Genomic DNA, 103,801 nt, shown 5'->3' with positions numbered 1-103,801 from the left:
TTCTTTAACCGCATTTCACTAATCCAGAAATAGTAAAAAGCACAGTCACAAAAATGTGACTGCGCTTATGAGACACCATCAATACGATTTGACGATGACCCAATAATTTTAGCTAAACAAAGGACTGAGTAATTGCTGTATGCAATTACTCAGTCCTTTTTAGTTAATCGGAAAGTGTTTAATCACTAGTATGCCTGGGCATGCAAACTAGCCATTAATAATTTAATGCCGGCTTTTAAATCGGCCGGGTGAGTCAATTCGTTGGGTGCGTGACTGATGCCGCCTTCACTGGGAACGAAGATCATAGTGGTGGGTGACACTTGATTCATCACGTAGCTGTCATGGCCTGCACCTGAAACCATGACGCGTGCACTGAGACCTAACCGCCGCGCAATTTGCTCATTTTGTGAAAGCAGGGTGGTATCGAAGGCTGCGGGTAAATCTCTGACGTACCGGTTGGCAATCACCTTAATAAGTGGATCTGTTACTCGGTTTAAGCACTCATTGATCGACTGTTCAAATTGGTTTAAGACACTATCATCGGCATGGCGAACGTCAATGGTCAAGCAAACCGTTCCCGGTATCACATTGGAAGCATTTGGGGAAACCGTTAGCTGACCAACTGTAAAGGTCAAACTGTCGCTTAATTGATGAGCGATGCGTTCAAGTCTCGTAATCATATTGACCGCAGTTTGGAGGGCATCGTGCCGGTTATTCATGGGGGTCGTGCCAGCATGATTGGACTGGCCTTTAACCGTTACTGTGAATCGTCGCTGACCAACGATACCAGAAACTAAACCAATTTGATCCTGACTGGTAACCAGTCTGGGGCCTTGTTCAATATGCAGTTCCGTAAAGCTGGCTGGAATCACTGGCCGCTTAACGATGGTATTCTTTAGTGCCTGTAATTGCGAAACGGCTGTGCGCCGAGCGTGTTCAAAGCTGACACCATCAGAATCAGTTAGGTTTGGTACGGTTTGCTGAAGTGCATAGTATTTGGAACCGCTAAACGTGGTCTTAAAGCGGCTGCCTTCTTCTTCGCTGAAGGAGATCAGTCGCAGTGTATGCTGAGGTGTTCCAAACCGTTCCTTAAGTTCATGAAGGGCTTGCAGCCCCCCAAGGACACCATATAACCCGTCGTATCGTCCGCCATTGATCACCGTATCCATATGCGAGCCAGTCGCAATGACTTGGTTGTCTTTACCTGGTAGATCTAAATAAACGTTGCCGTAGTTATCGACTATCGTGGTGAGACCAATCTGCTGACCAAAATGGATCAATGCCGATTGAGCTGCTATCCAGTTTGGTGAATAAACTAAGCGATTTTGGCCAATGGTGTCATCAGAAAGTTGGCAAATTTGCTGGAAGCGACGTTTAAAGGTCAACCACGTACTGGTTGCACGAATCATTTGCTTAAGCCGGCAAGCGGTGATGAAGCAACGGCACCGTGTTCAATAATGCGGCCGGGACCGGCAAGGTAAGCTTTTCGGCCAGCTGCCACAGCTAGACGGAAAGCTTCTGCCATGAGCGGAATGTTCTGCGCAGTTGCCATGGACGTATTGGCCATAATGGCATCAGCACCCATTTCCATGGCCGAAGCTGCTTCGCTTGGACGACCAATACCAGCGTCGATGATGATTGGTACGTCGATCTCATCAATCAGAATTTGAATCAGATCTTTAGTGGCTAAGCCCTTGTTTGTGCCAATTGGGGCTGCTAAAGGCATGACGGTAGCAGCACCGGCGTCCACTAGCTGACGGGCCACGTTTAAGTCAGGTAAGACGTAGGGCATGACGATGAACCCTTCGTTTGCCAGTACCTCGGTGGCTTTGACGGTTTCGTTATTATCTGGCATCAGATATTTTTTATCTGGGACAACCTCTAGCTTGATAAAGTGACTGCCACTGAGTTCTCGGGCTAAATGGGCGGTCCGAATGGCTTCTTCAGCGTTGGTTGAACCGGAAGTGTTCGGCAGAATGGTAATGCCTTCCGGAATGTAGTTGAGAATATTTTCTTCTGCTGAATCGGTTCGGCGTAAAGCCATGGTGATGATCTGCGCCTTAGCTTGATTAATGGCTGAATCAATTAAATCATAGGAATATTTACCGGATCCCAGAATAAAACGGGACGTGAATGTGTGTCCACCAATGGTGAGCAAATCTGCTTCTTCTGACATGTTGCTTCCTCCTAAATATTGGTTTCTCCTAAAATCAAACGGGTAATCATATTTGCTTCGTGGCCTGCCGCAATCATAACCCGCGGTGCCATGAGACCTTCAGCACCAGCGGTTGTGCCGTCACCAGCGATATAAAGGTTAGGACGGACTTGTTTGGTGACAATGGCATTAGAACTGTGAGTGCCCGCCATCCCGGTTGCCATGACCATGGGCTTGTCCGGAAAAAATTCACTGGCTGCGTCTAACAGCATGGCTTTCGCACTAGGATTATCAAAGGCTTCACAGATAATGTCGCAATCGGCGAAAAGCGCTGCAACGTTATCGTGAGTTACTTTTTGAACGAGGGTGTCGATGGTAACGAAGGGGTTGAATTCCTGCAAGTTCTGTTTGAGGGCGGTGACTTTGTCCATGCCCACTTGACTGAGCTTAAACTGCTGCCGGTTTAAATTACTTAGTTCAACCTGGTCAAAATCAATCAGGGTCAAATGCCCGACTCCGATCCGCGTTAGCGCAATGGCAATGTTGGAACCCAAACCGCCAGCACCGGCAATGGTCACGTGAGCCTTGACTAAGCGGTCGGTGGAATTCGCAACGTTGCGGTCCTTCATCCCCTGATAAACGTCTTTAATTGTCATTCCCTGAAGTGTTGGCTGCATGCGCATTCCCCCTTAACGACCGCCACCGACAAACGAAATGAGTTCTAGCTTGTCGTTTGGCTTGATCAGTGTTTCTTCGTATTCAGGTCGATGGATGATTGTCCCGTTTAACTCCACAACAACGTTATCTACCGGCGTTTTGCGCTGTTGTAAAAAGGTGAGTAGGTTTTGACCAGCAGCATCTGCTAGTGGCTCGCCGTTTACAGTAACCATAAAAAAACCCCTTTCCGTTTGTCTACGAGGAAGGGGCATTATCAAGTCCGCTTAATAAACTTTCCTGCACGAAAAAAGACCTTTCATGCAGGAAGGCCTTTGGGCTGATAAATTCAGTAAAAGTTGTCTTCCTTCGGTAGTACAAACTACATCAGGTTCGATGGGTCTAATCTCAGCCAATTATTGGCACCCCAGACGAACTAACGTTATTTAATTTTAATGTTTGAGTCGCTTAACGCACTCATTGGTTATATTTATAAGCTAGAATGTTGTGGAAGTCAAGTAAGAATATTCCCGTGACAAGCGTGAATAATTTCGGTAGACTATTTTCGGGTATTAGAAGTTCAGCCAATCAGGAGGCAATGAATGATGAAAATTAAGAAGCGGCCGCTGTATTTAGTGACGGATGCATTGCACTATTCGGAGACGGCCTTTTTAAAACGGATCGCTGCTGCGTGCCAGGGCGGGGTGGATCTCGTTCAACTACGTGAAAAAGAGTTAACCAGTTTACAGTATTTTCAACGCGCCTACGCCGTCAAACAAATTACCGACAAGTATCAGGTACCATTGCTGATTGACGATCGCTTAGACATTGCCCAGGCGGTGAAGGCTGCTGGTGTGCATCTTGGGCAAAAGGACCTCCCCGTTGAAGTCGCCCGGCGGATATTGGGACCGGATGCCATTATCGGAGCCACTGCCAAGACACTTGAACAAGCCCGTTTAGCTGCTGAACAGGGGGCTGACTATCTCGGAGTAGGCGCAATCTTCCCAACAACGACCCACGTTGAAACGGTGCGAACGAGTGTTGATACGTTACGGGCAATTAAACAAGCCGTTAATATTCCCGTGTACGCTATCGGGGGCTTAAACGCTGCTAATGTGGACGCAGTACAACCAGCAGAAGTTGACGGTGTAGCAGTTGTTTCCGTAATTATGAAGGCACGCGATCCGCTAACGGCTGCGCAACAGTTACGCCAACAAATCATTTCCGTTACGCAATAAAAAATAGCCACGCAATCAATAAAATGGGCGGCTATTTGGCACATACAAGTATATAATTGCTAGATACAATAATGCTTAACGGCGCCGATGCTTAACAACGGTAAAAAAGTGCAAAATACCGGCTAGTAACACGAAGAAAATCAGTACAAAGCTCACATATACGGCCCAGAATTCACTGGCAGAAATTAAGTGAAACAGGAATTGGATTCCCATTGTTAAAAAAGCCATCACGGCAACCATGCAAAAAAGTTCAATATAACGTTTCAAAGTACTATCATCTCGTTTCGGTTTAGTGATCAGTTTGCTGCCTGCACGCTTGCACTCGGATGACTTGGCAGCTGGAATCTGTTTCATAAACAGGGTTCCTGGCAGAACTAACTCGTTAATTTTAATTAATCCCGCTGCAGACATCACTTTATCAATGGTGCGAAAGCTATTATCCGTGATGCCGGAAGTAAAGTTTTCAAACGTTCCGGCGTAGCAGCTGGTAATGCTCAAGTAATGTTTGTTTTTAAAGCGGTCCGGGTGAGTACCGCCCTTGTGATCAAAACGGACTAAACGTCCCCGCATGCAGTCTAAAAAGTCCTTCATTTTGCCTGCCAGTCCACCCCAATACGTAGGCGCTGCCAGTACCCAAACATCACTTTCTAGTAATTTGTCAGTTAACTGGTCTAACACGGGGTCACGCTGACCAACCTGATCCGGGTGAAAGTCATAATCCTCCAAGTAAATCGTTTCGGTGGTGTGAGGTGCTGGCACGCTGTTTAAAACGGTCGTCAGCATTTGAGCAGTCAAACCGTTTTGCCGATGAGCCCCAAGAATCCCGAGAATTTTCAAGGTAATCTCCCTCCTATCTAAGGAATATCATACTGCAAAAACGTTATATTTGGGATGATAATTTTGTTATATCCTGATAAGCGAATGGTTTAATTTAAATCTGAAAATGGCGGTCCAATCGCTTACATCACACTTGGTCGAGCTTTTCTGACCGCTTTGTCGTATAATGGTCTAAGAAATCTAAAATTTATGTAAAGGAGTCAATTGTATTTGGCTGAAAATACGCAAACTGAAAAAGAATATATCTTAGCCAATCCGGAACAGGGCGTCGCTATTTTGGGTGCGCAGGACCAATTCGTTTCCCTTTTAGAAGAAGGGTTAAACGTCACGATTCACCCATTTGGTAATTCCATTAAGATTGCCGGCGAGCCGTTTCAGGTTCAAAAGGGCATGGATATTTTAAAAAATATGGATAAGCTGATCCAGCAAGGTATTCAGCTGAATAGTGCTGACGTGGTCAGTGCCATGAAGATGGCTGATAAGGGCACTTTGGAGTACTTCCTGGATCTTTACACCGAAACGTTGATCAAGGATGCTAAGGGCCGAGCTGTACGGGTTAAAAATTACGGTCAGCGACAGTACATTGATGCTATCAAACACAATGATGTGACCTTTGGTGTCGGTCCCGCTGGTACTGGTAAAACATATTTGGCGGTGGTCATGGCGATTGCCGCTTTGAAACGCGGTGACGTGGAAAAAATCATTTTGACTCGGCCAGCCGTTGAAGCTGGTGAGAACCTGGGCTTTTTGCCAGGGGACTTAAAGGATAAGGTCGATCCTTATCTGCGGCCAATTTATGATGCCCTCTATGCGATTCTTGGGGCTGAGCATACCAACCGGTTAATGGATCGTGGTGTGATTGAAATTGCACCGTTGGCTTATATGCGTGGCCGAACTTTAGATGGTGCGTTCGTGATTTTGGATGAGGCACAAAATGCGACCAATATGCAAATGAAAATGTTTTTGACCCGACTGGGTTTTGGTTCAAAAATGATTGTTAATGGGGATATTACCCAAATTGATTTACCACGTCATAGCCAAAGTGGGTTAGTACAAGCAATGGGTATCTTAAAGCACGTCAAACACATTGATTTTGTTCAGTTCACTGCTGATGACGTTGTTCGTCACCCGGTAGTTGCCGCAATTATTAATGCTTATGAAGCTGTCGAAAATAAATAAGGACGAGTATAAAAAATGGATTTAGAAATTTATGATGAAACCAAAAACGGCGTTCCAGAAGAGCACGTTAAGCTAGTTAAGGACGTGCTGGAATACGCTGGTAAATATATTAAGCTTAAAGAAAATACCGAAATGTCGGTCACGTTTGTGAACAACGACCGCATTCAAGAAATCAACCGAAAATACCGTGGGGTTGATCGAGCAACCGATGTTATCAGCTTTGCCATTGAAGATAGTGCTGAAGATGACGAGTTTCCAATTGTGATGGACGACGAATTGGAAGAAGAGATCCCCGAAAACATTGGTGATATTTTTGTGTCAGTTGATAAAGTAGGAGAGCAAGCGGAATATTTGGAACATTCTTACGAACGAGAACTGGGCTTTTTAGTTGTTCACGGCTTTTTACATTTAAATGGCTACGATCATATGGAGCCAGAAGACGAAAAAGTGATGTTCAAATTACAAAGGGATATACTCGACGCATATGGGCTTAAACGATAAACAAGTTAATAAAAACCGGAATTTTTTTCAGTCGTTAGTTCACGCTTTAGACGGGGTTTACAGCTTAGTTTCTACCGAGCGGAACTTCCGCAAGCACATTATTTTAGCCGCGATTGCGGTCGTAATGGGTATCTGGCTGCGGCTGTCCATCAATGAATGGCTGTGGATCACCCTGGCCATTTTTGTGGTGGTGGTAGCTGAGGTTTTAAATACCGTTGTGGAGGCCATTGTTGACTTAATCGTCGGTCATCACTATCATGATGGGGCGAAGAAAGCCAAGGATGTTGCTGCTGGTGGTGTGTTGATTGCGGCCTGTTTTGCCGTCGTCATCGGCTGCTTGATTTTTATTCCGGAATTGATACAGAAATTTCACGTTCATTTATAGATAGAAGGGAAGTATATTTTGGATAATCCAAATTATCGTAGTGGCTTTGTTGCCATTGTCGGTCGGCCAAACGTCGGCAAATCAACGCTACTAAACCGGGTGGTGGGACAAAAAGTCGCTATCATGTCCGATAAACCGCAAACTACGCGTAACAAGATTCAGGGTATCTACACGACGGATGATGCTCAGATTGTTTTTATTGATACCCCGGGGATTCACAAACCGAAGAGCGAATTAGGGGATTACATGATGAAATCAGCGTTGTCTTCCTTAAACGAAGTTGACGCAGTGATCATGATGGTCAACGCTGAACAACGGCGCGGTGCCGGTGACAACTTTATTATTGATCGCTTAAAGACCGTTAAAAAGCCGGTGTATTTGGTCGTGAATAAAATTGATCAAATTACGCCTGATGATCTGTTAGTCGTCATTGATCAGTACAAAGATGCTTTAAATTGGCAAGAAGTATTGCCAATCTCAGCTTTGGAAGGTAATAACGTTGAAGAGCTGCTAAACGAGTTAGTCGGTAAGTTACCTCATGGCCCTCAGTACTACCCAGACGACCAGGTCACGGATCACCCAGAACGGTTCGTCGTTTCTGAATTGATTCGCGAAAAGATTTTTCAGCTGACCCGGCAGGAGATTCCGCATTCAGTGGCGGTTGTTGTTGATAAAATGAGTCGTCAAAACGAACAAAAAATCCACGTTGAGGCCACCATTGTTGTTGACCGGCCAACTCAAAAAGCCATTGTGATCGGTAAGGGCGGTTCCATGTTGAAGAAGATTGGCACCCTGGCCCGCAAGGATATTGAAAACTTGTTGGGTGATAAAGTTTACCTTGAACTGTGGGTCAAGGTCGTACCGGGTTGGCGCGATAAGTCGTCAGCATTGCAATCCTACGGGTACCGTAAAGACGATTATTAGAGTGTGGTGATTCAATGGCTGGACAACTCATGAATTTTCATGGCATTGTCATGTATCAAAAGGCGTACCGCGAACGGGATATGCTGATTAAGTTTTTTACTGAAGAGGCTGGCAAACGGATGTTTTTTATCCGCGGTGCCAAAAAACGCGGTTTTAAAATGACGGCGGATCTTTTACCGTTTACTTACGGCGTATACGCGGGAGACATTCGGGAACCGGGGCTGTCGTTTATTAACGCAGCCAAGGATACTGAAAATTTCAGCAATATTGCCCAGGATATTTCTAAAAACGCCTACGCAACTTATATCATGTCGCTGCTGGATATGGCGATCCCTGACAATCAGCTTTTAGGTGGCTGGTATCAGCGGCTTTTTCATGCCTTGTCGCTGATTAATGGCGGGCTGGATGAAGCCATCATTACTAATATTTTTGAAGTTCAAATGATGGGTCTATTCGGGGTGGAACCGAATTTGCGACAGTGCGTGATCTGCGGTCGGACGGATCTGCCCTTTGACTATTCTGAATCCTACGGTGGATTGTTATGCCAGGCACATTGGCATTTGGATCCCAACCGCTTAGATTTAGATCAGCGGACGATTTATTATCTGCGCCAGTTTTCGGCGGTTGACCTGACTAAGCTGAAAACAATTAGTGTCCATGAAGACACTAAACGGCACCTGCGCCGGGCCCTGGATATGATCTATTCGGATACGATCGGGGTTTACCCCAAGTCTAAGCGTTTCTTGGATCAAATGATGAAGTGGAAACCGTTAGATAAGTCAAAACCAGAAAAATAAGGGGCTGTGACACAACTCGGTAGATTCCAGAATATAACACCAACAACGCCATTCCGATGAGTTTTATCGGGATGGCGTTGTTAGTGTTATATGGCCGGAATCTGAGTTGTGGAACAGGTTAAGGCTATATTCAAGTAATGAACTAAAGCAAATTTTAGGATGTGTGAGTCAAGAAATTAAATTAAATCTTTGTCGATATAGACTTTTGTCACAAGTCCTTATTTCCAGAAGTTAATGGGTTTATTTAGCGGTCGGGACGTCAGTTGCTACCAGACCCCCAGCCACGTTATCCAAGTTAGGCTGATCGGTTTTAACAATCAGCTGTTCGTTAACGAAGGCCATTTCACCAATGTGGCTCATTTCGCGGCCATAACCAGAAAGCTTAACCCCGCCAAATGGCAGTTCTGGTAGGCTCACCATAAAGTTGTTGACGAAAACCATGCCAGTTTCGATTTGAGCAGCCACTTCAGCGCCGTGATCAGCATCGCCCGCAAAGACAATGCCGCCCAGACCATAAGGGTTGTCGTTAGCCAATTCGATGGCTTCTTCTTCGGAATGGACTTTATAAACGGCTGCAACTGGGCCAAACATTTCCTCCGAGTAAGCCGGATTGTTTTTGTCGATATCGGTTAAAATGGTTGGCATGAAGAATTGACCGGGCAGATCGATCGGTTCGTTGCCATACACCACTTTAGCACCGGCCGCAATCGCGTCATCAACTTGTTTTTGCAGCTTATTTTTGGCCTTCTCACGGTTCATCGGTGCTAGCGAGGTTGCCGGATCCAGTGGGTCGCCAGGAACGACTTGGCTGAATTTATCTTTCAGACCTTCAACGAATTGGTCGTAGACGTTGTCCATGACGATGAACCGCTTGGAAGAGGTGCATACTTGACCAGTGTTATAAAGCCTTGCGCGCCAAGCAATATCGATCACGTCGTCCATGTTGGCATCGCCCAGCACGACGAAGGGATCCATACCGCCAAGTTCCATGGTGTTCTTTTTCAGGTTTTTGCCCGCAGCGCCAGCAACCGCAGTACCGCCCCGTTCGGAACCCGTTAAGGCTACCCCTTGGATCCGTGGATCTTCGATGGCTTCGGTCACTTGGTCATATGACAGGAAGAGGTTAATTAACGAACCTTCAGGAGCGCCAGCTTCAGCGACGATATCCGTAAACATTTGTGCACTGGTAGGGGTGTTAGCGGCGTGCTTTAAAATCATGGGGTTACCCACGATGAAGTTAGGCGCGAATACCCGCATGATTTGGTAGTACGGGAAGTTCCACGGTTCTACCATCATGACTACGCCGGTTGCTGAGTGGTGGATCTCGGCGATACCAGTCGCAATGGTATCGATCTTTTCCGGAGTCAGGATCTCTTCACCATGGTCAGCAAACCAGTCAGCAATGATGGCACACAGTTCGACTTCGCCTTCCGATTCGCGAAGCAACTTGCCCATGTCAATGGTGCAGGCCCGTGCCAGTTCTGCGGCATGCTCACGCAGCTTGGCGGCAACGTTGTGCAAAATAGCGGCCCGTTCGGCGACTGGCTGTTTCCGGTTTTGTTTGTAAAGGGCGTGACCGGTGGTTAACGCAGCCTGTAATTCTTCTTCTGTTGCAAAGGGATATTCTTTGACGACTTCATTGGTATAGGGATTTATTGTTGCATAAGCCATTTGAAATTTCCTCCTTCTAGTTTTTAAAAACTAGGCGTAAAACAGTGACCCAAAATAAAATGATTAACTAAAAATCATGCCTTTGGTACGATTTGAGAATACGCGTTATTGGAATCGTTTACAATCACTTCGCTTGTGAATTTATATTCAAAATTGCTTTATAGCAATTAATGAGCACTCAATATGATTCACAAATTAGTGATGGAATGAAAGCATTTCGTTGAAAAATTAAATAAGTCTGTAATTTAAGCAGAAATGGTATAGCTCATTTTAGAAGCGGTTTTCAACGTGAGCTTTAGCGCACCCCAAAATCTTAATACCAGTTATAATCAGAGCGTTAAGAGTAGATAAGGGGGTCGTTAAAATGAATGAGAATGAACCGCGAAGGTGGTGGATCCTGCTTTCCATCGGGATCTTTGCCTTTATGAGCAACCTGGATTCTAGTATTGTCAACGTTGCGATGCCTATCATGGCTAAGCAGCTGGCAATTCCCATGAACAAGATCGAATGGGTGGTGTCCATCTACTTGATCGTGGTGAGTGCGCTATTACTCTTTTTTGGCAAATTAGGTGATATGTACGGTAAAATCAAAGTTTTTCGCATCGGCATGGCGGTTTTTATTATGGGTTCTTTTATTTCCGGTCTTCAGTGGACCTTTGAGTTTCTGTTGCTAGGCCGGGTGATTCAAGGAATCGGTTCGGCGATGACCTTATCTAACACTTACGGCATCACCACCGCAACGTTTAGTCTAAAAGAACGGGGCAAGGCCATGGGGCTGATCGGGACGTTTGTGTCATTCGGTGCGGTGGCTGGTCCCGGAATCGGCGGTTTAGTCTTGTCCCACTTTAGCTGGGGCTACATTTTCTGGATCAACGTACCGCTGGGAATTTTTGCGATGCTCCTTGGCCAGATCGTTTTACCCAAAACAATGGCAGCATCGACGGACAAAAGAATCGACTGGCCGGGGTCAGTTTCCTTTGCCCTATTGATCGTCAGTTTATTTTTAGCGATCTTTTGGGGCCAGGAAGTGGGGTACTTCACGGCTGTGCCGCTGGCAGGTTACGCCATCGCCGTGATTTCAGTCAGCTGGTTTATTCACACGGAACGTCGCAGTTCAACGCCGCTGATGCCCTTAAACATTTTTAAAATTAAGCCGTTTTCTTACGGTATTGGGGCTGCCATCTTAATCTTCCTATCGAATTTCTTCACCGTGGTTCTCATGCCCTTTTACCTGGAAGATGCCAGACGGTTAAGTGCTGGTCAAGCGGGCTTATTAATGATCATCTTTCCCGTTGTGACGATGATTGCCGGACCAATCGGCGGGGTGTTAGCTGACCGGTTTAACCCCGCTAAAATCGTCACGTTAGGATTAAGTATTGTGGCCTTATCCCAGTTGGGATACTGGTTCTTAAACCTGCACAGTTCACTGTGGGTCTACGCCATGATCACCGTGATCATGGCTGCCGGTACCGGTTTGTTTCAATCGCCCAACAGCGATATTGTGATGTCGGTGGTCAGCAAAGATCAACTGGGCAGTGCCGGCAGTATCAACGCCCTGGCGCGAAATATCGGCATGGTGTCCGGTACGGCCCTAGCTACTACGGTGCTCTTCAGCGTGATGAGTCTGCTTGCCCGCACCAAGGTCACCACGTATCTGCCGGATCAGCCGCAACTGTTCATTTCGGGGATGCACGTGGCCTTCACCGGGTCGTTTCTTTTCATCGTGTTAGCGATCCTGCTTTCCTTGAAGCAAGGGGAACTGGACTTAAAGTAATTCACTGGTTGAGATTGACTTTTATTTTGCAGACGCTTAAAATAATGGGGAATTGAATAGTGATCGGCAATGAAAAAAGAGGGTTGGTTCAACGGTTAAACAGCGACTTCGGGATAGGTGGAAACCGAAGTGATCGTGAGCCAATTGGCACTTTTTGAGCTGGTGTAAACGAAGCTGCTGGGGGTACCCCAGAAGTAGGGTGGAACCGCGAAATTAAACTTTCGTCCCTATGTAGGTCTATCAGACTACATTGGGACGTTTTTTTGTGCCGTTTGTCCCTCGTCATCGCCGTCACACAATAGGAGGATATAGTTTTGACCAAGAAATTGTCAATGCAACAAATCATCTTGACCTTGCAGCAATATTGGTCCGCACAAGGCTGCATGCTGATGCAGGCTTACGATACGGAAAAGGGTGCCGGGACTATGAGCCCGTACACCTTTTTACGGGCAATCGGCCCAGAGCCTTGGAATGCGGCTTACGTAGAACCATCACGGCGGCCAGCGGATGGCCGGTACGCTGAAAACCCGAACCGGTTATATCAACACCACCAGTTCCAAGTGGTGATGAAGCCTTCACCAGAAAATATTCAGGACCTTTATTTAAACAGTTTAAAAGAATTGGGTATCGATCCTTTGGAACACGATATTCGCTTCGTTGAAGATAACTGGGAGAACCCCTCAATGGGCTGTGCCGGTGTTGGTTGGGAAGTTTGGCTTGACGGGATGGAAGTCTCTCAATTTACTTACTTCCAAATCGTCGGCGGTCTTGAAGTGGACCCGGTGACTTCTGAAATCACTTACGGCCTCGAACGACTGGCGTCATACATTCAAGACGTTGACAGTGTCTTCGACTTGGAATGGGGCGACGGCGTGATGTACGGGGACATTTTCCGTGAACCCGAAATCGAACACTCAACTTACAGCTTTGAAAAGAGCAACCAAGAGATGCTGCTGCAGATGTTTGATGACTATGAAGGCGAAGCTAAAAAACAGATTGCTAACGGTTTAGTGCACCCGGCTTACGACTACATTTTGAAGTGCTCGCACACCTTTAACCTGTTGGACGCCCGCGGTGCTGTTTCCGTTACTGAACGGGCTGGTTACCTGTCTCGGATCCGCCGAATGGCACACTCTGTTGCCAGAGCCTTTGTTGCTAAACGGAAAGAATTCGGCTTCCCGTTAATTAAAGACGAGAAAAAGCGGCAAGCATTATTAGCAGACGGGGAGGACAAGAAGTAATGGCACATACATTTTTACTTGAAATTGGTTTGGAAGAGATGCCTGCTCACGTTGTGACCCCAAGCATCAAGCAATTAGTTCAAAAAACCAAGAAGTACCTCAAAGATGAACGTATCAGTTTTGATGACATCAAGCCGTTTTCAACACCACGCCGGTTAGCCATTCAAATCAGCGGTTTAGCTGACAAACAGCCGGACATTGACAAAGAAGTCAAGGGTCCCGCTAAGAAGATTGCCTTGGACAAGGACGGCAACTGGTCTAAAGCCGCCCAAGGATTCACTCGCGGCCAAGGGGTCACGGTAGATGACATCACCTTTAAAGAATTAAAGGGCACGGAATACGTCTACGTTGAAAAACACATTGCCGGTCAATCCGTAGAATCAGTCTTAGCTGGTTTGAAGGATGTCGTTACTGGCATGACCTTCCCAACCATGATGAAGTGGGGTAGTTATCACTTCGAATACATCCGCCCAATCAAGTGGCTGGTAGCTTTGTTAGACGACAAAGTTATTCCGTTCCAAATCCTGGATATCAACACCGACCGCAAGACGCGCGGCCACCGATTCTTAGGCAAGACCATCACTTTGGCCAACGCCACCGATTACGAAGACGCTTTGAACAGTGAATTCGTCATTGCTGACGCTAAGAAGCGGAAAGCTAAGATTCAGGCTCAAATCGAAAAAATTGCTGCCGACAATAACTGGGTAATCAAGTTGAACCCGGACTTGTTGGAGGAAGTTAACAACTTGGTTGAATGGCCAACTGCCTTTACCGGCGGCTTTGATGAGAAATACCTGGCCATTCCAGACGAAGTGCTGATCACCTCTATGCGTGACCACCAACGGTTCTTCTACGTTCTGGATCAAAACGGCAAGTTGTTACCGCACTTTGTTTCCGTTCGTAACGGGAACGCTGATCACATTCAAAACGTGGTTGCCGGTAACGAACGGGTGTTAGCTGCCCGTTTGGCTGATGCTATGTTCTTCTACCAAGAAGACCAGAAGCAGACCGTTGAGGACTACGTTGAACGGTTGAAAGCCGTCAGCTTCCACGACAAGATCAGTACCATGTACGACAAGATGCAGCGGGTGGCTGTCATTGCCGAAAACCTGGGTAAGAAACTGGGCTTAGACGAGACGCAGATCAAGGACCTTGTCCGGGCTGCTCACATCTACAAGTTTGACCTGGTTACCGGCATGGTTGGAGAATTTGCTGAATTGCAAGGGGTCATGGGTGAGAAGTACGCCCTATTGAACGGTGAAAACCCAGTGGTGGCTCAAGCCATCCGTGAACACTACATGCCAATTTCAGCTGATGGTGATTTACCAGAATCCACCGTTGGTGCCGTCTTGGCCATTGCTGATAAGATCGACAGTATTTTGACCTTCTTCGCTGCCGGTATGATCCCAAGCGGTTCTAACGACCCATACGCTTTACGTCGTCAGGCTACTGGGATCGTGCGGATCATCCGTACCAACAAGTGGCACTTTAACCAGCGGATGGTGGAAGATGCCATTGATGCTGAAACCAGTGCTAACGTGGCACCTGATCTGGACCAAAGGGCACAAGTTAAAGCCGTTGGCGACTTCTTGCGCGACCGGATCAAGGTCACCTTATTGGGTGAAAAGGTTAAGCATGATATCGTGGATGCCGTCATTGGCGGACCAAACACCGACCTGATGGACAACTTCACCACTGCCCGAGTATTGAGCGATCATCAAAACGATGACGACTTCAAGGGCACCATTGAAGCCTTGACTCGGGTCCTGCGGATTGCTCAGAAGGCCGATAAGAGCAAGCTGTCTGCCGTTGATACCAGCTTGTTTGATAACGACAGCGAACCGAAGCTGCACGATGCTGTTGAGCAGGTTGCCAAACAGGCTTCTGACTTGGATATCCCTGCTTACTACGATGCTTTGGCCGCTTTGAAGCCGGTCATTAACGACTATTTTGACGCTACGATGGTCATGGCCGACGACGAGAAGGTTAAAAACAACCGTCTTAGCCAGTTAAGCCAGTTATCCGATTTGATCTTGCATCTGGGCGACCTTAACCAGTTGATTGTGAAGTAAATCAATTGGTCTAAAACACGTTCGATTCTGTCGGACAGTGCTACTCGACAATAAGGCTAAAAGTGATATAATTAGAGTACGCTATTAATGAAACTGAAATCAAATACCAGCTTGAGCGGCGGAGGCTCAGGCTGGTTTTTTGCGTATCATTTCTCCGGTAGTGGCTAAAAATGTTAGAATTAACCTGTGAAAAAATTTGATCGATCCTACAGGGGGAAAACAATGCTAAATCGCAAATGGTTAAAGGGATTACTCACAATGGGTTTGCTGGTTGGCGGAATTGGCGCTAGTGCGATCACTGCTCAAGCAAAGCGTTATGCTAAAGTCATTAAAACGTCATATTCACTGGTTGAATCAAGTACTTACCTGAACGTGACGGGTAAGCATGCGCTTTATAATAAACCGGGGACGACTAAGGGCGCCAAAGTCGTCAAAACAAAGAGTCAACTTAAAAAATACGCCGTTTCAAAGCACGGGATGGATTCTTTTATGTGGCTGCGAACGGCGACTACGAATAGACACAGTGTTTACCTTAAAATTGCAACCTTTGATCACAAAGTGCAAGGCTGGATCTACGATGGGAAAACAAAGAACCCTTACGTTGGCGTGATTCGATATCAGGATGCTGCGCATACTGTGCCAGCTGGGGGCGTCAACGCCTTCAAGACCGTTACGCCAAGTTCTTTAACTACGGATGAGGCGACGGGTTTCTACCGTCTGGCTAATCCGGGGACTGCCAACGACGGCACGGCAAAGGTTTATTCCACACCATTCGAAACTGGTCCGTTTAAGGTGATCGTCAACATGCCTAACAAGGCTTCGTCAGCTGACTATGCGAACGATGTGTTTGTGATCACGGGTGCTGAGACGCGGACGCGCCAAGGTGACCGCTGGTTAAGTGTCCAAGATCTTTCTAATAGCCGAATTGCCGGTGTCATTAGAGATGGTGCCTTAAAAAAGATTGCTCCCGTTAGCGCGCAGGACGGTGTCACGGTCAACTATGTTGAAAGAAGTACTGGTAAAAAAGTCGGCTCTGTGATCGTACCGTTTGGTGCAGCAGTCGGTAAAACGACCATGGATTTTGGCTACGAATTCGATAATCAGCCAGGCGCATCTACTCAATACATGAATATGCCTGCTGGATATATAGGTGCTTATTCCGAAGATAACTTCTTTGGGACGCAACCAGGAACTCATGATGTTACCAAGGGTTCTGTTGTCACTTATTATGTCCAGAAGAAAACCAATTAATGTCCAGAATGTGAAGCCTTACAAATGGTCGAATCGCAGTAGAAAATAGAAGGTGAGTTTCTGTCATTTTAAAGCGTTAAAAAAGGGTGTGACACAACTCGGTAGATTCCAGAATATAACACCCAAATGCCCTATCTCAATGGTTTTATTGGGATGGGGCATTTGGGTGTTATATGGCCGGAATCTGAGTTGTGGAGCAGGCTAAGGCTATATTCCAGTAGTGAACTAAGAGACATTTTTAACGGTGTTTTAGTCAAAAAATTAACTGAAATCCTATCGATATAGACTTAAGCCACGGGTCCCTTTTAGTATGTTGTAAGAAAATGGCAGAAGTCTGCTTAAATGAGTTAGGAGACTTGTGCCTGAACAAAATATTTATTGATCACGAACTGGTGGCGCTGATTATAGTGACCATAGACGGCAATCTTACTGTTCGTTCGAGCACGATAGAGGAAATCTAAGGCATGCTGCACCACAATACAGTGTAATGTTTGCCCGTCAATTGTTAGAATAGGAACGTACAGCATTGTAGGCACTTGCTTGATCACCTTGGGTTCTGCCGTCAGTGTGCCAGTTAAGTTAATGAAGTTGGTCATTTTCAACACCGCCTTTAAAGTTAAATCCATTATACAAACGTACGTTCGCATAATCAAGCTAAAGGTATCTTTTTTAGTTGCCTACATATAAGGTGTTATAGTTGCACATATACACTTAACTTGATATGATGTAACTACGTACGCGGTAGATTGCAAAAAAGAATGATTGATAGTGATTATGAATTTGTTTTGACAATTTATCCGCAGGTTATTACCGATGTTTTTTGAAGCGATTTGGTTGTTAATGAAGGGGGTTGCGCCGTTGGCGAGAATACCCGAACAGGTAATTGAACAAGTCCGCGATGCAACTGATATCGTGGATTTTATTAGTCAATATGTCCAATTGCAGAAGCAAGGGAAGAATTTCTTTGGTCTGTGTCCATTTCATGAAGAACGGACACCTTCTTTTTCGGTCACTGAAGATAAGCAGATTTTTCACTGCTTCAGTTGCGGCCGAGGCGGTAACGTCTTCAAGTTTTTGATGGAACTGGAGAATGTCAGCTTCCAAGAAGCTGTGGTCAAAGTAGCAGAATTCTCACACGTTTCGCTTGATGAACAGATCGTTAACGCAGCAACCGGTGCCGGTCAGCACGGTGACCCGCAGTCACCGACAAATCAGCTGATCAAGCTGCACCAAGACGCAACAAAGCTTTACACGCACATTTTAATGAACACGGAAATGGGCCAGCCAGCGTTAGATTACTTGCATAAACGCGGCTTGACTGATCAAACGATTTCGGATTACGGTTTGGGGTATGCCCCCAGCAAGCAGTTGTTAAAGCCGTTCTTTGAGACGCATAAGGTTGATTACCAGACGTTGCGGCATTCCGGCTTGTTCATTGAGAATCAGGATGGTGACTTACGTGACCGGTTCGTTGACCGGATCATGTATCCCATCCGCAACCAGTCGGGTCAAGTCATTGCGTTTTCCGGTCGGCTGTTAAAACAGCTGCCGGACCAGCCCAAGTATTTGAACAGTCCTGAAACCGAATTGTTTAATAAGCGGAAGGTGCTATTTAACTTCGATCTGGCGCGGGGAGCCGTGCGTAAGCAGGGTAATTTGATCTTGTTTGAAGGGTTTATGGATGTGATGTCGGCCCACCAGTCCGGTGTGGATAACGGCGTGGCTTCCATGGGAACCAGTTTGACTGAAGAGCAGATCTATGCGATTCAGCGGATCACCAAGCAAGTCTACGTCTGTTATGACGGTGATACCCCGGGTCAAAAGGCGACGCAGCGGGCGTTATCCATTTTACGCGATAACTCCAGCTTAACGTTAGGCGTCATTCAGATGCCTGAGGGCATGGATCCCGACGAATACCGGCAAAAGTACGGTGAGGCCAAATTGGCCAGCGCGCTGGAATCCGCCCGCGAAACACCAGTCGCGTTTGAGATGAGGTACTTGAAGGGCCAATACGATGTCGACACTGATGCCGGGCGGCTGCAATACCTGAATGATATTCTAGCTATTCTGGCAACGGTGAAATCGCCGGTTGAACAAGACGTTTATCTGACTCAGCTAGCAGATCGTTTTCAACTGGAAAAAACCAGTCTACGTCAGCAGTTAGCCATGGTTAAACCGGTTAAACAAACCACTGAAAAGGCGAGTCAGCCAGCTGCCCGCACTGGTCAAAGCCAGCCACCGACGCAACAGCAGCAGGTGGTCAAGCGCACACCGGTCGAAAAGGCGGAACGGGCTTTGCTGTACCGGATGCTGCACGATCACGATGTGTGGTTGCGGGTCACCGGAATACCGCAGTTCAGTTTTGCTGACGATGATTACCAGCTGGTTTACACGCTGGCACAAGGGTACTTTGAGACCCACCAGAGTTATGCACCAGCGCAGTTTGTGGATTTTATTCACAATGATCATTTGCAAAACCTGGTGATCGACATTGAATCGATGCAGTTAAACGAGTCAACCAGTGAGGGCGAAATCGATGATTACGTTCAGTTGATCATGAAGATTGCGCCGCTGACGAAACAAATTGGCGAAACGGAACAAGCGTTGCAAGAAGCCAAGCGGTTAGGCGATAACGACCGCGTGCGCCAACTTGTGATCGAGTACATTAAGCTACAACAACAAAAGCAGTCTCAAAAACAAGCTTAGGGGGCTTTCTAATGGCAAAAGAAACAAAGAAAAGCAGCAAGACGACAAGCAAGGCATTCGATCAAAAAGGTTACGATAAAGCCGTTAAGAACCTGGTAAAGGACTACAAGAAAAAGGGACAAGTCACCTATGATGAACTTTCAGATAAGATCGCTTCACCGTTTGGTTTAACCGCCAAAAAGATGGATGGTCTGCTGGAAAAAGTCGAAGATGCCGGTATCAGTGTCGTTGACGAAAACGGTGACCCAGATTCACGTGCCGTTAAGGCTGCCAAGAAAGTCAGTGCCAGTGAGTTAAAGGATACCTCCGCACCTTCTGGTGTTAAAATCAATGATCCTGTGCGGATGTACTTGAAGGAAATCGGTCGGGTCAAACTGTTAACGGCCGACGAAGAAGTTGCGTTAGCCTTACGGATCGAACAAGGCGACGAAGAAGCTAAGCAAGAATTAGCCGAAGCTAACTTACGTTTGGTGGTTTCCATTGCTAAGCGTTACGTTGGCCGTGGGATGCAGTTCTTGGACCTGATTCAAGAAGGTAACATGGGTCTGATGAAGGCCGTTGAAAAGTTTGATTACCGTAAGGGATTCAAGTTCTCAACTTATGCGACTTGGTGGATTCGTCAAGCCATTACCCGTGCAATTGCGGACCAAGCCCGGACTATCCGTATCCCAGTGCACATGGTTGAAACCATCAACAAGCTGATCCGGATCCAACGTCAATTACTGCAAGACTTAGGCCGTGAGCCTACTCCGGAAGAAATTGGTGCTGAAATGGATATGCCAACGGAAAAGGTTCGTGAGATTTTGAAGATCGCTCAAGAACCCGTTTCCTTGGAAACCCCAATTGGTGAAGAGGACGACTCTCACTTAGGCGACTTCATTGAAGATGACGATGCTACTAGTCCGGCTGACCACGCCGCTTACGAACTGCTGAAAGAGCAGCTTGAAAGCGTCTTGGATACGCTGACTGACCGGGAAGAAAACGTTTTGCGTCTTCGTTTCGGTTTGGATGACGGCCGCACCCGTACTTTGGAAGAAGTCGGCAAAGTCTTCGGGGTTACCCGTGAACGGATTCGTCAAATCGAAGCTAAAGCTTTGCGTAAGCTGCGTCACCCATCACGTTCAAAGCAGCTGAAGGATTTTTTGGAGTAGGCTTAAAAAAGCAGCTTAATTTTTATTACCCATTAATATCATAAATAAACACCTTAATCACGGGTCAAAATGACTTGATGATCAAGGTGTTTTTTTATAAAGTGGCGTCAGTTGAGAAAATGCGGTCTTTTAATGCTGAGATGAATCACTATCTTAGACGGCCATAATTATTCAGGAGCAGGGAAACACAAGGGAGATTGTGCTATAAGTCTCTATTGATAAATCTGCAATCGAGTTTCTTAACTAAAACACAGCTTAGGATTTACTTTCGTTCATTTCTTTAATGGTAGCCCTAACCCGTTTCATCACTCAGATTCCGGCCGTTTAACACCAAGCAGCGTCTTCCCAATCAAGACCATCGGAAGAACGCTGCTTGGTGTTAAATTCTGGAATCTACCGAGTTATGTCACGACTTCAACCAATGAGCTGGTTTCCCGTTCGCTAGCAGCCAACTGATAAAGCTGGCTCTCATTGTTTTTTAATTTTCTAAAAATAGGTCTGTTGAATTTAGGCGGTCTTCTTTACTTGTGAAATAGATAATCTTATAATCAAGGGAAAGAGGAGGGGCGTAAAAAGCGGTTACTAAGCTAAATGTTATGGGAAATCACGTTAGATTATTCGTTTATCAAAGGCTTTAAAATAAGAGTATTTTAAGAAGCTTCTAATTATCGTTATAACGTTAAGAGGGAAATTAAACTTTGGGGGTATCAAAATGGTAGGCAAGAACAATCATATTCGAACAGTCAAGTCGAATTTAACAAAACATTATAAGACGTATAAGGCTGGAAGACATTGGATTTATGCCAGCCTTGCTAGTTTGGCACTTGGTGTCGGTTTGCTGTTAGGGGGCACAACGAGTTATGCCGATACTACGACGACTGCTTCTCAGACCCCAGTCAATACAGTATCGGCGGATTCAGGTAACGGTGCTGTGGGTGCTGAAAAGGCCAGTACAGCACCGTCAAAAGCGGGTGAAAAGACCACTGTCAGCAACTCCAGTAACACTGCAACTACAAGTGATCATGTAACAAGCGATTCATCTGAAAACCCGGTTAAAAACGTCAAAGCTAACGGTATAGTGCCCACAAACAGTAGCGAAAGCGCTGAAAATTCACCTGTAACTGCAAGTGATACGGCTGCTAAGTCTGCTGATGATTCTGCCACTAAAGTCAGTGCACCAGCTGAGTCGCAAATCCAATCGGCTAAGCCCAAAAGTGAACAACCAGCGACCGCCACAAGGTTAGTTGACCCGACGCAAGAGCAGGTAGCGGCTGCCAAGGCGAGTGCAGAACAAACTTATGCTGCCACTCATCAACCACAGGAAATTGATGCTGTTGCACCTGATTCACAGGCATCTTTGAAGATTTCGACTAATGCCATTGGGTATGGTACGGGTGCTACACCGCCACTAACGGTGACTTTAACGACTAATGCTAAGGCTGGAGACGTTTATACCATCACTATTCCAGCTAATACACAGGTGTTTTCATATCAGTCTGCAGCTCACTTAGTGTCCGCAGCAGGAACGACGACTGAGACGACCAATGCCGATGGTTCACACACGATTACTGATACTTTTACTGCCGATTCAACAACCACTCAGCAAATCAAACTGGATATCGGTGGTAATTATGCTGGACAGGATGCTGGTATGCCTGATGTGGGCAAAACACTGACCAAAACGATTACCTGGACCATCAATGGGCAAGCTCAAACACCGGTCACCTTTACTCAGACCATTAAGCCAACGACTAAATTATCCACGGTTACTTTACTCTATCCGAGTTCAAAAGAGGTTTCGGTTATTTTACCCAACAAAAATTATGTTTTTGCACTGAGCGTTAATGAAGCCAACGGTATCCGAGATGATAGTTGGAAGTCTGCTAAGGTTAATAGTGCCGACAATTACGGCGGTTCTAAGATCACGATTCCGGTACCAACGGGTTTTGTTCTCGACGAAGATAGCACGAGTCAAATCAATGGCCTTACCGATGGCACAACGATCACCCAACCTGGCGGCAAGGGATCCGATGTCATGATTAATGTGCCAGCAAAGGCTGGTAATCAAGGCTACCAGGAAGTTCCACCATATAAAATCGTCGGCGCTTTTGATGTCCCTCAAACGAACACGAACCAGACGTTGACGGCCAGTGGTGACGTAACATTTTCTCAAATTGTCAATTCGGATAATGACACGATTACCGATAAAGCTGACCCTTGGCGTATAACGTTAATTGCTAACCAAGGCGGTACTGACGTTGGAAATAGTACTGCCGCTACTACTGGCAGAGGGAATGCGACGGGAACCAATAAGTTTGTTTTGGACACTGATCCTACTGATGACCCAGCGTACTTGGCCAGTTTTGGCTTTGCTTATAATTCGGCAGCTGAATCGTCAAGTACGCAGTTTAAAATTACGGTTCCCGATGGTCTGGATGCCACAAGTATTCAAGTACCAGGATCGATTGTTTCCCCAACCGTTTATTTACCAGAAACGACTAGTTACAGTTATACGCTGACGCTAGCTGATGGCACAACTGAAACGGGTACGGTTAATGCTGGCGACAAGGTAACGCCAAATGATCATTCAGCTATTCGTACAGCTGTTTTTGTGCCTAATCAACTGGCTCCCGGTACTAATACGGGCGACAACAATCAATTAGGTGGTAAATTTAGTTTTGTTATTTTTGGTCATTTATCAAACACCTATGATAATGGAGCACCCGTTAAAGTTAACGATCAGCTTATAACGACGTTTAATGCGGGTTTTGATGCCAGTGGTAACCCAATTACAAGCGATAAGTCAGTGACACAAACAGTTGTAGAAGCCGAATCCCTAGGTGTTGGATACGTGTCACATAACGCCAACTGGGACATGCCGGGGAACCCTAACGCTGGAAAGTTTCAATTAGAACAGGGTGGCGGTCGAGGTCAAACGACTTACGATATTTTTGAACCGATCTTCTACTTTGTCATTCCTAAGTCCAGCACGGTTGCGTCAACGAATCATCCAGATGGGGCCAAAATCAGTGAATTTACGACGGATGATGGTCATACGGTGGTTAAATTTGATTACACGGGTTCTGGTGTGACGATTGATACACACAAAGATACTGGCACATATGCTACCGTTACTTTGGCTAACAAGCCGGATGCACTACCAGGAAATTATCCTTTCTATATGTACATTGTGTCGCCCAAAACTAAAATAGCTAATAATACACCAGCCGTTGATCCTAGCTACGTTGAGAACAATCCAAACGCATTCTTGATGGGCGACGTCGGTAGCGGTAATTGGACGATTACGACGGCTAGTTCTTTCTTCAACACCTCATTAGCACAAGGTAATCAAAATGTGGATGCGATTACTAAAGGTACAAGTGACGACCAAGGCGATTCAACACTGAATTTCTTTGATGCTATCGTCTACACTTCCTTAGCTGATAACGCCAAAGACAGTAACGCTAGCGTGGCGATCAACTTACCTACGATTGGTGATTCAAAGGGTTCTCAATACACGTTTAAGTTAACCGGACCAATCAAGGTACCAACCAATTACACCGTTGTTGATGGCCAAGGAGCTGCCATTAACCCCACCGTTTTGTACTCGACTCAACCCCAAGCAGTCAATGATAATGCGACAACGCCAGATACTACGGGATACGTCACCGCTGATCAAGTTACTGACTGGTCGGCAATTCGTTCGATTGTTATCGAGATCAAAGGGATTCAGGCCAATACTTCAACGGGTAGAATCCCAATCAGTGGTACGGCTGATAACTTTAATACACTAGCCGGTAAAATTGGCTATTTGCAGACTATTTTCTACGGGAATGGTGCGAAAGCCAGTGTAAATTCTAATGATGCTTCGATTGCAATCACTGGGACATCGACGATCAAGACACGATTCCACTATGTAGATGCTAATGGGGCTGATCAGTATATCGATCTGGATGATTTATCCAAGACACTTAATGATAATGCGGATACGTTTAAGGATGATTACCCAACAAAACTTTCTGGTTTTTCAAGTACTGATCAAGCGCTAATTCCAACTGGTTATAAGCTTGTGACTGATGTTTCTGGCAACACGACACCAACGATCATTGATGGTACTGGTGACGGTAAAGCTCAATTTGGGCAAGTTACGCAATACTTCTATGACGGTGATTTTGTTCAGTATGAATTAGTCGGTAATGTTAACGCTCAAGTTGAGTACGTTGATGATGATAATAATGGTGCAGTTGTTGGTACGTCGACAACAATTTCCGGGACTTCAGGAGGCACCGCAAATTGGACTGCTAATCATATTCCGACTGGCTACAAGTTGGCTAACGGTCAAGCTGCAAACGGCACGTATCAGTTTACCAATGGCACTGATCAAACGGTTAAGATTCACCTGGTTCATATTGTTGATCAGACGACGATGTCTACCACCCGAACAATTACTTATACGGGGGTTGCCACTGGCAATCCTGAATCAAACAGCAAGCAATTGAATTGGACAGTGGCTACCGATCAAGTTACGGGTGCGACAACGTATACGCCAACTGGTAACTACCCTGAAGTAACCTCACCAACAGTACCGGGTTATACACCAGATCAAGCAACTGTTGCAGCAGGGACTGATACGGTTACTACTACAAAGCCATCTGATTCGAGTGTGACTGTTACCTATTCTGCAGTTGATCAGAGCGCTAAAGTAGAATATGTAGATGATGATAACAACGGCGCAGTCGTTGGGACACCAACTACGCTCACCGGCAAGACTTCTGGCACAGCTAACTGGAACACGAACAATAAGCCAGCAGGATACCATTTGGCCGCCGGGCAGGCTGCCAGTGGGACGTATCAGTTCACGAATGGTACTGATCAGACAGTGAAGATTCATCTGACCCACATTGTGGATTACAGTAAGGCTACAACGACCAGAACGATTAATTACGTCGTCGATGATCCTAATTACACCGGTCAAGTACCGGAAACACAGACGCAGACGATCAACTGGAAGATCACGACTGATGAAGCCACCGGTGAAACGGTGGCTACACCACAAGGTGCCTACTATAAACAGATCTCACCAATAATTATAGGATACGAAGCGGATACGCCAGAAGTAGCGCAGAAAGCTTATGGTAGTGTGACAAGTGATAATTTGCCAAAAGCTAAAATTGATGATGTAACTGTCACATACCATCCAAGTGAACAGACAGCACAAGTGGAATACGTTGACGATGATAATGGCGGTGCACTTGTGGGTACACCAACGACCATCACGGGTGTCACTAACGGTACGGCTACTTGGAACACGAATAATATTCCTGCTCACTATGTTCTTGCCCCTGGGAAAACATCTAGTGGTACGTACATCTTCAATGCTGGTCACAATCAACCGTTTATGATTCACTTGAACCATAAGTTGGATTACACCGCAGCCATTTCAACCCGAACGATTCACTACGTGGTTGATGATCCGAATTACACGGGGCAACCACTCCCGCCACGGGTCCAGACGGTTAAATGGCACGTGGTCACCGATGAAGTCACTGGTGCTAGTGTCGCCACACCAGAAGGTGCCTACTATGAGGTGACAGTGCCTGATCTGCCAGGTTACACGGCTAACCCAACCAAGGTCGGTCAACAAGCACTTGGCAGTGTGGCGGCTGACGACGTTTCAAAGTACAACGAAAATGTCTACGTCACCTATACACTTACACCGGTTGAACAGCCAGGCGGTAACTCAACCGAAAATTCAATGGTGCCTACTCCGCCGTCAATGGGTCCAAATGATGACACGACTACCCCAGGGCAGATCGTTACGGAAACCCCTGCACCGGGCAAGGCGATTGTTGGCAAGCAGACCGAGGGTTCTGGAAACGCAATTGTAACCAGCCGGAATGCCGGTCGTGCTGAAACGGTGAAGACGGCCAATGCCTCAGAGGTCGCTTCAACAACAAGGACGGTATCAAACAGTCGAACAAGCAGCCAAGCTCAGGCTTCAGCTACCCCTCAACGTCAGTTGCCGCAAACTAACGAGCAGCAGCATTCTGAAATTGGGCTAGGAATTCTTGGCCTGCTTACCGGCATCCTTGGGTTGACTAGTTTGAAACGGCGTAAACGTGATGATGAGTAAGTCAGGCTTGTTTCAATGAGTTTTTACTTAAAAAAGTGTCACAGCCCAAAAACGGCTGCGGCACTTTTTTTGGCTCTTCAGGCCGATGATTGATTGCGGGAATCGATAAAAACGGCTTCTTCTGTTGTGCTGGGTTTAGGCTCTAGCCTATAATGGAACTACGAGATTAAAGAGGAGTGAACAACGTATGAACGGGACACATTTATCCAACCGCCTGCAAACCGTTGCCGATTTTGTTCGGCCCGGCGCGCGTTTAGCAGACATTGGTTCAGATCACGCTTATCTGCCGGTGCATTTAGCAAAGCAGGGCGTTATCAGCGCGGCAATTGCCGGTGAAGTTGTGAAGGGACCCTATCACAATGCGTTAACGGAAATTGAAAACGAACAGTTAGCCACCGTGATTACGGCGCGTTTAGCGGATGGCTTGGCAGCAATTCGCCCAGACGATAACGTTGATACCATTACGATTGCTGGTATGGGCGGGACGCTGATCACCAATATTTTAGAGAGCGGCAAAGCACATTTGACCCACCGTGAACGGCTGATTTTACAGCCCAACGTGGGCGAGGATAACGTCCGGCGCTGGCTGCAGGATAACGGCTATCAGATCGTGGCAGAACGGATTTTAGCTGAAGACGGCCATATCTACGAAATTATCGTGGCTGATTCCGCTGATACGCCGGTGACTTATACCGCAGCTGAGCTTAAGTTCGGCCCGTTTTTGTTGCGGGAAAAAAGTCCTGTGCTGCAGCAGAAGTGGCGCCAGGAACAAGCTCGGCTGGATCAGGTAATTGCTACCATGCAGCAGGCGAAAAACGCGCCGCAGCAAAAAATTGCTGCCTTTAAACGGGAACGCGAGCAAATTCAGGAGGTTGTATTAGATGAAAGTTAAAACGTTAATTGAACGGTTTGAACAATTTGCACCCAAGTCCATTGCCGAACCCAAGGATCCCGTTGGACTGCAGCTGGGGTCACTGGAAGCAGATTTTCACAAGGTATTAGTGACCCTGGATGTTCGGCCGGAAGTAGTGGACGAAGCTGTCTCGATCGGGGCGGACTTGATTTTTGCCCACCACCCGGTGATGTTTCATCCGGCACATAATTTGGATTTAGAAGATCCGCAAAATCAAATGTACGCAACGTTGCTGCAGCACCATATCACCGTGTATGCAGCCCACACTAATTTAGACAGTGCGGATGGCGGTATGAATGATTGGCTGGCTGAGGCCTTGGGCTTATCAAATACGGTAGGCATGGTGGACGGGGCCCAGCAAGCCAACTACTTACTGACGGTTCACGTGCAGCCGGTTTATGCAGACGCAGTTCGCTTAGCCATGGTAGGTGCCGGTGCGGGTGACATGGCCCGGTATTCCGGTGCTAGTTTTGAGTGGAACGGGACCACCTGGTTTACGCCAATGCAGGGTGCCGACCCGGAACTGGGTCCGGTTGGTGAACGCAACAGCACCGATGAATTGGCGATCCAAGTCCGGGTACCCAGCGCTAAGCTGCCCGCGGTGGTGGAAGCTGTTAACGGCGTGTATCCTGGAGGCCACCCAGCCTTAGAACTGACCCGTTTAGAGCATGAAGGCCATCAATTCAGTATGGGACGGATCGGGGACTTACCTGAGAGCATGACGGTGCGTGAATTTGCCGAACACTGTAAGCAGGTTTTCCACGTCGACGGCCTACGGGTGGTCAGCGATGACATGGAGAAGACCGTTCAACGGATCGCGGTGCTTGGCGGCGACGGCGGTAAATTCTTTAAAATCGCTCAGCGCAAGGGTGCTGACGCTTACGTCACCGGCGATGTCTACTACCATACCGGCCACGACATGATTGCGGCCCATTTTCCAGTGATCGATCCGGGACACCACATTGAAAGCATCTGCAAGCCTCACTTAACGGCACTTTTTAAGCAGTGGGCTCAAGAAAACCAGTGGCAGGTTGAAATCGTGCCATCTGAACTGAATACGGATCCGTTTACGTTTATCTGAAAGGATGGTCGAGTATGCAATACGCTAATTTGATACCGCGCTTTTTAAAATACGTTAAGGTTGAAACCCGTTCAGATGAGGACAGTACCACAGTGCCGTCCACGCAAAGCCAAGCTGCTTTCTTGAAAACGTTGGCGGCTGAGCTGACGGAAATTGGCCTGACGGACGTTCACGTGAGCGCGTCCAGCGGGTACGTTTTTGCCACGTTACCCAGCAACCTGGAGACGCAGGTACCCACCATCGGGTTTATTGCCCACGTGGATACTGCGGATTTTAACGGCAAGAACGTTCGGCCGCAGATCGTGGAAAACTACGATGGCCACTCCGTGATCCCGTTAGATTCTGCTGGCACATACACGTTGGATCCCAAGGTATTTCCCAACCTCTTAAATTACGCAGGGCAAACCCTGATCACGACTGACGGTTCAACGCTGCTGGGTTCGGATGACAAGTCTGGGGTAGCGGAAATTATTACCGCCATGCAATACCTAATGGCTCATCCGGATATTAAGCACGGCACCATCAAGGTGGGTTTAGGACCGGACGAGGAAATCGGGACTGGCGCGGTCCACTTTGACGTCAAGGACTTCGGTGCCGACTTTGCCTATACCGTTGACGGCGGACCGCTGGGACAGCTGGAGTACGAAACCTTTAACGCGGCGGATGGCCGGGTACACATTACCGGCACCAACGTTCACCCCGGTTCGGCCAAGGATACCATGGTCAATGCTAACCAGTTAGCCATTGATTTTCATAACGCCTTGCCAGAACACGACCGGCCGGAAAAAACGGCTGGCCGAGAAGGCTTTTTCCACCTCTATAAAATTAGTGGCGACGTGGATTCCGCTGATTTGGGATACATTATCCGCGACCACGACCGGCAGCAGTTCGAAGACCGCAAGCAGCTGTTTGCGGGGATTGCGGACCAGCTGAATGCCAAATACGGTGCTGGAACGGTCCAGGTGACGTTAAAGGATCAGTATTACAACATGCGTGAAGTTATTGAAAAAGACATGCGGATCGTTGAACTGGCGAAGCGGGCCATGGTCGACCTCGGTATCACACCCGATATTGCCCCAATACGGGGCGGTACGGATGGCGCAACGCTTTCGTTTTTAGGCCTGCCGACGCCAAACATCTTTGCTGGTGGTGAAAACATGCATGGCCGGTTTGAATTTGTATCCGAGCAGACCATGGCGAAAGCGACGGACGTTATTTTAAAGATCATTAGCTTAAACGCAAAAGAAGCATAGCACAGTCAAAAAGAGCTTTAACAGTTAAACCGGCTGCTAAAACTCTTTTAAATTATGGTGATTAAAGGAGTATTAAGGTCATGTTTGAGTACGCCATTTTATGTGAAAAGGCCAGTGCGGCCAAAAACTTTGCCAGTGCCTTGGGTGGTACCAGCGGCGAGTTTGAGGGCCATAGTTACCGCATCGTTCATTCCCACGGGCACCTGCTGGAATTTGTTGATCCTAAGGACCAGGTGCCAGCGGATAAGGCAACGCAATATCGTTCCTGGAAGCTGGAGCATCTGCCTTGGCAGGTCAATGATTTCAGCTGGGAGAAACAGCCCATCATGGCAAAAAATCCGCGGACTGGGCGTCAAAAGTCCACTAAGTCTGATTTAGCCGACATTAAAAAAGCGGTGGCCGACTGTGAGTCGCTGGTGATTGCGACCGATGTGGATCCTTCCGGGGAAGGTGAACTGCTGGCCTGGGAAATCATTAACGCTATCAAGTGGGTAAAACCGGTCAAGCGGCTGTACTTCGCGGATGAAGAAGCTCGTTCGATCCAAAGCGGTTTCCGGGAGATCAAGCCGATCACTAATCAGATGCAAGACGGAGACTACTTAAAGTCGGATGCCCGCAGTAAGTGGGATTTTCTGTCCATGCAGCTAACGCGGATCGCCACTACGGTAACGAAACAGGCCGGCTATCCGGTACGGGTAGTCCGTGAAGGCCGGCTGAAGTCCTTGATGGTCCGGCACGTGTACGAGCAGTTAATGGCGATCAAGGATTATAAGCGCAAACCGTTTTACGAAGTGAAGTTCCAAGATAATGCTGAGCACGTTTTCGCCCGGCATTTTAAAGACGAAGAGGAAGCGGCCAAGTGGCGCCACGAAAAACAGGCGGATGCCAAGCAGGAGCAAGCACAGTACCATGAAAGTGCAATTACCAACGTCAAGACGGTCCGGCGTCACTCGGCACCGCCGAAATTGCTGGACCTCTCAAACTTAGCATCAATTTTAGCGCCTAAGGGTTACAGCGCTAAAGAAGTGCTGAGTACTTATCAAAAAATGTACGAAGCTAAAATTGTCAGTTACCCGCGGACCGATGATTCGAAGATCTCCATGGCGCAGTTCTATCAACTACTGCCACTGGTGCCCAAGATTGCGGCCGTGGTGGACGTGGACCAGAAATTACTGACCCACCGCAAGCCGCGGTTTACCCACGTGACTAACGGCAGTGTTGATCACGGGGCTAACCGGCCCGGTGAAAAGATCCCCAGTTCATTGGGCAGCTTAGCGAAGTATGGAAAGTCCGGCCCTGCCATTTATTCGGTGGTGGCTAAGAACTACTTGGCCATGCTGGGGGAAGACTACGAGTTTGACCATACCACGGCCGAACTGAAGGACTATCCCGCTTTTAAAACGGCCTTTAACGTTCCGGTGGCGTTGAACTATAAGCTGATCTTTGATAGTTCCCGGCAAATCAGTGACGCAGATGAAGCGGGTGAAGAAACTAAGAAACAGTTAGGCCAAACCGCATCACCCTTCATTTTTGAAGGCGCCAATAAGAAACCGGTCAAGCCAACCATGAAGTGGCTGATGAACTATCTGCAGCACCATAATATTGGGACTGGTGCGACCCGGGTATCGACCTTATCACAGATCACGTCGGGGGCCACGGCCCTGATGAAGGAACGGCGGGGGACCTTATCCATGACCAATACCGGGACGATTTCCGCCATTCTCACGGAGGGCACAATCATCAGCAGCACCAATGCCACTAAGCGGTTAATGAGTTTGATGGATGAAGTGGGTGCGTTTAAATTAGCGCCAGCCGAACTGCTGACCACCGCCACGCAGACGGTGACTCACGATCTGCCAATCATGGTGGCCAATGCCGATAAGCTGAAGACGCATTTAGGCGATCCCGAAAAGTTAGTGAAGCACTACCCCAAGAAGGCCAAAACGGGCGGTCAGACCGCCAGCGGCAAAGAAGTTAATTTCAATCAGGTCTGGGGGGGCCACCACTTTTCAAATCAGGAAGTGGCCGATTTGCTAGCCGGCAAGGACATTGCCTTTCACATTAAAACCAGGCGCGGCAAAGATTTGGCGGTGCATGGCAAATTAGCACAGCAGACCTACCGCGGTCACAAATTCTGGGGTTTCAAACCGGCGGATGACGTCTTTCAAAAGCGGTCCAAAAGTCACCGGAAAGCCCGTTAAAATACTTTGGTCAAAAAAGGTCAAATTATTTTTATTTTTGCTTTGACGTATGCTAAAATGAATCCAGTAATGATGATTCAGTCAAAATAAGCAAAGGATGATGATCGTTTAATGAACCCAGACATTTTAACGCAATCAGTGACTGATGCGATTGCGGAAGCCCAACAGATCGCCGTTAATCGTAAACAGCAATCGATCGGCGTCGCCCACCTCTTTAAGTTTTTAATTCAGCCTGGTCAACTCGACCGGCAGATCTTTAGTGAGCTGGGGCTCAACCTGGATCAGCTGAACGCAGAACTGGATCAAGAAATTGACCAGATCAGTGAGGTTGCGGGGGATAACGTCACGTACGGGCAAAACCTGTCGCCGGATCTGTACCGGTTGCTGCAAAAGGCAGATGAAGTCCGTAAAGATCTGGGTGACGAATACATTGCCAGCGATACGCTGGTACTCGCGGTCATCCAGATGAGCGGCAGCCGTTTCGGCGACTATTTAAATCAACAGGGATTAACGCTGCAGCAAGTCAAAAATAAAGTCACTGAAATCCGCGGAGGTGAAAAAATCACGTCAAAAAACCAGGAAGAAGGTTTCAAAGCCTTAGATAAATATGGGACTGACTTAGTCAAAGCCATGCGCAGCGGCAAGCGGGACCCAATCATCGGCCGGGACGAAGAGATCTTGACGATCACCCGGATCCTGTCACGAAAAACCAAAAACAACCCCGTTTTGATCGGGGAACCCGGTGTGGGTAAAACCGCCATCGTCGAGGGCCTTGCCCAACGGATCGCCCGTGGTGACGTCCCTGAAAACTTGAAGAATAAGTCGATTTTTTCACTGGACATGGGGTCCTTGATCGCGGGTGCCAAGTACCGTGGCGAATTCGAGGAGCGGCTAAAAGCCGTCTTAAAAGAAGTGAAGAAGTCTAACGGCGACATCATCATGTTCATCGATGAGATCCATAACATTGTGGGCGCCGGTAAGACCGAAGGCAGCATGGATGCCGGCAACTTGTTAAAGCCGATGCTGGCCCGTGGCGAACTGCACTTGATCGGAGCCACCACGACGGATGAATACCGCAAGTACATGGAAAAGGACCGGGCACTTGAGCGCCGGTTCCAAAAGGTCCCAGTAGCAGAGCCCTCAGTGGCAGATACGATTACCATTTTGCGGGGCTTGCGTGAACGCTACGAGATCCACCATGGTGTTCGGATCCACGATAACGCGCTGGTGGCAGCGGCTAAATTATCGGACCGTTACATTACCGACCGTTATTTGCCGGATAAGGCGCTGGACTTGGTGGACGAGGCTTCGGCTTCCATTCGGGTGGCCATGAATTCGGCGCCCACCGAATTGGATCAGGCACGGCGGCAGCAAATGCGTCTGCAAGTGGAAGAAGCCGCTTTAAAGCAGGAAACGGATGAAGCTTCACAGCAGCGGCTCAAAGACGTGCAAAAGAGCTTAGCGGACGTCAAGGAGACGGTCAGCAGCTTAAATGCCCGCTGGGAAGATGAAAAGCAGTCGCTGGATGCGTTAAGCAAGAAGAAGACTGAGCTGGACAAGGCTAACCGTGACCTGCACGATGCGGAAGCCCAGTACGACCTGGATAAAGCCGCGGTCCTGCAGCACGGCACCATTCCGCAACTGAAAAAGGAACTGGCGGCAATGGAAAACAAGGGGCATTCCGGCGACTGGCTGGTCGAAGAATCGGTAACGGAAAAAGAAATCGCGGCCGTAGTGGCTAAAATGACCGGGATTCCGGTTAACCGGCTGGTGGCTTCTGAGCGGGAGAAACTGCTGCATTTGGCGGATAACCTGCACAAACGGGTGATTGGTCAAAACGAAGCGGTTGAAGCCGTCTCAGACGCCGTTTTACGTTCGCGGGCTGGTCTGCAAGATCCCAGCAAGCCGTTGGGGTCATTTCTGTTCTTGGGGCCTACCGGTGTCGGTAAAACCGAATTGGCCAAAGCCTTAGCTGAAAACCTGTTTGATTCAGAAGACGAAATGATCCGGATCGATATGTCCGAATACATGGAAAAAGAATCGGTCTCCCGCTTAGTGGGGGCGGCTCCCGGCTACATTGGTTACGAAGAAGGCGGTCAGCTCACCGAAGCGGTGCGGCGGCACCCGTATTCCATCGTCTTATTTGATGAAATTGAAAAGGCCCATCCAGACGTGTTTAACATCTTGTTGCAGGTACTAGACGACGGCCGTTTAACCGATAGTCAGGGCCGGACCGTGAACTTTAAAAACACGTTGCTAATCATGACGTCTAACTTAGGGTCCGATATCCTGCTGGACGGTACCGATGATCAGGGCCGCATTTCAGACGATGCCAAAAAGCAGGTAGCAAGCCTGTTGCAACGGTCATTTAAACCGGAATTCCTAAACCGGATCGATGATACGATCATGTTCAAGCCGCTGACCATGGCGGACGTTGAGCAGATCGTGGGTAAGCTGATCGATCACCTTGCTGACCGGCTGGCCGAACAGCAGATCAAGCTGACGATCACGCCTGAAGCGACGAACTGGCTCGCTAAGCGGGGCTACTTGCCGGCTTACGGTGCGCGGCCGCTGCAGCGGACCATTACCAGTATTGTTGAAACGCCGCTGGCAAAACTGATCATTGGTGGTAAAGTCAGTGCTCAAAGTACGGTTGAGGTGGCGATGAATGCTGATGGCAGCGGGATCACCTTCAACACCGCTTCAGGTGCTAGTGATGATGAACACAGTGAAAAATAAGGTTTGAAAGCACAAAAAAACTGGCAGTTCCTAAAATTGGAACTGCCAGTTTTTTAAATCTTATTATTTTTGCGCCTTTACGTCCGAGTTTGAAACTAATTTAACGCCGTTGGTGAAAATCAAGGCAGCGATGGTTGCAACTACCCCAATCTGCATAGGCATATAAGTCATAACTTCTAGTTGACCGCCAATGTAGCCGATAACTTCACCAAAAATGATTGCCCAAAAGATAACAACCAAGTTTGCTTCTAATGCTTTCATTGTAGACACCTCGCAATCAAAGAAATTTTAGCATATTGTGAGCTAAAATGAAAGTCTTAAAATGAGTCACTCTGTTATAATGGAAGCCGGAAGTTTTACGAGAAAGGAAGCCGATTGATCATGGCGTTTGTTCCACTACAAGTCATTAGCAGTTACAGTCTGCTGCAGAGTACCAACCAGTTGGACGAACTGGTAAAAACAGCCGTACAGCGGGGTTATCAGGCGCTGGCACTAACGGACCGTAACGTCATGTACGGCACGGTTGAATTTTACCAAACCTGTCAGAAGTATCACGTCCAGCCAGTCATTGGGCTAACCGCTGATTTAGCCGGTATTTTTGCGACCGAACAAACTTTTCCAATGGTTTTACTGGCAAAAAATCAAACCGGTTATCAGCATTTGATGGCGATTTCGTCGTTTCTGCAAACTCGACCGGACCGTGAACCGGTGACGGTGGCTCAGGTGAAGCAGTGGTTCAGTGACCTCGTCGTCATTTTACCCAGCCAAAGCGAGCTGCAATATTGGCTGGACCAGGGTGAACAGGCAAACGTTAACCAGCTGCTGGCACGGTTGAGTCAGCCAGTGGACGATAACAGTTTGCTGATTGGGATCGCCCCCACGCAGTCGGCTGCGGTGCGGCAGCTGCTTACCAAGCTGGCTGCCGAAGCACGAGTGCAAGTTGTTGCCTTACCAGAAGTGCGCTATTTGGACGCAGACGACCGGTTTGCGGTGGGGGTACTGAACGCCATCAAGGATGGTACCACCATCAGTAACTTAGCCGAGGCACAGAAGAAGACCGGTCAGTACTGGTTACGGCCGGCTGCCGAGTTTGATAGTCTTTATGACGAATTAGGGTTAAAAGCAGCGGCTCAGTTAACGGCTACGGTGGCAAAAGCTTGCCGAGTTCAATTAAAGTTTCAGCACCCTCAGCTGCCCAAGTTCCAGACGCCTGACCAGCAAACGGCTAAGACTTATTTATTGGCACAGTGCCAAGCGGGACTCACCAAGCGGCTGCAGGAGAATCAGATCACGGCTGCCAAGCCCTATCAGGAACGGTTGGCTCACGAGCTGGATGTTATCGACCGGATGGGTTTTAACGACTATTTTCTGATTGTTTGGGACGTCATGCAGTTTACCAAACGCGCCAACATCACTACCGGTCCGGGCCGTGGTTCAGCGGCCGGTTCCCTGGTTGCCTATGTGCTGGGGATAACGGATGTTGACCCGTTACAGTACCATTTGCTTTTTGAACGTTTCTTGAACGAAGAACGGGCGCAAATGCCCGATATTGACCTGGATATTCCGGATAACCGCCGGGAAGAAGTACTGGAATACGTCCACCAGAAGTACGGTCACCAACGGGTGGGTCAAATTATTACCTTTGGGACGTTAGCAACCAAACAGGCCATTCGTGACGTTGGTCGGGTCTTCGGCTTGCGGCCATACGAACTCAGTGAATGGAGCAAAACGATTCCCAGTGTGCTGCATATTTCCCTGAAAGAAGCCTATGAGCAGTCACAGCCCCTGCAAAACATGGTGGCGGACTCACCGACGAATAAACTGCTGTTTGAAACGGCCTCGAAACTAGAGGGGCTGCCGCGGCACTATTCCACTCATGCGGCTGGGGTCGTGTTGAGTGATAAACCGCTGACTGACATTGTGCCGGTACAAAACGGTTCCGAAACCATGCTGATGACGCAATATACCAAGGATTACGTTGAACAGGTGGGCCTGCTGAAAATGGACTTCCTGGGACTGCGAAATTTGAGCCTATTAGCAGCAGCCTTGAAGTACGTGAAGGTCCAAACCAGGCATGATTTAAACATTAGTCAAATTGATTTGAATGATCCGGACACCCTAAAACTTTTTCAGCGGGGTGACACTAACGGTGTTTTCCAATTTGAATCCAGCGGGATCAAAAACGTTTTGAGGCGTTTGCATCCCGATACTTTTGAGCTGGTGGCTGCCGTTAATGCACTCTACCGGCCGGGGCCAATGGAAAATATTGACCACTTTATTAAACGCCGACTGGGACAGGAACCAGTGACGTATCCCGATGATTCGCTAAAAGAAATCTTGGCGCCTACCTATGGCATTATCGTTTATCAAGAACAGGTGATGCAGGTGGCTTCCACCATGGCCGGCTTCACCTTAGGACAAGCCGATTTATTGCGGCGGGCCATGAGCAAGAAGAAAAAAGCCACGATGGAAGCCATGCGGAAACGGTTTACGGATGGTGCGGTAGCTAAGGGGCACGCGGTGAAAGTGGCCGAAGCAACCTTCGACTACATTGACCGGTTTGCTAACTACGGTTTTAACCGGTCTCACGCGGTGGCTTACAGTAAAATGGCTTTTGAATTAGCCTATCTGAAAGCCCACTACCCAGCGGCCTTCTTTACGGCGCTGCTGAATTCGGTGTTGAATAACAGTGCTAAGACCAAACTGTACCTGATGGAGGCTAAGCGGCATCAAGTTAAAATTTTGCCGCCTAACATTAACTATAGCGGCGCTTATTTCCGGCTAGAGCACAATCAAATCCGTTTCGGCTTGGCTTCTATCAAAGGCATGCGCCGTGATCTGCTGCAAAGTATCATTACCGAACGGCGGACCAATGGCCAATTTAAGTCGCTGCATCAATTCCTGCTGCGGCTGGATCCAAAATGGCTGAAGGAAGATTTAATTGAGGGGTTGATCTACTCTGGCGCCTTCGATGATTTTGGTTATAACCGAGCTGAACTGATTGCCAGCCTGCCAGAATTTTTAAGCAGCGTGGAACTTAGCGGCAACAGTGTGGACTTGTTTGCAGCCCTAGCGCCCAAGATCAACCATCAGCCGGATTTTAGCTTGAACGAACGGCTGGAGAAGGAAAATGAATACTTGGGGGCCTACCTGTCGGGCCATCCCGTGGAGCAGTACGCTGATTTGGCCCAGCAACGTGGCGCTGTTTCAATCGGTGACGTGAGCGTGGACCAGCACGTGACACTAGTGGTATACGTTACACGGATTCGGACCATTCGAACCAAACGCGGTGATCAAATGGCCTTCTTGACGGCCAGTGATTTAACGGGTGAAATCAGCATTACGGTGTTTCCCAAGACTTACCGGCAGATCGCTACTTGGCTGGCAAAGGAGCAGGTGATCTTAGTGACCGGCAAAACGGAGGCTAACCGGGGCAGTCTGCAGGTCGTAGCGGAGGCGGTGACCCAAGCCTCGACGGTAAAAGACTCCCACTCAAAACCTTCTAAGGCAAAAGAGTTGCAGGGGGCCCGCTGGTTCTTGCGGGTAACGCCAGCAACGGATGAACCGGCGATCATGAATCAGTTAACGGCGTTTTTAAAGCAAAATCAGGGCCAAACACCGGTCATTGTTTACCGGGTTGCTGATGACAGCAAGCGGATTTTAAACCAGCAATATTGGTTGCCAGCCAGTGAGCAATTGGTGGCACCATTAGAGCAAATTTTGGGTGACCATAACGTAGTGTTACAGGTCAAATAGTCGTTGCTGAGATTAAATTGATTTAAATAAAGGGCATGAAAACGCTTTTATGACGGAAATGTCGAGTTTTTAGAAAAACACCGCAGACAATAAAATTGAAAAGTGCTAAAATAACAGACGGATTCCAAATTGGACTGTTTCAATTGTGATAGCCATCACAAGATGGTTGAATGAGCGGATCAGTCTTAAACTCAAAGGAGAGATTTTTCTTATGAAGAAAACCAAGATCGTAAGTACACTTGGTCCAGCTAGTACCGATGTTGACACAATCGTAAAGCTTATTGAGGCCGGCGCAAACATTTTCCGGTTCAACTTTTCTCATGGTGACCATGAAGAACATTTAGACCGTTTAAACAAGGTCCACGAAGCTGAAAAGATTACTGGCAAGACGGTTGGTATCATGCTTGATACCAAGGGTGCTGAAATCCGGACAACTGTTCAAAAGGATGGTAAGATCCAGTATCACACTGGTGACAAACTGCGGATTTCAATGGACGATTCCTTAGAAGGTGTTAAGGATAAGATCGCGGTCACATATCCTGGCTTATTCAATGATGTTAGTGTTGGCGGTCACGTCTTATTCGATGATGGTCTGCTTGACATGGTTATCGATCAAAAAGACGATGCTAACAAAGAATTAGTTGGTACCATGCAAAACGATGGTGTGCTTGGTTCACGTAAAGGTGTTAACGCACCTGGCGTTTCAATCAACTTGCCTGGGATCACCGAAAAGGATTCTTCTGATATCCGCTTCGGTTTGGATCACGAAATTAACTTTATTGCCGCTTCATTTGTTCGGAAGCCACAAGACGTTATGGACATTCGTGAGTTATTGGAAGAAAAGCACATGGAACACGTTCAAATCTTCCCTAAGATCGAATCACAAGAAGGTATCAACAACTTCGACGATATCATCAAGGTATCCGATGGTTTGATGGTTGCTCGTGGTGACATGGGTGTTGAAATTCCAACTGAAAACGTACCGTTGGTACAAAAGCACTTGATCCGTAAGTGCAACATCTTGGGCAAGCCAGTGATTACGGCTACTCAAATGTTGGATTCAATGCAAGAAAACCCACGTCCTACTCGTGCCGAAGCATCTGATGTTGCTAACGCCGTCTTTGATGGTACTGATGCAACCATGCTTTCTGGTGAAAGTGCTAACGGTGAATACCCAGTAGAATCCGTTGCAACCATGAACCGGATCGACCTCAAGGCTGAAAATGCTTTGAAGGACTTTGGTACTGACCACATGAGCTTAGCTAACGCTGACGTGACTGAATCAATTGGTGCTTCAGTTGCCCGTGTTGCTAAGAGCTTGGGTGTTAAGACCATTGTTGCTGCTACTGAATCAGGCTACACTGCTCGTATGATCAGCAAGTACCGTCCAGATGCAAACATCTTGGCCATTACCTTTGATGACCGTACTCGTCGTGGCTTGATGGTTAACTGGGGCGTTTACCCAATCGTCGCCGAAAAGCCAGCTAACACCGATGCAATGTTTGATTTAGCAGCTGCTAAAGCTGTTGAAACCGGCTTAGCTAAGGAAGGCGACTTGGTCTTGATCACTGCCGGTGTTCCCGTTGGCGAACGCGGTACGACTAACCTGATGAAGGTTCAATTGATCGGTTCAAAGTTAGTTCGCGGCCAAGGTGTCGGTGATGACACTGTCATTGGTAAAGCTGTTTTAGCAAACAATGCTGAAGAAGCTAACAGCAAGACAACTGAAGGCAGCATTTTGGTTGCTAAGAACACTGACAAGGATTACTTGCCAGCTATCGAAAAAGCCAGCGCCGTTATCGTTGAAAACGGCGGCTTAACTTCACACGCAGCCGTAGTTGGTATCTCAATGGGGATTCCAGTTATCGTTGGCGCTGAAGGTGCCTCAGAAAAGATTTCTGATGGTGAATTGATCACTGTTGACTCACGTCGCGGTGTTGTTTACCACGGTGCTTCAAACGCACTTTAATCAACTGAATAAGCTGAAATTGAAAAGTCTAGCCTACGGGTTAGGCTTTTTTATTGTCTAATGGTTACCGTTAGGACACGCTGAACTAAGTGCTGATAACACTATCGACTGAGAATAAACTACCACCGCCGGTCAATATGTGCGATAATGTCAAAAGATGTGTAAGATTAGAGAACGAACGGGGATACTAAAATGAATAATGAATTAACGCAGTTACTCGGCCGAATAATCAGCGGCGAAGTAACTGATGAAAATGATAAGCAATATTTTGTCCAAACTAATGGGCTGACCTTTCGGCTGGATAAAGCGGAGATCATCAAACCCTTGAAACTGGGCAGTCATTTTAAAGGCTTTGCCTATGAAAATGAACAGCATCAGCTGCAGATCACACGTGATGCGCCGAAGGTTCAAGTTGACCATTACGGTTTTGGCGAAGTGGTTCGCGTTCAGCATGGGTTAGGGGTCTTTGTCAATATTGGCCTGCCAAATAAAGACATTGTGGTCTCACTGGATAATTTGCCGGAAATTGCTGGTCTTTGGCCACAACGCGGCGACCGCTTAATGCTGTCGATCACGCTGGATAAAAAGGGCCGGATGTGGGGCGACCTTGGTGACGAGGCGCTCTACCGCGTGATTGCCCAGCCAGTGGCCAAAAAGCTGACGAATAAGGACGTGGTAGCGACTGCTTACCGGTTAAAACTGACCGGTACCATGGTGTTGACCAGCGACTTTAATTTAGGTTTCATCCCACCGGAAGAACGGGATCAAGAACCCCGTTTAGGACAGCAGCTAAAGGCCCGAGTCATCAGTCAATTTCCTGACGGCACGTTAAAACTATCGTTGCGGCCACGGGCTTACGAAGCCATTCCAGACGATGCGTTAATGCTTTTGGCGACGTTACAACATGCCCCAGAGGGTAAAGTTGCGTTTACTGATAAAAGCGATCCTGCCGATATCAAAGATTACTTTGGTATCAGCAAGGGGCAGTTCAAGCGGGCCGTGGGTCACTTAATGAAACAGCGGTTTGCTGAGGAACATGACGGCTACCTGTGGCTGACCGAAGCGGGACGTGATCAAAATGGACGAGCAGATTGAAGATTTTCTGCATGATTTACGAATTGAACGTGGCCTAGCAGCCAATACCATTAATTCGTACCGCCTGGACCTCAAAGAATTTCGCCGGTTTTTGGGTCTGCAAAAGGTGACTGAACTAACCCAGGTAGACCAGCTGACGATCCTTAATTTTTTAAAGCAGCAGCAGACTAGTGGTAAAGCGCGGAATAGTGTTACCCGTATGGTGTCTACGCTGCGCCATTTTTTCCAGTACTTAGTGCAAAACGAGCAGCTGACCGTAGATCCTATGGCGGAAATCAAGGCACCGAAAAAAAGCCGACCGTTGCCGCAGGTTCTCACGGTAGCGGAAGTTGATGCACTGCTAGCTGCCCCTGACACCACTGATAAGTACGGGATCCGCGACCGGGCCATTTTAGAAGTGATGTATGCCACCGGTTTGCGGGTCAGTGAACTCGTGCACCTTAAAATGGGTGAGCTGCACCTGGAGATGGGGCTGATTCAAACCATCGGTAAGGGTAATAAGGAACGCATCATTCCCATTGGCGACGTCGCCATTGACTGGATTAATCGCTATTTGAATCAAAGCCGTCCGCTACTGTTGAAGCAGCGGACGTCGCCCTATTTATTCTTAAACGCTCACGGCAGCGGTTTGAGCCGCCAGAGTATTTGGCAAAAGATTCAGCGCTATGTCAGTGTGGCTGGGATTCGCAAGCACGTGACACCCCATACGCTGCGTCATTCATTTGCCACCCACATTTTGGAAAACGGGGCTGATCTGCGGATCGTACAGGAACTGTTGGGACACTCTGATATTTCTACCACGCAGATTTATACCCATATTTCAAAGAAACACTTAACAGAAGTTTATCGTAAAGCTCATCCAAGAGCGTAACCTTACGGGAGGGATCAATTTGTTACTTAAATATCGTAATGATTATGAAAAAGTGGCAATGGGGTTGCTCTCTTTTGCGCCCGCACTAAAAAAGATCGACCGTTTGCAAGCAGAACTGCAGTGGTATCAAAATAGTGATGCCAGGCAGCTGCTGTTATGGAAAGACGTTAATCAAGACTTCTCCGGAATCGTGGGCGTTGAACTGCGTCCCCATTTCGTGGTGATCCGCTTGATTGCTTTAACACCAGCAGTTCGAACGGTTGATAATACCAACATGATCTTAAATGAATTACAGGATATGTATCCAAAACAGCGCATTATGGGCACACTGGAAACAACTCACATTGTTGCTAAATGGGAGGCTAGCCATGAGTGATCAGCCGGTTTTGATTCACGTGCAAAATTTTGAGGGTCCTTTAGACCTGCTGCTGCACTTGATCAAATCATCGTCGATTGATATTTATGACATTCCCATTGTGGCGATCACTGATCAGTACATGACTGCCTTGCGACAAATGCAGGACCATCAGCTTGACGTGGCTGGCGACTACTTTGTTATGGCTGCCACGTTGATGAAGATGAAGGCAAAACTCTTACTGCCAGCAGACGAAACACCCGAAAAAGAAGAGGATGACGAACCGAGTTTGGCAGAAATGCAAGACGACCTAGTCAACCGGCTGGTGAAGTATCAGCGCTATAAGCAGGCTGCTGGCTGGTTTAAACAGCAGGCCGCTGCCCGGCAAAAGTTTTACACCCGACCCGAAATGGCCGTACCAGCAGACGTTAAATTAGGTAAGCTGGCGCCGGGATTGACCATCAGCAATCTGCAGCAAGTTCTGGCAGAACTGACTTCGCGTCAGCGCCAGCCGGAACTGCCGATGCGCCTGATTCAAGACGAGCAGTATACGGTGAAGGGGCAGATTCACACGCTGCGCTTCAAGCTCAGCAAAGTACGGGTAGCGGTGTCATTTGGCCAGCTGTTTGATCAAAAGCCCAACAAGGAAGAATTGGTCACCACTTTCTTGGCCTTATTGGAAATGACCAAGCAGCACGAAATCGCAGTGGATCAGCCCAGCCGAGTGCTGCCGATTACCGTTAAACCGGCAAAATTGGGAGAAGAAAAATGAGTAAGATACAGCAATTAGAAGCGCTGCTGTTTGTCAGCGGCGAATCCGGCCTGACGGTGCAGGAATTAGCTAATTTGACCGATTCAATGGTACCGGCAGTTAATCAGTCGTTATCTAAGTTAAACCAAAAGTATGCCAGTGATCCGGACTCGGCATTGGTCATTTTGAAGGCCAATGATACGGTTCGACTGGCGACCAAGGAAGGGTTAGCCGGTATTGTCAGCCAGTACTTTGAAGCCCCCAGTTCCACCGGCCTGTCGCAGGCATCACTAGAAGTTTTAGCTATTATTGCGTATAATCAACCGATTACCCGAGTGGAAATTGATGAAATCCGCGGGGTGCAAAGCTCTGGTACACTAAACAAGCTATTACTACGGCAACTGATTACTGAATCAGGCCGAAAAAAGGGACCGGGACGGCCGAAACTTTATAAAACGACGGATTATTTTATGGACTATTTTGGGCTCAAGCAATTGGCAGATCTGCCGCCGCTGCCTGAAGCCCAAACGACAGCAGATGACGAACAAAATGATGATTTATTTTTGAAACGGTTCAACCAACAGATAAACTCGGAGGATAAATAATTACATGGAACGATTGCAAAAAGTTATGGCACACGCCGGTGTTGCTTCACGGCGCAGTTCAGAAAAATTGATCACAACTGGTCACGTCAAGGTTAACGGTAAAAAGGTCACTGAATTAGGCACTAAGGTCAGTAAGCATGATCACGTGACGGTGGACGAAATGCCCATTCAAACCGAAATGCCGATCTACCTCTTAATGGATAAGCCCCGGCAAGTGGTTTCGACAGTGCATGATGATAAGCACCGTAAAACCGTGATTGATTTACTGGATGATGAGATCAAAGAACGGGTCTACCCCGTGGGGCGCCTTGATTACGATACTACGGGCTTACTGTTGCTGACTAACGATGGAGAGCTGGCTAATCAGCTGACTCACCCGAAGTATGAAGTGGAGAAGACCTATGTCGCTAAGGTTGAGGGAATTCCGACTAACGAAGAGCTGAAGCACTTGCGGCAAGGGGTCAGAATTGACGGGAAGCTGACGTCACCGGCTAAGTCTAAATTGCTTTCCAGTGATGAAAAGCGGCAAACAGCTATCGTTTCCTTAACGATTCACGAAGGCAAGAACCATCAGGTCAAAAAGATGCTGCAGGCGATCGGACACCCCGTGATGAAACTGAAACGTGAAACCTATGCGTTTTTAACACTGAAGGGCGTTTTACCCGGCGAATTTCGTGAGCTGAATCCTGAAGAAGTCAAAGAACTTAAGCGTGTGGCACACCTAGACAAATAGCTTGCATTTTTAAAGTTGACACCGTACAATTGTGGTAAATTAAATAATGTGGTTCATCTTCAGGGCAGGGTGTAATTCCCGACCGGCGGTAACAGTCCGCGACCTACTCTTTGGGGTAGTTGATTCGGTGAGATTCCGAAACCGACAGTAAAGTCTGGTATAAAGAAGATTGGGTTAACACAAATGATTGTGAAACCGAATTGATTTTCCTCTGAAGAAAATTGATTTGGTTTTTTGTTTGCGTTTTCATTTGAAGATGACCAGTTTTGGAGGGTATATCTTATGGAACACAGTCAACCATTTAACATTCGCCAAGTTGTTATTATGTCATTATTTGCCGGGATTTCGTTTTTACTGTACTTTATTTCGTTTCCAATTTTGCCGTTTGTATCGTATATGAAAGTTGATTTTTCTGATATTCCAATCCTTTTAGGCATGATCATGTTTGGCCCCTTAGGCGGTATTTTAATTGCTGCCATTAAAGGCCTGCTTTACTGGGTGATGACCGGGGTGGATATTGCTAATTTTATCGGGGTCGCAGCGAGTTTTGTCGCCTCTGTTAGTTTCATGCTGCCAATCTATTACGTGTTGAAGTACGCCCGTAAGTACAAGACAGTGACGCGGTTAATTTTAGCGGTTATTGCTGGAACGGTGAGCCTGTCTGTGATTATGGCCCTGCTGAACGTGTCGGTACTGATCCCGGTTTATATGGCGGTACTGCACATGAAGATCACCATACCACTGTCTAAGCTGCTCTTATTCGGGGTAATTCCGTTTAACTTGATCAAGGGCGTTTTGGTAGGGGCAGTCTTTGTGGTGGTGGCTGACAGAATGAAAGCCTTTTTACGCCAGCAGTCAGACCTGCTCTAAGTTAGCCTTAAAATGTGATTTATAAATAGTGATCGTTTGGACGGCCCAGTGCCGTCCTTTTTGTGGTACTAGACAGTAAAATTGCAGTGTGGGAGAATGGATGCAGACTATTAAGCGGGGGCAGATCGACGATGGATGCAATGCAGTTAATGACTTTTTTATCACCAACAGCGCCAAGACGCCTGCGCGTCATCGAAAATATTTTAGTGGGTAAACGAACCGTCTCCACACTTTACTGGGGAATGCGGTATCAGCAGTTATCCTGGTTAGGCTACGAGAAGAAACTGACCCGTGAAGTCATGGATCAGGCGGTGACCGAACTGACAGCTAAGGGCTGGGTGAACCTAGTGCAAACCAATGCACAACTGACGGATCAGGGGGGTGCTGCCCGGCAGAAACTGATGCAAAATCGTTATCAGCCCCGGTGTTTGAATCTTCGCTTAGTGGTTGATATTGAGACTTTTTGGCAACGGTTTTTGCTGGCCACGCAGGTGGTCTCTGAACAGAGCTATCAAAACTATCACTACTACCCGCTGCAAGTTTCCTGGCAGGTTAAGCAGTCGGTGAAACGCTGGTTCAGCCGGTTTCATGAGGCTGATCTATCAAGTCAGTTTTACAGCTTTTGGCAGCACTTTTTCAGGCAATTACCCGATTCTCAGGCGGCCTTTATGAGCCGGTTACTGGTTGGTCATCAGCGTCCGGGGGAAACACGGTTACAAGTTGCCCGTGACTTTGGGCTAAGTGAAGCCGAAGCCGGGGTGATGGCAACCGATTTGGTTTGTCAGCTGGCAAGAGCCGTCTCCCAGACGCAGCTTGCCAGCGTTAACTCGCTGCTGACGGGATTGAAACGGTCACTGATCAGTACCAGCGCCCAGCAAACGCTAACCAGCTTTATGGCCGGTGACTCCCTTACGGTGATTAGCCGGAAAAGGGCACTGAAACTCAGTACCGTGCGAGAGCACTTATTAGAAGCAGCCATTATGCTGCCCAAAGAGCAGTTTGATTTTCAACGGGTTTTGCCGCTTAAACTCGTTACCGAAGTTCAGCGCCGTTTTGTTGATACGCCGCTGGATGAATGGCAGTTTAAACAAGTCGGCGATCTGTCAATTGAATTTTGGCAGTTTCGACTGATAGAAATTTTAAGGAGTAAACAAACTGATGATCAGCACTGAACAACTTTACCAGGTCCTTGAACAACGGTTTGGTTTTACCCGCTTTCGTCCGGGACAATTGGAAGCTCTTAAACAGTTAGCGGCGGGTCATCACACACTGGCCGTATTACCTACCGGAGCGGGTAAAACGCTGATTTACGAATTATACGGGGCGGTGACTTCTCAGCTCGTACTGATCGTTTCGCCACTGATTTCATTGATGGCTGATCAAGTAACGACGTTAAATGTCCAGGGCGAAAAGCGGGCAGCAGCGTTAACGTCGCTGATGACTTATGCCGAAAAAAACTGGGTCTTACGGCATTTGGGGCAGTACCGTTTTTTGTTTGTTTCACCGGAAATGCTGAGTCAAGACCAGGTTCTTGCGGCCTTTCAAACAGCAAAAGTGGGGCTTTTAGTGGTCGATGAAGCCCACTGTATTTCCACGTGGGGCCCGGATTTTCGTCCGGAGTACCTGTTATTGGGGCAGATCCGCCACCAGCTTAATGATCCGCTGACCCTGATGACGACTGCTACGGCAACCCCGCAAGTGCGAGCAGACGTTAAGCAAAAGCTACAGCTGCCACAGGCGGTAGAAATTATTCAGCCAGTGGATCGACCAAACATCTTTTTAGACGTTGAGTCCTTTCAAACGCGGGCCGATAAGGATGATCGGCTGGTTGAGCTGGTAGCAGGCCTAAAAAAGCCGGGAGTCATTTATTTTTCCAGCAAAAAGAAAGCTAACGAAATGGCGGCGCTGCTGAATGCGAAAACCGCCAGTCGAGTGGCTGCTTACCACGCTGATCTGGATCCAGAAACCCGCTTTAAGGTTCAGCAGCAGTTCATGCAAAATCAGTTAGACGTGATTTGTGCTACCAGTGCTTTTGGGATGGGAATCGATAAGGATAACGTCCGCTTTGTGATCCACTACCATTTGCCCAGTGACGTTGAAGCTTATTGGCAGGAAATTGGCCGGGCTGGTCGAGACGGTGAGCAAAGTGTGGCTATTCTGCTCTATCAGCCTGGTGATGAGCAGATTGCCCGGTTTTTAAGCGAGGCCACCGTGCCGCAGGAAAACGAAATTCACTATTATTTCCAGCAGGATGCCCCCCAAGTGGCGGGGGATGTGAAGGCCAATTTGATTTGGTTTTACAAGCAGCACCGCTACCGTGAAGAACAGGTTCAAGCTAGTTTTGCCAAGCGCCGTCAGCAGCGGCTTAGTGCGTTGCAAAAGATGCTTTCTTACGTGCGTACGTCAGGTTGTAAACGGCAGTATATTCAACGGTATTTTGACCAATTTCCAAGTGGATCAAAAGCGCCTAAGCACTGCTGCAGCATTGACGAACCGGGATTCAATCTAAGTGAACTCGGCTTGCTGGCTGCCAAAAGCGAACCAGCTGGTGAACAAAAGGAGTTAGAAGCGACGGCGTGGCAATCAATTTTGCTGCAGCTGTTTAATGATGCCGGCCAAGCGTCCGGCACAACTTAAAAAAATTCCCAATCAAGCGCCAGCTATGGTACAATTCGTAATGAAAGTTTTTGAGGAGGTAACACGATGGATCCAAAAAAAGACGATCAATCATCTGAAACCAAACCTTGGGACCAGTCGTTTGGGGACGACCGGGATGAACAGGGGAATTTGTCGCGGACTAAACGTCACCGGCAAAGTCACAACAACCGATTGATCACAATTATTTTAGTTGCTATTATTATTCTGATTGCAGTGGGGGCTTTAATTTACGGCCTAGCGCGGCAGAGTGCGATGAATAAACCTGATAACTCAATGAGTGTTTCCAGTGAACAGACTAGTGCTGTCAGTCAAACACACCGTAAAAAAGCTGCCAAATCTGCATCCAAGAAGGCAGCTTCGTCAGTCTCTGACAAAAAGTCGTCCGCTGAGTCAAGTTCAAAGACCAGCCACGATACGGCGGCGAACTCAGTTGACACTTCAGCTTCGCAGACGCAGCAACCTACTGAATCGACTGCTCCCAAGCAATCGACTACGACCACGAAACCAGCCAAGCCGGCCGCTTCACACCATTCTGCCAGTTCGGCGGGCGGTGCAAAGTACGCGACTGTTGGCCAGGGCCAAGGTATTTATCGGGTGGCTGTGAATAACGGGATCTCCGTTGAAAAGCTGAAACAGCTCAATGGTATCTCTGGGAACCAGACGCTACACCCAGGACAAAAAATACGCGTCAAATAAGTTGATACAGGTGGACAAAATGTCAAAAAAAGAGTTACAGGTTGCAATTGATGGGCCAGCATCGGCTGGAAAAAGTACGGTGGCTAAGAAAATAGCGCACCGTTTTCGTTACATTTACTGCGATACGGGTGCAATGTATCGAACCGTCACTTTAAAGGCCATGCAGCAAAACGTGGCCTTGGATGACGCGGCCGCATTAGCGGAAATGCTGAAAACAACCAAAATTGAGTTTAAACCAGGAAATCCCGAACAATTAGTTTTTCTTGATGGTCAAGAAGTTACCGGGGCGATTCGCCAGCCAGACGTGACGAATAACGTTTCGACGGTAGCGGCTCAGGGAACGGTTCGTAAGGACTTGACCGAGCGTCAAAGAAAGATTGCCGAGGCCGGCGGTATTGTGATGGACGGCCGGGATATTGGGACGTCGGTTTTACCAAAAGCCGAAGTTAAAATCTTTTTAGTTGCCAGTGTTGAGGAACGGGCACAGCGACGTTTCAAAGATAATGCCGAAAAGGGGATTCATACCCCGATTGATGAGCTGCGGAATGAAATTCAAATCCGGGATCACAAGGACTCAACTCGGGCAATTTCACCATTAACACAAGCAGCAGATGCCGTTCGTTTAGACACGACTTCCCTGTCAATTGACCAGGTAGTTGACAAGATTAGTGACATAATTACTAAAAAACAAAAAGAATTCGCATAAAAGTTCGTCGTGCTACTGGTATTATTGGTGATTTTCGGATAAAATATAAAGTAGAGTTGTCGCAAGGAGGAAAAGTTCGTATGAGTGAAAACAATAACAATGAGAACAACGATTTATTAAATGCTTTAAATAGCATTGAAACGGTGAAAGTTGGTGACGTCGTTAAGGGTGAAATTTTAGCCATTGACGATGACAAACAAGCTATCGTTGGTATCGAGGGCACCGGTATTGAAGGTGTGGTACCACAAAAGGAACTTTCAACCAAACCAGTTTCTGATATCAATGACGTCATCAAGGTTGGTGACAAACTTGATTTAGTTGTTATCTCAAAGATCGGTAACGATAAGGAAGGCGGCAGTTACTTGCTATCTGTTCGTCGTCTTGAAGCACGTAAGGTTTGGGACGAAATTCAAAAGAAGTACGAAGCTGGCGAAACGATTGAAGCACCCGTTACCCAAGTGGTTAAGGGCGGCTTAGTTGTTGATGCAGGGGTTCGTGGTTTCGTACCTGCTTCAATGATCAGTGATCACTTCGTTGAAGATTTGAATCAATTTAAGGGTCAGACTTTAACCTTTAAGATTATTGAAATCGAACCTAGTGAAAACCGTTTGATCTTGTCACACCGTGCACTGCTCGAACAAGAAAAGGCTGCTAAGCGTGAAGAAATCATGAGTACCCTTAAAGCCGGTGAAACAGTAACTGGTAAGGTTGCTCGTTTGACTAGTTTTGGTGCTTTCGTTGACCTTGGCGGTGTTGATGGTTTAGTTCACGTTTCTGAAATTGCTTACGAACGTGTTGAAAAGCCTTCCGATGTTTTGAAGGTTGGCCAAGAAGTTAAGGTGAAGGTCTTATCAGTTGATCCAGACCGTAACCGGATTTCACTTTCAATTAAGCAGACTTTACCAGAACCATGGGATGGCATCGAAGAAAAGGCGCCTGAAGGCTCAGTACTTGAAGGAACGGTTAAGCGTTTGACCAGTTTCGGTGCCTTTGTCGAAGTCTTCCCAGGTGTTGAAGGTCTAGTTCATATTTCGCAAATTGCGCACGAACACATTGCGACACCAAATGATGTCTTATCAACTGGTGAAAAGGTTAAGGTCAAGGTTTTGGAAGTTCACCCAGATGCTCACCGTTTGGCTCTTTCAATCAAAGCTTTGAAAGAAAAGCCTGCCGGTAGCGAAAACCATGAACAACCTAAGCAGCAACGTGCCCCAAGAAAGCAAGCTGCTCCTACTCAAATGTCAACAGATGACGATGATGAAGGCTTTACCTTAGGTGATTTGGTTGGTGACCAACTGAAGAATGCCCAAAAGGACAACGATTCAGATAACGAGTAATCAAATCAATGTTTCAAAACAGAAATTTTCATTAAACTAATTAAAATGTCATTTTGAAACGGAATGCCAGTTTCAAGATGACATTTTTGTTGTGATTTAACCGTTATGATTTAGAACAGAAAAGAGGGATGTTGTATGAGTATGCCAACAGTTGCCATTGTCGGACGACCAAACGTCGGCAAATCAACCATTTTTAACCGGATTGCTGGTGATCGAATTTCCATCGTCGAAGATACGCCAGGTGTTACCCGTGACCGAATATATGCTCACGGCGAATGGCTTGGAAACACGTTCAGCATGATCGATACTGGTGGGATCGACATGGGTGACGAACCATTCTTAAAACAAATTACGCAACAAGCTGAGGTGGCGATTGATGAGGCTGATGTGATCGTCTTTGTCGTTAGTGTCAAAGAAGGCATCACCGATGCCGATGATAGGGTCGCCAAGATCCTTTATCGCGCTGATAAGCCGGTTGTTCTGGCAGTTAACAAAGCTGATAATCCGGAACTACGGCAAGACATCTATGACTTTTATTCATTGGGTTTTGGTGATCCCTACCCAATTTCAGGGGCCCATGGTTTAGGACTTGGTGACTTGCTGGATGCTGTGATTAAAGCCTTTCCAGATAAGAGTGGTCAAGTTGACGACGACAGTATTCGGTTTAGTCTTATTGGCCGGCCAAACGTGGGTAAGTCGTCATTAGTAAACGCCTTGCTGGGTGAAAACCGGGTGATCGTCTCCGAAGTTGCCGGGACGACCCGTGATGCCATTGATACGAAGTTCGTGGCGGACTCAACTGAGTTTACCATGGTCGATACCGCCGGAATCCGTAAACGCGGTAAGGTGTACGAAAACACGGAACGCTATAGTGTGATGCGTGCCATGAAAGCCATCGATAATTCAGATGTGGTGTTATTCGTGCTGAACGCTGAAGAAGGTATCCGTGAACAGGACAAACGGGTTGCCGGGTACGCTCACGAAGCTGGCCGGGGAATTATTATCGTGGTCAATAAGTGGGACACCCTCAAGAAAAATAATCAAACGCTCCACGACTTTGAAGTTCACGTGAGGGAAGAATTCCAGTATCTGGCCTACGCGCCGATCGTCTTCGTGTCGGCTAAGACGCATCAACGGTTGAGCGAGCTGCCAGCAATGATTAAGACGGTTGCTGGCAACCATGCTAAACGGATTCAGTCTTCTACGCTGAACGAAGTGATCATGGACGCGATTGCCATGAACCCGACGCCCAACGATAATGGTCGTCGTTTGCGGGTTTACTATGCAACTCAAGTCGCTATTCAGCCGCCAACTTTCGTCTTATTTGTGAACGATCCCGATCTGATGCATTTTTCGTATGAACGTTACCTCGAAAATCAGATTCGTGAACACTTTGATTTTACCGGGACGCCGATCCACTTGATCGAACGCCACCGAAAGTAGGCTCAGCCCTGATTAGGCTTGATTTCCGCTCATTTTTCAGGCTTATACGTCAAAAAACGGTCTTTTGGCATAATTATTCGTCATAAACCGCAAAAAACCTTGCTATGATAGGCTTTGTGTGCTATCTTGGAATCAGAAATGATACGGAATGCCGTTATTATTTCAGTGGCCTGATTGACTTGTTGATCGGCTAGATGAGATGATTTTGTACTCATCATATATTATCCAAGGAGGCGAATCATTCATGGCAAATAAAGCACAACTTGTTAACGATGTCGCAGCTGCAACCGGCTTAACTAAGAAGGATGCAACTGCTGCAGTAGATGCAGTATTTGATTCAGTTCAAGCAACTTTGGCTAAGGGCGAAAAGGTTCAATTAATCGGCTTTGGTAACTTCGAAGTTCGCGAACGTGCAGCTCGTAAGGGCCGTAACCCACAAACGGGTGCCGAAATTCAAATTCCTGCAAGCAAAGTACCAGCATTCAAGCCTGGTAAAGCTTTGAAGGACGCTGTTAAATAATTAATTATTGACGGTGGAGCCAATCCGATGAGGGTTGGCTTTTTTTGGTTGTTCAAAAACGGATTTTAATTAAGCACGCACGGGTTCTGGGGCAAACACCATGCTTGTTTGCCAATTCCTAAAGTGATAACATATAGTCTCATGAATGAACGAAACGGAGGGTCTAAATGAGTTATTCACAGCAAGCCCTTGACCAGCTGGAACGCGGTCAACTTGATCAATTTAAAAAAGCCTATGCGAGCGCGTTGCGTCATGATGACGACGATACGCTTTACAGTTTGGCAGAAGAACTTTATTCACTGGGATTTTTAAACCAGTCAAAACGAATTTACGAAAAACTCTTAAAACGCTATCCCGAGGAAGACGATTTGCGGGTCAACTTAGCTGACATCTTGATCGATGATGATCAAAACGATGAAGCGTTGACGTTGTTAAACGAGGTGTCGCCGGATTCACCGGCCTATGTCCGCTCGTTGATGGTGGCAGCTGATTTGTATCAGACCCAAGAACTGTTTGAGGTCAGTGAACAAAAGCTGTTAGAAGCCCTTAAACTGGCGCCAGATGAACCAGCTATTCAATTTGCTCTAGCGGAGCTTTACTTTGTCATGCGGGAATTTAAAAAAGCAATTCCGCTGTACCTCGGTCTGATCAAACAGGGGATCCCTGAATTCAGTGCCGTCAACTTAGTAGAACGCATTGGGGTGGCTTACGCCAATGCGGGGCGTTTTGAACAAGCAATCGGCTATTTAAAGCAGATCCATTCGGGTGATATGACCCCTGACGTGAAGTTTGAGACAGCTTTTACCTACTTGCAGCTGAAAGATTATCAGCCAGCAGTTAAGTTGTTTAATGAATTAAAGGAGACTGATCCGCAGTATACGAGTCTCTATCCCTATCTCGGGCAAGCACTCGTCGCTGAAAACCGGTTAGACGATGCTTTAAAGGCCTTGCAAGAAGGCCTGGGGGTCGATCAGTACAATCAAAAACTCTGGTCATACGCGGCCGATATTGCAGCTCGGGTAGGTAATGAGTCGCTGACGGAAACGTACTTGAAGAAGGGGCATGCGTTAGACCCCGAAGATTTGGATATGGTCATTAAACTATCTAATCTTTACGTCAAACAGCACCGTTTTCAGGATAACGTGGCCTTTTTGACCGACTACGTGGGGCAGGATAACCTGGATCCGCAGCTATACTGGAATTTAGCGGTATCTTACGCGCAATTGGAGCAGTATGAAAAAGCCGACCGGTATTATCAAGCGGCAGTACCATACTTTATGGACCAGGCCGATTTTTTAAAGCCAGCAGTGTACTTCTTCCGTGAAATGGGTGAGCGCGACCAGATGATGAAGGTCCTGAAAGCCTACGTCAAAGTTGTGCCAGACGACGCTGAAATGGCGGACATGCTGGAAACTGAAGAAGAAAATGATTTCTAAAGTGCGGAAGGTCGTCGAAGAGACGATCTTTTTTTGATAAGTAAAAGATAAAAAGTTACTTTAACTTATAAAATAAAAACAAAAAACACGCCCCTAACCAACGTGTTTAAAAATATTGTGACTGGGTCGGGCATAGGTAAAGCCTTCGCCAATGGCTTCATTGACGTCAAAGATCGTCATAAAGGCGTTCTTATCAAGTTCACCGACAATCATTTGCAGATCATGCAGTTCACTCGGACTGACAACGACATAGAGCATTGGGCGGTCTTTATGAGAATAACCACCTTCACCATGAAGGATGCTGACACCCCGTTGCAGGACAGTCATGACTTGATCCACGATTTCCTGCGACTTCGAACTGACAATCAGCACGCCTTTAGCGGCGTACGTCCCGCTGAGGATGAAGTTGACGAGGCGGGAGAAGACGTAGGAATAAAGCAGCGTATAAGCCATATGGCGAATATCAATGTAGATCAGAGAAATGAACAGGACTAACACGTCCAACCATAAAAGGGTCTGACCCATTGGAATGCCCCGGAAACGTTCGAAAATTCGGGCGATGACATCCGTTCCGCCAGTGGTGCCGCCAAAGCGGTACAGTAATCCGCTGCCAGCACCGCCGGTAATCCCAGCCGCCATGGCAGCCAAAAACAGATCATGATGTAGATCAATACTTAATGGAACCCGCTGCCAAATCCATAAAAACGCCGACAGCATTAAGGTCCCGTACAACGTGTAAATAATCGTGCGCCGACCTAAAAGACGATAGCCAAACAAGATCAAGGGAATATTGATTAAAATGGTTGAATAAGCCGGGTTAAAGTTAAATAACCCCTTTAAAATCAGCGTTACACCAGTAATACCGCCTTCAGCAAGCTGATTAGCAATGTTAAACGTGACCAGCGCAAAGGCGTAGGCTGCACAACCAATGGCAATCATTAGTAAATCAATCAAACGGATTTTTTCCTCAACGTTATTCGTGTTATTAGTCAAACTGATTCCCCCTAAATAGATTACTTTCTTCATTCCGCGAAGTCATATTCCTCAATTATCATAGCATATTCGCTTGAAGTGCAGTTGGTTTATGGGGTGGATATCTGGTAAACTTGAGTAGACTGAAAAAAGAAGTTGCAGCATAACTCAGATAAAAGGGTCGATCAAAATGAGAATTGAAACACTACCGGAAGAATTTGTAAAAGCACAACCAATCATCGATACTATCGAAGCCGCTGGTTATGAAGCTTACTACGTTGGCGGTTCGGTCCGTGACACCCTATTGGGGTTACCGATCCACGATGTTGATATCGCTACTAGTGCCTATCCGGAAGAGGTCAAATCACTCTTTAAGCGTACCGTTGATACCGGCATCGAGCACGGAACCGTGATGATTTTGGACCACGGTACCGGCTATGAGACGACGACCTTTAGAACTGAGTCTGGTTACCAGGATTACCGCCGGCCGGATTCAGTAAAGTTCGTCAGGTCCCTAAAAGAAGACCTCAACCGCCGGGATTTTACCATTAATGCCTTAGCACTGAAAACTGACGGGTCGATCATCGATTATTTTGATGGGTTGAAGGATTTGAAAGCCCACCGGATCCGGGCCGTGGGTGACCCTGAAAAGCGTTTTAATGAAGATGCATTGCGTATGATGCGTGCCGTGCGGTTTGCTAGCCAGCTAAATTTTGTCATTGACCCGGAGACCGTTGTCGGCATTAAACATCACGGTGGTTTGCTGACTAAAATTGCCGTGGAGCGGATTCACGTTGAGTTCGTTAAAATGCTGTTAGGCCAGTGGCCAGCTATGGGGCTTGACGTTTTTATGGAGACGGGATTATACCAATATTGTCCGGACTTTAAGCCGTATCAAGCACAATTTAATCAGCTGCGAACTGAGTTAAAGAGCGGTATGAGTAACGAAACGGCGGTCTGGACGTTATTAGCAGCGGCGTTTAACTTATCCAGCAAGCAGGTCAATCAGCTGCTAAAGGACTGGAAGTCAGCAAATCAGCTGATTGAAGACGTTCAGGTAGCCGTTAAAGCAGTTCACGGGATTGCAACGCATTCGGTGGATGCTTGGCTAGTTTACCAAACTGGCAATGAATTATTGTCAATCGCCAATGAAGTGGCTCAAAAGTTAGGGCAGTCATCGTACGAAACGGCGTCCTTATTAGACCAGTACGGTGCTTTACAGATCCATTCCAAGAAGGCGTTGGCCATTACCGGTCAGGACCTGATGGCCGCGGGGATCAAACCCGGTCCGCAACTGGGACGAGCCCTGAATTTTCTTGAACGGCAAGTCGTTGAAGGACAGTTAGATAACCAAAATAAAACGCTGCTTGAGGCAGCAATTAACTATTTAAACGAGAAAGCGTGACAAAATGCAAACATTAAGAGCAGAAGGATTGACCCGAACATACGGTGAGAAGACACTGTTTGATAAGGTCGATTTCATTATTAACGAAAATGATCGAATTGGTTTAATCGGTACTAACGGCAGTGGTAAAACCAGTCTGCTGAATACGTTAGCGGGGCTGGCCCAGTATTCCGGTGATATTATTACGCCGAATGAATATTCCATTGCGTACTTAAAGCAAGAACCGGAGTTCAATGATCAGCAAACGATTATGGATGCTATTTTTTCCGGCTCGCAAAAAGTGTTTAAAATTATTCGCCGTTATGAGGACACCTTAGCTGCATACAGTGAAGATCCAGAAGATCAGAAAAAGCAGCAACAGTACATGGATGCTGAAGCACAGATGAATGAAGCTGATGCCTGGAATGCTGAAAGCGACGTTAAAACCATTTTGACGCAGTTGCACATTACGGACTTAAACCAGCAAATCGGTACTTTGTCTGGCGGTCAGCGTAAACGGGTTGGTCTGGCACAGGTCTTAATTCAAGCGCCTGATCTCTTACTGCTGGATGAACCGACTAACCATTTGGATTTTGACTCCATTGACTGGCTGGAAAACTATTTAGCTAATTATAAGGGTGCCTTACTGGTGGTTACCCATGATCGTTACTTCTTGGATCAAGTGGTCAACCATATTTGGGAACTGTCTTTTGGCCGTCTGTTTCACTATGATGGCAATTACCAAGACTACGTTGGCCAAAAAGCTGAACGGGTTGAACAAGAAGCTAATGCGGACCATAAGCAGCAACAGCTTTACAAGCAGGAACTGGCTTGGATGAAAGCGGGGGCTCACGCCCGTTCAACTAAACAGCAGGCGCGGATCAACCGCTTTAATAAGATTAAAGAAAACCTGGGCAGCACGCCCGTTGAACAGGATGTTTCCATTGATCTGGGTCAGTCACGGCTAGGTAAGCAAGTTATCGAGTTAAAGGATGCCAATTTAAAGCTGGATGACCACTTGATTTTGAAAGACTTCAACTTGCTGGTGCAAGCGGGAGACCGCATCGGGATCTCCGGTGAAAACGGGGCCGGTAAATCGTCGCTCTTAAACGTGATGGCACAACGGCTGCCGCTTGATTCCGGTATCATTACGGTTGGTGAAACGGTTAAAATGGCCTACTACACGCAGCGGACAGAGCCGATTCCAGAAGATAAGCGGATCATTACCTACCTCAGTGAAGTTGGGAATAACGTTACCGATAAAAACGGTCAATCAATCTCCGTTTCCGAACTGCTGGAAGAATTCCTGTTCCCAAGTTTCATGCACGGGACGCTGATTCGTAAACTGTCCGGTGGTGAAAAGCGTCGGCTGTACCTGTTAAAGCTGTTAATGGAACAGCCTAACGTCCTTTTCTTGGATGAACCGACAAACGACTTGGATATTTCGACGTTAACGGTGCTTGAAGACTACGTTAATCATTTTAACGGTACCGTCATTACCGTCTCCCATGACCGTTACTTCCTGGATAAGGTGGCCGACAAACTGCTGATTTTTGACGGCAACGGTAAAATTGAACGGTACAGCGGGTTATTTACCGACTACCTAGCCAGTCAAAAGAAGAAAACGCAAGCCAGCAGCAAAAAAGCCGCTCCCAAACCGAAAACAGCTGCCGCAACACCTCAGAAACAGAAAAAAACAAAGCTTACTTACAAAGAGCAGCTGGAGTGGGACGGTATCGAAGACGAAATTGATGCCTTAGAGAAGAAAAAAGCCGATTTGCAGTCACAAATGAACCAAAATGGCGATAATTATGATAAATTAGCTTCGTTGCAAGCTGATTTTGAAGCCACTGACAAAAAGCTGGACGAAAAAATGACCCGGTGGGATTATTTGAGTCAGTACGTTGAATAAGGAATAGGAGAGGTTGTTCATGCTTGAAGATGCTTATTTGAATATGGAGCGCTATGTTTTGGAAAACGGGCACCGCAAGTCCGACCGAACGGGGACTGGCACGATCAGCGTGTTTGGCTACCAGATGCGTTTTGACCTGAGTCAGGGATTCCCGTTACTAACCACTAAGAAGGTGCCCTTTGGCTTAATCAAAAGCGAACTGCTTTGGTTCTTACACGGGGACACCAACATTCAATTCTTGTTAAAGCACCATAACCATATTTGGGATGAATGGGCCTTTAAGAAGTTTGTAGAATCCGCTGACTATCACGGTCCAGACATGACTGACTTTGGCCGCCGTTCATTGGTTGATGAGGACTTCAACAAAGTTTATCAGGAACAAAAGAAGGCCTTTTGTAAACGCATCGTAGAAGACGATGATTTTGCGGCTAAATACGGCTCATTAGGCAACGTTTACGGCGCCCAATGGCGGGCTTGGAAAACCAGTAAGGGTGAAACTATCGACCAACTCAGCAACGTTTTAGAGACGCTGCGGACTCACCCTGATTCACGGCGTATGATCGTCTCCGCCTGGAATCCAGAAGACGTGCCTGGCATGGCCATTCCGCCTTGCCACACCATGTTTCAGTTCTACGTTAACGATGGCAAGCTCAGCTGTCAGCTGTATCAGCGGTCTGCGGACATCTTTTTGGGTGTTCCCTTCAACATCGCCAGTTACGCGCTGCTGACTAATTTGATTGCTAAGGAAGTTGGCTTAAAACCAGGCGACTTTGTTCATACCTTTGGTGATGTGCACATTTACAGCAACCATATTGAACAGGTGAAGACGCAGCTTTCAAGAACGCCAGCGGAAGCGCCACAGTTAGTTTTGAACCCTGACAAATCCAGCATTTTTGATTATGACATGGATGATATCAGTTTGACTAATTACCATCCCGCACCAGCTATTAAGGCCCCAGTCGCAGTATAGGAGTGATCTCATGATCTTTATCTGGGCAGAAGACCAGCAGCACGCAATTGGCCATAAGGGCCAGTTACCGTGGCATTTACCAGCTGACATGGCATTTTTTAAGCAGCATACCATCGGCAATACCCTAATTTCCGGCAGCCGGACGTTTGCGAGCTACAAAAAGCCGTTACCGCATCGCAAGAACATTGTTTTGACCACGCGCACGGCTACTGATTATCCTAGTAACGTTGCCGTCTTACACAGTGCTTCTGAAGTGGTGGCTTACGAACAGGCACATCCTAACGAAACAGTAATGGTCAGCGGGGGAGCCAGCGTCTTTAAAAGCTTGCTGCCATACGTTGATACGTTGTTACGAACGCGGGTGCTGCACACCTTTAAGGCTGACACCTATATGCCTGAAATCGATTATAGCCGGTTTAAACTCGTTGAGTCGACCACCCGTGAACCCGACGATAAGAACCCGTATGGTTTGGTCTTTGAGCGCTGGCAGCGGCGCTAAAAACAATTAAAATCGCTTAGTATGATGACTGTTATACTAAGCGATTTTTGGGTTTGCTGGACGATTCCAAACTAATGTGCAAGTCTAGTAGCGGGTATCAGGGTGATACTCAGTAGAATCTAAGAAAGATATTCTTTAAATGAGTCATCAGAATATTAAAATCAATTGGGAACTCATTTTTATATTAAGATTGTTGATATAACAGTGCTTATACAATATTGTGATGATACTTTATCAAATAAAATGATTAAAAATATAAAATAATTGTTGACGAATTATGAACTTTCAATTATAGTTATGACATTCAACAAGTCCAAAAATTCTGACAGGAGGTTACATCACATGAAAAATTCAACCGTTCAACAATTTAACGTAACCTCTGCACGTCAGAATTTAGTCTTATTATTAAAAACCAAGGACGCAACTATTAGCTAGTAGTTAATCTACTAATTAAATTAAGTTGAGCCCTTATTAGTGCGTTTTTAATGATGAGGGCTTGATGATCAAATTCTGACTTTAGACCTCATTCATTAAATTGAATGAGGTTTTTTTATTGCTCTGACACGGGGAGGGAAGCTAGTCGGGCAAGCCGCAGCATACATACACCACACATATTACGTTAAGAAAGTAGGAGAAACTTATGAAGAAAAAGATGATCAAACGCGTTACAGGAATTGCAGCGATTGCGATGTCAGCCGTAATCTTTGCCGGCTGTTCCACTGCTAAAACGTCCAGCCAAGGAAACGACCAAACGGGCAGTACCGTTAAGATCGGGGTCAACCTAGAGCTCTCGGGCGCTGCTGGTGGCTACGGCAACCAGATGAAACAAGGTATTCAGATGGCGACTAACGAGATTAATGACAAGGGTGGGGTCAACGTTAATGGTAAAAAGAAGAAAATCAAACTGATCATTAAGGATAACAAGACGTCAACCAGTACGTCCGCTTCAGTTGCCGCGCAACTCTCAAATAACGATAAGGTCAACGCCATTATTGGTACAGCTACTACCAATGCCGGTACTGCAGCTATTCCAAACGAAACGAAAGCTAAAGTGCCTGCTTTGAGCCCATCCGCCACCGATCCCAACTTTACGCTGCAAAAGAGCGGCAAGGTCCAGCCGTACGTTTTCCGGGCCTGTTACCAAAATAACTTCCAGGGCGGTACCGGTGCCAAGTTCATCTACAACAATTTGAAAGCTAAGCGGGTCGCCGTGCTTGGTGACAATTCAACCGATTACGGAACTGGTCTTGCGAAATCATTTAAGAAGCAGTTTAAAGGCAAGGTTGTTGATACCCAGTACTTCTCAGCCGGCGATAAAGATTTCAACGCAATTTTGACTTCGTTTAAGCATAAAAAAGTCGATGCCATCTACGCACCAGGTTATTACTCAGAAATCGGCTTGATCATCAAGCAAGCGCGTCAAATGGGGTTGAACGTACCGGTTGTTGGTTCCGATGGTATGGCGGACGCTAAGCTGGTTCAAATTGCCGGCGCCAAGAACGCTTCTAACATTTATTACACCACGCCGTTTTCACAAACGGTTGCCAAGTCTAACCCAACGGCTGCTAAATTCTTGAAGGCGTACAAGGCACGTTACCACACGGACGCACCGACCTTCTCAGCGTTGGCTTACGATTCAACATACATGATCAAACAAGCGATTGAAAGTCAAAAATCAGCTAACTCAGTTAAGATCACTAAGGGTCTGGCTGACATTAAGAACTTCAATGGTGTGACTGGTAAGATCTCCATCGACGGGCATCACGATGCCGATAAGCCGATCGCCGTTGAACACTTGAACAACGGTAAAGTGGTCGGTTCAACACAGATTAAATAATGCATCCGTGAGCTTTCCATTGGGGGGCTCTCGTGAACGGGCCACGCTGTCTGCTGACGAGGGTCTCCGACTTGGAGCTCAACTACATAAAGGAGGGTGACACCTTGACAACACTCTTTCAACAACTGATAAACGGCCTCTCGCTAGGCAGCATTTATGCTTTGCTGGCGCTGGGCTACACCATGGTTTACGGCATCATCAAACTGATCAACTTCGCCCATGGCGACATCTATATGCTGGGCGCTTTCTGGGGCTATTACACGATTAATTTCTGGCATTTTAACTTTCTTTTTGCCCTGTTATCCGCCATGATCGTTTGCGCGGCAGCCGGTGTCGTTATCGAGTACTTTGCTTACCGACCATTGCGTCACGCACCGCGAATTACCGCTTTGATCACTGCCATTGGCGTTTCTTACTTCTTGGAAAACGGGATGTCTTACCTGTATGGCGCAGATACCCGCGACTTCCCACAAGTCATTAAACAAGTAAACTTTAACTTCTGGGGCGTTCGGGTGTCTAACATTCAAATCTTGATCTTGGCGACGGCCTGCTTACTGATGATCTTACTCCAGCTGATCATCAAGAAAACTAAAATGGGGCGCGCCATGCGTGCTGTTTCAGTGGATCCTGACGCGGCTGAACTGGTTGGTATCAACCTCAACCGGACCATTTCCTTCACCTTTGCATTAGGTTCTTCAATGGCCGGTGCGGCGGGCGTTCTGATCGGTCTGTATTACAACTCCATTGATCCATTGATGGGAATGACACCTGGGATCAAAGCCTTTGTTGCCGCCGTTGTCGGTGGTATTGGTTCAGTTCCGGGTGCCTCGCTGGGCGGGTTCTTGATTGGCCTGTTGGAAACGGCGGTGCAGTCCGTTGGCCTTTCAGCCTACAAAGACGCCGCGGTATACCTGGTCTTGATCATCATTCTCTTGGTATTGCCAGCAGGGATCTTCGGTAAAAACGTTAAAGAAAAGGTTTAGGTGATGATTTTGAAAGCAAACTTGAAATACAATATTTGCTGGCTGATTTTAATGGTCGCTGGCTTTTATTTGATGAATACCTTGATTTTGGTTGGGGTCATCGATTCGTTTCTAGAAAATATGGTGGTGACGATCGGCATCAACATTATTTTGGCAGTGGGCTTGAATCTGGTGATCGGTTTTGCGGGTCAATTTTCCCTTGGTCACGCCGGCTTCATGGCGGTGGGCGCCTATGCTACCGCCATTATCATTAGCAAGACACCTACTGCGGGCGCCTTTTATCTCTCAATTATCGTGGGGGTGATCGTGGCCATTGTCGCAGCTCTGGTCGTTGGTATCCCGACATTGCGTCTGCGCGGCGACTACTTGGCGATTGCCACCATGGGAGCAGCTGAAATTATTCGGATCATCATTAACAATTTAAAAATCACCAACGGGCCTTCGGGGATGTTTAACATTCCCCAATTTGCAACTTGACCAGTGGTTTACATCATGGTGTGCGTGACGACGATCATCATCGTGAACTTTATTCATAGTCGCGGCGGTCGGGCGGCACTAGCCGTTCGGGAAGACGAAATTGCTGCTGAATCAATGGGCATCAACGTTTTTAAGTGGAAGCTGGCCGCCTTTGTACTGGGAGCCGCGACCGCCGCTGTCGCCGGTTCGATGCAGGCGTCATACCTGCAGACGATTGCGCCTAATAACTTCAACATCATGGAGTCCATTGCGATTTTGATCATCGTGGTGCTTGGCGGGGTTGGCAGCATCACGGGTAGTTTCGTGGCCGCCACGATCTTAGGGGTGGTGGATGCTGCCTTGCAAAGCTTCGGTGCCTTGCGTATGGTGATTTACGCCCTGGTATTGATCCTGATCATGATTTTCAAGCCATCAGGGATCATGGGTGCCAAGGAACTGTCATTTAAACGATTCTTTAATCGTAAACATAAGAAGGTGGGGGCTAAATCATGACAACTTTGCTAAACGTTGAAGACCTTGTGAAAAATTTTGGTGGTCTGACTGCTGTCTCCGATGTCAATATGCACCTCAACGACGATGAACTCGTGGCGTTGATTGGACCGAACGGGGCTGGTAAAACCACCCTGTTTAACTTACTGACCGGGGTAATCGTCCCTAGCTCCGGTTCAATTACGTTTCGCGGCACTGACGGAATTATTCCGTTAAACGGTATGAAAGCTTATAAAATTGCTGATTTGGGCATGGGCAGAACCTTTCAAAATATTCGGCTATTTAAGGAACTGACGGTTTTGGATAACGTTTTGATTGCCATGACGGCTAACTACAAAGAAGGTTTCTTGCAATCAGTCTTTCGGTTGCCTAAATTCTATAAAACAGAGGCTCGAATTCGACAAGAAGCAATTGAGCTCTTAAAAATCTTTGATCTGCAAGACGATGTGGCTAAATTGGCCAAGAATTTGCCGTATGGGATTCAGCGGCGTCTCGAAATTGTCCGTAGCTTAGCCATGAAACCGAAAATTCTGTTTCTTGATGAGCCGGCTGCTGGTATGAACCCGGAAGAAACGGCAGACTTGACCCGCCTGATCCGCCAGATCCAACGAGACTTCCACATTACCGTACTGTTGATTGAACACGATATGTCACTGGTTATGAACTTAGCGTCGCGAATCTACGTCTTGGATCACGGTTCATTACTTGCGGAAGGCACGCCAAGTGAAATTCAGCACAACACGGCGGTTATCAAAGCATATCTTGGCGAGGAGGCTTAGGGATGGCAATGCTTGAAGTAAAGGATCTCGCCGTTAACTACGGTGTGATCAACGCCGTAAAGGGCGTTAGTTTTAAGATTAATGAAGGTGAAATCGTTTCTTTGATCGGGGCCAACGGTGCCGGCAAAACCACCATTTTAAAGACGATCTCGGGGCTTTTAAAGCCCGTTAGCGGTACCGTCACTTATGAAGGTAAAGAAATTCAGAAACAAAATGCGCCCAAAATCGTGGCTGCCGGGATTTCACAGGTGCCGGAGGGGCGCCATATCTTTCCTGGAATGACGGTGCGTGAAAACCTACAGATGGGGGCCTTTTTACAAAATGACCGTATGGCAATTGCCGGCAGTTTTGAGACGGTGTATTCGCGTTTCCCAGTTTTGAAGGAACGCCTCAATCAAGACGCTGCCACGTTGTCCGGTGGTGAACAGCAGATGCTAGCCATGGGACGGGCCTTAATGTCTAGACCCAAGCTGTTACTGCTGGATGAACCTTCAATGGGATTAGCACCGATCTTTATTAACGAAATATTCGAGATTGTTAAAGCAATTAAAGATCAGGGGACAACCGTGCTCTTGATCGAACAAAACGCCAAAAAGGCCCTGTCCATTGCTGACCACGGTTACGTGCTAGCAAGCGGTGAAGTTAAACTGACAGGAACCGGTGAAGAACTATTAGCTAATGAAAACGTGCAGAAAGCATATCTAGGAGGTTAAGACAATGAGCGTTGCGGATTATATGACGAGCAAGGTCATCACGGTATCGCCGGATACCAAGGTCAACATGGCAGTTAACGTGATGAAGGATCATCAGATTCATCGGTTACCCGTGATCGATGGTAATCAACTGGTGGGTATCGTAACGGAGGGAACGGTTCGCGAAGCGTCGCCGTCCAAAGCTACCAGTCTATCCATTTACGAGGTCAATTATTTATTTAATAAAATGACGGTCGAAGATATTATGGAAAAAAGTGTCAAAACCATTTCTCAGGATGCCCAGTTAGAGGATGCAATTTCCACCATGCGGCACCATGACGTTGGTGTCTTGCCGGTCATGGACGGCAAACAGGTAGTGGGCATCATTACCACCAATGACATCTTAGACAGCTTTTTGGACATTACCGATTACTTCGTGGACGCAACCGTGGTACAGGTGATGATTGAAAATGACCGTACCGGGGTCATTTATGAAATTGGTAAGATTATGGCCGATCATGATTTCAACATTCAAACGCTGATCGTGACGCGCAACCTGGGGCCGATCATGATTGAAATGCACGTCGACAAAACGGACAGTACTGCCGTGAAGCAGGCCTTAGAGACGGCCGGTTACGCCGTTCGGTTAGTGACTAGCCAGCAGGTGGATTAGGTAAAATCAAAAGAGCAATCAATTCCAAACTCTCAGGAATTGATTGCTCTTTATATATTTAAGCGACTACGCGTATAGCAAAATGGAAAAGTACATTAAAATGGTGCCCAGCAGCACAAATAAGTGCCAGATAACGTGGCCGAATTTAATGCCCTTAAAGCTGTAAATAACCGCGCCCACCGTGAAGGCAACACCGCCCAGCACTAGCAGGATAAAGCCGTGGAGTCCTAAGCCGAGAAATAATTGCTTGAAGCCCAGAACGCAAAACCAGCCCATGACGACGTAAATGATGGTTGAGAGCTTTTGAAATTTACCCAGCCAGAGGCATTTGTAGACGATGCCCAGGATTGCCATGGCCCAGATGACGCCCAAAATCACCCAGCCTAAAGCACCCTTGATAACCACTAAGCAATATGGGGTATATGTACCGGCTATGAGCAGGTAGATGGCACAGTGATCAAAAATTTGAAACAGGTGGCTGGCACGGGTGAAATAAAGGCTGTGAAAAAGGGTGGAAGCCAGGTAGAAAAGAACTAATATGGCGCCGTAAATACTATACGCTGTGATCCGCATAGCACCGCCTTCGTGGACACCGCGAATAATCAGTAAAACTAAGCCGGCGATGCTCAAGCCTACCCCAATACCGTGGGTGACCGAATTAAGCACTTCGTTTACGATTTGATACTTCCTAGAAGGCTTTGAATGAGCGTGTTTGGATTGAATCATGGGAAAGTCCTCCTTGATGAAAATTTGGGAATGATCCAGCATGGCGATTCGTCAATCAGATGTAAAATATGCCGTCAGCAAGCGTTTTAGCGCCTTGTTACCCGGTGGCTCATCTGCTATACTATTATCGAATCGTTTTCATGCGCTGTGAATAATTGTAGCATGAAAACACCAACAATGGGGAAGAAAGCGTGGTTATAATCAATCATGGCAACTGTCAAAATAGTAACTGATTCTTCAGCTGGATTAACAGATGAAGAAGTTGAAAAATATCATATTACCATCGTACCGTTAACGGTCATGATCGATGATGTAGTGTACGTTGAACGCCACACCATCACTAACGAAGAATTTATTAATAAAATGGAACACTCTAAGGCGTTTCCAAAGACCAGTCAGCCACCACTAGGCGATTTCATTAAAGTCTTTGATGAACTGGGTGCCGATGGCAGTCCTATCGTGTGCCTGAATATGCTGGAAGCAATCAGTGGTACGGTACATACAGCAGAACAGGCTGCCAAGATTTCAAAGTCGAATGTCACTGTTGTTGATAGTGGTACCACGGATCGGGCGTTGGCGTTTCAGTGTATTGAAGCTGCAAAAGCCGCTGAAAAAGGGGCCTCGGTTGCAGAAGTCGTGGCCGTTACCAAGAAGGTTCAAGCTAACACGCGTTTGTACATGGGTGTGATGACCTTGGATAACCTGGTTAAGGGTGGCCGAATCAACAGAATGACGGGCGCAATTTCATCTTTACTGAACATTAAGATCGTCCTTCAGGTTGGGAATGGTCAATTAAACATCCGTACCAAGGGCCGCGGTATGAAAACCATTGACCGGTTCTATGACAAAGTCTATGAACAAATGAAAAAGACACCGACCATCAAGGCGATTGGAATTTCTCACGTCCACGCTGATGAGATGGTTGATAAACTGGTTAAACACATTCAGCCAATGTTTCCTAACATTGATATTTTAGTTCGCGAAACGGTGCCGATCATTGCGACTCATGGTGGCCCAGGTGCCTTTGCGTTAGTCTATTATTTCGATGATTAGTCCCATCGTAAACGAAATTTAATTAAAACTTAGTACGATAACGGCCCGTGACCGTATAAAATGAATGAGATGGCTGATCTGGCCATCTCATTTGTCATTTTAGCTGACAAACAGCCGAAAAAACACGTGTACGTGCTAAGTAAAGGGGTTTTGACATGCATCGATTTTTAAAATGGTTCTTCGCATTAGTTATTTTGATGATCATCGTTGGTGGCGGTTGGTTTTGGCTTCAACATCAATCTGACCCTAAAAATACCCAGCAGAGAAAGCCTATCGTTCTGAAAACGGTCAGAGTTGTAGGCGTGGGTGACTCGCTGACACAGGGGATCGGTTACGATAACGATCACCAGGGTTACTTACCGATCCTGAAGAATCAGTTACGTCAGACTTACTACGTTAAGCCTAAGACGGTTAATTTTGGGATTGGCGGTGAACGCAGCGATCAAATTGACCGTCGCGTACAAACCAATAAAAAATTACGGCGGTCACTTCAACGCGCAAACGTGATTGCCCTGACCGCTGGTGGGAACGATCTGCTGCAGTCCTTAGAGAAGAATATTATGGTTAATAGTGACGCTCAAATGGCAAAACAGATGGCGCCGCTGAAAATCAAGTATCAGCAGAAGCTCACGCAGCTGATCGCCGATGTTCATGAAGTAAATCCCCACGCTCAAATTTACTTATTTGGGATCTATAATCCGGTGTACGTTTACTTTACGAATGCGACGATGATCAGTTCAGCTGTTGACCAGTGGAATCAAGTGAACCGCCAAGTGGCTAAAAGTCAGCCGCAGACTCACTTTGTTAACGTTAATGGCACGCTTTCCCACGGCCAGTATCAATCAGCAAACGCTCAGGCTAAACTAAAGGCTGAAAACCAGCAAAATAATCAGGAATTTGTGGATCCAGGCAGGGTCGAAAAGCTCCTGAAAACGCAGAACAATAAAGAAAAGAATGCTTATTTGTCCACTGAAGACCATTTTCACCCGAACAAAAAGGGTTATAATGTGATGGCAAGTAAGTTAAGCAGTGAAATTCAAAACAACGTCAATTGGCGTAAACGATAATGATAGATTTTGAGGTGATGTTTTGAAAACGGAAAGACGTCAAACACACACAGTAACTAATAAGAAGACAATAAATCCCTGGAAGTGGGCTTTCATTGCTCTGATTGCCGTTTTGCTGCTAGGGATCGGTACTATGGGCATCAAGTTATTTTCAGCGCCTAAAAATAGTACCACGGAGACGAATGCACCAATGCCGGCAGCGAGCTTTAACGTTAACTTGAACAAAGCGCAACTCAACGCAATGGCTGCTTATTACCTTGGTCAATTCCAAGATCAAAGTAAGCAGAAAGTCGGTTACCAGTTTGAAGTGCACAATGATGCTGTACTGACTGGTCAAACGCAGATGCTGGGGCTGCCCGTTCATTTTGGCTTGTCCCTGACACCAACAGTTTTAGCCAACGGCAACGTTCAGTTAAAGGCTAAGAAGTTAGCCGTGGGGCAGTTAAACGTGCCTGTCAGCGCGGTTTTAAGCTATATTAAGGCCCAGTATAATTTGCCGAAATGGGTCGAATTAGACGTTCATCAAAAAACGATTACCATGAACTTGCAGCGGTTTAGAACCAATGGTGTTCAGTACCGTGCCGAAAAGATCGATATGAACGGTGCGGGTCAATTCGAATTTAAAGTACTGGTACCCAAGCCGAAATCATAAAGGGGTGATCATCAATGAGACAGAGTTTTTACCAATTTTTGATGACGCAGCGTAATCCTGAAGACTACGAACCAGTCGCTGAGTTTGCCAACAACGCGTTTTATGATCAATCCTTTCCTAAGCAAGAGACCCGCTTTGAGCCCCTGTCAAAGTACCTGGAAGAAAACGCAAGTTATTTACCGTCCATGACGGTTTTTGATCAGGCCTGGCAAATGTACCTGGAACAGGATTAGAACAATTTTAGTGAATAAGTTTGCATTAACGGTTGAAGGTGAATGCCAAAGTATCGAGAAAGTCCGTTTGGCGGGCTTTTTTTATTTTGCTTAAAGTGATTGGTCATTCCAAGAACACATCATTTTACAACCATTAGGTTTATTTTGATGAGTTTACTTATTGTGTATCAGTGTTCATCGCTTACTATTTCTAACATGTGAGACGTTAGAAAAACCGCTGAATTATAAGCTATAAATTTATTGACTTATAAATAGATAGAAGTAAACTCAAATTATCATTAAAATTTCATAAATTATAATCAGGGAGATTATTTTTCTTAATGTAAAAATTCACAATTTGGGAGGAAATAACACATGGGGATAACGTTTCAATCAGAAATACCATTACCTTCTGTAAACCTGATGGATCTGAGTATGATCAGACGACCTCAGAAAGTAACCTGGCATAAAGGCATATCAGTAGCAATGGGGGGAGGTCATTTAAATGAAAGAGCGTCATGGGCAGTTTATTAAAATGATGCTGGTGACTGCATCCGTTACCGTTGGGCTGATCAGTGTCGCCGGCACAGCAAACGCCAGTACGATATATCATCGTTCGGGTATTAAGTCAGTTAAATCAACGGCAATGTACAGTAATTCTAATAAGGGTAAAACATATCACTTTAAGGGCAGTGCCTCACATTTTATTTTTAAAACCAGCCATCATTTAAAGAATTATCATCACTCAACGTGGACTAAAACTAAACAGGCAACTGTTAAGCACGGCCATCACAGCAGTACTTACTACTACGTTAAGAATGCTAAAAACGGAGCTGCTGGCTGGGTCAATGCCACCTATATGAAGGCCGGTAAAGACTATCAAATGGGTAACGCCAAGAACATTACCAGCAAAGATTATATCATGAAATCCAGTGGTAAAGTTTATCAGTTAAAGGGTAACAACAGCTGGTTCCAGTTCAAGGAAGGTAAGCAGTTAAGCAGTACTGCTACTTACGCTGTCACAGCACAACGCAGTATTTACAAGAAGGGTAAAACTGCTATTTACTACTACGTTGTTGGTACTGATGGTTCCAAGGGGTGGACATGGCACGGCTATTTAACGGCTGGTGACCATCAATCAGCCGTTTCGACTGGGGTAAAGCCAACGGGCAGTAACCAAGTTTCCAGTGATGGTAGTATCCATGTCAATAGTCCTAAAGATATTGATCCCAATGTACCGGGTTTCTATACGTACACTGAAAACGCAAATGATAGTTGGACTGCAGCCGGTAATAAATGGTCTGATAAAGTTCGGGCTTTATTAGCTAAAAGTGAAAATGAAACGCCGGCAGAAGTTAGAAAAGAGCAAATCAGTTATAATTCGCGCGGCCAAAAGATCGATTGGGAAGGTAACGTTATTAAGTGATCCCAAAATTATGCTGCTTGTCCTACCAGACACAGTCACAACTTTGTGACTGTGTCTTTTTGCTGAAAAATAGATCTGCCTGTCAATAAAAGTGTGCTTTAAAGTGTCATTGCTGATACACTGAATTAATGAATGTCCATCGTGTTAGACGTATGGCACAATTTGGGCACATTTGGTAAAATTATTTACGAACGAGACGTTTGAAACCTTGTTTACAAAGGAGTTTGAAGATATATGGCTACCATTCAATGGTTGAACGGTAAGCATTAATAAAAACAATCAAAAGAATGAAAAAATATTTCTCTTTCAGAAGTTCAAATCAGCTATGAACCCGTGCTATTGCGGGTTCTTTTTCTACCAAAAGTCAAGTACTTCAAGCTTTTTCATTGCTTATTGAATGGTAGGTTGTTAAATATTGGATACACTTAAATAAGCCTATCCTCTTGCCAATTTTTTTAGGACATGCTAGGCTAAAATTTAGTTATGCTGGTGTGTTGTGGCAACAGTATAATCATAGGTTTGATTCGTTAGAACCAAATGGTGAATTGTGGATATTAGACGATCCATTGCACCGATTGTGATCTTTTTCGTCCCCTTAGACGAGAGAGATCTTTTTAGTTAAAATAATTTTCTGAAAAAATGATTCTAAAAATGCGCATCCGCGTTGTTGAGTAATAATGAGCAAAAATAATCAAATTCTGTCCCCAAATTTGTCCCCACCGGTTATTGAATTGTATTTGACACAGTCCTTCATTTGAAGCTGTTTTAAAAGATAAAAGTGCGCCTTATTTTTCACTAAGGCGCACTTGATGTATATTTTATCTAATAATAAAAATTTATCATATTGATAACTACTATAATATCAGCAGGGGAAACTATTTACTCGTTTGAATAGTTGGTTTTAACGTCATGGCTAGTACGAAGCGAGCCAGTCCGATGATAATAATCCCACTGAAAAAGGCACGTGCACCAATAAATGCTGAGTGCATATCAAAAAAGGACTGGACAGTCACTAGTAACCCTGTGCCAATGGAACCACCAACTTGTCGTAAGGTGTTCACCATAGCACTCCCATGGTTTAGTAGTCTCTCTGGTAATACGTTCAATGCCTCTGTCGTTAGTGGTGTCATCACAAGAGAGTTGCCCATCATTTTGAATATTAAACATGCCGCCATCATGATCAGTGAGCTATGAATGTTTAGAAACAGGAACGGTACCATCGAGATTGAGACCACCAGACTACCGATTATTCCTAAAATTTTCCCACCAACATGGTCGTAAAGGCGCCCAGCAATCAATGAAGTTAAACCGCTGGCAAGCGCTCCGGGCAATAATACCAAAGCAGATGTTAGAGCTGTGTGGTGCATTGCTGACTGAATTAGTGTGGGGATAATTGCTTGTGGTCCAATCAGAGTGACAAATGAGAGCACCACTAAAACGAGTGAAATTGAAAACTGGCGATTTTTAAAAACGCGAAAGTTCAACATCGGTTTAGCAAGTTGCAGTTCGCGATGAATGAAGATCACAATAAAGATAACTCCAATCGCGACAAAAAACGTTCCCAGTGTCTTATTTTGATTGAAGCTGCCGGTGCCATAAAGCAAGATACCGAATCCAAGTGTTGAATAGACGACTGAACGGTAATCAAGTGGATTATTTTGTTGCTGCGGGGTGCCAACATTTTGCATCCCAAAGATTGTGGCAACAATCAGGGCCACCCCGATTGGAAATACCAGCCAAAAGAGATAACGCCATGTTAATCGACTGAGGATAAAACCAGCAATTGTAGGGCCAATCAGTGGTGCAAAGCCGGTAGTAAGACCAATAATACCCATAACAGAACCGTGTTTGTCCTTATCAACAATCGAGAACATCACTACTTGCATCAAGGGAATGATGATTCCGGCACCAATCGCCTGAATAAGACGAGAAATCAGGAGCAAAAGAAAACTTGGCGAGATTGCGGACAGCAAGGTTCCCAGCGTAAAGGAACCAAGCGCGAATAGCATTAGCTGGCGCGTACTGAAACGACTGATTAGATAGGCTGTAACTGGAATCCAAACGCCATTAACTAGCATGTAAGCTGTGGTCAGCCATTGTACGGTAGAACTGCTGACAGAGAATGTTCGCATAATGTCTGGAAATGCAGTAAATAATAATGTCTGGTTCAAAATGGAAATAAATGCGCCTAAACTGAAAATAAAGAGCATCGTTTTTACATGATATTGTTTAACCTCTAGCATGATAACCTCCAAAATAATTATGAAGTTGTAGATACAACTTGAACGTTACTAATGCTATAACACTTGATATTTGAAGTCAATTGTTTTAAGTTTTAACTACAACATGGAAAAGAGGATGTCAAATTGACGGAAAAACGGATTGCAACAACAGCTGAATTAATCTATCAGGTTGGGCAACTCGAAGGCCAGATTATCCAACGGCAACTAGCCGATATTGGTATAAGAATGGATCATGCTAGGTTGCTCCATTACGTCAGCGAAGCACCTGGAACCAATCAAGTCAGATTAGCTAAGTACTTAAATGTACAGCCGGCAACGTTGACCAATATGATTAAAAAACTGGAGAAACAGGATTTGGTCGTCAGACGAATAGATCCAGAAGATTCGCATCAGCGACAGGTTTTCCTGTTGCCTCAGGGTGAGAAGGCTGCAAAGAAGATTACGACAACTTTTCATCAGTTAAATGATATTGTTGCATCGGTCAATCTTGCAAAACAGGGCAGCCTGCAGGCACTATCTGAGCAGTTGAATGATCACCTAGCAAAATTGGTGTAAATGTAATCTGTCGCAGTGTGCTCGACATTTACCAAAAAGATAGGCGAAATAAAGAATTAGATGGTAAAATAGAGTCTGCTCATTGAGATTCTGTTTGACCATCTTTTGAAATTCAGAATGCTTACAATCGAGAAAAACAATCAAATTGCTTAGGTGGGTATTAATGACTCACGCTTAGACTTAATACTAACGAACGAGGATTCAAGGATTCTCGGTATTAAAGGAGTTAGACAACATGGCTACCATTCAATGGTTTCCTGGTCACATGGCGAAGGCCATTCGCCAGTTAGAAGAAAATTTACACGTGGTGGATATCGTGTTTGAACTTGTGGATGCCCGTATTCCGCAATCATCACGCAATCCCGAAATCGAGCGGATTATTAAAGAAAAGCCGCACTTGGTCATCATGACCAAAAGTGATTTAGCGGATCCGGAGCAGACCAAAAACTGGATCAAAAAATTTAAGGCTCAGGGTTTACCCGCGATTGCGGTGGATTCTAAAGCTAACATCACGACCAAAACGGTGACCCGTATTTCGCAGTCGATTTTGGCTGAAAAATTAGATAATGAGCATCAAAAAGGACTAAAGGAACGGCCCATTCGAGCAATTACGGTGGGAATTCCTAACGTTGGCAAATCGACGCTGCTCAACCGGCTGGTCAACAAACGGGCCGCTCAAGTCGGTGATCGCCCTGGTGTCACTAAGGGTCAGCAATGGTTGCGGTCATCTTCGAAGCTGCAGTTATTGGACACCCCTGGGATACTATGGCCAAAATTCGATGACGAAGAAACTGGTCAGGCCTTAGCGTTAACGGGGGCCATTAAGGATCAGCGTTTTGCCAGCGACGATGTGGCGCTATACGCTTTGAAATTTTTCCGGCAGTATTATCCAGAAGAACTGCAGAAACGTTACAAGTTAACCGAGGATGACTTCGAACTTTCTGACGTTGACTTGCTGTTAAAACTGACCAAACAGTTTGGTATGAAGGACGACTACGAACGGGCCAGCGACCGTTTGATCCTGGACATCCGCAAGGGCAAGCTTGGGCGCTATACGTTAAACCGGACGGACGGTGTAGCTGATGAGTAAGTCACCAGCTATTCGCGAACTAAAAGTGTTATTCAGCCAGGTCACCAATGAAAAAGATCCGCTATTTACCGAATACGCCGACGATCCGCGGGCGGGGGTTCAGCAATTAATGACTACTACCCGACATCGTCTGACTAAGCTAGCCAGCGAAAAGCGCGCTTTTGAGCAGCGCTTTTTTTATGAACGGCAATGCCGCAAGCAGGGTCACCATTTGATTGCGGGCATTGATGAAGTGGGCCGCGGGCCGCTAGCTGGCCCGGTGGTCAGCTGCGCGATCATTTTACCGGACGACTTTGACGTGATCGAAGTAAACGACTCAAAGCAGCTTTCAGACCACCAGCGAGAGATCCTGTATCCGCAGATCTTGGATCAGGCCATTGCGGTGGGGATCGGCATGGCTTCTGCTCAGCAAATTGACCAGTTAAACATTTATCAGGCAACCCGGGTGGCTATGCTGGAAGCGGTCAACCAGCTGCGAACTCAGCCTGACCAATTATTGATCGACGCCATGCAGATCGATAGCAGCATCCCGCAGTTAAAATTGATTCACGGCGACGCGAAAAGTGTGTCAATTGGCGCTGCCAGCATTATAGCTAAGGTTTTTCGGGATCACCTCATGCAAAGCTATGACGTGCTTTACCCGGGCTACGAGTTTGCCCACAATGCCGGTTATGGTACCAAGGCGCATTTACAGGGGTTAGCTGATTTAGGACCGTCCAAAATTCACCGGCGGACCTTTGCGCCCGTTTCAAACTATTTTAAGTAACCTCACGTAGTTTGCTGAAACCAAGGATGAGGTGACCGACCGTGAATTTGAATCAATTTTTACTCCGTTTACATTTGACCCCCGGGATCGGGCTGAAAGGTGAGTACCTGGTAGCACAGTGGCTGGCTGATCATCCGGGGCAACTGCGAAACCTGCTGCCAGTGGAGATCAGTGCCATCGCGGGTATTTTACCCCAGCACCGGACAAAGTTTGAACGGGGATTTATGAGTGATAAAATCAGTCAGGCATTGGCACGACACGAAGCTGAGTCGCACTACCTGACTTTTTTTGATGCCCAATACCCGTTAATGCTTAAGGAAAGCTGGCTGCCGCCGGTGGTGTTATTTTATCAGGGAAATCTGGACTTACTGACCGCTTCCCGGTTACTGAGCATCGTGGGCAGTCGTAAAGCCAGCCCTTACGCTGAAATAGCACTGAAGAAGATCTTGCCAGAAATCACAGCACAAGACTTCGTGGTGGTGTCGGGGCTGGCAGCTGGTGTTGACAGTCTCAGTCACCGGTTAGCGCTGCGCAATCACGGCCATACCATTGGGGTGATTGCCACCGGCTTGAATTTGAGCTACCCGGCTAGCAGTCAGAAATTACAGCAGTACATGGCAGAACACGAATTAGTGATATCTGAATATCCGCTAGATGCGGTAGGCAAACGATACCGGTTTGTGGAACGTAATCGACTCATTGCAGGGTTGAGTCAAGCAACGTTAGTGGTGCAAGCACAAGAAAAATCCGGCAGCTTGATCACCGCTAATTTGGCGTTGCAAAATAACCGCGATGTCATGGCCGTTCCTGGTCGAATTGACGACCTGCTGTCTTGCGGGTGTAATCAGTTGATTCAAGCTGGCGCTAAAGCGGTTTTAACGGCCCGTGATATTTTGGATGAATACCCGTTGCTAGCAACTAAATAATCACCCTGAATTCGTATGTATTTTGTAAAATCGACATCCATTTGCCACATAATATAGTAGTCTTTGGTTTGTTTTTCAGTTGACAATCTAATTTTTATGAAATATGATGTGAAAGATTTAGTAATCTCGCGTCAATAAATATTTAAAACTCGATAGAAGGGGTAATTAGATGGCAGCAGCAACTGAAAACGCAAAAGCTACTAACAAAAAGGCGACTAAAGCCAACGCTACAAAAACTAAAACCAAAACAAAAAAACGAAGAAAACCACAAAAAAAGCTTGTCATCGTTGAATCTCCAGCAAAAGCGAAAACCATTGAAAAGTATTTGGGCCGCACTTATAAGGTCATGGCTAGTATCGGCCATGTCCGGGATCTGCCGAAGAGTAAGATGGGTGTGGACGTTGAACACAATTACGAACCGCACTATATTTCCATTCGTGGGAAGGGCGATGTGATCAAAGAGTTACGTTCCGAGGCTAAAAAAGCCAAACAAGTTTATCTGGCAGCTGACCCGGACCGTGAGGGAGAATCCATCGCTTGGCATTTATCACATTTGCTGAACTTGGATCCCAACGCTAAAAACCGGGTGGTCTTTAACGAAATCACTAAAGATGCCGTTAAGGATGCCTTCAAAACACCCCGGACCATTGACATGGATCTGGTGGACGCCCAGCAGGCTCGGCGTATTTTGGACCGCCTAGTGGGTTATTCGATCTCACCACTGTTATGGAAAAAGGTTAAAAAGGGACTATCAGCCGGTCGGGTGCAATCGATTGCTTTAAAGCTGATCATTGATCGCGAAAACGAGATCAAAGCCTTTGTACCAGAAGAGTACTGGACGATCGATTCTGAATTTAAGCTGAAACGATCCAAGTTTAACGCCAGCTTTTGGGGGATCGACGGTAAGAAGCATGCTTTACCCGATAACGACGAAGTCCAAAAGGTCCTGGCTAAGTTAGACCGTGACAAGCCGTTTAAGATCACGAAGGTCACCCGTAAGGAACGTAAGCGAACCCCGCAACCGCCATTTACCACTTCGGCGATGCAACAGGAAGCTAACAAAAAGCTGAACTTCCGGACCCGGAAGACCATGATGGCGGCTCAACAGCTGTATGAAGGGATCAACATTGGTAAGGAAGGCTCACAGGGGCTGATTACCTATATGCGGACCGATTCAACGCGGATTTCCGTTATTGCCAAGCACGAAGCGTCTTCTCTGATTCACGAGAAGTACGGTGCCGAATACGCTGCTACTAAGCCGCTTAAAGGCAAGCTGCCGGAAGGCGCTCAGGATGCCCATGAAGCCATCCGTCCGTCATCCGTTTACCGGACACCAGCCGACTTGAAGCAGTATCTGACCAATGATCAATACAAGCTTTATTCGTTGATCTGGAACCGGTTCATGGCGAGTCAAATGACTAACGCGGTTATGGACACCATGGCGGTCACCATTGAACAAAATGGCGTGACGTTCCGGGCCAACGGCTCCAAGCTGAAATTTGATGGTTTCTTGAAGATCTATAAGGACGGTAAGGAAAAGGATAATCTGCTGCCTGACCTTAATGAAGGCGACGAACTGAACCTGTCTAAAACTGATCCGGCGCAACACTTTACGCAGCCGCCAGCACGTTATTCAGAAGCTAACTTAATTAAGGCACTGGAAGAAAACGGTGTCGGCCGGCCATCAACCTATGCGCCAACGCTAGATACCATCCAACGGCGGTACTACGTTAAATTAGTCGGTCGCCGGTTTGAACCTACTGAACTTGGCGAAATTGTCAATACGATCATTCAAGATTACTTCCCAGACGTTGTGGATATCAACTTTACGGCTGACTTGGAAAAACAGCTGGATGGGATCGAAGAGGGCGACCAGGACTGGGTAAAAGTCGTGGACACCTTCTACAAGCCGTTCTCTAAAGAAGTCAGTCACGCCCAAGATACGATTGAAAAGATTCAAATCAAGGACGAACCAGCCGGCTTCGACTGTGATATCTGCGGGGCACCAATGGTCATCAAAATGGGCCGTTACGGTAAGTTCTACGCCTGTTCACGGTTCCCAGACTGCCGGAACACCAAGCCAATCGTCAAAGAAATCGGCGTGGTTTGTCCCAAGTGCCACGAAGGCCAAGTTATCGAACGGAAGTCCAAGAAGAACCGGCTGTTTTACGGCTGCTCCCGCTATCCTGACTGTGATTTTGTCACCTGGGATAAGCCAGTTGGCCGTGATTGTCCAAAGGACGGTCACTTCTTAGTTGAAAAGAAGATTAAAGGCGGCGTTCAAGTTGTCTGCCCGAATGGCGACTACGAAGAACCCGTTCAAAAATAGTTACGAGAATATTAAGTTTGACCAACCTTGACCAAATGTATTGCATCGGGGTTGGTTTTTTGTTAAATTACCATCATGGAGGCGGTTCACATGGCAACACCAGTTGAATTGTTTATCACCTACCTGGAAAGTGAACGGCAGTATTCACCCGAAACCGTCAAGGCGTATCGTGAAGACTTGGACGCTTTTCAAAAATTTCTAACGGATACTGGCGGCAATGCTGATCTATTATCGGTGTCAAAACTGGATGTTCAAGTGTATTTGAGCCAGCTCTACGATGACCATAAGGCCCGCACGACGATTGCACGTAAGATCTCTAGTTTACGGTCCTTTTATGATTTCTTGATCCGTGATGATCAGGTCAAAGTCAATCCGTTTGCCTATGTGACCTTAAAGAAACGGCCGCAGCCATTGCCCCGATTTTTCTACGAAAAGGAAATGACGGCGCTGTTTAAGGCTGCTGGAGAAAACCCGGATCCCGTGTTAGCAAAGCGTGATTCAGCGATCCTTGAAGTGCTTTACGCTACCGGTATCCGGGTCAGCGAACTTTGCGGGCTCATGCTCAACGAGGTTGATTTTGACGGTCAGCTGATGCTGATTCATGGGAAGGGGAATAAGGAGCGCTACGTTCCCTTCGGTCATTACGCCAAAAATGCATTGCAGACGTATTTAAAAGCGGCCAGAGAGCCATTAATGCGTCAGTACCATAAAGACCATGACGTGGTTTTCATCAATCATTACGGTGATCCAATTACGGCCACGGGCGTGGAATACGTGCTGAATCAGATGATTGAGCGCAGTACGTTAACGGGTGATATTCATCCGCATATGCTGCGGCATACCTTCGCCACGCATTTGCTGAACCATGGTGCTGATTTGCGAACCGTTCAGGAACTCTTAGGTCACAGCAGTTTATCCACGACTCAGATCTATACTCACGTCACTAAGTCACAGCTTCAGCGCGATTATCGTCGTTACTTTCCGCGCGCCACTCATGATTAAAGAAAGCAGGGGTTAACATATGCCAGTAAAATTTGAGGCAACCACCATCGTTGCCGTGCGTCATAATGGGCACAATGCCATGGCCGGTGACGGTCAAGTTACGATGGGCGAAAAAGTGATTATGAAAGGGACGGCACATAAGGTTCGCCGAATCTACAACGATAAAGTCGTTGTTGGCTTTGCGGGCAGTGTCGCTGACGCCTTTAAACTTGAAGAAAAGTTTGAAGCCCGGCTGAACGAGTTCTCCGGCAACCTGGAACGGGCCGCCGTGGAATTAGCTCAGGACTGGCGCTCAGATCAAAACTTACAAAAACTAGAAGCACTGCTAATCGTCATGAACGACAAGGATATGCTGCTGGTTTCCGGTTCCGGTGAAGTGATCGCCCCAGACGACGACATTTTAGCCATCGGTTCCGGCGGTAACTTCGCCCAAGCTGCCGCAACAGCATTGCACCACCATGCGAAAGACATGAGTGCCAAAGAAATTGCCGAAACGGCCATTGGTATTGCCGGTGACATTGATATCTTTACCAACCACAACATCATTTCCGAAGAATTATAACCCAACAGAAAGCAGGGATTTGATTGGATCCAATTACAAAAACACCACGCGAAATCGTTTCGCTTCTCGACCAGTACATTATTGGTCAGGATGCGGCTAAAAAGTCGATTGCGATTGCTTTACGTAACCGCTATCGCCGTATGCAGCTGTCACAGGATATGCAAGATGAAATTACGCCGAAAAACATGCTAATGATCGGACCTACTGGGGTTGGTAAAACTGAGTTGGCCCGTCGGTTAGCTAAAATTGTTAAGGCACCCTTTGTCAAAGTAGAAGCTACTAAGTTTACCGAAGTTGGCTACGTTGGCGGCGACGTGGAATCAATGGTCCGCAACCTGGTTGACGTTTCCGTTAAGATGGAAAAGGATCACCAGTTTGAAAACGTCCGGGCTGAAGCCGCTAAGCGCGCCAACAACCGCCTAGTCAAATTATTGGTACCGGGCAAAAAGCCGAAACAGAATCAACAGGCTGATTTCTCTAACCTGATGAACATGTTCTCCCAAATGCAAAAGGGGGATATGCCCACTGCTGAAGAGCCTAAGGAAGAAGTTACCGACGAAATCAAGAACCAGCGAATGTCAGTTTCTGACCAGCTGGCCCACGGGTTGCTGGAAGATTCCGAAGTTGAAATTGAAATGGACGATCCGCAACAAGCCATGGCGGGCAATAATCCAATGATGAACCAAATGGGGATTGATTTGAGTTCGACGTTAGGTCAAATGATGCCTAAGAAGCGCATCAAGCGGACGGTACCCGTTTCAGAAGCCCGTGAGATATTGATCAAGGAAGAGTCTGAAGAACTGGTTAACAACGCAGATATTAATCACGCCGCGATTCAACGGGCACAAAACACTGGTATCATTTTCATCGATGAAATCGATAAGATCACTTCCAAGTCTGATAAAAACAGCGGTGAAGTTTCCCGTGAAGGGGTTCAGCGCGATATTTTACCAATCGTTGAAGGCACCCAAGTACAAACTAAGTACGGTGCCATTAACACCGATCATATCCTGTTTATTGCTGCCGGCGCCTTTGCTGAAAGTAAGCCGAGCGATTTGATTGCTGAACTGCAAGGCCGGTTCCCGATTCGGGTTGAATTAGACGAATTAAGCCAGGAAGACTTCGTGAAGATTCTGACTGAACCGAACAACGCTTTAGTTAAACAGTACATTGCTTTAATCGGTACGGATAACATCAAAGTAACCTTTACCATTGAGGCGATTAACCGCATCGCAGAACTGGCTTATCAGTTAAACCACGAGAACCAAAACATTGGTGCCCGTCGGCTGCATACCGTGCTGGAAAAGCTGCTGGAAGACCTGCTTTACGAAGGGCCCGATATGCAGATGGGTGACATTACCATTACCGAAAGCTACGTCAACGATAAAATCGGCAACATCGTTAAAAATAAGGACCTATCGCGTTACATTCTTTAATTTTTCGAACAAAAACGTCTAATCACCGTAATTGGTCATTAGACGTTTTTGATTATTGCTGATTATTGCTAACCAAGTGACTTAATCTTCACCGATCTTTAAAACGCAAGCACCGCGAATATCGCCTTTCTTAACGTAGCGCAGGGCTTCATCTGCTTTATCAAAAGCGTACGGCGTGGTCTCAGGATGAATATCCAGGCGATCGGCCAGTTTCAGGAACTGTTCACCATCGTGACGGGTGTTTGACTCAACACTGGTCAGGTTCTTTTCGTGGAAAATATGATCCTGGTAGTTTAAAGACGGGATGTCTGTCAAGTGAATGCCAGCCAGTGCCAAAGTACCTCCGGGTGCTAATCCTTCCAGTGCCTTGGGGACGATGTCACCCACCGGCGCAAAAATGATTGAGGAATCCAGTTTTACTGGTGGCAGATCATACGCACCAGCAGCTGATTTAGCGCCCAATGACAAGGCAAACTTTTGCGCTTCCTTGCCACGGGTCAGCACATGGACTTCAATGCCTTGATCGATTGCCAGTTGCGCGGTGATGTGAGCAGAACCGCCAAAACCGTACAGGCCAAGCCGTCCGCCAGCCGGAATATTTGCCCGTCGAAAAGCGCGGTAACCAATAATTCCAGCGCAGAGCAGCGGTGACGCAGTTTCCGAATCAAAACGTTCCGGAATGCGGTAAGCAAAACCTTCGGGGACCGTGGTGTATTCCGCGTAACCGCCATCGTGGTCCCAGCCCGTATACTTAGAATTCGGGCACAGATTTTCGCGACCGGAACGGCAGAAATGACAAACGCCGCAGGTCCAGCGCAACCACGGGACACCGATTCGGTCGCCAAGTTTGAAGCGCCGTGCGTCAGGGCCCATTGCGACCACTTCTCCGACGATTTCGTGGCCGGGGGTAACGTGTGCTTGGTGGACGGGTAAGTCGCCCTCAGACACGTGCAGATCCGTGTGACAGACACCGCAGGTCAATACCCGAACCAAAACCTCTCCGCGTTGCGGCATCGGCACTGGTTTTGTGGTAAATGCCAGCGGACTTTTTGCGCCATCAATGGGACCGGGTTCGGTGACCGCCCAGACACGCATGGTGGTTGGTAAATTAGAAACAGCAGTTGTCATGATTATCGCCTCTTGTGAAAGATTATCTTTCAAATTAATTTTATTGTAGTCACGTTGCGGGGACTTAGCAAGCAGATCCCTTAGGCAAAATGACAAACTGGTACTAGCAGTTGAAAGCAGCTGGGGAATGGTCTATACTAATCCTGAAGACTGATCAGAAATGGGGTTTTAACAGTGATTGAACTTAAAAATGATGCGTTACAAGTTAAAATAAACGAGCACGGTGCCGAATTGACCAGTGTCAAAAGTGTTGATGACCAGATTGAGTATATGTGGCAGGGCGACCCGAAATTTTGGGGCCGGCATGCGCCGATTTTATTTCCAATCGTTGGCCGGTTAAAGGACAACCAGTATAGCATCAACGGTAAAACTTACCAGATGACTCAGCACGGGTTTGCCCGTGACATGGACTTTATGGTGACCGAACACGAAGACGATCACGCCGTGTTTCAACTGGAAGCCACCGATGAGACGCGGGCCAAGTTCCCCTTTGATTTTAATTTACAGGTGACCTTTTCCTTAGACGCACATACGTTATCGGTTCACTATACTGTCACTAATCCCAGCGATGACGTGACGCTGCCGTTTTCTATCGGTGGGCACCCGGCTTTTAACGTACCGCTGAAACCAGGCAATGGCGACTTCTCCGATTACTTCGTCACCGTTGCACCTAAAAAGGCCTATCAGCAGATTCCGTTAGTGGGGCCTTACAACGACGTTAAACACGAGAAAACGCTGAATTTAAGCACACCAATGGTGCTGGATCATGATTTGTTTGATCAGGACGCCCTGATCCTTGATTTAGATCACGTTGAGACGACCTTGATGTTAAGTACCCAGCTTAACGACCACGGGGTGGCATTAACAGTGCAAAACGCACCGTACGTTGGTATCTGGTCACCATATCCTAAGCGGGCACCGTTTGCTTGCTTGGAACCATGGTGGGGGATCGCGGATAACGTTGACAGCGACGGTGATTTTGCCCACAAGATGAACATTCATCAAGCCGGTCCTAAACAGTCCTTTAACGCCGGTTTTCAGATTCGTTATTTCTAAAAATTTAAGCTAAAAAAGGAGCTATGCCAAAATTCATTTTGACATAGCTCTGCTTTTGCTTATAAACTAGTACTTGTGATGCATTCAGCTGTCAGTTCCTATTTTGGTTTTGACGTTGCCGGCGTTTATTGCCTAGACCAAATGAGACCATGTTTTCCGTGCCGTTCATGATCCGGGTGAGGTTTGTCCGGTGGCGCCAGAAGACAAAAATAGTCAAGCAGACTGCCAGTGCGGACAGGTACCAATCCTGAATCACAAAGCATAAAATTGTGATGATCGTAAAACTAACCATTGACGCCAGGCTCACCATGCTGGTTAAATAGATAAGGCTGACAAAACAAGTTGCAGCAATTACAAAGAGCAACGGATTGTAAGCGAGTAACATCCCCGCACTGGTTGCAACGGCTTTACCGCCTTTAAAATGATCAAAGATCGAGACGGTGTGACCAAGAATGGCCATGAAGCCAAAGAGTAAGAGCATGGGGGAGTGCTGGCTTAGATGAAAATTGAGGAACCATACTGGCAGCAACGTTGCCACCGTTCCCTTTGCTAAGTCTAAGATTAAAACGGCAGTGCCAGCGATCGGGCCTAATACCCGGTAGGTATTTGTGGTACCGATATTGCCGGATCCAGCTTTTCTAATATCGGTGTGAAAGAAGCCTTTACCGATCCAAACACCGTTAGGAATCGCGCCTAAGAGATAGGCAATTAGTAATAAAAGTGCGAGTTTCAAGTTCTATTCCTCCATTGTCATGATGACGTGTCACGGCTAATATTTTAGCATGTTTCCTACTGCTTGACAGAAGAATTTCATTGTTATCATGAATTATAAGTAAAAACCGTATTTAAAAGTTGAAAGGGGTCTTTTTGGTGCCGAGTAAAAAAGCAACTTATGACGATTCATCGATTCAGGTTCTAGAAGGACTTGAGGCTGTTCGTAAACGGCCAGGGATGTACATTGGTTCAACTGATACCCGTGGATTGCACCATTTAGTATACGAAATCGTCGATAACGCGGTGGATGAAGCCTTAGCTGGCTATGGCGATGAAATCACCGTGGTCATTGAAGCTGATAACAGCATTACCGTAACCGATCATGGACGGGGGATGCCCGTGGGTATGCATTCGTCGGGGAAACCTACGCCAGAAGTTATTTTGACGGTGCTGCATGCCGGCGGTAAGTTTGGTCAGGGCGGCTATAAAACATCTGGTGGATTGCACGGTGTCGGAGCCAGTGTGGTAAACGCCCTTTCTTCCGAATTGACCGTTAACATTGTCCGTGATGGCAAGATGTATGAACAGCAGTTCAAGGATGGCGGCCATCCTGTGACAACGCTGGTCAAAAAGGGTAAAACACGCAAGCCCACTGGTACCAAGATTCATTTCAAACCGGACAGCGCTATTTTTACGACCACTGTCTTTAATTTCAACACACTGTCTGAACGTTTGCGAGAATCAGCCTTTTTACTGAAGGGTGTCAAGATTATCCTGACTGACAAGCGGCAGGGCCAAGAACGTGAAGAAGTCTTCCATTATGAAGATGGCATCAAGGAGTTCGTTGCTTATTTGAACGAAGATAAGGAAACCCTTGGTGACGTGATGTACTTTGACGGTAAAAAACAGGGCGTTGAAGTTGAAGTTGCGGCTCAGTATAACGATGGTTATTCCGAGAATTTGCTGTCCTTCGTTAACAACGTTCGCACCCCAGAAGGCGGGACACACGAAGCCGGCATGCGCAGCGCATGGACCAAAGCCTTTAACGAGTATGCCCGTAAAGTCGGGTTGTTGAAGGAAAAGGATAAGAACTTGGACGGTTCCGACGTTCGTGAAGGCCTGTCAGCAGTCATTTCCCTGCGGGTACCGGAAGAAATTTTGCAGTTTGAAGGTCAAACGAAGGAAAAACTGGGGACGCCCGAAGCCCGTGCTATCGTTGACAATGTTGTCAGTGAACAGTTGGGTTATTACCTGATGGAAAACGGCGAATTCGCGCAGATGCTGGTACATAAATCACTGCGTGCACGAACTGCTCGTGAAGCTGCCAGGAAAGCACGGGACGAAACCCGTTCTGGTAAGAAACATAAGCATAAGGAACGGTTACTGTCCGGTAAGCTAACGCCGGCACAGTCCAAAAATGCCGATAAGAACGAACTCTTCTTGGTGGAAGGTGATTCTGCCGGCGGCTCCGCTAAACAGGGCCGGAACCGTAAATTTCAAGCAATCTTGCCGTTACGTGGCAAGGTTTTGAATACGGAAAAGGCCAAGCTGGAAGACGTGATGAAAAACGAAGAGCTGAATGCCATGATCTACACGATCGGTGCGGGCGTTGGCTCTGAATTCAGTATTGAGGATGCCAATTACGACAAGATTATTATTATGACCGATGCCGATGATGATGGTGCTCATATTCAAATTTTACTGTTAACGTTCTTCTATAAATATATGCGGCCAATGATTACTGCCGGTCGTGTTTACATTGCATTGCCACCACTTTACATGATTCAAAAGGGCAGCGGTAAGAAGCAAGTCGATGAATATGCTTGGACCGATGAAGAATTAGCTGTCAAGACGAAGGGCTTAAAGGGATACAAATTACAACGGTTCAAGGGACTTGGTGAAATGGATGCTGAACAGCTCTGGGAAACTACCATGAATCCGGAAGGCCGGACACTGGTTCGCGTTCGGATCGATGATGCTGCCTTAGCTGAACGCCGTGTGACGACTCTGATGGGCGATAAGGTGGAACCAAGACGTAAGTGGATCGAAGAAAACGTTGCTTTCACCATGGAAGAAGAGGGCAGTATCCTCGATAGCAACCTTGCAAACGAAGCGCACCACGAGCCGACATCAACGAAATAGGTAGGAAAGGAGTCCTTTGAGTGGCGGGAACTAAGATTCAAGAACTCACATTAGAAGAAGTTATGAGTGACCGTTTTGGTCGCTATTCAAAATCAATCATTCAAGAACGGGCACTTCCAGATATTCGGGACGGTTTAAAACCAGTTCAGCGACGGATCTTATTTGCAATGAACAAGGATGGTAACACGTACGATAAACCGTTCAGAAAATCAGCTAAGGCCGTTGGTAACGTCATGGGTAACTTTCACCCCCATGGTGATAGTTCCATCTATGAAGCGCTGAACCGCATGAGTCAGGATTGGAAAGTGCGGGAGCCGCTGATCGAAATGCACGGGAACAACGGGTCCATGGACGGTGATCCGCCTGCTGCCATGCGGTATACGGAAGCTCGTCTCAGTAAAATTGCTGGTGAAATGCTCCGCGACATCGATAAAGAAACCGTTGATATGGTACTGAATTTCGATGACACGGAATATGAACCCACCGTGCTGCCGGCTAAGTTTCCTAACTTGCTGGTCAACGGTGCGACGGGGATTTCAGCCGGCTATGCAACGGATATTCCGCCGCATAATTTAGGTGAAGTTGTCGATGCCTTGATTTATTTGATGGACCATCCCAAGGCGGATCTGGACCACTTAATGCAGTTCGTTAAAGGTCCCGATTTTCCAACCGGTGGTATCCTGCAAGGGCTGGATGGTATCAAAAAAGCCTATGAAACCGGTCGTGGGCGGGTAGTTGTCCGTTCACGAACGGCCATCGAAGACCTGCGCGGCAATAAGCAGCTGATCCGCGTCAGTGAGATTCCCTATGAAGTTAACAAAGCAACCTTAGTTAAGCGAATCGATGAACTGCGTTTAACCAAGAAGGTTGACGGTATTTCGGAAGTTCGTGATGAATCAGACCGTGACGGCCTGTCAATTGCCATTGAGCTCAAACGGGACGTGGATGCTAAGGGCATTTTGAACTACCTGTTCAAAAATACCGATCTGCAGGTTACCTATAATTTCAACATGGTGGCTATTAATCATAAGCGGCCAGAGCACGTTGGTTTGAAGACTATTTTGTCAGCTTATTTGGAACACCAGCAAGACGTCATTTCGCGTCGAACCAAGTTTGATTTGAACAAGGCTGAAAAACGTCAGCACATCGTTGAGGGGCTGATCAAGGCACTTTCGATCCTGGATCAAGTGATTGCTACGATTCGGGCAAGTAAGAACCGAAAGGATGCGCGGGACAATTTAGTAGCCAGCTATGACTTTTCGGAAGAACAGGCTGACGCAATCGTCGCACTGCAACTGTATCGGTTGACCAATACCGACGTGACCGCGCTGGAAAAAGAGGCGGCTGAATTAGCCAAGAATATCGCCTCTTACAAAGAAATCCTGGCTGATCCTAAAGCCTTAAACAAGGTCATGCGTAAAGAACTGCGTGAAATCAATAAACAGTACCGTAATGACCGGCGGACCGAAATTCAGGCTGAGATCACACCGTTGAAGATTTCAACCAAGGTCATGGTGCCGGACGAAGACGTCGTTGTTATGGTTAGCCGTGACGGTTATTTGAAACGCAGCGGTGTCCGGTCATACAATGCGTCTGATCCGGAAGATAATGGCTTAAAAGCTGAGGACTATCCCATCTTTACCGAAAAACTCAGCACGCTGGATCATTTGTTTATGTTTACGAGTAAGGGTAATTTGATTTACCGGCCGGTCCATGAGATTACCGATGCCCGCTGGAAGGATACCGGCGAGCATATTTCTCAAACCATTGGCCTGGCTGATGATGAGGAAATCATTGCTACCTACGCGTTTAACTCATTAAAAGCACCTGGCGAGTTCTTAATTACGACTGACGATGGCTACATCAAGCGGACGGCGTTTGACAGTTTATTACCGGGCCGGACTTACAAATCTAGTGCCAAAGTCTTTGAAAAGTTAAAGTCTGAGACTGCTAAAGTCGTCAACGTGACGTATCTGCCGCAGCCCGCTAAAGCATCGGTTTTGCTAATGTCACGATTCGGTTTAGCTTTGCGCTACGACTTAGCTGAGGTTTCAGTTAACGGCGCCCGAACAACTGGGGTGCGTTCCATGAAACTCGGTGAAGGTGATACGGTAGTTGATCTACAACTAGTTAACGATGACGATACAGTGGCACTCATTACGCAACGCGGGGCCTTTAAGAAGATGCCTGCCAGCGAGCTGCCAGTGACGAGCCGGGCACGGAAGGGTGTTTTGGTGCTTCATGCGCTGAAGTCTAAACCGCACGAAGTGGTGGACTTTTTGAAGCTGAAGGATGCCTCTTCACCACTGGAAGTGATTACGGATCGACGCCGGTTGCACGATATTTTACCAGCGGAACACCCAATGAATAACCGTTATTCTAACGGTTCGTTTGTGATTGACACAGAATCGGAAGGAATTCCGGAAGTGTTACGGAATAAACCAACTATTTTAACTTTGTCTTAATTTTTATTAGTTTTTAGTTATTTTCGGATTACAATAATTGCGTATTGGGCCAAAGATGGTTATTATAGTTTTGATAACAAAACAGGACAACCTATTTAGGAGGCTCCCACATGAAAAGCAAGCAAGAAAGTATTTTTTCATCTAAAACACTGACATATTTTTTACAATTATCTGAAACGATGAATTATACGCAGGCCGCACAGATTTTAGGCATTACGCAGCCTGCCTTAACTCAGCAAATTAAAAAGTTGGAACGCACGGTTGGTGCCCGTTTATTCTATTCCGTTGGTAAGAAGCTGCGTTTAACCGACGCTGGTTACACGATGCTGGATGCGACTCACCGGATCTACGACGTTTTGAACAGCGCCACTGATGAGATTCAGCAGTCAACCAGTGCTACCCAGGGTGACATCAATATTGGCATGTTGGCTTCGGTTGAAGACAGCGTGTTTGAAGACTTTGTGATTCAGTCCTACCGGGAAAATCCAGACGTTAAGATTACGTTGCACATGCTGACTCGTAAAGAAATTTGGGACAAATTGGAGAATAACCAAATTGATCTGGCCATTATGTACTTACCAGATGAATCCATTAAGAACTGGAAACCGTATGAATCTAAACGGATCATTAGCGATGACTTACTGTTTATTCACCATGATGAAAAACTTAGCAAGAAGAAGCGGATCAAGTTTGCAGACACACCTAACAAACCGTGGGTCACTTATCCAGTTGACTACTACCTGAATCACGTCATGCGTGAATCCTTTAAGAATGCCATGGTTGATTTACCAACGAGTGTGGCTCAATTTACCACACCGAGTCAATTGCTGCGTTTCTCAGATGCCACTGGGGCCTATACGGCACTGCCTAACTCATTCGTAGTTGGCCAGGGTGAACAGCCTGGCACTTGGACCGCACGCTTTGAACCAAATATTCGGTTTGAACTCGCCTTTGTCTTCAGAAGCGGCAAGGATAAAATTCCACGTATCGGCCACTTCTTAGCTCAATTTGATCAATATTTGAAAACCAAAGATTATTTGGCACGTTTACAAGAAATCCAACAAAATTAATAGTATGATTAGTATGTAAAAACATAATTGATACGAGGAGCGATAAGTTTATGTCAAAAGAACTCGTTTTTGGACACAAGAGTCCGGATACTGATGCAATTGTTGCCGCAATGGCATACGCATATTTACAATCAAAACTAGGTTATGACGTCGAAGCCGTTGCGCTTGGCGAACCAAACATGGAAACCAGCTTTGTTTTGAAACACTTTGGCGTGGCCGCACCACGGGTCGTTAAGACGGTTTCAAACGAAGTTGATAAAGTCATGTTAGTTGACCACAACGAACCACAGCAGTCAGCTGATGATATTGCCGATGTCACAGTGACTCACGTGGTTGATCACCACCGGATCAACGGTTTTAACACCGCTGCACCGTTGTATTACCGTGCAGAACCAGTTGGCTGTGTCAGCACGATCATTACCAACCTATTCGCTGAAAACAAGATCGATATTCCAGCTCAGTTAGCTGGTTTGATGCTGTCAGCTATCATTTCTGATACGTTGCTGCTTAAATCACCAACTACAACTGATAAAGATCGTGAAGCCGTTAAAGCACTTGCCGAAATCGCTGACGTTGATTACGAAAGTTACGGCATTGAAATGCTAAAGGCTGGAACTAACTTGTCAGCCAAATCCGACGCTGAATTAGTATCAGGCGATGCCAAGTCGTTTACAATGGCCGGCAAGAGCGTACGGATCGACCAGATCAACACCGTTGATTTAAACGATGTGATCAGCCGTGAAGATGGTATCAAGAAAGCTATGAACGACGAAGCTTCTGAAAAGGGCTACGACTTGTTCTTAGTTTTAGCAACGAACGTTTTGGATAGCAACTCTGAATTATTCGTTGTGGGTGAACCAAAGGACGTCGTTGAAAAAGCCTTTAAGACAACTTTGAAGGATGATCGTGCTAGTTTGCCTGGTGTTGTATCACGTAAGAAGCAAGTGGTACCGCCACTTCAAGATGCTTTTGAAGCTTAATTAAATGAATTGATTAAAAAACAGTCCAATTTATTTGGGCTGTTTTTTTGGTTTCAAAGTTAAAAAGCCAAATAGTTGTGAAAAGCTGACCAGTTGTTATAATAGGGTTAATTAGTTGTACACAACCTATTATAATTGAATTGTCAAGGAGCTGAAAAAATAAATGAAAAGAAATGGCCAAGACTTACATGAGCAGTTATCTCAAACTGCATATGAAGTGACCCAGAATGCGGCTACAGAAGCACCGTTTAGTGGCCAGTATGATCAATTTGATCAACCAGGTATTTACGTTGACGTTGTCAGCGGTGAACCGCTTTTTAGTTCACTGGACAAATATGATGCTGGCTGCGGCTGGCCGTCATTTACCAAACCCATTGAAAAGCAGTCTGTTAAGCGTCATTTAGACACATCGCACGGTATGTACCGGACAGAAGTTCGCTCAACTGACGCGGCATCGCACTTAGGCCACGTTTTTACAGATGGACCCAAAGAAGCTGGCGGTTTAAGGTATTGTATTAACAGTGCCGCGTTAAAATTTATTCCCGCAGAACAGCTAGATCAAGCGGGCTATGGTCAATATCAGACGTTATTTGAGCAATAACTCCAGGTGGATCGGTTGCAAATCCCTCAAAATCACCGATAATGTGAGTATATATGATTTGAGGAGTGTTCGCCGTGAACCGAAAAACAGCTATAACATCGTGGATCACCGCTATTGGGTTATGCTTAATAACGGTCATTTCTGCCGTAAGTAAGCATGATTTATCGTATGAGAGTCTTGTGAGCGTTGTGAGTTATATTGGCGTTTATGCAATTTCGCTATACTTAGCAAAGCATAATGACAGTGAGAAGATTATCTTAACGTTAGTCAATATTTTGGCTGTCGTGATGTTGGTTGCCATGATGGTTGATGCTGTCAAAAAATATTCAGGAATGACAACGGGATTATTATTAATTGTGTGTGTGATTGGAACCGCAACGGGTATCATGGCAATTTGGTTTAATAATCACTTTGAGAAAAAAGATTCTGCTGATTCTAAGGAGCGCTAGCAAAATGCGGCGCTTTTTATTTTGATTAGCAACTACGGGTATCATTAAGAGTACGGGAGTAAGCGTAAAAATGTAGCACAAATGGTACAGCTAAATTAAGGTCTAATTTCTGTGAACCACTACTTTGAATAATATATATTATGTAAAGTAGAGAAAGAAAACAAAAGAATCGCAATTATTGTTGCTAAAAATCCTCCCCCGCCTTGTTGAATGTCATCAGTTAGTCTGAACGAGTTTAAATCGATTGAGAGATTGAAACGTTAAATCAAGTGACGCATCTAGAAACATGATTCGTACAACTACACATCAAAAATAACGAACGTGTGTCGTATGAACGCCGATAATTCCCTATATGATTTATCTGGGTATTGAGATTCTCCGTTCTGTAAATATCAGTTTACATATGAAGACAAGTTTAGTTTCATTAATTTAAGTAGCATAGATTTCATCATACTGGATGATTACTGCTTAAAACTAGATATTTGCTACAGAAGAACTTATTGAGCGGTTAATTTATGTGAACTTGTTCCATTTATTTTATTAGCTGGTTATTAGCTGGTATTAGCTAGTTTTGCTCAGAATTTGAGTTAGTTTGATATTGAGCTTCAAAGTTGCTTATGTCTGGGTTGCCTATGTCTGGCTATATAATCCGCAAACAGCAATTCTTGCGATCTCTAAGTTCTTTGAATGCGTTAATCCTAAGGTTTTTAATTGCTGAATAACACTGTTTGCTAAGCAATTTAAGACGTTTTGACGTTCTAATTGACCTAATTGACAATTTTCGCTATAAATTACTGAGTTTACAGCGATTTTACCTGTTTCAACTCCCCTCAAAGATCAATTGATGCTAGGGGAAGGGCTGACGATTATTTTTGAGTAAACTTAATAAAACCTATATTTTATTAAGTTTACTCAAAGTACCACCGCACTGGAAAAATGTCATTTCAGTGGATTCTTTGTATTCAGGAAACTTTTAAGTAGTTCTCTGTAAGTATCCGTTGTTTAATTTACAAATTTGACACAATTTTAATTAAACTGCAGTAAATCCACTATCGACAACGAATTCAGACCCAGTAACATATTTTGATTCTGCCTATCCTAAATAGACACGAACTCACCGATATCATGTGGTTCACCGATTCGACCCTTTAAAAAGGCACTTTCGCCAGTGTCATTGGAATCTTGATGATTCGAAGATGCACTGATTTGACCTGAATATTATACCCCTTCGTTGTTGCGTTAATAGTAGCTGTTTTTGCTACACCTTTAAAGGCATACTTTATCTATAGAAAATTACCTATCAAATTAATATCAAGGCCTCGTTGCCAGTCAGCTAATTGAACCTCATCGATTGGTTTCGTGTCTGGTGAAATATCTGCATAGTTAACTAGAATATTTAATTTACCAAGTATTTTAGTTGCTTTCTTAATTATCGATTGTCAGGTGGTCTCCCTTAGTGCCATCTTGTTTTAAAAAGATGGCACTTGAGCTATCGGCAACGATTGCTTTCTCGGTGTCACTTTCATTTAAATAAGTTAGAACTATGATAACTTTTTCACATACATAGTATTCAGAAATTATAATTTCCAATCCGCCGGAGCTGCCAGTAATAATCGCTACTTTATTTTTTAAACGATCATTCATGACTTGAAACCTCCTCTATATTTGTTAATATAAGTTAAAAGTATCACAATATATGTAGTATATTGGCATAAGGTTCTCCTAAATAGTAAATTTCGATGAATTATCCTCCTCCCTCTAGATAGCTCACCAACTGTAGGAGATATGAAACGCTTTGCCTATTATCTGCCTAACATAGTACTAATCAGACGACCGACCTATTAGATGACCAAAATAACGTTGATTAGCCGACATTGGGCATAGGAATTGGAATCAATTCTAAGGTGAAATCTCTTTCTAATTTTATTTTCTTTCATGTTGAACGCCCCTCTCGGCATTTCTAAAGAAGTGGTTTGATTTGCTAATTGTGCTTTTTAAAACCCTATTTTACTACACCAATAATAACTTTAATTGACCAGAAAGGGGTTGCCCGATGTGAATAATCTATCTCCAGCTCTAATTCAGTTGTTGCAATCAGGCATTACATTAGGCGGTAAGCCACATTACAGTGTACAAACCTATCAAATGATAAATTGGATCCGTAATGAATCAGACACCCAATTCACCATTGAAACCATCATTAAGACCCTAGACGTGCGTTTAGGACGAGATACGATTCCTAGAGCAACGGTTCAAGTTATTTTGGATAACTTATGTGGCGCCCATTTAATGGACCGCCAAGCTGAACACGTTAACTTATTTAGCACCAATCAAAAACGCCGGATTGGGCTAACCGAAATGAAAGATATGTATACCGTTACTAGTCGTGGTGCCGACACATTAGAATTCATTGAAAACCATGCCGATATTATTCAAGAAACCAAACTTGACCCGGCATTATTTGATGAATACGCCACGTTAGTCAACATTCTTTATAAATTAGACCAAAACCAATTAGAGAATCAAACTGCTCAAAGTAATTTCAGCGGTGCGTTTAAACGTTTTAGCGACGTTCATAATGATATTGTTAACGGGATGAAACGCCTTGACACCGAGCTTAATGTGTTATTAAGAAAGCTCTATTATCAAAATGACCAACCAGAAGATGTTGATAAATTAATTCAAAAACTCAATGCTGAAGCTATCCCGCATTTTGAACAAATGCTGGCCCTCAATCAGAAAGTATACAGCTTACTCAAACCGCAAAATAGCAAAGATTATATCACCACCATTGCTGATAGCGGAGAAGACGACCTCGCAGATATTAACGTGAATAAAACAATTGAAGAACTAAACGAACTCAGAGCTAACAACAGTAAAATCATTGAGCAAACGCTAGAGCACATCGTCCGGGATTTTAGTCCTAATGCCACGGTTGCCAACAATAACCCGCATTCCATCTATCGGATTAATAACACCATTAACACGATTAAGACTCAATTAATGCGATTTCAAAATAACTTAGTTACTGTATCTAACGCGAAAGCCGAATTGTCGAACAAAATCAAAGATTTTCTACAAAAATCAGATGACCTCACTTTACGATTACTCACTCCGGCTCATCTTCCCAAAGATCGGGAAGAAGAACTTAGTGATCTAGCTACGGCGCAACAACTACCGCCAGTAGTCTACGAAACTTTAAACCGGCCACAAAGCCGAGTACCAAACCGACCTCATGATTACAGCCAACCACCAGTGGTTGATAACCAGCGAAGTGCTAAAATTCATCAAGAATTTACCCAATTACTCAACGCACAATATCAATTAAAGCTTGACCATGATATTGAAATTCAATATCCAGAAACGCGGGACCTCATCTTAAAGCTCATTACCTCAACGACCCCGCAAGTTAAAAGCGCGCCTAATTCACCGGTGATTTTGTATGATCTGAAGCTGCAAGGCAGTTTGCCAATCCAACACCAACCCGTAAGCATCCATTGTCAAAAAGACCAATATCGTTTAATCCTACCTTATCAGGCACTTTATCAACTAAAGAAGGTGTCATCTAATGGCTGAAGGCAACTACCACTTGAAACAAACCGAACACGAGTTAATCACTGAGTTATTTAAAAATGGCATTATGACTGTCCGTGATAATGCACAAAGTAACAACAAACGAATTCATGATTATCTCCGAAATCCCTATAGAGTAGACCGTTTTTTAAAAGAGATGTTCAATTATCGCATTAACCACAGCAATGACTGCTTGCTGTTAATCGCTAACAAAATGCCCCTAGCTACTTTAGATACCCAAATTGTCTTAGCTAGTATTCAAGCGATTATTGACAACAACACGGTGAGCCAGACTATTGGCCACGACCAACTGCTACTCGCAGTGAATCAAGTTCTCTTAAAGCAAAACATTACCCAGGATGAATCGTCGAATACCTTAAATATGTTAGCCGACCGGATTAAAACGTTATTAATTGACCAATTTCACGTTTTAAGTACCCAAAATTTTGTCAGTGACAACAGTGCCGACCAAGTAATCGAAAATTACTACATCTATAACCGCCATTTCTTCGATTTTGCGACCTTAATCGTGCAATACCTAAGTGCCAAAATAACTAACGAAGAATTTCCTAAAAATGAAAATCTTCAACGCTTTAATCAGCTGATAATGACTCGCTACTATTTAGATAATGACGTGGATCCTGAACTTTGGAAATATGCGCAACAATACCGCGGTCGCATCGCTAGTGCATGGGAAGATTTTCCTGGTTACACTTTAGAAATGACTAACGAATACGCTATTTTGCTGAATGAAAATACCCACAAATATCAAGCAAAAGCCGTGCAATTAGCAATTGTGGTCAGCAAAAAGATTCCAATTACGGGTTATACCAAACAACAATTAAGCCAAGTAATCGACATTGAAATAACCAACCGTTATCCAAACGTAGCTGTAACGGTTTATCGTAACGACACTTGGGCCAAATTAAAAGAGCTGCATTTGATTAAACGAATAGACGATTTGTTCGTGCAAACCACGTTGGTACCACGCTTTGAAATCGTTAATAATCGCACAAATGCTGGTTGCACTACTAACGTTGCCCGAACAATTAACGCTGTCACGCAAGAGAACCAAACTAAAATCCGATGCTATCACCAACGCAATACTGGCAATGTTCGGCGATTTAAGCGCGTTAAATTGCATAAACGATCAGTCTCCCCTATTCCTGCTTATGAAAGGAAATCACAATGACCCTAAATAAAACCCTAACTCCCATTTGCTATAGTTTACGAAATTTCAATCACTATCATAATCTCGATTTGAAGCCCCTAGACAACGGCAATCTTGCTTTAGTAGGTATCAACACAGTAGGAAAAACCATGTTGGTGAACTGTTTTTTTCCCATGCTGATTAATGGGCTGACCAAGAAACCCTCATTCAACACGGCCCCTGGAATGGAAGATGTTGATAAGAAGGCCAAGCAACACGACAACAGTAAACAAGTCCGTACCTTTGAAACCATGATATTAGGCATGACCAATCCGCAACCAGAACGAACTGGCTATTCTTACATCATTTTACGGTCCAAGAAACGGACCGTGGTTTTAGGTGTTGGTGCCCACGTCAATCAAGGATTTCCCAAAAGAACAAAAAAATGGTTCTTCGTCATTGAAGGTAACAGCAAAGACGACTTGCGTCCAATTACTTTAAAAGATGATGTTGAAGAACAACCCAATAAATTTATCCCATCACTTGATCGTGATGAATTTATTGACCAAAATCAAGTTAAATTTGGCGAAAAGTTCAATAGTTTTATTGCCCCGACCGGCAACCAAGATAGTGAAGACTACACCAACTATGTAGCTGCACATATTTATGGTTGTGATAAAGCTACCTTAAATCAACTTGCCCGTACCTACCAAGTATTGATGACCTCTAATCTAGTTGCCGGATCTGATGATATCTCACCAGCTCAACGAGCTTTGAGCAACGTGCAAAGCCCGATACCTAATGACATCATTATAGCGATGATCGACAAATTTGACGCTCAACGCGCCTATGAAAAACGTAAAAAGAATTATGACGAATTGATCGGTGACCCCGAAGATTTAACCAAACCAGGTCGTTTAGATCAAATTGCAAAAACTCTTTCTGAACTTAACCAATGGTCATTACGGGGTGAGCTATGGATTGATTACCATGACAAAAATGAGCATTTAACTAATTTTGAACACACTCAAAACGAATTGAAGACCAAATTAAACCAATTAGAAATACAAATCACCGATAAACAAAGCCAATCAGACGACGCCCATCATGAACAAGAAGATTTAACCAGAAAAAAATTAAGCCAAACCGATATTAACAGCAAGATTAATCTCCAAGAAGGTATTATCTGTCAAAATGAAAGCAATTTAAAACAGAATGATGGTTTACAAACAAAATATCGTCAATTAACAACTCAAGTAATTCATCAGCAACATGAATTAGATGACTCTAAAGAACAACTAGCGAAATCCAAGAAACACGGCAAAGAACAAACACAATCTTTGAAAACAGCCGTTAATAATTACCCTAGTTTGGCACCACTCTTAACCACACGAGACATTGAATTTATACCACAACTCAATAATATAAAAAAGCAACTTCATACTATCAAAGATACTCAGCGAGAACTGGCTAACTTAAATAAGCGTTGGCAACAAGCCAATGACTATAGTCGCTTGTTCCAATCAACTAAAGCTGATTTAGATCAAAGCATTACCCAAATCTTAGCACCATTACCAGAGCCACAATATGAAACCAAATTGTTAGCTGATAACGCTCAAATTCACCAATCAGCTTTAAAAACAGTTGATCAGAATGGTACTGACTTACTAGCACAAATCAATCAACTAAAACAAGCTAATCCTGACTGGAATATAGCAACTGACCAGCAGCAAGCTATTCAAACCCTCGTTGATACCATTGTTCAAATTTATGAAAATGTGGAAAAATTAACCAGCCAAATCAAACAACAAACCGCTGATGTAGCTGAATTAAACAATCAAGTAGACCAAATTGACATTGATAAATTAAACGAAGAAGCGAAATTATATCAAGCAATCATTAATCAAGCAAAGGACAAAATTACAGAATTTAAACAGCTCATTGACCAAGATTTAGATAGTCAAATTGTCGAAAGCAAGAATGTGATTAAAACCTTAGATAACGAAATCATCAGCCTAAAAGGTGAATCAGCAGTTGTTAAACATGAGCAAACCAAAACGGCTAACTTACAAACTCAACTAACGAAACAAGTTGCCGAACTAAAGCAACAAATTACCGTGCGTCTAAAGAATGCCCGGCCTTGGCTAACTCAAACCTTTCAAGAATATGACGAATACGCTAAACAGCATCATGTAAAACAACCAACGATTAATGCAGATATAGCAAATTGTAAAGAACAAGCAGACAGATTTCTGAAAAAAATTAACCGTTTAATTAAACCACCGTATAGCCAATATCCAAGCCTTGAAAATAAAACTATTAACGATTTGCTCCAAGCAATTGGTTTATCTGATTTAACCCTTGAACAAGGCGAAGCCATTGAACAAAACGATGACAATATTTGGACGACTGGCTTTGACGTAATGGCTCTCAAGCAAAATGTTATTGATTATATCCCCGTCGATCAAACCAATACCTTAGTTAATGATGAACTCGACGCTTACTGTAAAACCGTTGCTTTAATGATTTTAGACCAGCAAGAGTACATTGACACCATTAACGCTGCGCTGATGCAAAACCAAACCCTGACTGGTATTAAAATCCAAGTTGATTTGGATTACAGCCAAGGGTATCAAAATAATAAAAAGGCCAAAGTCATTAATCCCGCTTTGCTGGCCGAGATTAAAGACGCTGGTAACGAAGAAAAACCACTGTTTAAACAGTTTGTTCAAGAATTACTTGAACGGCAGCGCAAAGAAGCCGACGCTAAGAATCTCGACGGACTCACCCGCTTGGAACAGCTGGAAAAAGATCTGGATTACCGTACTTGGTCAACGCTTAGTGTCATGATTTTTAGCGAAGCTACTGGCAAATACGAAATTGTCGACAATAACTTTGTTAGCAGTACCGGTTCTGGGGCTGAACGGTCACAAGCAACTTTAATTTTGTTAATGCTCATTCCTAAATTGATCCTGGACGAATGCAGTAAATCAGACGCACCACGACTGCTATTCATGGATGAATTTGGAAGTAAATTTGATGTTCAAAATGCCAATAATTTACTGAACATTTTTAAGACTTTTCAATTCTCAGTCATAATTACCAAACCAAATAATGACTACGCTGTTTTATTGGAAGATGGTGTTGCAAATCGTATTTATGAAATCAAAAAGGGTGATTCCACTAACGGAAATTTCCCAATCAACAGTCTTGCTATTATTGGCGATTGGACTGCATAAAGGAGACATTGAAATGACTGATTATCAACAAGCCTACGAAAAAAATGTCACAAGAACGCACCGTCTGGGGCGGCGCGGCTCGAATCATTATTCAATAAAATAGCTCAACATCAGCCCCTAGGAACATTAATGTTAGAAACTTCCAAGTGTGGTCTACCCGCCCACACGTTAATTGACAATCACAGTCCTCAAGCAAAACAGTTGCGTCACTATTTTAATCAGATACTAAAAGACTGGTTCGATAATGATGTACCGTTTCGCCAACTGAATCTTATTACTGGTAATGTCACTAGCACAAACATTATTCAAAATGGCTTGCCAGAACCCACTACCCTAAATTCACAGCAATTAAAACAGAATATAATCCCCTATTTCAACACGCAAACTAAGCACGTCTACATTATTGAAAATGCTAACGTCTTCATTGAACTGATGTTTCGACTACCGCAAGCCGCATTGATTTGCGGTAATGGTAACAACCGTAACCCCAGTATAATCGAACTGTTACAGTTATTGGAAAAAAATGGAGTTGCGTTACATTACCTGGGCGATCTTGACACGATTGGGATCAAAATTGCCGCCAACACGTTTGTCAAACTACAGCAAACTAGTATTGACTGCTTTCTTCAATTACAAAACATTAATCGTGTCAATCGCTGGGTCATCAATGGCGTGCATCGCGATTCCAAACGTACCAAACACATTCAATTAGCGGAACCCGCTTTGCAGCTACAAATTGACCGGATTCATAGTTCCGGAATCTACGTTGAACAAGAAGAACTACTCAATGATTACTGCCAATTAATTGAACAGCAACTTGCAACGACTACTTAAATGGTAGTCGTTTTTATCTGCTGAAAACCAGCTACTAAGATCTTATAACACCATAAAATTGGCAATTAATCTGCTATTTGTGACTTCTTCAAGACAATTTCAGTACACTGATTTCAATTCAAAAATAACTGTAAAGAATTACTAACCATGGCTAAAATTCGTAACGCCACGCACAATCACACCACATCACCTTGACGGATGCTTTAACACAGCATCAAATCGCACCAATTTTAAATCTTGAAGCTATGGAAAACGATGCTGAAAAGTTTTTAAACCGACTTTTAGATGTTACTTCGTTAAAAATTTTAACAACTTTACCTTATGGTATGACGGTTTCTGCTTATTAAGCTTAAATATCCAAAAAACGGGACTCACAAAGCCCTTAGGCTGCTTTTGTGAAACCTAGTTTGATACGGAAAAATTGTTAGAAACTTGCTTTTCCCCGATAAATGCGACTCCAGCAAAATGGTTGCAAAATAATCCTAGCATGCTAAGATAATGGTAATGAATCCTAGCTAGCTAACTATTTGACTCATAATCTGCGTTTGGGGGGTAATGACTTGCTGAATCAAAGGAATTGCATTGGTATTTTTTTGAAAGAAGCTGCAATCGAGTTTGACAAAAAGAGTAATCACCTTCTGGCTCAATATCAGCTGACTCAACCGCAATTCAATCTTCTATCCTGCTTGTTTGTTAATCAGGATCGGATTATTCGCCAGGTAGATTTAGAAAAACAGTTTCGGCTTTCCAGCCCTACTGTTACCCGACTCTTGCATCAACTTGAGACGAAAGGCTTTGTTAAACGGGTACCTAACCCAGACGATGCGCGGAGTAAACAAATTGTACTTACCTCTGAGGCATTATCTCAGCAGGCAGCACTCCTTGATTCAGCTGATCAATTAGAAGAAGAGATCAGATCCGGTTTAAGTGATTCTGAATTAAAATTGGGACTCACTTTCATGCAAAAGATTTTGAAGAATCTCGAAAACTAATTAAGTCTAGGAGGCAGTTATTATGCTACTAATTACAAGTGCTTGTGGTTCTGTTGGCCGTCAAATCGTCCCTTATTTAGCACAACATGGTGTTGACATTCGTGCAGTGGATATCAATCCGAAGGTGGCCGACTATCAGTCAAAAGGTGTTAAAGAGACCATGGTTATTGATGCTACTAAAGCTGATCAAGTGGAGAAAGCAATGAAGGGTGTCGACCAAGTGGTTTACATCCCTACCCTGTTCTCATTCCAAGAATATGTCATGGGTAAAATTGCTATTGATGCCGCCATCAAGGAAGGCGTTAAGCAATTTATCGATATTTCTGTCCTCTTCCCTAACTTGGATACTAAATTACATCATATGATGAAGAAAAAGGTTGAACATTACTTGTTATACCGTGGTTTCGAAAGCCACATGTTATGGACTGTTTTGCAACCATCTGGTTATAACCACGATGTCTTCTTGGAACAATTCTACAAGTTGGGTAAATTCCCTAACTACACCCCGCTTGACAAGCGTATGTCATGGTTTGACGCGCTTGATGAAGCCGATGTTATTTTAAAGGTTCTTGACCGTCCAGAATACTTTGATAAGGGTGTTTACCAGCTTTGCAATGAAAAATTAAACAGTTACGAAGTTGCTGATATGATGACTGAAGTTACGGGTAAAAAGATCACTGCTGAATATGTCGATGAAGATCATCTGGCTGATTATTGGCCACAATACTTCCATGGTGGAGACAGTTATTCATACGAAGCCTTCATTCGCCTAGTTCGCACCATGCGTAAATGGGGCTGGGATAGTTCTTCATTTACACTTGAAGCGCTATTGGATCACAAGCCACGAACATTGCACTCATATCTGGAACGTGAAGCAAAGCGTTTAGGTATTTACAAAGGCGTTTCAACTAAGTGAATCAGTAATTAAAAAATTTCGGGTCTACAATTTCTGGTATTGGTGAATAACCAATGCCAGTTTTTTGATTGGTTTTAGGAAATTATAAAAGGACACGAGGTCCTCACATGTTACGATTAAATC

Annotated in this window: 84 protein-coding genes, 1 pseudogene and 2 riboswitches; of the genes and pseudogenes, 71 read left to right on the top strand and 14 right to left on the bottom strand. The window is 45.7% G+C overall.

Annotated features, from left to right (window positions below; genetic code table 11):
- Positions 1–185: 185 nt before the first annotated feature.
- The 4 genes from CES81_RS06195 to thiS are packed head-to-tail and all read right to left on the bottom strand — an operon-like array spanning position 186 to position 3,045.
- The gene (locus CES81_RS06195) at positions 186–1,409 is read right to left on the bottom strand and encodes a M20 family metallo-hydrolase (RefSeq protein WP_089121093.1); all 1,224 of its coding nucleotides are present in this window, start codon (positions 1,407–1,409) and stop codon (positions 186–188) included.
- Positions 1,406–2,176 (bottom strand): thiazole synthase, encoded by a 771-nt coding sequence (locus tag CES81_RS06190; protein ID WP_089121092.1) that lies wholly within the window; start codon positions 2,174–2,176, stop codon positions 1,406–1,408. Before CES81_RS06190 ends, CES81_RS06195 begins: the two co-directional genes overlap by 4 nt.
- An 11-nt stretch (positions 2,177–2,187) precedes the next feature.
- A complete protein-coding gene (gene thiF, locus CES81_RS06185) occupies positions 2,188–2,832 on the bottom strand; it encodes a sulfur carrier protein ThiS adenylyltransferase ThiF (protein ID WP_180949743.1) in 645 nt (214 codons plus the stop codon).
- 12 nt (positions 2,833–2,844) lie between these two features.
- A complete protein-coding gene (thiS, locus tag CES81_RS06180) occupies positions 2,845–3,045 on the bottom strand; it encodes a sulfur carrier protein ThiS (RefSeq protein WP_089087918.1) in 201 nt (66 codons plus the stop codon).
- A 111-nt stretch (positions 3,046–3,156) separates the two neighbouring features.
- A riboswitch (TPP riboswitch) is annotated at positions 3,157–3,249 on the bottom strand.
- Between the two features lie 165 nt (positions 3,250–3,414).
- On the opposite strand from thiS, the gene thiE reads away from it, so the two are divergent.
- Positions 3,415–4,047, top strand: a complete 633-nt coding sequence (gene thiE / locus CES81_RS06175) for a thiamine phosphate synthase (protein WP_089121090.1) — start codon at positions 3,415–3,417, stop codon at positions 4,045–4,047.
- A gap of 75 nt (positions 4,048–4,122) precedes the next feature.
- On the opposite strand, the gene CES81_RS06170 is transcribed toward thiE, so the two are convergent.
- The gene (locus CES81_RS06170) at positions 4,123–4,884 is read right to left on the bottom strand and encodes a flavodoxin family protein (RefSeq protein ID WP_089121089.1); all 762 of its coding nucleotides are present in this window, start codon (positions 4,882–4,884) and stop codon (positions 4,123–4,125) included.
- A gap of 210 nt (positions 4,885–5,094) precedes the next feature.
- Here CES81_RS06170 and CES81_RS06165 point away from each other — a divergent pair, with 210 nt between their 5' ends.
- From CES81_RS06165 to recO, 5 genes are read left to right on the top strand one after another with little or no spacing between them, the layout of a single operon-like run.
- On the top strand, positions 5,095–6,063 hold the full coding sequence (locus tag CES81_RS06165) for a PhoH family protein (RefSeq protein ID WP_089121088.1): 969 nt from the start codon (positions 5,095–5,097) through the stop codon (positions 6,061–6,063).
- Positions 6,064–6,078: 15 nt separating this feature from the next.
- On the top strand, positions 6,079–6,564 hold the full coding sequence (ybeY, locus tag CES81_RS06160) for an rRNA maturation RNase YbeY (protein ID WP_089121087.1): 486 nt from the start codon (positions 6,079–6,081) through the stop codon (positions 6,562–6,564).
- A complete protein-coding gene (locus CES81_RS06155; protein WP_089121086.1) occupies positions 6,548–6,949 on the top strand; it encodes a diacylglycerol kinase family protein in 402 nt (133 codons plus the stop codon). The genes ybeY and CES81_RS06155 overlap by 17 nt, the downstream gene beginning before the upstream one ends.
- Positions 6,950–6,967: 18 nt before the next feature.
- The gene (gene era / locus CES81_RS06150) at positions 6,968–7,873 is read left to right on the top strand and encodes a GTPase Era (RefSeq protein WP_089087912.1); all 906 of its coding nucleotides are present in this window, start codon (positions 6,968–6,970) and stop codon (positions 7,871–7,873) included.
- A gap of 14 nt (positions 7,874–7,887) precedes the next feature.
- Complete coding sequence (gene recO, locus CES81_RS06145; protein ID WP_089121085.1) at positions 7,888–8,670, top strand: DNA repair protein RecO; 783 nt, start codon at positions 7,888–7,890, stop codon at positions 8,668–8,670.
- A 240-nt stretch (positions 8,671–8,910) separates the two neighbouring features.
- On the opposite strand, the gene CES81_RS06140 is transcribed toward recO, so the two are convergent.
- Complete coding sequence (locus tag CES81_RS06140; protein ID WP_089121084.1) at positions 8,911–10,341, bottom strand: NAD-dependent succinate-semialdehyde dehydrogenase; 1,431 nt, start codon at positions 10,339–10,341, stop codon at positions 8,911–8,913.
- A 364-nt stretch (positions 10,342–10,705) separates the two neighbouring features.
- Between CES81_RS06140 and CES81_RS06135 the strand changes: the two genes are divergently transcribed.
- The 4 genes from CES81_RS06135 (at position 10,706) to CES81_RS06120 (ending at position 16,679) form a co-directional block, all read left to right on the top strand.
- Positions 10,706–12,115: an MFS transporter gene (locus tag CES81_RS06135; protein WP_089121083.1), complete on the top strand. Its 1,410-nt coding sequence runs from the start codon at positions 10,706–10,708 to the stop codon at positions 12,113–12,115.
- A gap of 314 nt (positions 12,116–12,429) precedes the next feature.
- Entirely contained in the window at positions 12,430–13,356 is a 927-nt protein-coding gene (gene glyQ, locus CES81_RS06130) for a glycine--tRNA ligase subunit alpha (protein ID WP_089087908.1), read from the top strand.
- Positions 13,356–15,428: a glycine--tRNA ligase subunit beta gene (glyS, locus tag CES81_RS06125; RefSeq protein ID WP_089121082.1), complete on the top strand. Its 2,073-nt coding sequence runs from the start codon at positions 13,356–13,358 to the stop codon at positions 15,426–15,428. Before glyQ ends, glyS begins: the two co-directional genes overlap by 1 nt.
- Before the next feature lie 222 nt (positions 15,429–15,650).
- A complete protein-coding gene (locus CES81_RS06120) occupies positions 15,651–16,679 on the top strand; it encodes a GW dipeptide domain-containing protein (protein WP_089121081.1) in 1,029 nt (342 codons plus the stop codon).
- Positions 16,680–17,026: 347 nt separating this feature from the next.
- Here the strand turns inward: CES81_RS06120 and CES81_RS06115 are convergent, their stop codons facing one another.
- Positions 17,027–17,275 (bottom strand): hypothetical protein, encoded by a 249-nt coding sequence (locus tag CES81_RS06115; RefSeq protein ID WP_089121080.1) that lies wholly within the window; start codon positions 17,273–17,275, stop codon positions 17,027–17,029.
- A 262-nt stretch (positions 17,276–17,537) separates the two neighbouring features.
- On the opposite strand from CES81_RS06115, the gene dnaG reads away from it, so the two are divergent.
- The 8 genes from dnaG (at position 17,538) to clpB (ending at position 34,856) form a co-directional block, all read left to right on the top strand.
- Positions 17,538–19,385 (top strand): DNA primase, encoded by a 1,848-nt coding sequence (gene dnaG, locus CES81_RS06110; RefSeq protein WP_089121095.1) that lies wholly within the window; start codon positions 17,538–17,540, stop codon positions 19,383–19,385.
- An 11-nt stretch (positions 19,386–19,396) separates the two neighbouring features.
- A complete protein-coding gene (gene rpoD / locus CES81_RS06105; protein ID WP_089087900.1) occupies positions 19,397–20,536 on the top strand; it encodes an RNA polymerase sigma factor RpoD in 1,140 nt (379 codons plus the stop codon).
- 712 nt (positions 20,537–21,248) lie between these two features.
- Positions 21,249–26,669 (top strand): mucin-binding protein, encoded by a 5,421-nt coding sequence (locus CES81_RS06100; RefSeq protein ID WP_089121079.1) that lies wholly within the window; start codon positions 21,249–21,251, stop codon positions 26,667–26,669.
- Between the two features lie 187 nt (positions 26,670–26,856).
- Entirely contained in the window at positions 26,857–27,561 is a 705-nt protein-coding gene (locus CES81_RS06095; RefSeq protein ID WP_089121078.1) for a tRNA (adenine(22)-N(1))-methyltransferase, read from the top strand.
- A complete protein-coding gene (locus CES81_RS06090) occupies positions 27,551–28,663 on the top strand; it encodes a Nif3-like dinuclear metal center hexameric protein (protein WP_089121077.1) in 1,113 nt (370 codons plus the stop codon). The genes CES81_RS06095 and CES81_RS06090 overlap by 11 nt, the downstream gene beginning before the upstream one ends.
- A 14-nt stretch (positions 28,664–28,677) precedes the next feature.
- Positions 28,678–29,916 carry a peptidase T gene (gene pepT, locus CES81_RS06085; protein WP_089121076.1) on the top strand — a complete coding sequence of 413 codons (1,239 nt, stop codon included), beginning with the start codon at positions 28,678–28,680 and terminating at the stop codon, positions 29,914–29,916.
- Positions 29,917–29,996: 80 nt separating this feature from the next.
- Positions 29,997–32,117, top strand: a complete 2,121-nt coding sequence (locus tag CES81_RS06080) for a DNA topoisomerase (protein WP_089121075.1) — start codon at positions 29,997–29,999, stop codon at positions 32,115–32,117.
- A 111-nt stretch (positions 32,118–32,228) separates the two neighbouring features.
- Complete coding sequence (gene clpB, locus CES81_RS06075) at positions 32,229–34,856, top strand: ATP-dependent chaperone ClpB (protein ID WP_089121074.1); 2,628 nt, start codon at positions 32,229–32,231, stop codon at positions 34,854–34,856.
- 63 nt (positions 34,857–34,919) lie between these two features.
- Here clpB and CES81_RS06070 read toward each other — a convergent pair whose 3' ends face one another.
- Positions 34,920–35,117: a YjzD family protein gene (locus tag CES81_RS06070; protein ID WP_089087893.1), complete on the bottom strand. Its 198-nt coding sequence runs from the start codon at positions 35,115–35,117 to the stop codon at positions 34,920–34,922.
- Positions 35,118–35,237: 120 nt separating this feature from the next.
- Here CES81_RS06070 and dnaE point away from each other — a divergent pair, with 120 nt between their 5' ends.
- The 17 genes from dnaE to CES81_RS05985 all read left to right on the top strand — a co-directional run bounded on the left by dnaE (position 35,238) and on the right by CES81_RS05985 (position 54,657).
- Complete coding sequence (gene dnaE, locus CES81_RS06065) at positions 35,238–38,612, top strand: DNA polymerase III subunit alpha (RefSeq protein WP_089121073.1); 3,375 nt, start codon at positions 35,238–35,240, stop codon at positions 38,610–38,612.
- A gap of 211 nt (positions 38,613–38,823) precedes the next feature.
- Entirely contained in the window at positions 38,824–40,581 is a 1,758-nt protein-coding gene (gene pyk, locus CES81_RS06060; RefSeq protein WP_089087891.1) for a pyruvate kinase, read from the top strand.
- 192 nt (positions 40,582–40,773) lie between these two features.
- Positions 40,774–41,676, top strand: a complete 903-nt coding sequence (locus CES81_RS06055) for a CvfB family protein (RefSeq protein WP_089121072.1) — start codon at positions 40,774–40,776, stop codon at positions 41,674–41,676.
- Positions 41,660–42,547, top strand: a complete 888-nt coding sequence (gene xerD, locus CES81_RS06050) for a site-specific tyrosine recombinase XerD (RefSeq protein ID WP_089121071.1) — start codon at positions 41,660–41,662, stop codon at positions 42,545–42,547. The genes CES81_RS06055 and xerD overlap by 17 nt, the downstream gene beginning before the upstream one ends.
- A gap of 19 nt (positions 42,548–42,566) precedes the next feature.
- Positions 42,567–42,923: an N-acetyltransferase gene (locus tag CES81_RS06045; protein ID WP_089121070.1), complete on the top strand. Its 357-nt coding sequence runs from the start codon at positions 42,567–42,569 to the stop codon at positions 42,921–42,923.
- Positions 42,916–43,674 (top strand): segregation and condensation protein A, encoded by a 759-nt coding sequence (locus CES81_RS06040; protein WP_179211589.1) that lies wholly within the window; start codon positions 42,916–42,918, stop codon positions 43,672–43,674. Before CES81_RS06045 ends, CES81_RS06040 begins: the two co-directional genes overlap by 8 nt.
- Complete coding sequence (gene scpB, locus CES81_RS06035) at positions 43,671–44,258, top strand: SMC-Scp complex subunit ScpB (RefSeq protein ID WP_089087886.1); 588 nt, start codon at positions 43,671–43,673, stop codon at positions 44,256–44,258. The genes CES81_RS06040 and scpB overlap by 4 nt, the downstream gene beginning before the upstream one ends.
- A 4-nt stretch (positions 44,259–44,262) precedes the next feature.
- Positions 44,263–44,991, top strand: coding sequence for a pseudouridine synthase (locus CES81_RS06030; RefSeq protein WP_089087885.1), 729 nt, complete (start codon positions 44,263–44,265; stop codon positions 44,989–44,991).
- A gap of 51 nt (positions 44,992–45,042) precedes the next feature.
- Positions 45,043–45,165: riboswitch (FMN riboswitch) on the top strand.
- 108 nt (positions 45,166–45,273) lie between these two features.
- Positions 45,274–45,861, top strand: coding sequence for an ECF transporter S component (locus tag CES81_RS06025; protein ID WP_089121068.1), 588 nt, complete (start codon positions 45,274–45,276; stop codon positions 45,859–45,861).
- 131 nt (positions 45,862–45,992) lie between these two features.
- Positions 45,993–47,033: a helix-turn-helix domain-containing protein gene (locus CES81_RS06020; RefSeq protein WP_089121067.1), complete on the top strand. Its 1,041-nt coding sequence runs from the start codon at positions 45,993–45,995 to the stop codon at positions 47,031–47,033.
- Entirely contained in the window at positions 47,020–48,498 is a 1,479-nt protein-coding gene (locus tag CES81_RS06015) for a RecQ family ATP-dependent DNA helicase (RefSeq protein ID WP_225356356.1), read from the top strand. The genes CES81_RS06020 and CES81_RS06015 overlap by 14 nt, the downstream gene beginning before the upstream one ends.
- A gap of 66 nt (positions 48,499–48,564) precedes the next feature.
- On the top strand, positions 48,565–49,215 hold the full coding sequence (locus tag CES81_RS06010) for a LysM peptidoglycan-binding domain-containing protein (RefSeq protein WP_089121066.1): 651 nt from the start codon (positions 48,565–48,567) through the stop codon (positions 49,213–49,215).
- 19 nt (positions 49,216–49,234) lie between these two features.
- Positions 49,235–49,921 carry a (d)CMP kinase gene (gene cmk / locus CES81_RS06005; RefSeq protein ID WP_089121065.1) on the top strand — a complete coding sequence of 229 codons (687 nt, stop codon included), beginning with the start codon at positions 49,235–49,237 and terminating at the stop codon, positions 49,919–49,921.
- Between the two features lie 80 nt (positions 49,922–50,001).
- Positions 50,002–51,258, top strand: a complete 1,257-nt coding sequence (gene rpsA, locus CES81_RS06000; RefSeq protein WP_089087880.1) for a 30S ribosomal protein S1 — start codon at positions 50,002–50,004, stop codon at positions 51,256–51,258.
- A 135-nt stretch (positions 51,259–51,393) separates the two neighbouring features.
- On the top strand, positions 51,394–52,701 hold the full coding sequence (gene der / locus CES81_RS05995) for a ribosome biogenesis GTPase Der (protein ID WP_089087879.1): 1,308 nt from the start codon (positions 51,394–51,396) through the stop codon (positions 52,699–52,701).
- Between the two features lie 244 nt (positions 52,702–52,945).
- Positions 52,946–53,221 carry a non-specific DNA-binding protein Hbs gene (hbs, locus tag CES81_RS05990; RefSeq protein WP_054655222.1) on the top strand — a complete coding sequence of 92 codons (276 nt, stop codon included), beginning with the start codon at positions 52,946–52,948 and terminating at the stop codon, positions 53,219–53,221.
- Positions 53,222–53,388: 167 nt separating this feature from the next.
- Positions 53,389–54,657, top strand: coding sequence for a tetratricopeptide repeat protein (locus CES81_RS05985; RefSeq protein ID WP_089121064.1), 1,269 nt, complete (start codon positions 53,389–53,391; stop codon positions 54,655–54,657).
- Positions 54,658–54,750: 93 nt separating this feature from the next.
- Here the strand turns inward: CES81_RS05985 and CES81_RS05980 are convergent, their stop codons facing one another.
- The gene (locus tag CES81_RS05980; RefSeq protein ID WP_439951279.1) at positions 54,751–55,650 is read right to left on the bottom strand and encodes a YitT family protein; all 900 of its coding nucleotides are present in this window, start codon (positions 55,648–55,650) and stop codon (positions 54,751–54,753) included.
- 169 nt (positions 55,651–55,819) lie between these two features.
- Between CES81_RS05980 and CES81_RS05975 the strand changes: the two genes are divergently transcribed.
- The 10 genes and pseudogenes from CES81_RS05975 to CES81_RS05930 all read left to right on the top strand — a co-directional run bounded on the left by CES81_RS05975 (position 55,820) and on the right by CES81_RS05930 (position 66,324).
- Positions 55,820–57,034 carry a CCA tRNA nucleotidyltransferase gene (locus CES81_RS05975; RefSeq protein ID WP_089121063.1) on the top strand — a complete coding sequence of 405 codons (1,215 nt, stop codon included), beginning with the start codon at positions 55,820–55,822 and terminating at the stop codon, positions 57,032–57,034.
- A 4-nt stretch (positions 57,035–57,038) separates the two neighbouring features.
- Positions 57,039–58,925: an ABC-F family ATP-binding cassette domain-containing protein gene (locus CES81_RS05970; protein ID WP_089121062.1), complete on the top strand. Its 1,887-nt coding sequence runs from the start codon at positions 57,039–57,041 to the stop codon at positions 58,923–58,925.
- Between the two features lie 19 nt (positions 58,926–58,944).
- Positions 58,945–59,895 (top strand): thymidylate synthase, encoded by a 951-nt coding sequence (locus CES81_RS05965; protein ID WP_089121061.1) that lies wholly within the window; start codon positions 58,945–58,947, stop codon positions 59,893–59,895.
- A gap of 10 nt (positions 59,896–59,905) precedes the next feature.
- On the top strand, positions 59,906–60,394 hold the full coding sequence (locus CES81_RS05960) for a dihydrofolate reductase (protein WP_089121060.1): 489 nt from the start codon (positions 59,906–59,908) through the stop codon (positions 60,392–60,394).
- Positions 60,395–61,034: 640 nt separating this feature from the next.
- A complete protein-coding gene (locus CES81_RS05955) occupies positions 61,035–62,231 on the top strand; it encodes an ABC transporter substrate-binding protein (protein ID WP_089121059.1) in 1,197 nt (398 codons plus the stop codon).
- Between the two features lie 104 nt (positions 62,232–62,335).
- Positions 62,336–63,214, top strand: a complete 879-nt coding sequence (locus tag CES81_RS05950; RefSeq protein WP_089121058.1) for a branched-chain amino acid ABC transporter permease — start codon at positions 62,336–62,338, stop codon at positions 63,212–63,214.
- Positions 63,215–63,223: 9 nt separating this feature from the next.
- Positions 63,224–64,183, top strand: a pseudogene (locus CES81_RS05945) (branched-chain amino acid ABC transporter permease).
- Complete coding sequence (locus CES81_RS05940; protein ID WP_089121057.1) at positions 64,180–64,959, top strand: ABC transporter ATP-binding protein; 780 nt, start codon at positions 64,180–64,182, stop codon at positions 64,957–64,959. Before CES81_RS05945 ends, CES81_RS05940 begins: the two are co-directional and overlap by 4 nt.
- A gap of 2 nt (positions 64,960–64,961) precedes the next feature.
- Positions 64,962–65,672 carry an ABC transporter ATP-binding protein gene (locus CES81_RS05935; RefSeq protein ID WP_089121056.1) on the top strand — a complete coding sequence of 237 codons (711 nt, stop codon included), beginning with the start codon at positions 64,962–64,964 and terminating at the stop codon, positions 65,670–65,672.
- Positions 65,673–65,676: 4 nt separating this feature from the next.
- Entirely contained in the window at positions 65,677–66,324 is a 648-nt protein-coding gene (locus tag CES81_RS05930) for a CBS and ACT domain-containing protein (protein WP_089121055.1), read from the top strand.
- Between the two features lie 66 nt (positions 66,325–66,390).
- On the opposite strand, the gene trhA is transcribed toward CES81_RS05930, so the two are convergent.
- Complete coding sequence (gene trhA / locus CES81_RS05925) at positions 66,391–67,050, bottom strand: PAQR family membrane homeostasis protein TrhA (protein WP_089121054.1); 660 nt, start codon at positions 67,048–67,050, stop codon at positions 66,391–66,393.
- Between the two features lie 207 nt (positions 67,051–67,257).
- On the opposite strand from trhA, the gene CES81_RS05920 reads away from it, so the two are divergent.
- From CES81_RS05920 to CES81_RS05900, 5 genes are all read left to right on the top strand, one after another.
- Positions 67,258–68,103, top strand: coding sequence for a DegV family protein (locus tag CES81_RS05920; RefSeq protein WP_089121053.1), 846 nt, complete (start codon positions 67,258–67,260; stop codon positions 68,101–68,103).
- A gap of 155 nt (positions 68,104–68,258) precedes the next feature.
- The gene (locus tag CES81_RS05915) at positions 68,259–69,170 is read left to right on the top strand and encodes a GDSL-type esterase/lipase family protein (protein WP_089121052.1); all 912 of its coding nucleotides are present in this window, start codon (positions 68,259–68,261) and stop codon (positions 69,168–69,170) included.
- 22 nt (positions 69,171–69,192) lie between these two features.
- Entirely contained in the window at positions 69,193–69,822 is a 630-nt protein-coding gene (locus tag CES81_RS05910) for a YpmS family protein (RefSeq protein ID WP_089121051.1), read from the top strand.
- Positions 69,823–69,836: 14 nt separating this feature from the next.
- Positions 69,837–70,055 carry a YozE family protein gene (locus CES81_RS05905; protein ID WP_089087863.1) on the top strand — a complete coding sequence of 73 codons (219 nt, stop codon included), beginning with the start codon at positions 69,837–69,839 and terminating at the stop codon, positions 70,053–70,055.
- A 484-nt stretch (positions 70,056–70,539) separates the two neighbouring features.
- A complete protein-coding gene (locus tag CES81_RS05900) occupies positions 70,540–71,460 on the top strand; it encodes a hypothetical protein (protein ID WP_089121050.1) in 921 nt (306 codons plus the stop codon).
- Positions 71,461–72,335: 875 nt separating this feature from the next.
- Here CES81_RS05900 and CES81_RS05895 read toward each other — a convergent pair.
- The gene (locus CES81_RS05895; protein WP_089121049.1) at positions 72,336–73,703 is read right to left on the bottom strand and encodes a DHA2 family efflux MFS transporter permease subunit; all 1,368 of its coding nucleotides are present in this window, start codon (positions 73,701–73,703) and stop codon (positions 72,336–72,338) included.
- A gap of 123 nt (positions 73,704–73,826) precedes the next feature.
- Here CES81_RS05895 and CES81_RS05890 point away from each other — a divergent pair, with 123 nt between their 5' ends.
- The 8 genes from CES81_RS05890 (at position 73,827) to hslU (ending at position 82,369) form a co-directional block, all read left to right on the top strand.
- Complete coding sequence (locus tag CES81_RS05890) at positions 73,827–74,258, top strand: MarR family winged helix-turn-helix transcriptional regulator (RefSeq protein WP_089121048.1); 432 nt, start codon at positions 73,827–73,829, stop codon at positions 74,256–74,258.
- 235 nt (positions 74,259–74,493) lie between these two features.
- Positions 74,494–75,348 (top strand): ribosome biogenesis GTPase YlqF, encoded by an 855-nt coding sequence (gene ylqF, locus CES81_RS05885; RefSeq protein ID WP_089121047.1) that lies wholly within the window; start codon positions 74,494–74,496, stop codon positions 75,346–75,348.
- Complete coding sequence (gene rnhB / locus CES81_RS05880; RefSeq protein WP_089121046.1) at positions 75,341–76,114, top strand: ribonuclease HII; 774 nt, start codon at positions 75,341–75,343, stop codon at positions 76,112–76,114. The genes ylqF and rnhB overlap by 8 nt, the downstream gene beginning before the upstream one ends.
- 41 nt (positions 76,115–76,155) lie before the next feature.
- Positions 76,156–77,040 carry a DNA-processing protein DprA gene (gene dprA, locus CES81_RS05875; protein ID WP_089121045.1) on the top strand — a complete coding sequence of 295 codons (885 nt, stop codon included), beginning with the start codon at positions 76,156–76,158 and terminating at the stop codon, positions 77,038–77,040.
- Between the two features lie 169 nt (positions 77,041–77,209).
- Entirely contained in the window at positions 77,210–79,369 is a 2,160-nt protein-coding gene (gene topA / locus CES81_RS05870; protein ID WP_089121044.1) for a type I DNA topoisomerase, read from the top strand.
- A gap of 90 nt (positions 79,370–79,459) precedes the next feature.
- Positions 79,460–80,371: a tyrosine recombinase XerC gene (xerC, locus tag CES81_RS05865; protein WP_089121043.1), complete on the top strand. Its 912-nt coding sequence runs from the start codon at positions 79,460–79,462 to the stop codon at positions 80,369–80,371.
- 19 nt (positions 80,372–80,390) lie between these two features.
- Positions 80,391–80,933 carry an ATP-dependent protease subunit HslV gene (gene hslV, locus CES81_RS05860; protein WP_054655198.1) on the top strand — a complete coding sequence of 181 codons (543 nt, stop codon included), beginning with the start codon at positions 80,391–80,393 and terminating at the stop codon, positions 80,931–80,933.
- 23 nt (positions 80,934–80,956) lie between these two features.
- Positions 80,957–82,369 carry an ATP-dependent protease ATPase subunit HslU gene (hslU, locus tag CES81_RS05855; RefSeq protein WP_089087847.1) on the top strand — a complete coding sequence of 471 codons (1,413 nt, stop codon included), beginning with the start codon at positions 80,957–80,959 and terminating at the stop codon, positions 82,367–82,369.
- Between the two features lie 81 nt (positions 82,370–82,450).
- Here hslU and CES81_RS05850 read toward each other — a convergent pair whose 3' ends face one another.
- Positions 82,451–83,497: a zinc-dependent alcohol dehydrogenase family protein gene (locus CES81_RS05850; protein WP_089121042.1), complete on the bottom strand. Its 1,047-nt coding sequence runs from the start codon at positions 83,495–83,497 to the stop codon at positions 82,451–82,453.
- A gap of 174 nt (positions 83,498–83,671) precedes the next feature.
- Here CES81_RS05850 and CES81_RS05845 point away from each other — a divergent pair, with 174 nt between their 5' ends.
- Complete coding sequence (locus tag CES81_RS05845) at positions 83,672–84,553, top strand: aldose 1-epimerase family protein (protein WP_089121041.1); 882 nt, start codon at positions 83,672–83,674, stop codon at positions 84,551–84,553.
- Positions 84,554–84,644: 91 nt separating this feature from the next.
- Here the strand turns inward: CES81_RS05845 and plsY are convergent, their stop codons facing one another.
- Entirely contained in the window at positions 84,645–85,286 is a 642-nt protein-coding gene (gene plsY, locus CES81_RS05840) for a glycerol-3-phosphate 1-O-acyltransferase PlsY (RefSeq protein ID WP_089087844.1), read from the bottom strand.
- A 137-nt stretch (positions 85,287–85,423) separates the two neighbouring features.
- Between plsY and parE the strand changes: the two genes are divergently transcribed.
- The 6 genes from parE to CES81_RS05810 all read left to right on the top strand — a co-directional run bounded on the left by parE (position 85,424) and on the right by CES81_RS05810 (position 92,974).
- On the top strand, positions 85,424–87,409 hold the full coding sequence (parE, locus tag CES81_RS05835) for a DNA topoisomerase IV subunit B (RefSeq protein ID WP_089121040.1): 1,986 nt from the start codon (positions 85,424–85,426) through the stop codon (positions 87,407–87,409).
- Between the two features lie 20 nt (positions 87,410–87,429).
- Positions 87,430–89,874 (top strand): DNA topoisomerase IV subunit A, encoded by a 2,445-nt coding sequence (parC, locus tag CES81_RS05830; protein WP_089121039.1) that lies wholly within the window; start codon positions 87,430–87,432, stop codon positions 89,872–89,874.
- A gap of 110 nt (positions 89,875–89,984) precedes the next feature.
- Positions 89,985–90,944 carry a LysR family transcriptional regulator gene (locus CES81_RS05825; RefSeq protein ID WP_089121038.1) on the top strand — a complete coding sequence of 320 codons (960 nt, stop codon included), beginning with the start codon at positions 89,985–89,987 and terminating at the stop codon, positions 90,942–90,944.
- 50 nt (positions 90,945–90,994) lie between these two features.
- On the top strand, positions 90,995–91,924 hold the full coding sequence (locus tag CES81_RS05820) for a manganese-dependent inorganic pyrophosphatase (RefSeq protein ID WP_089121037.1): 930 nt from the start codon (positions 90,995–90,997) through the stop codon (positions 91,922–91,924).
- A 163-nt stretch (positions 91,925–92,087) separates the two neighbouring features.
- On the top strand, positions 92,088–92,525 hold the full coding sequence (gene msrB, locus CES81_RS05815; RefSeq protein WP_089121036.1) for a peptide-methionine (R)-S-oxide reductase MsrB: 438 nt from the start codon (positions 92,088–92,090) through the stop codon (positions 92,523–92,525).
- Positions 92,526–92,599: 74 nt separating this feature from the next.
- Entirely contained in the window at positions 92,600–92,974 is a 375-nt protein-coding gene (locus CES81_RS05810) for a hypothetical protein (protein ID WP_089121035.1), read from the top strand.
- Between the two features lie 1,425 nt (positions 92,975–94,399).
- Here the strand turns inward: CES81_RS05810 and CES81_RS05805 are convergent.
- Complete coding sequence (locus CES81_RS05805) at positions 94,400–94,618, bottom strand: Rossmann-fold NAD(P)-binding domain-containing protein (protein WP_089121034.1); 219 nt, start codon at positions 94,616–94,618, stop codon at positions 94,400–94,402.
- Positions 94,619–95,029: 411 nt separating this feature from the next.
- On the opposite strand from CES81_RS05805, the gene CES81_RS05800 reads away from it, so the two are divergent.
- From CES81_RS05800 to CES81_RS05775, 6 genes are all read left to right on the top strand, one after another.
- On the top strand, positions 95,030–96,550 hold the full coding sequence (locus tag CES81_RS05800; RefSeq protein ID WP_089121033.1) for a hypothetical protein: 1,521 nt from the start codon (positions 95,030–95,032) through the stop codon (positions 96,548–96,550).
- Positions 96,543–97,739 (top strand): hypothetical protein, encoded by a 1,197-nt coding sequence (locus tag CES81_RS05795; protein WP_089121032.1) that lies wholly within the window; start codon positions 96,543–96,545, stop codon positions 97,737–97,739. The genes CES81_RS05800 and CES81_RS05795 overlap by 8 nt, the downstream gene beginning before the upstream one ends.
- Positions 97,736–100,936 carry an SbcC/MukB-like Walker B domain-containing protein gene (locus CES81_RS05790; protein WP_145993333.1) on the top strand — a complete coding sequence of 1,067 codons (3,201 nt, stop codon included), beginning with the start codon at positions 97,736–97,738 and terminating at the stop codon, positions 100,934–100,936. The genes CES81_RS05795 and CES81_RS05790 overlap by 4 nt, the downstream gene beginning before the upstream one ends.
- Before the next feature lie 129 nt (positions 100,937–101,065).
- A complete protein-coding gene (locus CES81_RS05785) occupies positions 101,066–101,770 on the top strand; it encodes a DUF2399 domain-containing protein (RefSeq protein WP_089121030.1) in 705 nt (234 codons plus the stop codon).
- A 560-nt stretch (positions 101,771–102,330) separates the two neighbouring features.
- Positions 102,331–102,762: a MarR family winged helix-turn-helix transcriptional regulator gene (locus CES81_RS05780; protein ID WP_180949742.1), complete on the top strand. Its 432-nt coding sequence runs from the start codon at positions 102,331–102,333 to the stop codon at positions 102,760–102,762.
- A gap of 22 nt (positions 102,763–102,784) precedes the next feature.
- The gene (locus CES81_RS05775) at positions 102,785–103,678 is read left to right on the top strand and encodes an NmrA family NAD(P)-binding protein (protein WP_089087832.1); all 894 of its coding nucleotides are present in this window, start codon (positions 102,785–102,787) and stop codon (positions 103,676–103,678) included.
- The last annotated feature ends 123 nt before the right edge of the window (positions 103,679–103,801 follow it).

The organism is Secundilactobacillus pentosiphilus (assembly GCF_002217985.1).
GTDB lineage: Bacteria > Bacillota > Bacilli > Lactobacillales > Lactobacillaceae > Secundilactobacillus > Secundilactobacillus pentosiphilus.
The sequence above is the reverse complement of the archived record's forward strand: the minus strand, read 5'-3'. Positions and strand labels throughout refer to the sequence as shown.

Coding starts and splice junctions, on each gene's coding strand:
- CES81_RS06195 (WP_089121093.1), bottom strand. CDS start 1,409: ATGATTCGTGCAACCAGTACGTGGTTGACCTTTAAACGTCGCTTCCAG.
- CES81_RS06190 (WP_089121092.1), bottom strand. CDS start 2,176: ATGTCAGAAGAAGCAGATTTGCTCACCATTGGTGGACACACATTCACG.
- thiF (WP_180949743.1), bottom strand. CDS start 2,832: ATGCAGCCAACACTTCAGGGAATGACAATTAAAGACGTTTATCAGGGG.
- thiS (WP_089087918.1), bottom strand. CDS start 3,045: ATGGTTACTGTAAACGGCGAGCCACTAGCAGATGCTGCTGGTCAAAAC.
- thiE (WP_089121090.1), top strand. CDS start 3,415: ATGAAAATTAAGAAGCGGCCGCTGTATTTAGTGACGGATGCATTGCAC.
- ybeY (WP_089121087.1), top strand. CDS start 6,079: ATGGATTTAGAAATTTATGATGAAACCAAAAACGGCGTTCCAGAAGAG.
- CES81_RS06155 (WP_089121086.1), top strand. CDS start 6,548: ATGGGCTTAAACGATAAACAAGTTAATAAAAACCGGAATTTTTTTCAG.
- recO (WP_089121085.1), top strand. CDS start 7,888: ATGGCTGGACAACTCATGAATTTTCATGGCATTGTCATGTATCAAAAG.
- CES81_RS06140 (WP_089121084.1), bottom strand. CDS start 10,341: ATGGCTTATGCAACAATAAATCCCTATACCAATGAAGTCGTCAAAGAA.
- CES81_RS06135 (WP_089121083.1), top strand. CDS start 10,706: ATGAATGAGAATGAACCGCGAAGGTGGTGGATCCTGCTTTCCATCGGG.
- glyS (WP_089121082.1), top strand. CDS start 13,356: ATGGCACATACATTTTTACTTGAAATTGGTTTGGAAGAGATGCCTGCT.
- CES81_RS06120 (WP_089121081.1), top strand. CDS start 15,651: ATGCTAAATCGCAAATGGTTAAAGGGATTACTCACAATGGGTTTGCTG.
- CES81_RS06115 (WP_089121080.1), bottom strand. CDS start 17,275: ATGACCAACTTCATTAACTTAACTGGCACACTGACGGCAGAACCCAAG.
- rpoD (WP_089087900.1), top strand. CDS start 19,397: ATGGCAAAAGAAACAAAGAAAAGCAGCAAGACGACAAGCAAGGCATTC.
- CES81_RS06100 (WP_089121079.1), top strand. CDS start 21,249: ATGGTAGGCAAGAACAATCATATTCGAACAGTCAAGTCGAATTTAACA.
- CES81_RS06095 (WP_089121078.1), top strand. CDS start 26,857: ATGAACGGGACACATTTATCCAACCGCCTGCAAACCGTTGCCGATTTT.
- CES81_RS06090 (WP_089121077.1), top strand. CDS start 27,551: ATGAAAGTTAAAACGTTAATTGAACGGTTTGAACAATTTGCACCCAAG.
- pepT (WP_089121076.1), top strand. CDS start 28,678: ATGCAATACGCTAATTTGATACCGCGCTTTTTAAAATACGTTAAGGTT.
- CES81_RS06080 (WP_089121075.1), top strand. CDS start 29,997: ATGTTTGAGTACGCCATTTTATGTGAAAAGGCCAGTGCGGCCAAAAAC.
- clpB (WP_089121074.1), top strand. CDS start 32,229: ATGAACCCAGACATTTTAACGCAATCAGTGACTGATGCGATTGCGGAA.
- CES81_RS06070 (WP_089087893.1), bottom strand. CDS start 35,117: ATGAAAGCATTAGAAGCAAACTTGGTTGTTATCTTTTGGGCAATCATT.
- dnaE (WP_089121073.1), top strand. CDS start 35,238: ATGGCGTTTGTTCCACTACAAGTCATTAGCAGTTACAGTCTGCTGCAG.
- pyk (WP_089087891.1), top strand. CDS start 38,824: ATGAAGAAAACCAAGATCGTAAGTACACTTGGTCCAGCTAGTACCGAT.
- CES81_RS06055 (WP_089121072.1), top strand. CDS start 40,774: ATGAATAATGAATTAACGCAGTTACTCGGCCGAATAATCAGCGGCGAA.
- xerD (WP_089121071.1), top strand. CDS start 41,660: ATGGACGAGCAGATTGAAGATTTTCTGCATGATTTACGAATTGAACGT.
- CES81_RS06040 (WP_179211589.1), top strand. CDS start 42,916: ATGAGTGATCAGCCGGTTTTGATTCACGTGCAAAATTTTGAGGGTCCT.
- scpB (WP_089087886.1), top strand. CDS start 43,671: ATGAGTAAGATACAGCAATTAGAAGCGCTGCTGTTTGTCAGCGGCGAA.
- CES81_RS06030 (WP_089087885.1), top strand. CDS start 44,263: ATGGAACGATTGCAAAAAGTTATGGCACACGCCGGTGTTGCTTCACGG.
- CES81_RS06025 (WP_089121068.1), top strand. CDS start 45,274: ATGGAACACAGTCAACCATTTAACATTCGCCAAGTTGTTATTATGTCA.
- CES81_RS06020 (WP_089121067.1), top strand. CDS start 45,993: ATGGATGCAATGCAGTTAATGACTTTTTTATCACCAACAGCGCCAAGA.
- CES81_RS06015 (WP_225356356.1), top strand. CDS start 47,020: ATGATCAGCACTGAACAACTTTACCAGGTCCTTGAACAACGGTTTGGT.
- CES81_RS06010 (WP_089121066.1), top strand. CDS start 48,565: ATGGATCCAAAAAAAGACGATCAATCATCTGAAACCAAACCTTGGGAC.
- cmk (WP_089121065.1), top strand. CDS start 49,235: ATGTCAAAAAAAGAGTTACAGGTTGCAATTGATGGGCCAGCATCGGCT.
- rpsA (WP_089087880.1), top strand. CDS start 50,002: ATGAGTGAAAACAATAACAATGAGAACAACGATTTATTAAATGCTTTA.
- der (WP_089087879.1), top strand. CDS start 51,394: ATGAGTATGCCAACAGTTGCCATTGTCGGACGACCAAACGTCGGCAAA.
- hbs (WP_054655222.1), top strand. CDS start 52,946: ATGGCAAATAAAGCACAACTTGTTAACGATGTCGCAGCTGCAACCGGC.
- CES81_RS05985 (WP_089121064.1), top strand. CDS start 53,389: ATGAGTTATTCACAGCAAGCCCTTGACCAGCTGGAACGCGGTCAACTT.
- CES81_RS05975 (WP_089121063.1), top strand. CDS start 55,820: ATGAGAATTGAAACACTACCGGAAGAATTTGTAAAAGCACAACCAATC.
- CES81_RS05970 (WP_089121062.1), top strand. CDS start 57,039: ATGCAAACATTAAGAGCAGAAGGATTGACCCGAACATACGGTGAGAAG.
- CES81_RS05965 (WP_089121061.1), top strand. CDS start 58,945: ATGCTTGAAGATGCTTATTTGAATATGGAGCGCTATGTTTTGGAAAAC.
- CES81_RS05960 (WP_089121060.1), top strand. CDS start 59,906: ATGATCTTTATCTGGGCAGAAGACCAGCAGCACGCAATTGGCCATAAG.
- CES81_RS05955 (WP_089121059.1), top strand. CDS start 61,035: ATGAAGAAAAAGATGATCAAACGCGTTACAGGAATTGCAGCGATTGCG.
- CES81_RS05940 (WP_089121057.1), top strand. CDS start 64,180: ATGACAACTTTGCTAAACGTTGAAGACCTTGTGAAAAATTTTGGTGGT.
- CES81_RS05935 (WP_089121056.1), top strand. CDS start 64,962: ATGGCAATGCTTGAAGTAAAGGATCTCGCCGTTAACTACGGTGTGATC.
- CES81_RS05930 (WP_089121055.1), top strand. CDS start 65,677: ATGAGCGTTGCGGATTATATGACGAGCAAGGTCATCACGGTATCGCCG.
- trhA (WP_089121054.1), bottom strand. CDS start 67,050: ATGATTCAATCCAAACACGCTCATTCAAAGCCTTCTAGGAAGTATCAA.
- CES81_RS05920 (WP_089121053.1), top strand. CDS start 67,258: ATGGCAACTGTCAAAATAGTAACTGATTCTTCAGCTGGATTAACAGAT.
- CES81_RS05915 (WP_089121052.1), top strand. CDS start 68,259: ATGCATCGATTTTTAAAATGGTTCTTCGCATTAGTTATTTTGATGATC.
- CES81_RS05905 (WP_089087863.1), top strand. CDS start 69,837: ATGAGACAGAGTTTTTACCAATTTTTGATGACGCAGCGTAATCCTGAA.
- CES81_RS05900 (WP_089121050.1), top strand. CDS start 70,540: ATGAAAGAGCGTCATGGGCAGTTTATTAAAATGATGCTGGTGACTGCA.
- CES81_RS05895 (WP_089121049.1), bottom strand. CDS start 73,703: ATGCTAGAGGTTAAACAATATCATGTAAAAACGATGCTCTTTATTTTC.
- ylqF (WP_089121047.1), top strand. CDS start 74,494: ATGGCTACCATTCAATGGTTTCCTGGTCACATGGCGAAGGCCATTCGC.
- rnhB (WP_089121046.1), top strand. CDS start 75,341: ATGAGTAAGTCACCAGCTATTCGCGAACTAAAAGTGTTATTCAGCCAG.
- topA (WP_089121044.1), top strand. CDS start 77,210: ATGGCAGCAGCAACTGAAAACGCAAAAGCTACTAACAAAAAGGCGACT.
- xerC (WP_089121043.1), top strand. CDS start 79,460: ATGGCAACACCAGTTGAATTGTTTATCACCTACCTGGAAAGTGAACGG.
- hslV (WP_054655198.1), top strand. CDS start 80,391: ATGCCAGTAAAATTTGAGGCAACCACCATCGTTGCCGTGCGTCATAAT.
- CES81_RS05850 (WP_089121042.1), bottom strand. CDS start 83,497: ATGACAACTGCTGTTTCTAATTTACCAACCACCATGCGTGTCTGGGCG.
- CES81_RS05825 (WP_089121038.1), top strand. CDS start 89,985: ATGAAAAGCAAGCAAGAAAGTATTTTTTCATCTAAAACACTGACATAT.
- CES81_RS05820 (WP_089121037.1), top strand. CDS start 90,995: ATGTCAAAAGAACTCGTTTTTGGACACAAGAGTCCGGATACTGATGCA.
- msrB (WP_089121036.1), top strand. CDS start 92,088: ATGAAAAGAAATGGCCAAGACTTACATGAGCAGTTATCTCAAACTGCA.
- CES81_RS05805 (WP_089121034.1), bottom strand. CDS start 94,618: ATGAATGATCGTTTAAAAAATAAAGTAGCGATTATTACTGGCAGCTCC.
- CES81_RS05795 (WP_089121032.1), top strand. CDS start 96,543: ATGGCTGAAGGCAACTACCACTTGAAACAAACCGAACACGAGTTAATC.
- CES81_RS05790 (WP_145993333.1), top strand. CDS start 97,736: ATGACCCTAAATAAAACCCTAACTCCCATTTGCTATAGTTTACGAAAT.
- CES81_RS05785 (WP_089121030.1), top strand. CDS start 101,066: ATGTTAGAAACTTCCAAGTGTGGTCTACCCGCCCACACGTTAATTGAC.
- CES81_RS05775 (WP_089087832.1), top strand. CDS start 102,785: ATGCTACTAATTACAAGTGCTTGTGGTTCTGTTGGCCGTCAAATCGTC.